Genomic DNA, 101,697 nt, shown 5'->3' with positions numbered 1-101,697 from the left:
GGTTACATTCCGAACCCGGAAGCTAAGCCTCATAGCGCCGATGGTACTGCAGGGGGGACCCTGTGGGAGAGTAGGACGCCGCCGAACTCCTTTTGGATGGGAAACCCCCGCACCTTATGGTGCGGGGGTTTTCTGCGTTCAGGGCCATTCAGAGTCGTTTACGGGTCACGACGGGCTCACCAATTTCGTGTCATATGCCAGGATCACCGCCTGCACCCTGTCCCTCGCTCCCGTCTTCGCGAGAATGCGGCCCACGTGGGTTTTCACCGTGGACTCCGCGAGGTGCAGACGGGACGCGATCTCCGCGTTCGTCCACCCCTGGCCTATGACCGTCAGGATTTCGCGTTCCCGGTCCGTGAGTGAGGCCAGGCGCGGATGCTTCGCCGGGTCCGAGGATGCGGAACCGGCCGTCGGCAGCTGGTCCGCGTACGCGTCGAGGAGCCGGCGCGTCAGGCTCGGGGCCACGACCGCGTCGCCCGAGGCGACCGCGCGTATCCCGGAGAGGAGTTCCTCGGGCAGCGCGTCCTTGATGAGGAAGCCGGACGCGCCCGCGCGCAGCCCGTCGTAGGCGTACTCGTCGAGGTCGAACGTCGTGAGGATCAGGACACGGGTGCGGGCGCCCGTCGCGGCGATGCGGCGCGTGGCCTCGATGCCGTCCAGGCCCGGCATGCGGATGTCCATCAGGACGATGTCCGGGTGCAGTTCGGCCGTCATGCGGACCGCTTCGCTGCCGTTGCCGGCCTCTCCCGCCACCGTCATGTCGTCCTGGCTCTCCAGGAGCATGCGGAAACCGAAGCGCTGCATGGGCTGGTCATCGACGATGAGCACGGTCGTCACGGTGTTTCGCTGTCCTTCGGGAGGTGGAGACGGACCCGCCAGCCGCCCGGCGGGTGAGGCAGCGGCCCCGCCTCAAGTGTGCCGTCGTACAACGCCGTTCGCTCGCGCATTCCGGTCAGGCCGCGGCCGCCCCCGGTGCTTGGGCGGCGGCTGCCGTCCGCTCCCGCGCCCGCCCCCACCCCTGTGTCCGTGACCTCCACCCTCACGCCGTCATCGCCGTAGATGACATCGACGGAGGCCTGCGCGCCGGGGCCGGCGTGCTTGAGGGTGTTGGTGAGGGCTTCCTGCACCACGCGGTAGACGGTGAGCTGGCGGCCCGCGGGGACCGCGTCCGCGCGGCCGTGCACCGTGCTGCGCACCGGGAGGCCCGCGGCACGTACGCCGTCGATGAGCCGGCCCAGGTCGGTGAGGGCGGGCTGCGGGGCGAGTTCCGCCGTGGCGGGGGCGTCGTCGCGGAGGACGTCCAGGAGGCGGCGGAGTTCGCCGAGGGCCTGGCGGCTCGTCGTACCGATGGCTTCGAGGGCCTGGGCCGCGCGCTCGGGGGACTTCGCGGCGGCGTACGAACCGCCGTCCGCGAGGCCCGTGATGACGGAGAGGTTGTGGCCGATGATGTCGTGCATCTCCCGCGCGATGCGGGTGCGTTCCGCGGCGGCGGCGAGCTGGGCCTGCTGGTCCCGCTCGACCTCCAGCCGGCGGGCGCGCTCGACGAGGGCCTGGGTGTAATCCTGGCGGGAGCGCACCGCGATGCCGAGGAGAGCGACCATGGCGTACGCCCATACGTACGGGATGATCTGCTGATCCCAGCTGTCCTCCGGATAGCGGAAGCTGCCCACGACGAGCGGTGCCGTCATCATGAGGCCCGCCCGGCCGAGCGTCGGCAGAGGCAGCCGCATCGCGATGTTGAACAGGACGATCATCTGGATCAGCGAGGCCTGGAGCATCGCGCCGGACCAGCTGCTGACCAGGCTCGCGGCCACCATGACGGCGAGGACCGCCATCGGGCGGCGGCGCCGCCACAGCAGCGGCAGCGAGAGCGTGGTGCTGAGCAGGACGACGAGCCAGCCCGGCACGCTCGTGTTCGGCGCGGTGTTGCGCCAGCCGCCACTCGCGTCGACGAGGGCGGCGACCACGAAGAAGCCGGTGACCAGCACGTCCCAGACGAGCGGGCGCCGCCTGTCGAAGGCGCGCACCCGCTGCGTCGAACGCTGGAGGAGCTGGGTGAGGGGATGTGGCTCGGTCACGGCCTCATCCTCGTACAGGAGTTGACGGCGTGGGCGTCATACGTCGCGTCGTTTGAGCAGTACGGATGCCGTGGCGATGACCGCCGCCGACCAGAGGACGAGCGTGACCAGGGCCGTGCCCGGCGCGATGGTGTTCTCGACGCGGGTCACCGAGCCGAGGGCGCTCGCGGCCTGGGCGGGGAAGTACTTCACGGCGGTGTCCACGGCGCTGACCGGCATCATCGTCAGGATCTCGGGCAGGATCAGGACCGCGCCGACGAACGCGCCGATCGCGCCGGGCACCGAGCGGAACAGGGCGCCGAGGCCGAGCGCGACGAGGCTGAGCAGGGTGAGGGCCGCGGCGCTGGTCGCGAGGGCCCCGAGCACGCCGGAGTCGGTGAGGGACAGCTCCTTGTCGGTGCCGGCGAGCCAGATCTGGGCGACGAGGAACGTGACGACGTTCGTCACGAAGCACACCGTGAACGCGACGGCCGTGAAGAGGCCGGCCTTGGACCACAGGACGGGCAGGCGGCTCGGGACGGCCGCGAGCGACGCGCGGATCAGGCCCGTGGAGTACTCGCCCGCGGTGATGAGGATGCCGAGTACGGCGAGGCAGATCTGGGAGAGCTGGGTGCCGAAGAGGGTGAAGACGACGGTGTCGATCTCGGCGTCGTCCCCGTCGTAGGTGGAGCCCATCGTGATGCCGACGGCGATGACGAGCGCGCTCGCGGTGAGCAGCGTGATCCAGGTGGAGCGGAGCGTCCACAGCTTGTGCCACTCCGAGCGGACGATTCCCTTTGCGGTGAGGGCGCTCATGCCGCCGCTCCTTCCGGTCGACGGGTCATAGGCAGCTGTGGGGCCGGGCCCGTCGGGGTGACGTACTCGACCGAGTCGCGGGTGAGGTCCATGAACGCCTGCTCCAATGAGGCGGTCTGGGGGGTCAGTTCGTAGAGCGGGATGCCGTGGGCGGCGGCGGTGCGGCCGATGTGTGCGGCGTCCGTGCCGCGCACGTCGAGGGTGCCGGGCGCGTCACCGGAGATCCGCACGCCGGGGCCCGCGAGCAGCTCGGTCAGCCGGCCGGCCTCCGGGGTGACGACCTTGACGGCGCCGGTGCCCGACTCGCGTACGAAGCGTTCGACGGTGGTGTCGGCGAGGAGCCTGCCGCGGCCGATGATGACGAGGTGTTCGGCGGTCAGCGCCATCTCGCTCATCAGGTGGGAGGAGACGAGGACTGTACGGCCCTCGGCCGCCAGGGACTTGAGGAGGTTGCGGATCCACAGGACGCCCTCGGGGTCGAGGCCGTTGACCGGCTCGTCGAGGATGACCGTGGCCGGGTCGCCGAGCAGGGCCGCCGCGATGCCGAGGCGCTGGCCCATGCCGAGCGAGAAGCCCTTGACGCGCTTGCGGGCGACTTCGTGGATGCCGGCCAGTTCGAGGACCGTGTCGACGCGGCTCTTCGGGATGGAGTGGGTGTGGGCGAGCGCCATGAGGTGGTGGTAGGCGGAGCGGCCCGGGTGGACGGAGCGTGCTTCGAGGAGTGCGCCCACTTCGTGCAGGGGCGCGGGGTGGGCGGCGTAGGCGCGGTCGCCGATGGTGGCGCGGCCGCGGGTCGGGGTGTCGAGGCCGAGGAGCATCCGCATGGTGGTGGACTTGCCCGCGCCGTTGGGGCCGAGGAAGCCGGTGACGGTGCCCGGATGGACCTCGAAACTGAGGTCGTCGACGGCCTTCTTGGCGGGCCTGCCGCCATAGTGCTTGGTGAGTCCGTATGCCCTGATCATGTCTTCGATGCTGCCGTTCGCGGGGCCGCGGATCGTCGGACCGGGGGCGGGGAGCGCGGGCCTGGGGTAGTACCCGGGTACGACGGCGACCCCGAGGCAGCCTCGGGGCTCCGGGGCCGCCGACTTAGGATCACCGCATGGAACAGGAGCGCGTGTACGTCGTACGAGCCGTCCGTGCCGAAGAGTGGCCGCAGGTCAGGGAGTTGCGGCTGGCGGCGCTGCGGGATGCGGCGGCGCCGGTCGCCTTTCTGGAGACGTACGAGGACGCCGCCGCGAAACCGGACGCGTTCTGGCAGGAGCGGGCGGCGGGGGCCGCGCGCGGGGAGCACGTCCGGCAGTTCGTCGCGGAGGGACCGCACGGCGTCTGGGCGGGGTCGGTGACCGTGCTGGTCGAGGAGGCCGGGGCGGACGACGTCTTCGGCGGGGTGATCGAGCGGCGGCAGGCGCATCTCGTGGCGGTCTACGTGCGGCCCGAGCACCGGGGGCGCGGCCGCGGTGTGACGGACGCGCTGTTCGAGGCGGCTGTCGGGTGGGCGTGGTCGCTGGAGGGACTCGATCGGGTGCGGCTGTACGTCCACGAGGACAATCCGCGGGCGCAGGCGTTCTACCGGCGGTTCGGTTTCGTACGCAGCGGAGGGGTCGTCCCGGTGCCGGGCGACCCCACCGCGCGGGAGTTCGAGCTGGTGCTGGAGCGGTCTTGAGGGCGGGTGGCCTCGGGGGCGGGCTACTGGACCGGCAGTTCGCTGTCCGGCCAGCGGGATCTGCCCTGCTCCCGCGACCGGAGCAGAGCCAGGGTCGGCAGACCCCGGTCCGCCCCGGTGGAGAGCAGCTCCGGCAGCTGGGGCAGCGGAGCCACCGCGGCGACGTCGTCCAGGACGAGCGTCATTGGTGGGTCGAGCCGACCGGAGGATGACCGTGCGGCCATGCGCCGGCCGTGCTCGACCACGCTGGAGGCGAGTGCCGTCAACAGAGGCATGGCACCCGGGCCTTGGTGGGACTTGGGATCCTCGATCGCCTCTCCCACCACAAAAAGCGTGCCCCCTTCATCGACAAAAGAATCCAGGGAGAGCGCATCAGTTCGGTTTGGTGTGCAGGACTCGCGCAGGTGCACCGTGAACAGCGCGGACAGGGCGCGCGCGGTCAACTCCTGCGCGATGTCGCGGCGTTCCGGGTGCGCGGTGAGGGCGGCCTCCAGCTCACCGGCGGTGCCGGACGCGGCCTTGGGGTGGGTACGGAGGATGCGTACCGCCTCCTGGACCTGGGTGCCCTGCGCCCAGCGGTGCACGACCTTCATCGGCTTGTCGGCCACCGCGGCGGCGTGCAGGAAGCTGCGCATCAGCGTCTGAGCCGTGTCCGCGACGGCCATGTCCAGCTTCGCGACCGGCCTTATCGGGGCGAGGAGCGCGGTGGCGCGGTCGTTCGCCGTCGCCCTGTCCTGGCAGCCGGAGGTGGGGGACCAGTGGAGGCGGGCCGGGGTGTCGCAGAGGTGGGAGGGGTCGTAGAGCAGGACGGGCCCGAGCTTGGCCCGGGCGTCCTTCGTCTCCGCCCACAGGGTGGGGTCGGAGGTCAGGACCAGGGCCGCGCCCTCGGCATCCCGGACGGCCTGCACGGCGAGGGGGCGGCGGGTCGTGGGGCCGCCCAGGAACAGGGGGGAGCGGGGGGTGGGGACGGGGGGTGTCGGCGGGGCGATGTCCCCCGTGCCTCCGGCGTGCGGGTCTCTGTTGTGCAGGTCTCCGTTGTGCGTGCCCTGCACCGGGGTGCGGGTTTCCTCGCCTCCGGCGAGGGGGTCTCCGTTGTGCGTGCCCGGGGCCGGGGTGTGGGTCTCCGCGCCTTCGGCGCGGTTTTCCCACCCACCCGCCCTTTCCGGCATACCGGCACCCCCGCCACGCTGCACGGGAGCAGGGCCGGGCGCCGCCTCCGCAGCCCCGGCGCCACCAACACTCCCGGCCCCCGGCCCCTCCCGCTGAGCCTTCCGTACCGCTTTCCACCGCGTCACCGTCCCCAGCACGAAGACGGTCAGCACGATGAGGATCATCAGCTGGCCGATGAACAGGCCCCAGAACAGGCCGTAGCCCGAAAGCTGGTCCGGTGGGGTCTCGGGCCAGGCGCCCGCCACGTCGTCCGGCCTGCCGATCAGGTGGCGTACGGCCGGTGGCGTGTGGCCGAAGGAGACCTTCTCCGGCCAGGAGCCGTGCGCGAAGCGGCCCGCGAGGTTCGTGGCCGACCAGACGAGCACCGTGGCGCCGATCAACAGGCCGAGGAAGCCCACCAACAGGCCGTCCGGAACGCCCCGTTCGGGGCGTCTGCGACGGTCCTCCCACTCATCCCGCATGCTGCTCCATGTACGCCGCCCGCTGCTCCGCCTCCAGCTCGGCCGCCCGCAGCGCGTCGTCGGCCGGTGTGTCGTCGGAGAGGTCGGCCGACGATTCGGTCATGGCGCGGTCGGTGAAGACCAGCGGCCGTTCCGTCTCGGTGATCAGGTGTTTGACGACCTGGACGTTGCCGTTGACGTCCCAGACCGCGATGCCGGGGGTGAGGGTCGGAATGATCTCCACCGCCCACCTGGGCAGCCCGAGGACCCGGCCCGTCGCCCGCGCCTCGTCGGCCTTCTGGGCGTAGATGGTCCGTGTGGAGGCCATCTTCAGGATCGCCGCGGCCTCCTTCGCCGCCGCGCCGTCCACCACGTCGCTCAGGTGGTGCACCACCGCCACGAACGACAGGCCGAGCCGCCGCCCGAACTTCAGCAGCCGCTGGAACAGCTGAGCGACGAAGGGCGAGTTGATGATGTGCCACGCCTCCTCCACCAGGAAGATGCGCTTCTTGCGGTCGGGCCGGATCCACGTGTGTTCGAGCCAGACGCCGACGATCGCCATCAGGATCGGCATGGCGATGGAGTTCCGGTCGATGTGGGAGAGGTCGAAGACGGTCAGGGGCGCGTCGAGGTCGACGCCGACCGTCGTCGGGCCGTCGAACATGCCCCGCAGGTCACCGTCGACCAGCCGGTCGAGGACCAGCGCCACGTCCAGACCCCACGCCCGTACGTCGTCTATGGCCACGTTCATGGCCTCGGCGGACTCGGGCTCCGGGTGGCGCAGCTGCTCGACGATGTCCGTCAGGACGGGCTGCCGGTCGACGATGGTCTCGTTCACGTACGCGTGCGCGACCTTGAGGGCGAAGCCCGACCGCTCGTCGAGCCCGTGCCCCATGGCGACCTCGATGATCGTCCGGAGCAGCGCGAGCTGGCCCGTGGTCGTGATCGCGGGGTCGAGCGGGTTCAGCCGGATCCCCATGTCGAGGGCGGCCGTCGGGTCGAGCCGGATGGGAGTTATCCCCAGCTCCTGCGCGATGAGGTTCCACTCGCCGACGCCGTCCTCGCCCTGCGCGTCGAGGACCACGACCTGGCGGTCCTTGAAGCGCAGCTGCCGCAGCACGTACGTCTTCTCCAGCGCCGACTTGCCGTTGCCGGACTCGCCGAGCACCAGCCAGTGCGGAGCCGGCAGCTGCTGCCCGTACAGCTGGAAGGGGTCGTAGATGTACCCCTTGCCGGAGTACACCTCGCGCCCGATGATCACGCCGGAGTCGCCGAGGCCCGGCGCGGCCGTCGGGAGGTAGACCGCCTGGGCCTGCCCCGTCGACGTGCGCACCGGAAGCCTGGTCGTCTCCACCTTCCCGAAGAGGAAGGAGGTGAAGGCGTCCGTGAGGACGGTCAGCGGATCCCGCATCACAACAGCCTGCCTCTACGTCGATACCGTCTGGCGCAATTCACGCTTGCGCTCGTTGCGCCCGTTGCGCGTGCTGCGATCTAGCGTCGGATGCCGGTCGCGAACGGCAGCGTGTTGACGAAGGCCCTGTGGTGCTCGCGGTCGCACCACTCCAGCTTGAGATACGACTTGCCGGCGGAGGCGCGGATGGTGCGCTTGTCGCGCGCGAGCGCCTCCGGGGAACGGGACGAGACCGTGATGTACCCGACGAGGTTCACGCCCGCCGCGCCGCTCGCCAGGTCCTCGCCGCGCTGGTCGAGGCGGGAGTGGGAGGCGACGTCGCGGGGGTCGACCGTGCGGTTCATCTTGGCCTGGCGGCTGGCCTCGGCCTCGTCGTTGGTCTTCTCGGTCAGCATCCGCTCGATGGCGACCTCGGTGGGTTCGAGGTCCATCGTCACGGCCACCGTGCGGATGACGTCCGGGGTGTGGACGAGCAGCGGCGCGAGGAAGTTGACGCCGACGGGCGTCATCGGCCACTCCTTCACCCAGGCCGTGGCGTGGCACCAGGGGGCGCGGGTGGAGGACTCGCGGGTCTTCGCCTGGAGGTAGGTGGCCTCCATGGCGTCGAGCTCGGCGGGCCAGGCGTTGCGCTTCGTCATCGCCTGGATGTGGTCGATGGGGTGGTCCGGGTCGTACATGGAGTGGACCAGGGAGGCGAGGCGGCCCTGGCCGAGCGGCTGCCGCACACGGATGTCGGCCTCCTGGAGCCGCGAGCAGATGTCGGTCAGCTCGCGGGCCATGACGACGGCGAGCCCGGCGTCCTTGTCGAGCTTGCGGCCGCCGACCGGGCGGGCCGCGCGGGCCATCGCCTGGGCCTCGGCGGCCAGGTCGCGGGAGTAGTGCATGCAGGCGACGAGGTAGGCGCGGTGCTGCTCGCTGCTGGTCGACACCATCGACTGCAACTGGTCGTACGACTGCTTGAGCCAGGGCAGCGCGCGGTCGTCGCCGCGCTGGCTGACGTCCTTGGCGTGCGCGTCCGGGTCGGCGGGCAGCGTACGGGCCAGCATCTGCAGGCGGGTCACGAACCCGTCGCCGTTCGCGACGTGCTTGAGGAGCGTGCCGAAGCGGTCGACGAGGGCCTCCTGGTCCTCGCTGTCGCGCAGGCCCACGCCCGGCCCCTCGATCTCGATGGCGGCGGTGACGGTCCTGCGGTCCGCGTGCAGCAGCACGGCGATCTCGTCGGGCCCGAAGGGCGCCGCCAGCCAGCTGATGCGGCCGATGCCGGGCGGCGGCCCGACCTCGACCTCCCTTCCGTCGAGGCGGATGCCCGCCTCGGGGGCGGCGGAGCGGTAGGCGGTCCCCCGCTTGAGGGAACGCTTGTAACTGCGATTGATCTCGTACCACTTGTAGAACGTCCGGCCCTTGTACGGGACGTACACCGCCGCGATGGCGAGCATCGGGAGGCCGGTGAGCAGCACGATGCGCAGGGAGAGGACGGGGACGAGGAGCCCGCACATCATGCCGAGGAACGCCCCCACGATGATGAGGGCGATCTCCCCGGTCTCGCGGTTCTTGCCGACGATCGCGTTCGGCCGGGCGCGGCCGATCAGATATGTGCGGCGGGGCGCGACCGGCTGGGACACGTGGGACTGGGTCGTCAACGCCCTTCACCTCCCGTGCGGTTGGTACTGCTGGTGCGGGCACCGCCGCGGTTGCCCGCGTGCGGCGTGTTCGTGGCGCTGCTGCTGCGCGGCGCGGGTGCGGCGGAGGGGACGGATCCGCCGCCGGAGCCGTGGCCGGAGCCTTGGCCGGAGCCGCGGCCGCTGTGGGCGGCGACGCCGCCGCTGGCGGGGTTGGCGGGTCGCGCCTGGCTGTTGCCGCCGCCTTGGTTGCCGCCGCCGCTGTTCCCGTTCCCGCGGGCACTGTGGGTCTTGATGCCCTGCGAGACGAGGGAGGCGGGGGAGCTGATCACGGCGGCGGCCTTGTTCTCGGCGCCGCGCATGATGCGGTTGTTGCGGGAGCCCGCGATCTCGTCGCCGAAGCCCGGGACGAAACGGTAGATCATGGCGCTCGCGAAGATGGCGAGCAGGATGATCGAGAGCCCGGAGACGACCGCGGAGAAGGAGTCCGGCCCGTCTTCGGCGGAGAGCGCTCCGGCGAGACCGAGCACGATGACGATGATCGGTTTGACGAGGATGACGGCGATCATGATGCCCGCCCAGCGGCGGACGTGGGACCACAGGTTCTTGTCGACGAGACCCGCGTACACGACGGTGCCGAGGAGCGCTCCTACGTAGAGGAGCGCCGCCCTGATCACCAGCTCCAGCCAGAGGACGCCCGCGGCGAGGATCGACACGAGCGAGACGACGATCAGCATGATCGGGCCGCCGCCGATGTCCTCGCCCTTCTTCAGCGCACCGGAGAAGTTCCCGAAGAAGGTGTCCGTCTCACCGCCCGTCGCCTTCGCGATCACGTCCGTGACGCCGTCCGTCGCCGAGACGACGGTGTACAGGATCAGCGGTGTGAAGGCGGAGGCGAGCACGGTGAGCCACAGGAACCCGATGGCCTCGGAGATCGCGGTGGTCAACGGCACGCCGCGCACGGCCCGCTTGGCGACCGCGAGCAGCCACAGGAGCAGCGTCAGGATGGTCGACGCGGCGAACACCACGGCGTACTGCTGCAGGAACGTGGGGTTCGTGAAGTCGACGTTCGCCGTCTCCTTCACGGCGTCGGACAACTTGTCGACGGTCCAGGAGGCGGCTTCGGCACAGCCCTTGGCCAGGGAGCTGAGGGGGTCGAGGGTGTCGCCCAGGGGGTTGTCGGTGGGGTATTTGTCGTCGCCGGTGTCTTCGGCTTTCTGGCCTTTTTCGCAGTATTTTTTGGCGGGGCCACGGATGAGATCGCAGGCGTCGTCGGAAGGCTGAGGGTCCGGAGCTGCGAAGGCACGGGTGGCCACCAGCACGGCCGCGGTCTGCACGGTGGTGATGGCAGCGGCCAGGGTGAGTGTGCGGCGACGGGTGCTACCGGGCATAGGTGAACCCTCCGAACTGCTCCACTGCCTTCGCCATGTCATCAGCGGTGGATGCCCGCTGGTCGCGCCCGACCGGTACCGGACCGTCCTTCTGCCGGAAATCGGCGACCTTCCAGTCGCCGTCGACCCACCGCAGCTCATAGCTGTTGGTGAACCAGCTCTCGGACACGGGGTTCTTGGCGTTCTCGCCCGCGAGACCGAACAGGGACGAGTACCAGATCTCGACGGTCGCGCTGTCACCGCTGTACTTGGTGGTCTTGGTGCCCACCGGGATGATGCGCGAGACGAACGTGGTGCCCTTGGGCGCGGAGCCGTCGGGGCCCAGGCCGATGCTCGTCAGGAACTTCTCGCCGGAGTACACCTTGTCCAGGGCGGCCCGACGTTTTGTGGCCTGGTCCGGCGTGTAGACGGTGTCCACGATGCCGTGCCGCAGGTCCTTGGAGAACATGTCGGCCGAGCCGAGGGCGACCGCGTAATTCGCCGCGGCGCTCTGCGCTCCCTGCTCGTCATGCGCGAACCCCGAAGGGATGCCCCCACTCTTGCTCCCGACCGGCTTCTCCCCCGTAGGGGCCGTCGACGCCGCGTCCGGCTTCTTCGCGTCGGTGCCCGTCGACGAGGTCTCGTCCCCTCCCCGGTTCGCGAAGGCGATCGCCGCGATCAGGAGGACCACGACGCCCACGACCGTGACGAGGCTGCGCGGGGACGTCCGTCCGGCGCGGGAGGATCTGCGCGCGCCGTAGACGTCGTCGCCCCCGCCCTCCCCCTCGGGAAGCCGCGTCCGGGTCTCCCCCGAGCCGCCGAAGAGGCCGTCGTCCCGCTCGTCGTCGAGGCTCATGCCGAGTACGCCCCCTCAACCTCTCGCTGGACCGTCACGTAGGACACGTATGACGGTAGCCCTGCTGGTTCCCGCGCGGGCGCGGTGTGGTGACTCGACATCAGGGAGTTGCTACCTCAGCCGGTGGGCACGACGGACGGGTGGGGGAGAAGGGGGACAGGGAGAGGGGGACGGGTGGGGGAGAAGGGGGACGTGGGGGAGGGGACGTGGGGACGTGGGAGGGAACGGCGGAGGCGAGCGCGTGGGACCGCTAGACCGCCATGCCGTAGACGATCGTGAACAGTGTGCCCAGCGATCCGATGATGAAGACGCCGGTCAGCCCCGCGATGATCAGACCCTTGCCCTGCTCGGCGCTGAACGTGTCGCGCAGCGCCGTCGCGCCGATGCGCTGCTTCGCCGCGCCCCAGATCGCAATGCCGAGACAGAGGAGGATGGCGATCGCCATCACGACCTCGATCATCACGCGTGCCTCGTTGCCCAGGCTCCCGAAGGGACCCCAGTCGGGGGCGATCCCGCCGATGATGGTGGTGATATCGCCCTTTTCGGCTGCCATAAGCATGTGTAACTCACCGCCCCTAGTGGGTTGTTCTGCCACCTCTGCCCACCTCGGTGCAGAGGACAGCTCATTGTCGCCGACAAACGGGCCAGCGCATGTCGACTTGGCGCCATTCGTTGGCTGACTTCGTACGGTTCCTCGGACGCGAGGTCTGGTGACTCTGTGTATCACGCGGTACGACGCCGGGCAATGACGGCCCGGCGTGCCCCTGACCAGGTCTTAAGTAGGCCCGAGCCCGGCGGTGCCGCGGGTTACGAAGGAGCAGTCGGTGTAGCGGTAGGCGGTGCTGAGCTTCGCACCGTCGGCTCGATTGCGTACGGTGGCCCGCTTGTAGAGGAAGTGGTACTCGCCGGCGGGCAGCCGGAGCGTGGTCGTGGGGTACTTCCCGACACCGGCCCGGCAGGCCGCGTCGCCCTGGGATTTGGTGGCGTAGACGCGGCACGACGGGCAGTCCTTGAGGTTGACGGTGCCGGTGGTGGGGCCGGTGTAGAGGACCTCCAGATCGCCGGGTCCGAGGTTGGCGACGACCAGTTCGACCGTGCTGCTGGAGGAGCGGGTAGGGGGCAGGCTGCGGCCCGCGCTCGGGCGTTCGACGGCGATCTCCGCGCGGACGGCGATGTCCTTGGCACGGTCGCGCTTGTCGTTGCCGGGGTACTGCCGGGCGAAGTCGTTGAGGGTCTTGGCGGCCTGCGCGAAGTCGGCGTCCTTGAACTCGTCCACACCGCAGGCGTAGACACCGCGTTCCACGGCGCGGTCGGTGGCGGCGCGCAGCGGCGCGGCGTCGACCTCGTCGCCGGGCAGCGCGTCGGCGGTCGCGCCGAGGGCGCGGAGCTCGACGACGTCCGGGCACGGGTCGGAGCCCTTGAGCGCGGCCGACCGGGTGTCGATGGCGGCGCGCAGGGCGGGCCCGACCTTCGCGGCCTGGTCCGACTCGGGGAACGTGCGGAGGAGTTCGCTCAGCGGTTCGTTGGCGTCGGCACGGCCGAGGGCGGCGGCCCCGCACTCGTAGAGGGAAGTGGCGAGCCGGTCGTCCGGCCAGGTGCGGAGGGAGCCGAGACGGTCCCTGGCGGCGGCGCCGAGGGTGTCGGGCACGGTCCGCAGGTGTTTGAGGGGGGTGACGGCGTCGCAGTAGCGCTCGGCGGCGTAGGGGGCGGCGACGGACTTGTAGTACGCGTCGAGGCTGCCGGGCAGGCGGTCCGCGGCCTTCGACCCCGCGTGGTCCTCGGCGAGGCCGCGGTATATGCCCAGGGCTCTCCTGTACCGCTCCTCCGTCGTGCCGCCGAAGGGGCGGCCGTCGAGGCCCGCGACGATGCGGTCGGCGTCGGCGAGGCGGTCGAGCAGCATCTCTTCGACCGCCTCGTCGCGCGCGGCCTCATACGCGAAGGCACCGCCGACGGGCACGGCCAGCAGGACGACGCCGAGTCCGACGGCGAGGGGCGCGCGCAGGGGCCGCCTGAACCCGGCCCCTTCACGCGCCCGTACGGCACGACGCGCCCCGTCGACCGCCACGACCACCAGAAAGACCACGTACCCGATCACGACGCCGCCGGGAACGCCGTCCACGTCGGCGGGAAGCGCCACGAACAGCAGCGCGGCGGTCGCGGCCCAACAGAGCGCGGCCGGCAGCCATCGCTTCAGCAGGACATAGCCGAGACCGAGACCGCTGAGGTTGAGGAGGGCTGTGGGGAGGGGGTGGAGGGGGTTGGAGGGTGGGGCTGATGGGGGTGATGGGGCTGATGGGGGTGATGGGGGCGGTCCTGCGGGGAGTGGCGGCGGTTGGTAGGTGGCGTGGGTGGTGGGCGCTCCTGCGGTGGGCGCTCCCACGGGGAGAAGCGGTGGCGGGGCTGTGGGAGGCGGGGGCGGCGGGATGGCGGGTGGCGGCCCGAACTGCCCTCCCTGCGGGGCTCCGGGCCGGTTTCCTGGCGGGGCCCCGGCCTGGCCGTGCTGCGGTGCGCCGGCTTGGCCGTCCTGCGGGGCCCCGGCCTGGCCCTCCTGCGGTGCGCCGGCTTGGCCGTCCTGCGGGGCGCCGGCTTGGCCGTCCTGCGGGTCTCCACCCTGGCCGACCTGCGGTGCGCCGCCCCGGCCCTGCTGCGGTGCGCCGGCCCGGCCCTCCTGCGGTGCTCCGGGCATTCCGTCGCCGTCGCCCGGTACCGCGTCGTGCTTGTCCCCAGGTTGCATCTCCGGCTCCCCCCAGCCGCCGCATGCAGGGCGATGTATTGCGCCCAATTCCCCCACGGTCGGGGAAAGTCGGACAGCCGTCAACCGCGCGTGGGCCGACTGCCACCGTCCGCTTTGGTGAGCGCCTGCATTTCGAGGAGGGGGTCCTCGAAGCTGACGTTCTCGGCGATCTGGTGCAACAAGCTGCGGTACTCCGCGCGCCGGCGTACGGCGGTGGTGCCGAGGGCGAGCACCACCAGGCGCTTGCCGTCTGGGTGCGGGAGATGGGCGAAGACCTGGAGCACGGGGTCCTGGGGGAGGCCGGAGTCGTCGTTCAGGGTGCGGACGGTCTCGCTGAAGGACGCGGGACCGCAGGCAAGTTCGAGGTACTCGATGTTCGTGTGGCCCTCGGCGCCCGCGACGGCCCGGGCCGCGGTGACGGCGGGGGCGGCGGGGGCGATGTCTCGCCAGGACACGGTGAAGAGGGAGAACAGGAGCCCGCCGCTGGTCTCGCCCTTGCCGGGGGTGGAGATGTCGTCGCGGTGCAGGCCGATGGCGCAGCGGGTGGTGCCGACCTCGGCCAGGGCGGCCAGCAGACGTTGTCCCTGCCCAAGGTGGGCCAGGAACTGCTGGCAGGCGAGGTCGCCGTTAAGGGAGTCCAGGACGGGGGCGAGGGCCTCGCGCAGCGCCTCGGATCCGGGGGAGGCCGGCGGATGCAACAACGTACGGAAGGGGATCGTGGTGAACCCCTCAGGCTGGGCGAACCACATGTCGGCGTCAGGGTTGTGCGCCGACTCGTCGAGAATGAACCTGGGCGTGGTCACAGGGTCTTCTCTTTCGGCCTGCGCGGATCGGCGTAGGGGGTGAACCCGGCTTGGTGTCCGCGATCCATGTCCTCGGCTGTGGCACCCCACTCGGTGGTGAGGGCGTGATCGGCCCCGGCAAGACGCTGCCGGAGGATCTTGAAGTGGTGAGGAGCCCGACCGTTCGGTGTAGGCGCGGCGAGGATGCCGATCATGCGCGGATCGCCGGCGAACCAGATGGTCTCGATCCGGGATTTCAACTGTGGCTTGGCGCGCGGACCCATTCTTCTGCTCCACCATTCCACGCGGAGGTGGTTGGAGATGACGAGCGGAAGTTGCTGCTGTCGGTCGGCGGGGTTCGGGAACTCGAACCAGCCGTGCTGATCACCCTGAATATCGGGATAGATGTTCAGGCCGTGCGGCACTCCTCGGAGTACCTGCCACGGGTACGTGCGCAGGATGCGGAGCATACGCATGGCGTCGGGGAAGTAGCCGAATACCTGGACGAACAGTCGCCAAGTGCCGTAGATGGTGTACGGGATGAAGACCCACAACACCAGGCTCTGATCGACGGGGATGACGATGAGTGCGATCCATACACCGACCCATCCGATGAGCCCGGCCACATTCCTGACCATGAGCAGGACCCAGGCGCGTCGTGTCGGTGGATGCTGCCATGCAGTGGGGTAGTCGGCAGGGTTCATCGGGTCACGTCTTTCTGGATGGGAGAGGTTAGGAGAAGGCGAAACGTGCGATGGTCGGGACGCCCGGCAAGTCGAGAAGAAGGCGCCCGCCGTCGACCTTGGTCGATGCCTCGGACCTTTTCTCGTCGTCATCGATGAGTCCGTAGCCGGCGGTCATGATGCCCATGGCTCCCGACGTGACAGACACGTTCGTAGCTGCTGTGTCGCTGGTAACCACTGCGTTGACCAGTGGGTTTCCAAGCTGGGCGATGTCCTTGCCCGCATCCAGGGTGTGTGTGCCGTATGTGGCCAGCTTCTGTCCGAGACTCATGGCCTCGGCTCCTGATCGCACCGCCTGCGTAGCGGCGCGACCACCCTTCACGGCAGCCCCGAGTCCGGGAACCATTCCTACGGCGTCGGCTCCGACCGAAACGAGATTACCGAAGAAGTCGGCGTCGAACTCGCCCTTCGTGAAGCCATCCTTCAGCGACTCCCACACGACTGGATCAGTCACTCGAAGGCCCAGCGCCACACCGCTCATAGCCGATGCCGCCAGCATCAGCGCAGCCGCCACTCCGAGCCCTAGAGGACCGGTGGCAATGATCGCCGCCAAAGCGAGAACCCCCGCGATGGCGCTGAGAATATCCGGCAGATTCTCCTTGACCCACTCACACGCCTTCTCGAACCACCCCGGCTCATGCGGCGCCAGCTTGTCCGTCGCGTCGCGGATCTTTTCCGCGCGGTACTTCGACCGTTCCTCGTGCTCGCTCTGCAGACTCCGCGCCCTGCCCAGAATCCGGTCGAGCTCCGCTTGCGCGTCCTCGACCTTCCCGTCGGCGAGTTTCAGGGCCTTCTTCGCGTCGTCCTGCTTCTTGCCCTTCTTGTCCAGGTCGGGGTCGCCGCCAACGGTGTCGGCGTGGCCCTTCGCGGCCTTCAGCGCCTCCCGGGCGTCCTTGGCCTTCCTGTTCAGCTCCCTCGCCCGGCGCTGGAAGTCGTCGAGGTCGCCTTCCCAGCGTTCCAGCTGCTTGGCGGCCTTCTCGATGGAGCGCGCGGCGTTCTTGAGGTTGAGGGAGAGCGGCCCCTCATCGATGGTCTCGCGGAAGGCTACGGCCGCGTCACCTTCCCAGTAACTGCCGTCCATCAGCTTGGTGACCACCTTGCGGGTGTCACGGAGGACGGTGACGCAGCTGTCCAGCTTCTTGTGCAGGGCCTTTACGGTGTCGCAGTCGCCGGGGGTGGGGTCGAAGCCGAGGTCCGGGTAGTTCGCGGCGCTCGTCACTTCGGGATCTCCACCGTGTCGTCCTTGGTCTTGCCGGCCTTGTTCATGGCTTTTGTCAGCGCCTCTTCGACTTCCATGAAGGCGTTCTTGTTCTGCTCGATGATTTTGGAGAGGTCCTCCGTCTGCTCACCGATCTGCTCCGCGCCGTACTTCCAGTCCTCTTGGAAGTCCTCACAGGCCTTGTCGAGCACGTCCGTCCCGAGGCCGCCGACCGTCGCGTCGGCGAGGGCGCCGCGCAGGCCCTTCAAGGACGTGACGGACCCGTCGAGCAGCTTCATGAACTGTTCGAGTTCGACCGCGTCCACTCTGAGCTTCTCGGCCACTGCTGTTCCGCCTTCGTTCGGTCGCTTGCCGTCTCGGGCTCGATGTCCATCGTGACGTCAGCGGGAGACGAGGAACGGAGCTTCGGCCGGATTCGCACGAGCGTTCTTCGCGGTGGAGGATTCCGCTGTTGTTGCCGTTGCCCTCGCTGTCCTCGCTGCGCGGCTGCGGCCGATGAACGGAGACGGTCGACGCTATCTATGAGGCGCCTTGTTTCGCTAGTGCGAAGTTTCCGGTACATGCGGTGGAACCTGGAGGTATCGGGCGGCAGGGCAAAGACGTGGGCGCGTGGGTCCAGGCGTGGGGCCAGGCAGAGTCCAGACGTGGCCCGGCTTCAGGACTACGTCGGTGGGCCCATGCGGAGTAGAGCCCGGGACCGATTCCCTCGCCCGGCGTGGGCGCTTAGCGTCCTGGCCATGAGAATCGGACTCGTGGGAACCGGAAATGTGGCACGTGCGCTGGCGACCGGCTGGAGCAGGGCGGGGCACGACGTCGTACTCGGATCGCGCTCACCGAAGGAGCGGGCAGAAGCGGCCGAGCTGAAGGGGTTCACGCTGGTCGGGGTCGCTGAGGCGGGCGCGCATGGTGAGGTGGTGGTCAACGCCACGCCCGGCACCGCGTCCGTTGACGTCCTGAAGGTGATCGACGCGGCCGACCTCGCCGGGAAGGTGCTGGTCGACATCGGCGTCGGCTTCACCGAGGGCGGGGACCTCTCGCACCCCAACTACAGCCTCGGCGAGGAGATTCAGGCGGCGTTCCCGGAGGCGCGGGTGGTCAAGACGCTCGCCACCGTGGACGCCGTCGTGATGACGTCCCCGGAGAGCCTGGAGGGGCCCGCCACGATCTTCCTGTCGGGTGACGACGACGCCGCCAAGACGGTCACGAAGGGGCTCCTCACCGACCTGGGATGGCCCGATGCCTCCCAGTTGGACCTGGGAGGCATCGGGACCGCGCGCGGACAGGAACACTTCGCGCTGCTGTTCGTGGGTGTGGCGCAGGCGATCGGGTCGTACGAGTTCGGGATCAGGGTCGTGCCGCAGGGGACCGTCGCGTAGGGCGGATCGGGTCAGCCCGCCGGGGAGTCGCTGACCTTGCCGACCGGGCCGATGGCCGGCTTCGCGCCCCCGGAGGGAGCGTCGGGGTTGGCCACCGGGAGGGAACCGGCGGGCCAGGCGATGGTGACCGTCTTCGTCTCGTTCGGCGGCGTCACCAGGATCTTGGAGATGCGTACGCCGGAGCCGCCGCTGTTGTTGACCGGGAACGTGATGTTGAAGGCGGCGGACTCGCCGTCCTTGATGACCGCGGGGGTGGCCTTCTCGCCGTTGCGGCTCACGGACAGCGTGTCGCCCGAGGACGCCTTGAGGTCGACGCCCGCGTAGCCGTTGATGGTGCAGTCGCGTCCGCCGCCGTTCTTGAACACGACGGTGACGACACCCTCCGTCTTGTCGGTGGAGTTGTCGATGGCGGACACCTCCAGCTCGTCGCTGCGGCAGATGCCGGTCTTGCCGTTCTCGTCGGAGCCGGTGCCCGCGACGGTGCCTTCGCCGCCCCCCTTGCCGCCGGTGCTGTTGCCGGTGCTGCCGCCCGCGCCGTTGTCGGACGAGGCGCCTCCGGTGCCCTGGTCCGAGCCGCCGCCCGCACCGCCGTTCCCGCCGCCCGCCGGGGCGCTGGACGCGGAGTCCGCGGGCGCCGCGTCCGGGCTTGCGGTGTCGTCGCCGTTGCACGCGCTCAGGCCAAGCGTGCTGATCAGCGCGAGGCCGGCGAGGAGCGTCTTGGTGGCGTGCGTGTGCTTCATGAGGGTCCCCGTGAGGTGTGGTGTGGTGTGGAGTGATGTGAGGTGTGTCGTGGGGCGTCCGAGGCTGTGTCGTCCGGCCTGGTGAACAGCGAAGCGGGTGCCGTCGGGGCGGGGCAAGGAGTGCCGGACGATCAGGGACGCTGGAACGCTCCTACGGGGTCTGACCTGCGGAAATGCCCGTTCCCTGGAATGCCGCCGTGGGACGTTACGATCATGAACATGACCCTGCGCGCACCTCTTCGCATGCTCACCGCCCTGGTCGCGGTCGGCGCTCTCGCTCTGTCGGTCTCCGGGTGCGACGGGGAGGACGGGGAGGACAGTGACGGCGGGGCGAAGGCGGGCGCGGAGGGTGTGGCGGGCACGGAGGGTGCGGCGGGTGATGAGGGCGGTGCGGGCAATCCCGGTCGTAACGGTGGCGCCAGTGGCGGGCCCGAAGTGCGGCAGAAGATGATGCTCGACAACATGCCGGAGGCCGGCATGGTCATGGCGGCGGGCGAGTACGTGCAGCGCTTCACCACCTGCGAGCGCTACAGCATCGACCCGTCGGACGAGCGCTACTACCCCATGGACGAGAAGTTCGACGAGACGTGGGGTGTGCAGTTCCGCGGCACGTGTGACGACGGGGGGCACGGCTACATCCGCGTCTTCAAGACCAGCGACATGGCGAAGTTCCAGACCGCCTACAAGGCGGACGTCGCGGAGCGCATGAAGACGAACGAGCACGCCGCCATCAAGGGCGGGTTCGCGATCGGCAAGGACTTCGCCGTGATCGCGCCCGACGAGCGGTCGATCCGCGATCTGTCGGCGTCGGGCCTGCTGATCCTCAACTGCAACCCGAACTTCCAGCCGGTCGGAGACGTCGCGACGGCGCCGTCGCTGGTGGAGGGATGCGTGCTGACGGACGAGTTCGTCAGCTAGCGGGGCCGCTGGGGCCGGGGCGGAGGCTCGGGTCAGCGCTCACCCTCCGGGGCGCCGTACCAGCGCCACTCCGTGCGACGCGGGCGGCCCGGCAGGTCACCGCGGCCTGTCGCCCACAGGAGAACGGCCCACGGTTCGGCATCAGTCGGGACGTCCGAAAAGAGGCGGTTCAGGACGCGGGCGCAGAGGTCCGCGGGCGGGTTCCACGCGTCGCGGATGCCGAGGCCGCCCGTGATGTCGTACGTGTGGACCAACGTCTCCACGATGCCCATCGCGGCGAAGCCCTCCGGGTCGGAGGCGCCCCAGCCATGATGGGCGCGGACCGTCGCGGGTGTGGTCGCGACCATCCCGGTCAGCAGGGCGCCGCACGACTCCACGACCTGCAGCAGACCCGCGACGCCCGAATCCCGGTTGGCGAAGGTGACGTTGGAGGGGCCGCCTTGCCTGCGCCGGTACCAGAGGAAGGGCACCTCGGTGTCCATGGGCGGCTTCTCCGGCCCGAGCTGGGCGGCGTACGCGAAGAGGTCGTCGGCGAGGTGCTCGACGGTCTCCCAGCAGTCCCAGTCGAGTCCGCCCGCCTTCGCGCCCCAGTCGGCGTCTGCGGGCGCGCTGCGGAGGGTGGCGACGGCCAGGCGTACGGCGTGGGTGACGTCTTCGGCGGTGACCGTGCGGTCGGCGGGCGTTCCGGTGTCGGGCATGGCCGGACGGTAGCAGTGGGCGGGCGGGGCTTGACCAGCGATATTCGAGGCGCGGCGGGCCGGGTGGAGCATAGGGTGCCCGGATGACTGAGCCGCGTCTGCGCCTGGAGAAGATCACGCCCGACAACGTCGAGGCCGCGGTTGCGATCAAAGTCCGCCCCGACCAGGAGAAGTTCGTGTCCCCGGTCGCCAAGTCGCTGGCGAAGGCCTACGCCTCGCCGGACGTGGCGTGGCCCCGGCTGATCTTCGACGGGGAGGAGTTGGTGGGCTTCGTCATGGCGTTCCTCGGCGTCCGGTTCAACCCCGAGATCCCCGGCGACCGCCGCCGCTCCGGGCTGTGGCGGCTGAACGTGGCGGCGGGCCGGCAGGGGCGGGGTTACGGGCGGTTCGCCGTGGACAGCGTCTGCGAGGAGCTGCGGCGGCGCGGGGAATCGGTGGTGACGGTGACGTGGGATGCGGGGGAGGGCGGGCCCGAGGGGTTCTACCTGGGGCTCGGGTTTCGGCCGACGGGCGAGATGAGCGGGGACGAGGTGGTGGGCGAGATGCCGCTGTAGCGGACCCGCTCACTCAGGAGCCGTCTGTCGCGCTTTCGACCCCCTCGACGAAGTGGTCGAACTCGCCCGCCTGTACGCCGAGTACGAAGGCGTCCCATTTCTTCTGCGTGGTCGTGACGACGTTCTCCGGGTCGCTGGTCTCTCGCAGGTAGACGGCGTCGTCCTCGCCGAAGGCGATCTCGATCCAGGGCCCGGGCCCCTGCTCACCCTCGGGGGCGGCACGGATCCAGTCGAGGTCGGCGGGGATTTCGGGGCGGGGCGTCTCGGTCATGTCTGCTTCTCTGGGTGGGGCCGGCGTGGGCGTGGGGGGCGTGGGGCGGGGCCGTTCAGCGCCCGCGCGCCCGCTTGGCCTCCCGCAACAAGGCGGCGAAGGCCTCGGGGGTCGTGCGGACTATCGCGCCTGTGGGGTCGCTGCTCTCGGTGAGTTCGACCGTGCCGGTCGGGTCGATGGCGACGTTCACGCAGGCGTCGCCTTCCTGGCAGTAGGAGGAGGTCTGCCACTGGTGCGTAGGCATGGGGGTTCCCTTCACAGGTCTTGGGCGATGCTGTGGATCAGGTCCCGTGACTTCGTCGGGCTGAGGGCGGTGTCCTCCACAACATCGAGCAGATGGCGGTACTTCCCGAGGTGGGCCTCGGAGTCCAGGAGTACGGGACCGTGGAACTGGTCCAGTTGGGCCGTGTCGAGCAGCGGCACCACGCCGTGCAGGTAGTTGATCGACTGCCCCGACCCCGGGAAGGCTCCGACGTCGAACGGGAGCACTCGGATCGTGATGTGGTTGCGCTCGCTCATGTCGAGCAGGTGCTGGAGCTGGGCGCGTGCCACGTCGCGACCACCGACCTTCATGCGCAGGGCTGCCTCGTGGACGACGGTCCTGTAAGGAAGCGGGTCCGCTCGGTAGATGACGTCTTGGCGCTTGACGCGGTGGGAGACGCGGTGCTCGACGTCGGGTGGGGTGGGCGCCGGGATGACGTGCCGGAAGATCTCGCGGGCGTGGTCCGCGGTCTGGAGCAGCCCCGGGATGTGGCTGGTGTACGCGCTACGCACGGCGGTGGCGTGGTGTTCCAGCTCGGCCAGGTCGAGCAGCCCCGAAGGCAGTACCTCGCGGTACGTCTCCCACCAGCCCCGCGTCCTGTCGGTCGCCATGTCGACGAGGGCATCGACGTAGGCCGGGTCCGGGCAGGCGTACAGGCGGGCCATGGCCCGCACGCGATCGGGGCTCACCCCGAACCGGGCCGACTCGACGTTGCTGAGCTGCCCCGAGCTCGTGCCCAGCTGTTTCGCCGCCTCGGTGGAGGTCATCCCCGCGCGCTCGCGGAGTTTGCGCAGCTCAGTCGCGACGCGGATACGGCGGGCCGTCGGCGCTGGCCTCGCTGTCATGCAACTCCTCCTCTTAAGGGCCACGTTGGAGCCATCACTCACACGAGGGAACCGGCCTTACTTTTCTCGGATTCTCGCAAAGCAACTTTGCGAAGAGCCTAGTGTGTGACTCAGGCCGCCCTGCCCGGAAGCACCCCGCTCGACGGAGCGACCTGGTCACCGGGATCCAACTCGTCGCTACGAACGGAGACTTCCGTGAACGCCACCGTATCGCCGCACTGGACCTACTCCCTCCAACTCCCCCACGACCCCCGCGCCCCGGGAATCGCCCGCGCCACCCTTCGCGCGGTGCTCGCGTCGTACGGGCTCGGGGAGCTGACGCCCACCGCCGAGCTGCTGGCGGGCGAGCTGCTCAGCAACGCCCACTGCCACACCGCCGGGCCCTACGCCCTTCGCCTCCGGTCCGCCTCCCCGGAGGGGATCCGCGTGTCCGTGTGGGACTCGGACCCACAGATTCCATCCGCCTTCGCGGAGGACCGCGTGGCAGGGAACCGGCCGCCGGACATGGCGGAGGACGGTCGGGGGCTGCACCTCGTGCGGGCGTGTGCGGACAGCTGGGGCGCGTACCCCGTAGGTACCGGTCGGGCGGGCAAGTTGCTGTGGGCCGAGGTCACGCCCGGCTCCCCATGGCGGCAGTCCGGGACGTAGCCGCTCGCTCAGAGATCTCCTTGCCGGATCGCGCCGCGTCGGCCCCGCTTGCTCATGTGCTGGTGGCGCTTCTCGATTCCGTCCTCGGCCGTGACAGGCGCCGTCGTGCGGACCTCGATCAGGAACCGGCCGCTCGGGCGGCGGGTGACTACGGGGGCCTCGGCCGGATCCCGGTCGGTGACCGAGGCGGCGTACGACTCGACGTACTTTCGTTGGCGCGGCGTCATCTCCACGGGCAGCAACAACTCGGTGGGGTGGGCGAGATGCCGAAGCACCGTCCAGCCGTACCGCCCTCCCGGCGGTGCGAGTCGGCACCAAGAACCGTCGGTGAAGCAGATCTTGGCCTCCCCCCAGACCTCGCTGTACGTCATGCGCTCCACCTGCGCAATGTGCTGCCGGTCGATCTCCCACAGGACTTCTTCCTTGCGCGGGTCGCGGTCGGGGAAGCCGACGATGGCGACGCGGCGGTCGGTGACGACGCAGTGTGTGGAGTAGTCGGCGGGGCGGCGCGCGGGGTCGAGTTGCCAGGGCAGGGTACGGGCGAGGGTGCCGGGGGCGCCCCACATGACGGGGAAGTCGTCGACCTCGTTCTCGGGGTCGCGAGGCCGGCCGGGCCCTTTGCTCCCGCCCGGCCCGGTGCCTCCCAGGTCACCCAGGATCACCCCGAGGGCGGCCACGACGGCGGCGACGAGGACGCCGAGCCCGAAGCGCCCGGCTTTGCGGGCGGCGCTCTTGGAGGGCGGAGGCGGGGCAGGGGTGTAGGAGGGTCCTTCGGGCCAACCGGCCTGCGCGGTCAGCTCGTTCTGGATGTCCTTGCGCTCGGCGCCGCGGAACCAGCGCATGCCGGACACAGTGGGCGCCGTACCACTCGCGAACTCGATCGCGTCGCGGGCGAGGAGGGTCTCGCCGGGGGCGGGCTGCCATGGAGCCATGCGTGGGGTGCTCCTTCTCGATCTCGATTCGGCCGCGGAATGAACCGGCGAGCTACGCGACGTAGCGGTCTCCCGGCTGCGGCACGGTGCGTTTGCCCGTCTCGGTCATCAAGTTGATGGACGTGTCGAAGTACCCCGCCGAGGACTGGTCGCGGTCAGCGATTGACGGATTGGATCTCGCGTACGACGACGTCCTGCGTCGTGCCGAACTCCCCGGGGGGCAGGCCGCCGCCCTGGCCGTTCGTGCTCGTCCACTTGACCTCCCAGGTGAGGGTGGCCTTCAGCTCGTACGAACCGTCGCGCGACGACCGCAGGTACCGCACTCCGCAGGGCGGGTCCGTGTCCGCCGGGGTGCCCTTGGCCCGGGGCGTGCCGATGCGGCCGTCCTCGATCGGGCATTCGCCGGAGGCGGGGTACGTCTCGGCGTCCGTCGTTCCCGGCTCGATCCGTAGCGAGACCGGCCTGGCGGTCGTCGTCGCGGAGAGGCCCGTTCCGGGCAGCGTCGCGGTCACCGAGATCTTCTTGAACCTGGCCTTGTCCAGCCACGCCCAGGTCGGCAGGTTCACCTTCGTCTCGCCCTCGGGGGCCATCTCGACCTCGGTGTCCGGGACGGGGAGTTGGCCGTACGCGTACTCGGCGAGGATCCTGGGGGTGACGGCGAGCCGCTCCTTCGGGGGCTCGCCGTCCTCCACCCAGAACGGCATCCGGTTGCAGGCCTTGGCCTCTGGTTCGTCCTTGCGCTTGTCGTCGACGGCTGCCGCCCAGAACTTCCCCTCGCCCTGCTTGTCGAGGTTGTAGTTCTTGTAGGGGTCGCCGTCCTTGAAGTACGAGTCGAAGAGTCCGCCCACCGCGTCACCGATTCCGAAGAACCCGATCTTCCGGATCGCCTTGACCGTGGCCTCGATCTGCTTCGGGGTGTAGGCGGGCTCGTACCAGCAAGCCGGTGGATCCCAGTTGCTGTTGGCGGGGGTGAGCGTGCCGGTCTTTGTGGACCCCGGGCTTCCCTCGACGGTCGTCTGGATCCTTGTCTCGATGCCGAGGTTCTTGCCCTGGCGGGTGCCCTGGGACTGCTGCTCGCCCCCGACATCACCGTTGCCGACCGTGTCGCCGCCTCCGGCGTACGCGGTGCCGGGGATCAGGGCCACCGCAGCGGCGAGGACCGGGGCGGCCCAGCGGGTCGACGGCTTCGTTCGTACGCTCACGAGACGCACTTCTTGGATCCGGTGATCGACGTGATCGAATCCGTTTGCCAGACACCCTTGTCGTTCTTCTGGACGCGAGTGTTGACGAACGCGTAGTCGCTCGCGGAGCCCTCGATCGAGCGGTCGACCTTGCCGGTCTTGAGGTCCTTGGGATACGTCTTCGTCCCGTCCTTGCAGTACGTCACCGCTGCGACGCCCTCCTTGAGGAAGGTGACCTCACGGTCGTAGTACCGAATGGTCCCGACGAAGCTCATGTTCTTCTTCCGGAACCCTTGGATGTAGTCCGCCGCCGACAGCAGAGCCTCGCCCGACCCGTAGAACTTCAGCGCGGGATGATCCCCGGAATCGACGACGGTGGCCTCGATCAGGGCGTCGAGCCACCGCTCGTTGTCCGCGAGGATGGCGTCCTTCTTCGGATCACCGGTCTTGCCCCCCTCGAAGACGTTCTTCACGTCCTTCGGCAGCTTGATCTCCGGGCGGTTGATCCCGTCCTCCGACGCCTTCGGGGACGGGGATTTGTCTCTCTGGGTGCCCGAGTCCGCGCCCGCGATCTTCTCGCTGTCCTTGGACCCTCCGTCTCCGTCGCCGCCCCCGCAGGCGGAGAGCGAAAGGGCCGCGGCCGCGGTGAAGGCGGCTGCTGCGAGCAAAGCGGGGCGGCGGATCACGGTCGGCTCCTGTGGGGCGAGGGTTCGCTGGAGTGAACCAAGCTATCCATGACGGGTGGCCGGTTCCAACGGTGGGTTTACTTCGAGCCGCCCTCTCCAAGAAGTGAATGCCTCCTGTCCCCGCGCCACCCGGCCTCTACACTGAGCGCCGGTGGACTACCGGCGGGTGAGGGGTGGTTGACGGTGCGTAAGACGTGGCTGGTCGCTTCCGTCGGGGTCGGTGGGGCCCTCAGCTTCGTCGCGCTGCTCGTCTTCGGGACGTATATGGCGGCCGGAAGCATCGCGAGCGGCGGGGCGAGTGGCTCTGTTGGGCTCGCCAAGGGTGCCGTGCCCGCCACCTATCAGCCCCTCGTGCAGAAGTGGGGCAACCTCTGCAAGGCCATCAACCCCGCGCTGCTCGCCGCGCAGCTCTATCAGGAGAGCGGGTTCAACCCGCGGGCCAAGAGCCCGGCCAACGCGCACGGGATAGCGCAGTTCATCCCCGGCACCTGGGCCGCGCACGGGCTCGACGGGGACAAGGACGGGGACCGGGACGTCTGGGACCCGCAGGACGCCATCCCCTCCGCCGCCTCGTACGACTGCAAGCTCGCCAAGTACGTGAAGGACGCCCCGGGGGATCCGACCAAGAACATGCTCGCCGCTTACAACGCGGGGGCCTACGCCGTCATCAAGTACGGCGGGGTGCCGCCCTACCGCGAGACGCAGAACTACGTGAAGACCATCACCGACCTGTCGAAGAGCTTCGCCCGGCCCGTGGGCCGCGTGGAGCCCTCGCGGCAGGCCGCCGGGGCCATCTACTACGCGCAGAAGAAGCTCGGCACCCCGTACCTGTGGGGCGGCAACGGCACCGCCGACCAGGGCGGCCGCTTCGACTGCTCCGGCCTCACCCTCGCCGCCTACCGCTCCGTCGACATCACCCTGCCCCGCGTCGCCAACGATCAGTACAACGCGGGACCGCACCCCAAGCGGAGCGAACTGCTCCCCGGCGACCTCGTCTTCTTCTCCGACGACCTCACCAATTCCCGCGCCATCCGGCACGTCGGGATCTACGTCGGCGGGGGATACATGATCAACGCCCCGCGGCCGGGTGCGGTGATTCGCTTCGACCCCATCGACACCCCGGACTATTTTGGCGCGACTCGTGTCACCGAGGCGGGGGCCGAGGCCGTGCCGGCCAAGCGGTCAGAGGCCTGAGACGCCCCGCGCGGGGGCACGCGGGCGCGTGCGCGTGGCGTGATGTGGCTTGAACCCTCCGTCAGAACACTCCCCTGAGCTGCGGCGATGTATCTCTCTTCGGTAACGTCTGAGTGATCTTTCGGTGGAGGGTGGAACGTAGGACAGGGGACCGGGCGTTCCCTTGACTGGACCGACAACGGGGGTTGATGGAGAGGGTGCACGGAAAGGTGTGCCCATGGGCTAGAGACAAGGGGCCGCAGCGCCATGGCTGGACTCGATGAAACCGGGTCGAACCCCGATGTCAGCCTGCTCTACGACATCAACGGCCTCGCGAAGGACACCCCGTCCTGGTTCGACAGCGCCCTGGCCTTCGTCGGGGAGTACGGCTTGTTGCTCGCCCTCGTCCTCCTCGTGGTGTGGTGCTGGTGGGGCCAGCGCAGGCGCGGCACGCTCGACGACGCCGCGTCGTCGGTCGCCGCCGTCGTCTGGGCGCCGCTCGCCGCCGGCATCGCCGTCCTGGTCAACATCCCCATCCGGGGCTTCGTGGAGCGGCCGCGCCCGTTCCGCGACCACCGCGGCATCGAGCTCCTGGTCGACGGCAAGAACGACTACTCCTTCGTCAGCGACCACGCCACGCTCGCCATGGCCATCGGCGCCGGACTCTTCGTCGCCAACCGGAAGTTCGGGCTCGTCGGCCTCGGCCTCGCCGCCCTGGAGGGCTTCTGCCGCGTCTTCATGGGCGTGCACTACCCGACCGACGTCGTCGGCGGCTTCGCGCTCGGCACCGCCGTCGCCCTGCTCCTCTCGCCGCTCGCCATGGCACTGCTCACACCGCTCGCCAAGATGATCGGGCGGTCCTCCGGGCGCGCGGGGCGGCTCGTGTGGGACCGGAAAGTCGGTCCCGTCGCCGCGCCGCTGAACGGGACGGCGTCGCCGTCGGACGCCGCCTCGGCGGACCCGGACGAGCGGGATCTCGCCGCGTAGCGCTCACGCGGCCGGGGCTGTTCATGACACCGGCTCCGGCTCTCAGCCTCAGTTGTCGTCCGTGTCCCGTGCCCGGCGGCGCAGCAGCCAGACCCCGGTGCCCGCCGCCGCCCCGACCACGGCCGCGGAGGCCAGCGCCAGCGGGCCCGCCTCGGGGTGCTCGGCCTCGGCCGTGACGCGGGTGGGGTGTGGGGCTTCCGCGGGCTGTGGGGCTTCCGTGGTCTGTGGGGCGCCGGCCGCGGGGCCCGCCAGGACAAGGACCAGCATGGCCGCCGTCGCCGACGCCGCCGCCGACGCCGTGACCGTGCCTATTCGAGAGGTTCTGCGCAGAGGGCTCATTCCCTCAGCGCAGCGCTGTCCGGCGGGGCGGGCCACCCGGGGGCGTGCTGATGGGGCCGAACGGGTGTCCGCGAAGGCGGTTACAGCGCCTGCGGGAAGTCGAAGAACCGTCCCGGGTCGTACTGCTTCTTCAGCTTCTTCAGGCGCGGCGCCGCGTCCCCGTAGTACGCCTCGCGCCAGTTCGTCAGCGTCGAGTCCGTGTAGTTCTGGTACGCCGCCCCGGACGCGTACCGCCCCATCGCCCCGTGCGCCTTTTTCAGCCACGCGCGGGCGGGCGTGCCGGACGTGCCCGCGCGCCACGACGCGATGTACTGCGCCAGCATCCGTGAGCGGCGGTGCACGAAGGCCGTCGCCGTCGGGTCGACGCGGTTGATCGCGCCGCCGAGCGCGGTGAGCGCGATGCTGCCCGCGCTCGCGCCCGTCACGTTCTCGATCTGGGAGAGCAGCGTGCGGATGCCCGCCGCCGACAGGGAGCGGTCGAAGAAGTCGGAACTCGCCGCGTATGTCTCGCGGTTGAGGGCGCCCTGCGGGCTGCGGCCCGGCGTCGTGCCGGGGAGGTGGCACTGGGCGTCCGACGCGAAGGACGAGCAGCCCGCGTACACCTCCATCGCCTGCTCGTACGTGCGCCGCTTGAGGGAGACGCTGCGTGCGGGGGAGCCGATCCTGTCGGCGAGGCGGTCGACGGCGTTCTGCAGCTCGCCGTACGTCCCGAGGGAGAAGCAGGCGACGGAGACGGTCGGGGTGCCGCCGGGGGTGTTCGCCAGGTGGGCGGAGGACCAGATCTCGTCCGGCTGGTCGGGGCCCCACGCCTGCCAGGCCTTGATGACCGCTGCCGCCTTCGACCAGGGCCAGGTCATGTACGCGGAGACGCCCTGGGGCGCGGCATGGGTGCGGAAGCCGAGTTCGGTGACGATGCCGAAGTTGCCGTTGCCCGCGCCGCGCAGCGCCCAGAACAGGTCCTTGTGCTCGGACTTGGAGACCGTGAGCTCCTTGCCGTCCGCCGTGACGATCTTCGCGGAGGTGAGGCTGTCGCAGGTCAGGCCGTACGCCCGCGAGACGACGCCGTGGCCGCCGCCGAGGGTGAGCCCGGAGATGCCGACGGTCGGGCAGGAGCCCGCCGGTATGGTGACGCCCTTCGCGGCGAGCGAGCGGTAGACGTCGATGAGCTTGGCGCCGCCGCCGATGGTGGCCGTGCCGCCGCTCGCCCGTATCCTGCTCAGCTTCGACACGTCGATGATCAGCCGTCCGTTGCCGGAGGACCAACCCGCGTACGAGTGGCCGCCGTTGCGTATCGCGACGGGGGTGCGGTGTGCGCGGGCGTACGCGAGGGCGGTACGGATGTCGTCCGGGTGCGCGACGTACGCCACCGCGGTGGGCTTCAGGTCGTCGTAGCGCGTGTTGTACAGCTGGCGGGCCGCCGCCCACTTGGCCTCGCCCGGCTGGACGAGGGTGCCGTCGAGGTCGCGGGCGAGCGCCTTGAGGGTGGCGGGGGCGGAGGCCGCGGCGCTGGACGTTCTGATGGGAGTGCCACCGGAGGCACCGGAGCTGCCGGCACCGCCCGCGGCGCCGCTGCCGCCGCGTGAGGCCGTGCCGCCCGCCCCGCCGCTGCAGCCCGCGACCGTGGCGGCGGCCAGCGTGGCCGCCGTCGTGCCGATGAACGTACGTCGTTCCATGACGCCTCCCGTTGCTTCCCGGAGAACGAGACGGTGTGCGGGGCGCCGGGGTTCCGTACGGAGGGCCGCCGAGGGGCTCGGGGTTCAGGTCCGGGTCATGACACGGGCTCTCTGGGGGACGCCTCGTGTTCGGCCCCGTCCGTGCGGGCCTTGCTGCGGGCCCGCCGGGCCGGGCCGCGCCAGCCGCAGGTGCAGTGCGCCGCGACGAACCTCCCCTTCTCGACCATCGTCGTGCGGTGGGGTGCGGGGTCTTGCTGATCGGCCACGCGGTCACCGTACCGACCTCGCGTGACGGGTCAACGTACTGGTCGTTAAGGGAAACGACGGGGGAACGGTCAGGCGCGGAGAACGCTTGGGGGTACACAGGCGATGGTGCTTCGGCGCAGGCGCGGACGCGGGCGCACGGGTGGAGCGGCCGCCGTGGTCGCCGCGATGGGACTGATGGCCGTCACCGCCGGGTGTTCGAACCTCGGCGCCGCGGCCGACGGCAGGGCCGCGGGCGACCCCGGCGAGGTGGTGCGGCGGTCCGCCGACGCGCTGGTCAGGGCGGGCAGTTCGAAGGCGAACACGTCCATGGAGATGGCGAGCGGAGGTACGCGCGTCACCATCCGCGGCAAGGGCGTCTACGACTTCCGGCGGCAGCTCGGGCGGTTCGAGGTGGTGCTGCCGCCCGATCCCGCGGGAGCCGACGAGCACCGGCCCATCACCGAGCTGATGACCGCGGGCGCGCTCTACATGAAGAACCGCGGGGCCGGGGTGCCCGCCGACAAGTGGGTGCGGATCGAGACACGTTCGCTCTCCGACGGCAATCTCGTCACCGGCGGTGCCACGGATCCCCTCGCGGCGGCGGAACTGCTGCGCGGGGCGCGGAAGGTGGGGTTCGTGGGGCAGGAGAGGGTCGGCGGGACGGAGGTGCGGCACTACCGCGGCGTCGCGGACCTGCGCGCCGCGGCCCGGGCCGCCTCCGCAGGTCAGCGCGGTGCGCTGGGGGTCGCGGCGGCGAAAGGGTTCAGCAGGCGGGGCGTGCCCTTCGACGTCTATCTGGACGACCGCGGGCGGGTGCGGAAGCTGCGGCAGCAGTTCACCGTCGCCGAGGCGAACGTGGCGTCGACCACACTGCTGTACGACTTCGGGGTGCCCGCGAAGGTGCGACTTCCGGCCGACAAGGACATCTTCGCCGGAAAGATTGCCGGGCAGTAGTCGCGTACGACTGGTGGAAATGGTCCGTCCGTGCCATGCGCGGTCCGTGCACCGCTCCCTACCCTGGGAAGCCGGCATCAGGAAGAGGTGATGAACGTGGCTCCGATACGTGGCGGTACGGCGGTTCAGGACCACGTCGCCCTCGCCGAGATCGAACTGTGCGGCGAACTCATCATCGCGGCGAGCGCGGCGGCCGAGCGCCTGAGCTTCGACCGGATCGACGAGGTCCTGAAGGTCACCGACGGGCGAGAGGGCGGCAGGGCCCCCGGCGACGAGCGTCGCTGAGGGCCCGCCGGGTCCGGCACGGGCTCAGGCGGGGGGCGCGGGCGCGGGGCGGAACGGCTACGTGCGCATCATGCGGGCGATCGCCTTCGTGGCCTCTTCGACCTTCGCGTCGATCTCCTGGCCGCCCTTGACCGCCGCGTCGGCGACGCAGTGCCGCAGGTGCTCCTCCAGGAGCTGGAGCGCGAAGGATTGCAGGGCCTTCGTGCTCGCCGAGACCTGCGTGAGTATGTCGATGCAGTAGACGTCCTCCTCGACCATGCGCTGCAGGCCGCGGATCTGGCCCTCGATGCGGCGCAGGCGCTTGAGGTGCTCGTCCTTCTGCTTGTGGTAGCCGTGCACTCCGTGCTCGTGGTCGGAGGGCGCTTCGGGCGCCCCCGGGGTCGGCACGGCCGCGTCGGCCGCCTCGGTGGTCGTCATCGCGTCCTCCTCCTGTTCGGTGGATCCGTATACCCGGTCCCTATACCCGGACCCATACGCGATCCACATACCCCCGGTGGGTATAGGATAGCCGATTTCCCGGGGGGTGTGCTGATCACTGTGCCTGATGGGCGACACTGGGGGGCGGCCGGTTAGCCGTGGCCGGATGATGCGCCTAGCATCAGCCTGACCGCATCCAAAGCACCCCGAGGACCCCACGTGCGCTTTCGTCTGACCCCCAGGGAGACGAGCTTCTACGACATGTTCGCCGCATCCGCGGACAACATCGTCACGGGCTCGAAGCTCCTCATGGAACTGCTCGGAGCGGACTCTTCCGCGCGAGCCGAGATCGCAGAGCGTATGCGGGCCGCGGAACACGCGGGAGACGACGCGACGCATGCGATCTTCCACCAGCTGAACTCCTCGTTCATCACGCCGTTCGACCGCGAGGACATCTACAACCTCGCGTCGTCCCTGGACGACATCATGGACTTCATGGAGGAGGCCGTCGACCTGGTCGTCCTTTACCAGGTCGAGGAGCTTCCCAAGGGCGTCGAGCAGCAGATCGAGGTTCTTTCGCGGGCCGCCGAGCTCACCGCTGAGGCCATGCCGAACCTGCGGACCATGGAGAACCTCACCGAGTACTGGATCGAGGTCAACCGTCTGGAGAACCAGGCCGACCAGATCCACCGCAAGCTCCTCGCGCAGCTCTTCAACGGCAAGTACGACGCCATCGAGGTGCTGAAGCTCAAGCAGATCGTCGACGTCCTCGAAGAGGCCGCCGACGCCTTCGAGCACGTGGCGAACACTGTGGAGACCATCGCGGTCAAGGAGTCCTGAGGCCTCGCCATGGACACCTTTGCTCTGATCGTGACGATCGGCGTCGCGCTCGGTTTCACGTATACGAACGGCTTTCACGACTCCGCGAACGCCATCGCCACCTCCGTCTCCACCCGGGCGCTGACGCCCCGCGCGGCGCTCGCCATGGCCGCGGTGATGAACCTCGCCGGTGCCTTCATGGGCAGCGGCGTCGCCAAGACCGTCAGTGAGGGGATCATCGAGACCCCGCACGGCGACAAGGGCATGTGGATCCTCTTCGCGGCCCTGATCGGCGCGATCGTGTGGAACCTCATCACCTGGTACTTCGGACTGCCCTCCTCCTCGTCGCACGCGCTCTTCGGCGGCATGGTGGGCGCCGCGCTCGCCGGCGGGATCGGCGTCATCTGGTCCGGAGTGGTCGACAAGATCGTCATCCCGATGTTCCTGTCGCCGGTGGTCGGCCTCGTCGCCGGTTATCTGGTGATGTGCGCGATCATGTGGATGTTCCGCAAGTCCAACCCGCACAAGGCCAAGCGCGGCTTCCGCATCGCGCAGACGGTGTCGGCGGCCGGCATGGCCCTCGGCCACGGTCTGCAGGACGCGCAGAAGACGATGGGCATCGTGGTGATGGCCCTCGTCATCTCCGACGTGCAGAGCGCGGATGCGCCCATCCCGATCTGGGTCAAGATCGCCTGCGCGCTGATGCTCTCCGCCGGTACGTACGCGGGCGGCTGGCGCATCATGCGGACCCTCGGCCGCAAGATCATCGAGCTGGACCCGCCGCAGGGCTTCGCCGCGGAGACGACCGGCGCGGGCATCATGTTCACGACGGCGTTCATGTTCCACGCGCCGATCTCGACGACGCACGTCATCACGTCCGCGATCATGGGCGTCGGCGCGACGAAGCGGGTGAACGCGGTGCGGTGGGGTGTCGCCAAGAACATCATCCTGGGCTGGTTCATCACGATGCCGGCGGCGGCCTTGGTCGCGGCGGCCACTTTCTGGGTCGTGAACCTCGCGTTCTTGTAGCGCGGCCTGCGGGGGCTTTTGCGGCTGGGGGTCCGGGGGTTATCCCCCGGGGTGATGCAGCATCACGATGCCGGCGGCCGCCTTGGTCGCGGCGGCCACTTTCTGGGTCGTGAACCTCGCGTTCTTGTAGCGCGGCCTGCGGGGGCTTTTGCGGCTGGGGGGCCGGGGGTTATCCCCCGGGGTGATGCAGCATCACGATGCCGGCGGCCGCCTTGGTCGCGGCGGCTACCTTCTGGGTCGTGAACCTCGCGTTCTTGTAGTTCTTTGACTGCGGGCCCGTCGTGGCTGGTCGCGCAGTTCCCCGCGCCCCTTACGGGGCGCACCCAGCCGCCATAGGAGAGGCCCGCCCCCCGGGAGCCAGGGGGCGGGCCTCTCTTGTTGTCCCTGCGGTGGCACCGCCATGCAGCACCGCGGGGAGTCGGGGGGTCTAGCCGAAGCGGCCCGAGATGTAGTCCTCGGTGGCCTGGACCGACGGGTTGGAGAAGATCCGCTCCGTGTCGTCGAGCTCGACGAGCTTGCCGGGCTGGCCGACGGCGGCCAGGTTGAAGAACGCGGTGCGGTCCGAGACGCGGGCCGCCTGCTGCATGTTGTGCGTCACGATGACGATCGTGAAGCGCTCCTTCAGCTCGCCGATCAGGTCCTCGATGGCGAGCGTCGAGATCGGGTCGAGGGCCGAGCACGGCTCGTCCATGAGGAGGACGTCGGGCTCGACGGCGATGGCGCGCGCGATGCACAGCCGCTGCTGCTGGCCGCCGGAGAGGCCGGAGCCGGGCTTGTTGAGGCGGTCCTTGACCTCGTTCCAGAGGTTCGCGCCCTTGAGGGACTTCTCGACGACGTCGTTCAGCTCGCTCTTCTTGTACGAGCCGTTGAGCTTCAGGCCCGCCGCGACGTTGTCGAAGATCGACATCGTGGGGAACGGGTTGGGGCGCTGGAAGACCATGCCGACCGTGCGGCGCACGTTCACCGGGTCGACGCCGCTGCCGTACAGGTCCTCGTCGTCCAGGAGCACCTTGCCCTCGACGCGGCCGCCGGGGGTGACCTCGTGCATACGGTTCAGGGTGCGCAGGAACGTGGACTTGCCGCAGCCGGACGGGCCGATGAAGGCCGTCACGGAGCGGGGCTCCACGGTCATCGAGATGTCGTCGATCGCCTTGTGGGAGCCGTAATAGGCGGTCAGGCCCGATACGTCGATTCGCTTGGCCATGGGGATCACTGCTTTCGAAAGGGGAAGTGCTGAGGGTCGCTGATATGGCCGCGTCAGCGGCCCGTCTTGGGGGCCTTCCAGCGGGCTACGCCGCGGGCCGCCAGGTTGAGGATCATGATGAAGCCGATGAGGGCGAGGGCCGCGGCCCAGGCGCGGTCGTACGACGCGTCGGTGCCGGCCGCGTACTGCTGGTAGATGTACAGCGGCAGCGAGCCCTGCGCCCCGTCGAACGGGTTCGTGTTGATCAGGGGGGTCACCCAGACCAGGAGCAGGACCGGCGCGGTCTCACCGGCGATGCGGGCCACCGAGAGCATGACGCCCGTGGTGATGCCGCCGATCGCGGTGGGCAGGACGACCTTGAGAATGGTCCGCCACTTCGGCACGCCGAGGGCGAGCGACGCCTCGCGCAGCTCGTTCGGGACGAGCTTCAGCATCTCCTCGGTGGAGCGCACGATCACCGGCATCATCAGGATGGCGAGCGCCATGGCGCCGGCCCAGCCGGAGAAGTCGAAGCCGAGGATCAGGATCCAGAAGCTGAGGACGAACAGGCCCGCGACGATCGAGGGGATGCCGGTCATGACGTCCACGAAGAACGTGACGGTCTTGGCGAGCTTTCCGCGTCCGTACTCGACGAGGTAGACCGCGGTGAGCAGGCCGATCGGCACGGCGATCACGGAGGCCAGGAGCACCTGCTCCAGGCTGCCGATGATCGCGTGGTAGATGCCGCCGCCGGTCTCCTCGTCGGCGACGACGCCCATGGAGTGGGTCAGGAAGTAGACGTCGAAGACCTTGATGCCGCGCTTCGCGGTCTCGTAGATCAGCGAGGCCAGCGGGATGACGGCGAGCAGGAACATGACCCACACCATCGAGGTGGCGAGGCGGTCCCTGGCCTGCCGGCTGCCCTCGACGGCCACCGCGAGTGCATACGACCCGACGATGAAGAGGAGGGCGGCGATCAGGCCCCACTGGATGCGGCTCTCCAGGCCGGCCCCGGCGCCGATGCCGACCGCGACGGCGGCCGATCCCGCGGCGACGGCCAGCGGCGACCAGCGGGGCAGCGTCGCGGCCTTGAGGGTGGACGGCCGCTTGGCGAGCGGCGCGGGCGGGGTGGGTGTCGTGGTGCTCATGCGTTGGCCCCCGAGTACTCCTTGCGGCGCGCGATGATCAGGCGGGCCGCGCCGTTGACCAGCAGGGTGATGACGAAGAGCACCAGGCCGGAGGCGATGAGCGCGTCCTGGCCGTACTCACTGGCCTCGTTGAACTTGCTGGCGATGTTCTGCGCGAAGGTGCCGCCGCCGTAGTCGAGCACGGACGCGTTGATGAGGAAGTTCGGGGAGAGCACGGTGGCGACGGCGATCGTCTCGCCGAGCGCGCGGCCGAGGCCCAGCATCGAGGCGGAGATGATGCCGGAGCGGCCGAAGGGCAGCACCGACATGCGGATGACCTCCCAGCGCGTGGCGCCGAGGGCCAGCGCGGCCTCCTCGTGCATCTTCGGGACCTGGAGGAAGACCTCGCGGCTCACGTTCGTGATGATCGGCAGGATCATGATCGCGAGGAGGATGCCGACGGTCATCAGGGAGCGCGGGGCGCCGCCGTTGTACTCGAAGACGCCGGTCCAGCCGAGGTAGTCGTCGAGCCAGCTGTAGAAGCCGGTGAGGTGGGGCGCGACCACGAGGGCGCCCCACAGGCCGTACACGATCGAGGGCACGGCGGCCAGCAGGTCGATCACGTAGGCGATGGGGGAGGCGAGCTTGCGCGGCGCGTAGTGCGAGATGAACAGCGCGATGCCGATGGCGACGGGGACCGCGATCGCCAGGGCGATGATCGAGCTCACCACGGTGCCGAAGACCAGGACGGCGATGCCGAAGTACGGCTTGCCCCCGGTGCTGATGCCGGCCGGGTCCCATTCGAAGGTGGTGAGGAAGTTGCCCGTGTTGTCGGCGAGGGCGAGGACCGTGCGGTACGTGAGGAACGTCGCGATGGCGGCCATGATCACGAGGAGCACGATGCCGGAGCCTCGGGAGAGGCCGAGGAAGATCTTGTCGCCGGGGCGGGTGGCGCCGCGGGCGGCTGCCTTGCTCACCGGGGCCGTCGGCTTCACGTCGTCGACGGGCGGGGGTGCGGTCGTATTGCTTGGTATGTCCATGGGGTTCTCCGGTCTGCGGAGGCGCCGTGCGGGTGTCGCAGGCGCTCCGTGGCGGCGGTGCACCGGACGGTGCGGCCGGCCCGGCGTCGCGGGGCCGGCCGCACTCGGTTCAGCTAGCTCAGGCCCGCGACGGTGGTGCGGACCTTGGAGATGATCTCGGCCGGGATCGGCGCGTAGTCGTTCTCCTTGAGGACGTTCTGGCCGTCCTCGCTGGCGATGTAGGTCAGGAAGGACTTGGTGGCGGCGAGGGTGTCGGGCTTGTTGCCCTTCTCGCAGACGACCTCGTACGTCACCAGGGTGATCGGGTAGGCGCCCTCGGCGGTCGGCTTGTAGTTCAGCTTCAGCGCGAGGTCCTTGCCCTTGCCGACGACCTTCGCCTCGGCGATGGCCTTGGAGGCGTTGTCGACGGTGGCCTTCACCGGCTCCTTGGCCTCGGTCTTCAGGTCGACGGTCTTGACGCCCTCACCGGCGTACGAGAGCTCGAAGTACGAGATGGCGCCCGCGGTCTGCTTGACCTGGCCCGCGACACCGGCGGAGCCGTTCGCGGACTGGCCGCCCTTGGGCTCCCACGACTTGCCCGGCTCGTACGGCCAGGCGCTCGGGGCGGCGCCCTTCAGGTACTTGGTGAAGTTGTCCGTGGTGCCGGACTCGTCGGAGCGGTGGAAGGCCTGGATCTTGGTGCTGGGGAGCTTGGCGTCGGGGTTGAGCTTCTCGATCGCCTTGTCGTCCCAGGTCTTGATCTTGTTGTTGAAGATGTCGCCCAGGGTCTTGGCGTCCAGGATCAGGTTGTCGACGCCCGGGACGTTGTAACCGATGGCGATCGGGCCGCCCACCATGGGCAGGTTGATGGCCTGGCTGCCCTTGCAGACGCTCTTCGACTTCTCGACCTCTTCGGGCTTCAGCGCCGAGTCGGAACCGGCGAACGCGGTCTGGCCCTGCACGAACGCGGTGATGCCGGCGCCGGAGCCCGTCGGGTTGTAGTTCAGCTGCACGTCCTTGCAGTTGGTCGTGTAGACCTTCCGCCAGGCGTCGATCGCGTTCTTCTGCGCGGACGAGCCGGAGGCCGCGAGCTGGCCCTTGGCGTCGTCACACTTGATGTTGGCGTTGGCGTTCGTCTCCTTGCCGCCATCGCCCGAACTCGTGTCGTCGGAGCCGCACGCCGTGAGGGCCAGGGCGCCGGAGACGGCGAGGGCGCCGAGGGAGAGGGCGCGGAGCCGGTTCTTGCGCTGAAGCTTCACTTTCGGGTCTTCCTTCCGGGAGCCGCCGACCCTTTGCTGGCGGCGTGCGATGACTTGCGTCGTGTTGTAAGGCCGAAATTAGGCAGGGCAAGTGAAGCGGCCGATGGACGCGAGTGAACGGCGGGTGAACCTCGGCGGTCGGCCTGGTTAGACGATGCGCTACAACAAGTAGCGCTCAGACTACGCACGGTGAAGGAGGCTGGTCCAGCACGCGGGATACGATCAGCGCATGATCTACCCGTTCCTGCTGGGCATGGCTGTGCTGCTCACCGTCGCCGGCGTCGGCGTCTGGATCTGCCTGGAATTCTGCAAGGCCCTCCGCGAGCGGCGGGACACGGTCGCCTAGGACAGGCCCCGGTGCGCGGTCAATGCGGCCACGCGGTCAAGGCGGCCAGCAGGTCCGTGACGAGTTCCGCGTCCCTCTCGCGCGTCAGGCGGCGGCGGGCCGCGTCGGGGGCCAGCCACCGGAGGTGCGACACCTCGGAGTTGGGGACGAAGGTGCCGGAGAGCGCTTCGGCGGCCCAGTAGCGGACCTCCTTGGGACGGCCCTGCGCGTCCCTGTAATGGGCCGTGGGGAGCTCCGCGCCGAGCTCGCACGTCATGCCGGTCTCTTCCCGTACTTCGCGTACGGCCGCGTCGGCCGCCGTCTCACCGGGCTTGAGCTTGCCCTTCGGGTGGGACCAGTCCGACCACTTGGGGCGGTGGACCAGGGCGAGTTCGACCCCGTGCGGCGCGGTCGGGGCGGGCCGCCACAGGACGCAGCCGGCCGCCCGGACGGTCTCCTCGCCGGGCCGGTCCTCCTCGTACGTCACCGGGTCCTCGCCTCCTCGCGCAGCCACGCCTGATGGAAGGCGAAACGTGCCGCCTCCACCTCGTGGCGCTGGTCGGCGTGGAGCACGCCCAGGGCGTACGCCGTGGCCGGGGCGATCCGCGGGGTGCGCGCCGCGTGCGCTGCCGCGGCCGCCGCGGCCGCCGCCTCGCGGTGGACGTTCAGGGCGTGGCTCGCGTCCGCGATACGGGGCTCCGCGTGCGGGCCCAGGACTTCCTGGGCGTACCGGTGCAGGCGCAGCAGGGAGCGGACCTTCAGCCAGGGGGCGTCCTGGGCGTCCGGGGCGGTGTCCGTGGGGGCGAGGCCGTGGGAGAGGGCGCCCGCGTTGTAGGGGTGGCCTGCCTGGCCGAGGGGGAGGGTGGCGACGGCTTCCGCGACGGCGGACTCGGCGTTTTCCGCGAGGGCGTTCAGTTCGTCCCGTGCTCCTTCGCGGAGGGGGACCTCGCTGGCCAGTACGGCCACGTTGTCCGCCACTGCGTGGAAGCGGGAGGAGCCCAGGGCTTGGAGGGCTGTGGAGTGGGCTCGGGTCCTGGCGAGGGTGAGTTGCCGCTCCAGGAGGGCGGCCGCCTTGGCTGCGCCCACCGCGAGGCCACGCGGGGTACTGCCCTCGTCAAGGGCGCCCGGCACTGTGGGCTGTGCCCACCCGTTCCGCCGTGCGGAACGCCTGCCCACAGCAGGAGCGGCAGCGCCGGACGTAGCCACAGCGGGAGCGGGAGCGGGAGCGGGAGCGCCGGGCGCAGCGGGAGCGAGCTGGGCGGCGTCCACCGTTCGCGCCGGAGGCGGGAGTTGGGGTGGGCCCGAGAGGCGGTGCAAGGCTGTGGAGAGGCGGGACAGGCGGGTGGCGTAGGCGTGTTCCTGGGCCAAGGTGCCGGAGAGCCAGGCCAGTTCGGCGCGCAGGGACGAGGCCCACTCCGGGTCGAGGAGGGGGCGGAACGTGTGCAGGGTGCCGCCGATGCGGCGCGCCGCGCGGCGCAGGGCGCAGGCCGCCTCCAGGGACTCCTCCGCGCCCTGCGCGTCCGTCGTGGACTCGCGGTGCAGCCGCAGCGAGCGGAGGAAGTCGGTGGCCTGGTCCTGCAGGTAGGCCGTGAGGACCTCACCCGCGGCACCGGTGGCCGTACCCGTCCCCGTGGCCGTCTTCGTACGCGTCATCTCATGGTGTTGCTGTGCCACGCCGGCGCCTCCGGGCGTCTATGAGCATCTCCTGCACGTTCCGCAGCGGCTGACCTTCCGGGTCCACCGAGTGGCGGGTCCAGTTGCCGTCCGCGCCCAGGTGCCAGGAGGCGGTGGTGTCCGACATGCCGGTCTCCAGAAGCCGGCTGAGGGCCGCCCGGTGCGCCGGGTCCTGGACCCGGACCAGCGCCTCGATGCGGCGGTCGAGATTGCGGTGCATCATGTCGGCGCTGCCGATCCACACCTCCGGTTCGCCGCCGTTTCCGAAGGCGAAGACGCGGGAGTGCTCCAGGAAGCGGCCGAGGACGGAACGTACCCGAATGTTCTCCGAGAGGCCCTCGACGCCGGGGCGCACCGCGCAGATGCCGCGCACCCACACGTCGACCTCGACGCCCGCCTGCGACGCGCGGTAGAGCGCGTCGATGATGGCCTCGTCGACCATCGAGTTGACCTTGATGCGGACGTAGGCGGGGCGGCCCGCGCGGTGGTGCTGCGTCTCCTTGTTGATGCGGGAGACGAGGCCGTCGCGCAGGGACTTGGGGGCCACGAGCAGCCGGCGGAAGGTCTCGCGGCGGGAGTAGCCGGAGAGCCGGTTGAAGAGGTCGGACAGGTCCGCGCCGACCTCCGCGTTCGAGGTGAGGAGGCCCAGGTCCTCGTAGAGGCGGGCGGTCTTGGGGTGGTAGTTGCCGGTGCCGACGTGCGAGTAGCGGATGAGGGTCTCGCCCTCCTGGCGCACGACGAGGGAGAGCTTGCAGTGGGTCTTCAGGCCGACGATGCCGTAGACCACGTGACAGCCGGCCTCCTCCAGCTTGCGGGCCCACTTGATGTTGGCCTGCTCGTCGAAGCGGGCCTTGATCTCGACGAGGACGAGGACCTGCTTGCCGGACTCGGCGGCGTCGATCAGCGCGTCCACTATCGGGGAGTCGCCCGAGGTGCGGTACAGCGTCTGCTTGATGGCGAGGACGTCGGGGTCGGACGCCGCCTGTTCGAGGAAGGCCTGCACGGAGGTGGAGAACGAGTCGTACGGGTGGTGCAGGAGTACGTCGCGTTCGCGAAGGGCGGCGAATATGTCGGGTGCGGACGCCGACTCGACCTCCGCGAGGTCGCGGTGGGTGCCGGCCACGAACTTCGGGTACTTCAGCTCGGGCCGGTCCAGCTTGGCGATGCTGAAGAGGCCGGTGAGGTCGAGCGGGCCCGGCAGCGGGTAGACCTCGGCCTCGCTGATCTTCAGCTCGCGCACCAGGAGGCTGAGGACGTTCGGGGCGATGGACTCCTCGACCTCCAGGCGCACGGGCGGTCCGAAGCGGCGCCGCATGAGCTCCTTCTCCAGGGCCTGGAGCAGGTTCTCGGCGTCGTCCTCCTCGACCTCCAGGTCCTCGTTCCTGGTGAGCCGGAACATGTGGTGCTCCTGGATCTCCATGCCGGGGAAGAGCTCCTGGAGGTGCGCGGGGGCGGCGATGACGTCCTCTATGGGGACGTACCGCTGCGGGGAGGCCTCCAGGAAGCGGGAGAGCAGCGGCGGGACCTTCACGCGCGCGAAGTGCTGGTGGCCGGAGACCGGGTTGCGGACGACCACGGCGAGGTTGAGGGAGAGACCCGAGATGTACGGGAAGGGGTGCGCGGGGTCCACGGCCAGCGGGGTCAGGACGGGGAAGATCTGCTGCCGGAAGAGGGTGAAGAGCCGGGACTGCTCCTTCTCGGTCAGCTCGTGCCAGCGCACGAGCTGGATGCCCTCCTCGGCGAGGCCGGGCGCGACGTCGTCCTGGTAGCAGGCGGCGTGCCGGGCCATGAGCTCGCGGGAGCGGTTCCAGATGAGGTCCAGGACCTCGCGGGGCTGCAGGCCCGAGGCCGAGCGGGTGGCGACGCCGGTCGCGATGCGGCGCTTGAGTCCCGCGACGCGGACCATGAAGAACTCGTCCAGGTTCGAGGCGAAGATCGCCAGGAAATTCGCCCGTTCGAGGAGGGGGGTGTGCGGGTCCTCGGCGAGTTCGAGGACTCTTTCGTTGAAGGCGAGCCAGCTGCGCTCCCGGTCCAGGAACCGCCCCTGCGGCATTTCGGTGCCGTCGTGGCCGAGCGCGGCGTCCTCGTCGTACCCGTCGAGATCCGCGTCGATGTCGGGGTCCAGGTCGGAGACGGTGGCGGCGATGGTGGCGGGCCGGTGCGCGGCGATGGAACCCACGGAAGGCTGGGCGTGCTGCACGTGTCCTTGCGTGTTCTGCTGGCTCATGGATCCATTGTTCCGCGCGGGCAGGCCGATGGGCGCGTCGGAGAGCGCGGGAGTGAGGCGGAGCCTCCCGTTCTCCGGGGCTGGGTCGGGCGCGGCGGGCTGCATTGAGCGAGCGTCGCAAGGCTGTCTGAATCAGTGGTTACGGAGACATGACGTGCGGGACATCGGCCGAAGACCCCCGGGCATCTACAGAGCCGGGGGTCTTCGTCGATCGTACGGTTCAGGCCATGCGGTTCAAGTCATGTGGTTCAGGCCGTGCGGTGGCGCAGGAGGCGGAAGGCGGCGTAGACGGCGGCGGCCGTGAGGGCCAGCAGGATGCCGGTCTCGATCAACTGGGCGTACCAGAAGTGTGATCGGGGGTGGAACTCCATGTACCAGCCGGTGACTTCGGTGTCGGTGGGGCAGGAGAAGCCGGGCTGCGGCTCCGGGAGGCACTGCCCCTGGTAGAAGCGGTCTCCGGCGGCGTTGGTGACGCCCTGGTCCATGGCGAAGGAGTCGGCGGGGTATCCGGTGGGGTAGGGGCCCTTGCGGGTGGCGGGGCCGGTGATCGTCTCCACGGGCACCAGGTGCCAGCGGACGTTGCCCAGGGACCACAGGACGAGACCGGTGACGATGCCGGTGGCGGCCATGGCGAGCAGGGTGCGGCGCACGACGAGCCCGACGAGCGTGCCGACGGCCACGGCGAACAGGGAGTACGCGGCGAGAGCGGGGCCCGTCGCCTCGTAGACGCCCCGGTCGGCCCAGTGGAGGTTCCAGCGGAAGCTGATCGCGTCCCAGCCGCCGAGCTGGAAGACCGCCATCAGGAACAGCGTCCCGCCCAGCGCGAGCACGGCGGCCGTGGTCAGTTTGGCGGCGAGCCAGCGCGCGGGGAAGACGGACTGGGTCCAGGAGACCTTGTACACCCCGCTCTCCATCTCGCGTGCGATCACCGGACCCGCGACGAAGACACCGATGAGCAGGGGCAGCAGGAGCAGACCGTTGGAGCCGTACTCCAGGCTGGTGTAGAGCAGTTCGCGTGCGCTGCTGAAGCCGAGGAAGGTGTCGCAGGGTTTGCCCGCGTAGCAGTTGTCGGCGGGCTCCGGGTAGGCGTTGGCCGCCCAGCGCAGCCAGCCGATGTAGACGAGCGCCAGGGCCAGGACGGCGCCGCCCGTCCACAGGGCGGGCCGGTGCAGCCGTAGGTCCACCCGGCGCGGGCCCCGCAGTGTCGACAGACTCATGCCGTCACCCCCTGCGCGGCGCGGCTGGTCGTCCCCGGCGTGATGAGTGTCGGCGCGTCCGGTGAGCGGAGATGGGCGAGCAACAGTTCCTCCAGAGAGGGTTCTTCGACCTCCCAGCCGTCGCCGAGCGGTCCCTCGGGGCGGATCAGGGCGGTCAGGCCGCGGCCGGTGGCGCGGGACTCGACGACGGTGTGCGGGGCGAGGTCGGCGGCGGGCCGCGCGCCCGTCACCAGTGCGTGCGCGGTGATCAGGTCGTCGATGCCGCCGCCGAGGCGGATCCGGCCGTCGGAGACGAGGAGCAAGTGGTCGCAGGCGTCGGCGAGTTCGCCGAGGATGTGCGAGGACATGACGACGGTCGTGCCGTGTTCGGCGGCCTCCGCCATGAGCGTGCCCATGAGCTGGTGGCGGGCGAGCGGGTCCAGGTCGGCCATCGGCTCGTCCAGGAGGAGGAGTTCGGCGCGCTTCCCGAGGGCGAGGGCGAGCGCGACGCGGGTCCGCTGGCCGCCGGAGAGCGCGCGGACGCGGGTGCGCGGGTCGAGGCCGCCGCCGCCCACGACGCGCTCGGCGGCGGCCGCGTCCCAGCGGCCCGGGTTGAGTTCGGCGCCGAGCCGGAGGGTGTCCGCGATGGTCAGCCGCGGGTGGAGCGGCTTGTCCTGGGCGACGTACGCGATGCGCTCGCGGGCCTCGGCGGGGCTGGTGCCGAGGACGGTGAGCGTGCCGTCGGTGGGGCGTTCGAGTCCTGCGGCGAGGGCGAGCAGGGTCGACTTGCCCGCGCCGTTCGGGCCGACGACCGCGCAGACGCGTCCGGTGGGCAGGCGGAACGAGCAGTCGCGCAGGGCGGTGTGGCGCCGTCCGTAGCGTTTGGTCAGTGCGGACGCCTCTATGGCGGTGTCGGTCATGCGGGGTCCCCCTCGGTCGCCCGTTCCCGGGCCGGCTCTTCGGTGAGGTGCTCTTCCGGGTCGGTGAAGTGCTCTTCCAGTACGGCGTGGAACAGGGCCGCGACGTCGTCCCTCTCCAGGCCCGCCGCGCGGGCCCGTGCGGCCCACTCGGCGAGCTCCCCCCGCAGCGGTGAGTCGGCGGGCGAGCCGCCCAGCGTGCGGCGGACGAACGTGCCGAGGCCGCGGCGGGCCTCCACCAGGCCCTCGCGCTCCAGTTCCCGGTAGGCCTTCAGCACCGTGTTCGGGTTGATGGCGGTGGCCTCGACGACCTCGCGGGCCGTGGGCAGCTTGTCGCCGGGCTCCAGCAGGCCGAGGCGGAGGGCCTGCCGGGTCTGCTGGACGATCTGGAGGTAGGTGGCGACGCCACTGCGCCGGTCGATGCGGTATTCGACCACTGCCTTGCACCACCCTTTCACTAATTGAGTAGTGAAAGGGTGGTGCAAGAAAGGGGCGGCGTCAAGTGACGCCGCCCCGGACTTGTGTCGGGCAGGACCCCGGCCTTCTGTCGGGCAGAACCCCGGACTTCTCTTGGGCAGGACCAGTCGGTCAGGTCTCCGTGCGGTACATCAGGTCCGTCTCGTACGTGACGAAGCCGAGGCGCTCGTAGACGCTGACGGCCGCCTTGTTGTCCGCGTCCACGTACAGCATCGCGGTGGGCAGGCCCGCCCGCGCGAGGTGGCGCAGGCCCGTCGTGGTCAGCGCCTTGCCGAGGCCGCCGCCCTGGGCGCCGGGCCGTACGCCCAGTACGTACACCTCGCCGAGGCGCTCCTCGGCGTGCACCTTCGTCCAGTGGAAGCCGACCAGCTCGCCGTCGCTCTGCCGCACCGCCAGGAAGAAGCCCGCCGGGTCGAACCACGGCTGCGCCTTGCGGTCGTCCAGGTCGCGCTGCGTGAGGGAACCCTGCTCGGGGTGGTGCGCGAAGGCCTCGGCGTTCACCGCGAGCCAGGCCGCGTCGTCCTGGCCCGGCACGAAGGTACGTACGGAGATGCCCTCGGGGAGGGGCGGCTCGGACAGGTCCAGGGTCTGGTCCTGGATCTGGTCCTGACCCTGGCCCTGGCCCTGGTCCGTCAAGGGGCGGCGCATCTGCCGGAGTTCGCGGAAGAGGGCGAGGCCGAGCACCTGGGCCAGATGCCGGGCCGCGGAGTGTCCGCCGTGCGCCCACACGCGCAGGCGCCGGCCCGACTCGTGCAGCAGCGCCGTGCCGAGCGCCCTGCCGTGCCCGTGCCCGCGCCGCGAGGGGTGTACGACGAGCTCGGCGGCGGGTGCCTCGACGGGGTCGGTGTCCTCCAGCTGCGCGTACCCGACGAGCTGTCCGTCGACGGTGAGCAGCAGGTGCCGGACGCCGTCGCGGGCGCCGCCCCGGAGCTGCAGCCGCCCCTGCTCGGACACCGCCTGCTGGCCGTCCGTGCGGGCGGCTTCGGCGAGCAGCCCGAGCACGGCGTCGGCCTGCGCCGGGGTGAGGGCGGTGAGGGTCTCGATCTTGCGGAGGGGGGTGGGGGAGGCCTCGGCGGGGCGGTCGTCAGTCATACACCCGAGCGTATTCTGGCGGGGCGCCTTTGGGGTGGGGCATCGCGCTGCGTGCTCGCGTCCTCAAGCGCCGGACGGGCTTGGTCCCTGGCTTGCTGTGGGTCGTCCCCCGCCGGGGGTGTGGGTGGTCTGTCGCGCTGCGCGCTCGTCCTCAAACGCCGGACGGGCTGACTCCCCGGCACGCAACCAGGATGTAACCCGCAACCCTCTGTTGCGCTACGCGCGTTGACTCTAGGCTGCCGGGCGGTCCCATTTTTCTCACACCTCCCCGGGGGAACGCGTGCCCGCCACAGCTAAGCACCGAAGGCCCAGACGCCGTACCACTCGCGTCCTCGCCGTTGCGGCGGGGCTCGCCACCGTCGGCGCGCTCGCCGCGTCGCTGCCCGCCAGTGCGGGGCAGGACGGGGCGGACGGCGCGAAGGGCGGCACGAAGCGCACGGTGGACGTGCAGTTGCTGTCGTTCAATGACTTCCACGGCAATCTGCAGCCCCCGGCGGGCTCCTCCGGGCAGGTCACGGAGAAGCAGGCCGACGGGAGCGAGAAGAAGATCGACGCGGGCGGGGCCGAGTACCTCGCGACGTCGCTGCGCACCGCCCGCAAGGGCCACCCCTACAGCGTCACCGCCGCCGCCGGCGACCTCATCGGCGCCAGCCCGCTGCTCTCCGGGCTCTTCCACGACGAGCCCACCGTCGAGGCGATGAACAAGCTCGGCCTGGACGTCACCAGCGTCGGCAACCACGAGTTCGACGAGGGGGCCACGGAACTGGCCCGCATGCAGAACGGCGGCTGCCACCCCAAGGACGGCTGCTTCGAGAAGGACCGGAAGGGGAAGCCGAAGGAGTTCGAGGGGGCGGATTATCCCTATCTCGCCGCCAACGTCACGAACGAGAAGTCCGGCAAGCCGATCCTCAAGCCCTACTGGGTGTGGAAGGAGAAGGGCGTCAAGGTCGGCTTCATCGGGGTGACGCTCGAAGGCACCCCGGACATCGTCTCCGCCGACGGCATCAAGGGCCTGAAGTTCCACGACGAGATCGAGACCGTCAACAAGTACGCGAAGATCCTCGACAAGCAGGGCGTGAAGTCCATCGTCACCCTCATCCACGAGGGCGGTTCCCCGGCCAGTCAGGCGTACAACTACGACTGTGACTCGCCGGGCGCGGGCGACGGGATATCCGGACCGATCACCACCATCGCCAAGGGCATCACGCCCAAGGTCGACGCGCTCGTCACCGGGCACACCCACGCCGCGTACGTCTGTACGATCCCCGACCCGTCGGGCAAGCCCCGCATGGTGACCTCGGCGTCCTCCTACGGGAAGCTCTACACCGACACCACGCTCACGTACGACCGCAGGACCAAGGACATCGTGCGGACCAGCGTGAAGTCGGCGAACCACGTCGTCAGCCGTGAGCAGGCCAAGGCGCCCGACATGACCTCGCTCATCTCGCGCTGGGACAAGCTCGCCGCGCCCGTCGCCAACAAGGCCGTCGGGTACGTCTCCGCCGACATCCCCGGCCGTGGCGCCACGACCCCCGAGTCCCCGCTCGGCGACCTCATCGCCGACGCGCAGCTCGCGCACGCCAAGTCGCTCGACCCCGAGGCCGACCTGGCGCTGATGAACCCCGGCGGCATCCGCTCCGACATCGTCCACAGGGCCAGTGGGAGTGAGGGCGACGGTGTCGTCACGTACGGCGAGGCGTTCACCGTGCAGCCGTTCAGCAACACCGTCAACCTCGTCGACCTGACCGGCGCGCAGCTCGTCACCGCCCTGAAGCAGCAGGTCAGCGGTGCCAATCAGGCTTCCCCGAAGATCTTGCAGGTCTCGGACGGGCTGACGTACACGCTCGACATGACCAAATCCGGTGCCGACCGCGTCGTCGCCGACTCCATCAAGCTGAACGGCAAGGCGCTCGACCCGGCGGCCACCTACCGCGTCGCCCTGAACTCCTTCCTCGCGGGCGGCGGCGACGGCCTCCCTGAGCTGGGCAAGGGCACGAAGCCGCTGGTCGGCGCGGACGACCTGAAGGCGCTCAACGACTACCTGACCGCCAACTCCTCGGCGGACAAGCCGATCGCGCCGCCGAAGGCGGACCGCATTACCGTGGTGAAGTGAATACGTAGTGACGTGAGAACAGCGCGTTAAAGAACTGGCAGATATCGGTTCTTACCGGGTGTAAGGCTTGGGGTGGGGTGTGAACGTATGGTGAGATCACTCGATGCGTTCCCCCCACCGCATAGCCACGCGACCTTCGGAAGCACCTTCGGAAGCATCATCGGAAGCACCACTCGACGCGCACTCGTACACCAACCCGTACGACGAACTGGGCGCCCTCGCGCCGAATCCGCTGGAGGAGTTCCTCCAGGAGGACAAGGCCGAGCCCGACGCGGACACCCCCTGGACGCCGCCCAACCACCGCCGCGGCTCCCGTAGCCGCAGCCGCAGCCGTCGTCGCCGCAACCGCTTCGCCGGTCTGCCGCTCGCCGCGAAGGCCCTGGTCGCCGTCCTCGTCGCCACCGCGTTCCTCGCACTCGGCGACCGCTGGGCGCTGCTCTACGCCGAGCACGAGGCCGCGGAGAAGCTCAAGGACCAGCTGAACCTGAGCGCGGCGCCCGAGGTCGACATCGAAGGATTCCCCTTCCTCACGCAGGTCTTCGACAAGCGCGTCGACAAGGTGAAGGTGACCGTCCCCGACGTCGCTGCCGACCGGGTCTCGCTCGCCAAGGTCTCCGCGACCGCATCCGACGTGACCATCGACGGTGACGGGCCCACCTCGATCACGGGTGCCACCATCGGGCAGATGGACGGCGAGGTCCTGCTCTCCTTCGAGGACCTCAACCGCGAACTCGGCGCCTCCCAGGTCACGTTCACCGGCCGCGGCACCGACCAGGTCCTCGCGCGCGGCACGCTGCCCGTCGCGGGCCACGACCTGAAGGTGCGCGCCGACGCCCGCATCCAGCGCAACGGCGACCGCGGCATCTCCACCGACATCGGCGGCATGAGCCTGCAACTCGGCGACCTGGCGACCTACCGCCCGGGCACGCGCGAGAAGGAGGGCCTGCACCTGTCGAAGAGCTCCGCCGACCGTGTCGCGAAGGAGACCGCGAAGGCGAAGGCGCTGCTCTCCGTCCCGGTGATCGTCGAGCGGCTCGGCGTCCCGGAGAGCGTGGTCCGCGGCGCCCTGAAGAGCGACACCAAGCTCAACGAACTCACCGGGTCGCCGAAGTTCGTGAACGACGTGATGGGCCTGAACCTCATCGACGTGGCGATGGGCCACCCCGAGCTCCTCAAGAAGCTGGGCCTCGACCCCGCCCTCCTGAACGGCCTCTCCCAGCTCACCCGCCCCGTCCTCGCCGACCGCCTCACCCTCGCCTTCCAGCTGCCGAAGCTGCCGGGCACCGGGACGATGGCGCTGCGCGACGTGACGGTGGAGAAGGAGGGCATCCGGGTGCGGATCGCGGGGGCCGGGATCGGGATCGGGAGTTAGGGCCGGTCAAGTGAGCGGCGTCTCCGGAGGCGGAGTCGCCGCCCCCGGCAGCTGTACCGTCGCCACCGTGCCGCCGCCCTCGGCCGCCGTCAGCGTCACCTCGCCGCCCGACTGCCGCACCGTACGGGCCACGATGGACAGGCCGAGGCCCGACCCCGGCAGGGAGCGCGCGGACGGGGAGCGCCAGAACCGGTCGAAGACGTGCGGGAGTTCGTCCTCGGGGATGCCGGGGCCGTGGTCCCGTACGGTCAGCCGGCCGCGGTCGAGGGTGACCTCCACCGTGCCGCCCCGCGGGCTGAACTTCACCGCGTTGTCCAGGATGTTGACGATGGCCCGCTCCAGGGCGGGCGGCTCCACGCGCACGTACCAGGGCGCGAGCTCCGCGGTGATCGTCAGCTCGGGGCCGCGCAGCCGGGCCCGTTCGATGGCCGTCCTGGTGACGTCGTGCAGGGCCACGACCTGGACCTTGGCGCCACCGGCCCCGGTGTCGGGGCGGGACAGCTCCTGGAGGTCGCCGATGAGCACGGCCAGCTCGGTCATCTGCGCGGTGACCGAGGCGAGGAGCGCCTTGCGGTCGTCGGGCGGGATGGCGCGGCCCGTCTCCTCACTGCGGGCGAGGAGTTCGATGTTCGTTCGCAGGGAGGTCAGTGGCGTGCGCAGCTCGTGACCCGCGTCGGCGATCAGCTGCTGCTGGAGGTCGCGGGAGGACGCCAGTGAGGCGGTCATGGAGTTGAAGGACTCCGACAGGCGGGCGATCTCGTCGTCGCCGCCGACCGGGATGCGGAGGTTCAGGTCCTCGGTGCGGGCGACGTGCTCGACGGCCTCGGTGAGCCGGTCGACCGGGCGCAGCCCGGTGCGCGCGACCCAGAGCCCCGCTCCTCCGGCGCCGAGTACGCCGATGCCGGCGACCAGGACGAGGACCAGGACGAGATTGTTCAGGGTGTCGTCGACCTCGCTGAGGGGGCGGGCCGCGGAGACCGCGTAGGGGGTGCCTTCCAGGGGGTAGGTGAAGACCCGGTACTGGGAGCCGTTGGACGCGGTCGCGTCGTGGTACGAGCCCGGGGACTCCCGGAGAGCGACCTCGGTGTCCGCCTCTTTGAGCTCGATGGCCTGCTTACCGAGGACGACACAGCTGCCACCGGTCTGGTCGACCACCTGTACCGTCTGCTTCAACAGATTCGGCGCGTCGTACTGCCCGATGATCGTGCGCCGGCACTGGCCGTTCTCGTCGATCATTTCGCGGACCCAGTTGTCGGGAACGCGGTTCTCGCTCAGCGCGTCGTCGAGTGAGTCGACCAGCGCGTCGCGTACGACGAACCAGCAGACGGCCGCCGCCACCGCGACCGCCACCGCGACCGCCGTCGCCACCAGCAACGCCAAGCGCGAGCGCAAAGGCAACCCCCGGAAGCGCCGAGCGACCCTGTTCACTCGCCGCCCCGCAGCACGTACCCGACGCCCCGCACCGTGTGCACGAGGCGCGGCTCTCCGCCCGCCTCCGTCTTGCGGCGCAAATACATGACGTACACGTCCAGCGAATTGGAGGACGGCTCGAAGTCGAAGCCCCAGACCGCCTTGAGGATCTGCTCACGGGTGAGGACCTGGCGCGGGTGCGCGAGGAACATCTCCAGGAGGGTGAACTCCGTGCGGGTCAGCTCGACCGTCCGCCCGCCCCGCGTGACCTCCCGCGTCGCGAGGTCCATCCGCAGGTCGGCGAAGGCGAGCGTGTCGCCCTCGGCGGCCTGCCCGGCCCCCGCCGCGTACGAACTGCGGCGCAGCAGCGCGCGGATGCGGGCGAAGAGCTCGTCCAGCTCGAACGGCTTGACCAGGTAGTCGTCGGCGCCCGCGTCGAGTCCCGTGACGCGGTCGCCGACGGTGTCGCGCGCGGTGAGCATCAGGATGGGGGTCAGGGAGCCCGTCGCGCGGAGCCTGCGCGCCGCGGTGAGGCCGTCCATGCGGGGCATCTGGATGTCGAGCACGACGAGGTCGGGGCGGTACGCCGCGGCCTTCTCCAGCGCGTCGGCACCGTCGACGGCGACCTCCGTGCCGTACCCCTCGAAGGCGAGGCTGCGCCGCAGCGCCTCCCGCACGGCGGGTTCGTCGTCCACGATCAGGATGCGCAGCTGCTCGCGGTCACCGGTGCGGTCGCCTTCGGCGGGGCTCATGGGCTTCGGACTTCCTCGGGTCGGGGGCGGAACGGGGCCGGTACTGCCGCAATTGCCGGTATCGGCTCTTGCCGGTATCAGCCTCGCACGCGGGGGCGCGGCGCGGCCGCCGTCACGTCTTCGAGCCGGAGCGCAGCTTGCCGAGGTCGGCCTTGACCGTGTCGATGGGGATGGCGAAGCCGAGGCCGACGCTGCCGGACGCGGACTGGCCCGTGCCCTGGCCGGACGAACTGGGCGAGTACATCGCCGAGTTGATGCCGATGATGTTGCCGTTCATGTCGATGAGGGCGCCCCCGGAGTTGCCGGGGTTGAGCGAGGCGTCGGTCTGCAGCGCCTTGTACGTGGTCTTCGACGAGCCGGTGTCGCCGTTGAACTGCCGCCCGTCGAACTCGAAGGGCCAGCCGCCCTGCGGGTCCTGCGGCTGCTCCTGCCCGTCGCCCGTGGAGACGGTGACGTCGCGGTCGAGGGCGGAGACGATGCCGCTGGTGACGGTGCCGGTCAGGCCCTCGGGGGAGCCGATGGCGACGACCTCGTCGCCGACCTTGACGTTCTCGGAGTTGCCGAGCGTCGCCGGCTTGAGTCCGGAGGCGTCCTTCAGCTGGATGAGCGCCAGGTCCTTCTTGCTGTCGGTGCCGACGACCTCGGCGTCGTACGTCTTGCCGTCGTTCGTCCGCACCTTGATCGACGAGGCGCCCGCGACGACGTGGTTGTTGGTGATGATCTCGCCGTCGCTCGTGGTGATCACACCGGAGCCGGTCGACTTGCCCTGCCCCGTCGTGGCGCTGATCTCGACGATGCTGGGGCTGACCGCCTCGGCGACTCCGGCGACGGTGCCCTTCTTGCTCGTCGGTACGACGTCGGTGCTGGTGGCGGTCGTGCCGCTGTCCCTGTCGGTGAGCGTCTGCACGCCGTACGCGGTGCCGCCGCCCACCACCGCCGCCGCGATCGCGACGGCCGCGAGCAGGGCCGCGGGGCCCCTGGCGCGGCGGCGCCGCGGGGCGGGCCCCTGAGGTGCTTCCGGCGCGTGGGCGGGCGGAGGCGGAAAGGCGCCCCGCGTACCGCCGTGGTGCACAGGCGCTGACGACTGCTGCTGGGGGTACTCGCCGCTGTGGCGGAAGGTCTCGGTCATGACACCGAGATTGGCGGCCGCAGATGAGAGCTGCCTGAGTACGTCCTGAGAAGCCCGGCAGAAGTGCGTATGCCCGTTATAAGGACCGGGGCGAGGCCGTCTCGCGAAGGCGGCTACTTGCAGCCGCAGGACTGCCGCACGACCAGCCGCGAGGGAAACAGCTTCAGCCGCTCCCGCCGCGACCCCGCGACCCGGAGACCGTCGTCCAGAACGAGGTCCACCGCGGCGCGCGCCATCGCGGGCCGGTCCGAGGCCACCGTCGTCAGCGGCGGATCCGTGAGGCCCGCCTCCTTGACGTCGTCGAAGCCGGCGACGGCCAGCTCGCCCGGCACGTCGATGCGCAGCTCCCGCGCCGCCCGCAGGATGCCGATGGCCTGGTCGTCCGTGGAGCAGAAGATCGCGGTGGGCCGGTCGGGGCCCGCGAGCAGCCGCAGGCCGACCTGGTACGCGTCGTAACGGTTGTACGGCGCCTCGAAGAGCCGGCCCTCCACCGACCGCCCGGCCTCCCGCATCGCACGCCGCCAGCCCTCGACGTGGTCGGAGACGGGGTCGCCGACGGTCGGGGTCTCCGCCATGCCGCCGAGGCAGGCGACGAACTCGTGGCCGTGTTCGAGCAGATGCCGGGTGGCGAGCTGCGCGCCGCCCACGTCGTCCGTGACGACCGCGACGTCGTCGATGGCCTCGGGCCGCTCGTGCAGGAGCACCACGCGGGCGTCCCACGCATCTATCTCGGCGGCGGCCTGGTCGGTCAGGCCGTGGCTGACGAGGATGAGGCCGGAAACGCGCATGCCGAGGAAGGCGCGGAGGTAGTGGGTCTCGCGCTCCTCCACGTAGTCGGAGTTGCCGACGAGGACCATCTTTCCGCGCTCGGACGCGGCCTGTTCGACGGCGTGCGTCATCTCCGCGAAGAAGGGCTGCCGCGCGTCCGGCACGATCATGCCTATGAGGTCGGTGCGCCGCGAGGCCATGGCCTGGGCAACCCTGTCGGGCCGGTACCCCAGCTCCTTGATCGCGGCGAGTACCCGCTCGCGCGTGGCCGGGGCGACCGGCCTGGGTCCGTTGTTGATGACGTAACTGACGACCGCGGTCGAAGTACCCGCAAGTCTTGCCACGTCATCCCGAGTCACCTTGGCCACGCGCGGAGTCTACGCGGATGGAACTACCGCTGGGCAGGGCGTACGGCAGCTTCCTTCGGAGCTTCCTTCGGAGCGGCCTTCGCGGACTTCGCCTTCTCGGCCTCGGCCGCGCGTTCGACCTTCTCCGGGATGACGAAGCGGTAGCCGACATTGCGGACCGTGCCGATCAGCGACTCGTGCTCGACGCCGAGCTTCGCCCGCAGCCGCCGCACGTGCACGTCGACCGTCCGGGTGCCGCCGAAGTAGTCGTAGCCCCACACCTCCTGGAGCAGCTGGGCGCGCGTGAAGACCCGCCCCGGGTGCTGCGCCAGATACTTGAGCAGCTCGAACTCCTTGAAGGTCAGGTCCAGGACCCGGCCCTTCAGCTTCGCGCTGTACGTCGCCTCGTCCACGGAGAGATCGCCGTTGCGGATCTCCATGGGGGAGTCGTCGGAGGTGATCTGCTGGCGGCCCATCGCGAGCCGCAGCCGGGCCTCGACCTCGGCGGGGCCCGCCGTGTCGAGGAGTACGTCGTCGATGCCCCAGTCCGCGGTGACGGCCGCGAGGCCGCCCTCCGTCACGACGAGGACCAGCGGACAGCCGGGTCCCGTGGAGCGCAGGAGCTGGCAGAGGCTGCGCACCTGCGGAAGGTCGCGGCGCCCGTCGACGAGGATGACGTCGGCGCCGGGGGTGTCGACGAGAGCGGGCCCCTCCGCCGGGGCGACGCGCACATTGTGAAGGAGCAGGCCGAGAGCGGGGAGCACCTCCGTCGACGGCTGGAGGGCATTGGTCAGGAGCAGCAGAGAACTCACCGCCGACCACCTGCCCGGGTCGTCTGACTGTCGTGCACGTTTCGCTCGCCCATAACGTCGGTTCCTCCTCGGTCCCTGCGGAGGGGGTCCCCCCTGCTCCTTTGAGCTTGGGGGCGTTTACGGCACTGCTTCGTACTCAAATCTGCGCTTCTTCGGGGCCCGCGCCCGGGGCTCCGAAAGCACAAAAGGACCCGGGGGCTGCGTTGCCCGGATCCTCTGCCCAGCAGAATAGCCCACATGAGTTCCGGTCCGGCAGGTCAAACCACGCGATCTTCTGTGCCTCCGATCACGCGCGGTCGGCGTGGCGTTCAGCGGTACGCAACGCTGCGTACACAGGACGGCGTGGCCATCGAGGCCGCCCACGACCCCGGGCCCGACCCCGAGGGAGAGCTCGCGATCGTCGTCGCGCACGGCTTCACGGGCGATCTGTCGCGCCCGCACGTGCGCCGGATCGCGGGCGTGTTCGCCCAGCGTGCGGGCGTCGTCACCTTCTCCTTCCGGGGGCACGGCCGCTCCGGCGGGCACTCCACGGTCGGCGACCGCGAGGTGCTCGACCTGGCGGCCGCGGTCGAGTGGGCGCGGTCCCTCGGCTACGCGCACGTGGTGACCGTCGGCTTCTCGATGGGCGGCTCGGTCGTCCTGCGGCACGCCGCATCGCACAGGGGGCGCACGGAAGCGCGGACCGACGCGGTGGTCGCCGTAAGTGCTCCGGCCCGCTGGTTCTACCGGGGGACGGCGCCGATGCGGCGGCTCCACTGGGTGGTCACCCGGCCCGCGGGGCGGGCCGTCGGCCGCTTCGGGCTGCGGACGAGAATCCACCCGCACGAGTGGGACCCCGTCCCCCTTTCGCCGGTCGAGTCCGTCCCCCTCATCGCCCCGACGCCCCTGCTCGTCGTCCACGGCGACCGGGATCCGTACTTCCCGCTCGACCACCCGCGGATGCTCGCCGCGGCCGCCGCCGGCGGGGCCGAGCTGTGGCTGGAAGAAGGCATGGGGCACGCCGAGCACGCGGCGACGGACGGGCTCGTCGCACGGATCGCCTCCTGGGCCACGGCATCATGGACGTCGGCAACCGCCGAGGAGACATCGGCGACCGCCGACTGAAAGGAAGGGGAGCCGCATGGTGAACGGCACCATTCGTTACTGGGCCGCTGCCAAGGCGGCCGCGGGCGTCGCCGAGGAGCCGTACGCGGCGGTGACGCTCGCCGACGCGCTGGACGCGGCCCGCGAGCGGCATCCCGGTGAACTCGTCCGGGTCCTGCAGCGCTGCTCCTTCCTCGTCGACGGAGCCCCCGTCGGGACCCGCGGGCATGAGACCGTACGGCTGGCCGAGGGCGGCACGGTCGAGGTGCTCCCGCCGTTCGCAGGAGGATGAGCGCCATGTCCGAGCAGCCCAACGAGAGGTACACGGGGCACCAGGGATACGAGGGGTACGAGGGATACGAGCCGTATCCGCAGCAGTACCCCGAGCACCCCGGGCAGCAGCACCAGCAGCACCCGCAGCAGCCGTACCCGGAACAACAGCAGCACCAGCCGTATCCGGAGCAGCAGCAGTACTACGCGGAACCGCAGCAGCAGCAGCAGTACTACGCCGACCCTCAGCAGCAGCAGTACTACCCGGACCCCCAGCAGCAGTACGCGCAGCAGCCCCAGCAGTACTACGCCGATCCGCAGCAGCAGTACGGCCACGAGCAGCACACCCAGCAGTGGGAGGGTCAGACCTGGGAGACCCAGGTGCAGCCGCCGGTGGCCGCCGTGGACGTGACGGAGACGGCGTACCTGCCCGCCCAGGGCGCGAACGTCGCGGCTGCGGCGAACGCCGCGAACGCCTCGTACGGGCAGCCGCTGCCCCAGTCCTCGCCCTCGGCCGCGGCACGTGTCGAGGAGCCCGCCGCAGCCCCCGGCGGCGACCCCTCCTACGGCCCCGCCACCACCACCGGCAACCCCCGCGTCACCGACGCCCAGCGGGCCAGGGCCGAGGGCCGCTCGCCGATCATCGAGCCGGGCATGCAGCCCGCCGCGCTGACCGCCGTGCTCGGTCTGCTGCTCGCCGCGGGCGCCGCCGTCGGGCAGTACGCGCTGCTCGTGCCGCTGGTCCTGCTGCAGGCCGTGACCGCCGCCGGATGGTTCCGGCTCAACGGCATGTGGCCCGCGCGGCAGGGCATCGCGCTCGCCTTCCTCGGCGGTGTCGTCGCGGACGCCGTGCTGCTCGGCGTCGGCAAGGAGCACGGGCCCGCCGCCATTCTCGGCACCCTCGGCGTGTGGGTGCTGCTCGTGCTGGTGCTGCAGCTGCGCAGCCGGGCCGGTGCCGACGAGCGGATGTACGGGCTGATGGCCACCGTCGTCTCCGCCGCGCTCGCGATCGTCGCGGCCGGGCACCTCGCGGCCGCCTCCGACGCCGTGACCGTGGGCTGCATCGCCGTCGCCGTCGCGGTCCTCGCCCGAGCGCTGCCGCTGCCCACCCCCGTCTCCGTGGTCGTCGCCCTGCTCGCGGCCGCCGGTGCCGGGATCGCCCTCGGCGGTACCACCGACTACGGCGGCAAGGGCGCGCTGCTCGCCGTCGGCGCCGGGGTGTGCGCGCTGATCGGACACCGGGTCGCGAGCTACGACTACCCGTCCCGCTTCGTGCACATGACGGCGGGTGTCGCGCTGCCACTCGCGGCCGCCGCCCCGGCCGTCTACGTCCTCGGGCGTGCCATCGGCTGACCGCCCCGCCGATCGTCACAGCTGTTCGACAGGTCCCCGGCCGCGCTCTGCGGCCGGGGACCTGTCCTTTAGGCTCGCCGCAACGACAGTCGACGCGGGGGACAAGTGGGGGAACACCGGACATGAGCAAGCGAGCCGTACGCATACTTCTGATAGTCGTCGTGGTCCTCGGAGGTCTCTTCGTGGCCGCCGACCGGCTCGCCGTGAACTTCGCCGAGGGCGAGGCGGCGGAGAAGATGCGCACCAACGAGGGCCTGAGCGAGACGCCCGACGTCTCCATCAAGGGCTTCCCCTTCCTGACCCAGGTCGCCGGCGGGGAGCTCGACGACGTCGAGGTCGGCATCAAGAACTACGACGCCAGGTCCGGTTCCGACTCCATCCGGATCGCCGACCTCACCGCCCACATGAAGGGCGTGAAGTTCTCCGGCGACTACAGCTCGGCGACCGCCGCGACCGCCACGGGCACCGCGCACGTCTCGTACGACGAGCTCCTGAAGGCGAGCAGGTCCGAGCCCGTCGAGCTGCCGCTCGGCGCCACCGGCAAGGTGATCGGCCTCTCCGACGGCGGCAACGGCAAGATCAAGGTCGAGGTCGAGGTCAGCAAGGGCGGCGCGAAGCTGCCGAAGCCCGTCCACGTGCTCAGCTCGGCCCGCGTCGAGGGCGACACCATCAAGGTGCACGCCGACGAGATCCCGAAGAGCATCGACGTCCTCGGCGTCTCCATCCCGCTCCCCGAGGGCACGGCACGTGACGTCACCGACTTCGAGCAGAAGATCGACGACCTGCCGGCCGGCATCAAGCTGCAGAAGGTCGAGGCGGCACCGGACGGCGTGGACATGTCCGTGACCGGTTCCCAGGTGCGACTGGCGGGCTGACACGGTCCGCCGACGGGCTGACCACAGTACGAGACGCAGACGTCCGCCCGGCGGATGTGACAGGGCCGACACGGAGCCCGCGGCCCCACCGGGGCGGCCGCGGGCTTCAACGATTCCCGCATAGTGGACGATCGTGTCTCAGCATGCGGAGTGCCGGTGACACGGCAGCCCCTCCGTCCCTACGATCGGACCCATGCAACGACAGGCGGACCTCACGAAGCGGCGGGCAGTGGACCTGTGCCGCGTCGCCGCCATGCTCTGTCGCACCTTCTAGCGGGACTCCAACTCCCGTTTCTCCCGGCCCGTCGACGCTGTCGGCCAGGGCCACCCCGTGCCGTACGCCGCGCCTCCCCGCGCGCCCGTCGTCGTACGCGCACACCCCTCGCAGCACCGCCGCACCGCCGCAACTGCCCCGGAGGAGAAAAGCATGAGCCGCAGCGACGTCCTGGTAGACGCCGACTGGGTCGAGGCCCACATCGACGACCCGAAGGTCGTCATCGTCGAGGTCGACGAGGACACCTCCGCGTACGACAAGAACCACATCAAGAACGCGATCCGCATCGACTGGACCAAGGACCTCCAGGACCCGGTCCGCCGTGACTTCATCGACCAGGAGGGCTTCGAGAAGCTCCTCTCGGCGAAGGGCATCGCGAACGACTCCACCGTCGTCCTCTACGGCGGCAACAACAACTGGTTCGCGTCGTACGCCTTCTGGTACTTCAAGCTCTATGGCCACCAGGACGTGAAGCTCCTCGACGGCGGCCGCAAGAAGTGGGAGCTCGACTCCCGCGACCTGGTCGACGGCTCCGAGGTCCCGAACCGTCCCGCCACCGAATACAAGGCCAAGCCCCAGGACACCTCGATCCGCGCCTTCCGCGACGACGTCGTCAAGGCCATCGGCTCGCAGAACCTCGTCGACGTGCGCTCGCCCGACGAGTTCAGCGGCAAGCTGCTCGCCCCGGCCCACCTCCCGCAGGAGCAGTCGCAGCGCCCCGGCCACGTGCCGAGCGCCCGCAACATCCCGTGGTCGAAGAACGCCAACGACGACGGCACCTTCAAGTCCGACGACGAGCTCAAGGCCCTCTACGAGGACGAGCAGGTCGACCTCTCCAAGGACACGATCGCCTACTGCCGCATCGGTGAGCGTTCGGCCCTGACCTGGTTCGTCCTGCACGAGCTGCTCGGCCAGACCAACGTCAAGAACTACGACGGCTCCTGGACCGAGTACGGCTCGCTCGTCGGCGTGCCGATCGAGCTCGGCGCCAACAAGTAAGACCTCCCGACCTCTCTTCCCCCTCAGGAGTACCCATGTGTGGAGCAAAGGCCGGCGGCCCCGACGCTTCGACGATCAAGCCCGGTGAGACGACGATCCAGGGCCAGGTGACCCGCGACGGCGAGCCCGTCACCGGTTACGTGCGCCTGCTCGACTCGACCGGCGAGTTCACCGCCGAGGTCCCCACCTCGGCCACCGGACAGTTCCGCTTCTACGCCGCCGAGGGCACGTGGACCGTCCGGGCGCTGATCCCCGGCGGCACGGCGGACCGTACGGTCGTCGCCCGGACGGGCGGTCTCGCGGAGGTCGCGATCGCGGTCTGATCGCGGTCTGCATCACACCGCGCGGTCCGCACACCGCGCCGAGAACGGCTGAAGGGCCGCACCCCAGGGGGTTGGACGCCACTGGAACGGGGTGCGGCCCTTCGGCTGCCTCCGCCGGCTCAATGCCTGCGTCTGCCGTCCAGCTCGTCCCACCACTCGTCGGACTTCGAATCCCCGCTCGGGTCGTCCCTCCCCCAAGGACTTCGACAAGCTCCGTCCAGGGGGGACCCCCATCGCTCATCCGGCCCGCGCCGGTTCGCCGTCATCGCGGCCAGCGGCGGAATCACCATCGCCACGACGCACATCCCGACGGCCACGGGAATCGACCAGAGCCGCACGACACCCCAGGCCAGGACGAACAGACCGACACAGGTCCCCATCATGGCGAAGTACAGACGGCGCCTTCGCGCGTACATACACCCAGCGTACGTCGCGAGGGACCTCACAGAGAGGGACGGGCGCCGCCCGACTACAGTGGGACCGGCTCTGATACCTGCCCCAACCCGCTCACCGAGGAGCACCCCGTGCTTGAGGCCTTCTTCTCCGCCCTGCTGGTTCTCGTCTGCGTCGGCGTTCTCGCCTTCATGGGCCTGACCGTGAAGAAGCTGTACCAGGGCCAGCGCTGACCTCCCCGCCCCTCACCCCCACCTCCACAGATCGCCTGAGCTTCCCATGATCGAGATTCCGTCCGACCTGAACCCCGACCTCGTCCCCCTCGCCTTCCTCCTCGGCAACTGGGCCGGCGCGGGCGTCACCGACTTCCCCGGCGCCGAGAAGGCGAATTTCGGCCAGGAGGTCTCCTTCACGCACGACGGCCGGGACTTCATCGAGTACCACTCGTACACCTGGGTGCTCGACTCCGAGGGCAACAAGGTCAAGCCCCTGGAGACCGAGTCCGGGTTCTGGCGCATCGACAAGGACCGCAAGGTCGAGGTCGTCATGGTCCGCGACGACGGTGTCGTCGAGGTCTGGTACGGCGAGCTGGCCGACAAGAAGCCGCAGATCGACCTGGCCACCGACGCCGTCGCGCGCACCGCGGCCTCCGGCCCCTACACCGGTGGCAAGCGCCTCTACGGCTACGTGAAGGGCGACCTGATGTGGGTCGGCGAGAAGCAGACCCCCGAGGTGCCGCTGCGGCCCTACATGTCGGCCCAGCTGAAGAAGGTCGTCACCCCCGAAGAGGTCGCCGACATGGCGCGCAACCTCGGTGATCTGCCGGACGACGGCATCGCTTTCTTCAAGTAGACCTAGACTTCTGGTGTGACGAGTACCGACTCCGACTGGAAGAGCGACCTGCGTCAGCGCGGCTACCGGCTGACGCCGCAGCGTCAGCTTGTCCTCGAAGCCGTCGACACCCTCGAACACGCGACCCCCGACGACATCCTCTGCGAAGTGCGCAAGACGGCGTCGGGGGTCAACATTTCCACGGTCTACCGCACCCTGGAGCTCCTGGAGGAGCTGGGCCTGGTCAGCCACGCCCACCTCGGGCACGGCGCGCCGACGTACCACCTGGCGGACCGGCACCACCACATCCACCTCGTCTGCCGGGACTGCACGGACGTCATCGAGGCCGACACCGGGATCGCGGCGGAGTTCACCGCCAAGCTGCGGGACACCTTCGGCTTCGACACCGACCTGAAGCACTTCGCGATCTTCGGCCAGTGCGAGAAGTGCCGGAAGCCGGCGCCCGACCAGAAATAAAAACCGTCACCAGCGGGTCGTACTCTTTGTGAACATGAAGAGCCCCCTGTTGTCCCTGCCCGGCGCCGTCCCCGCCGAGGGCGTGGACGAAGGCGTCGCCGCCCACTACGGCGAACTGTTCCGTGAGCAGCGCGCCCTCGCCGACGGCACCGGTTTCGTCGACCTCTCGCACCGCGGGGTGGTCTCCGTGACCGGCTCCGACCGGCTGGCCTGGCTGCACCTGCTGATCACCCAGCACGTCAGCGAGCTGCCCGCGGGCCGGGCCACCGAAGCGCTGATCCTCTCCGCCAACGGCCACATCGAGCACCACCTCTCCCTCGTCGACGACGGCGAGACCACCTGGGCGCACGTCGAGCCGGGCACGCAGGACGCGCTCATCGCGTACCTGGAGAGCATGAAGTTCTTCTACCGCGTCGAAGTCGCCGACCGCACCGACGAGTTCGCCGTCGTCCACCTGCCCGCCGGCTCCATCGCCCCGGTCCCCGAGGGCGCCGTCGTCCGCGAGACCGCGTACGGCCGCGACCTGTTCGTGCCGCGCGCGGACCTGGAGACGTTCGCCGCCGCCCACGGCCCCGCGGCCGGCCTCCTCGCGTACGAAGCGCTGCGGGTGGAGGCCCACAGGCCGCGCCTCGGCTTCGAGACGGACCACCGCACCATCCCGCACGAGCTGGGCTGGATCGGCTCCGCGGTACACCTGCAGAAGGGCTGCTACCGCGGCCAGGAGACGGTCGCCCGCGTCCAGAACCTGGGCAAGCCGCCGCGCCGCCTCGTCTTCCTGCACCTGGACGGCAGCGAGGTGCACCTGCCGGCGGCGGGGACGCCGCTGCATCTCGCGAGCGAGGGCGCCGAGGGCCGCAAGCTGGGGTTCGTCACCACGGCCGTGCGCCATCACGAGCTCGGGCCGATCGCACTGGGCCTCATCAAGCGCAATGTGCCGCTCGACGCGGGGCTGGTCGCCGGTGACACGGCCGCCGCGCAGGAGGCCGTGGTCGAGCCGTAGGGGCCGTGGGGGCGCGTGGCGCGCCCCCAGGTCACATCTCCAGGAGCACCGTGAACGGGCCGTCGTTCGTCAGGCCCACCCGCATCTGCGCGCCGAAGCGGCCCGTCGCCACCGTCGCCCCCAGGGCGCGCAGCCGCGACACCACCTCGTCGACGAGGGGCTCGGCCACGTCGCCGGGGGCCGCCGCGTTCCACGTGGGGCGGCGGCCCTTACGCGCGTCTCCGTAGAGCGTGAACTGGCTGATGACCAGGAGCGGGGCGCCGGTGTCGCTGCACGACCGCTCGTCGGACAGGATGCGCAGCGACCAGAGCTTCCGGGCGAGCCGGTCCGCCTTCTCCTCGGTGTCGTCGTGCGTGACGCCCACCAGGACGCAGAGGCCCTCGCCGCTGATCTCGCCCACCGTCTCGGGGCCGTTCTCGCCCGCCACGACGACGCTCGCGCCGTCGACCCGCTGCACCACTGCTCGCATACGGCCATCATGCCGTGCCGGGCGGGGCGCCCGGGACGGACCCCCGATCCCCCCATCTGGGGCCGATTCCGGGCACTCGCTCACATAGCGGCCACTCGGGGTGGCACGATGCTCACACGCGGTGCACCGCGTCGACCGGTCGAGGGGACGGGTAGAGGCAGATGAGCACACCAAGTACCGGGCAGTCGCCCGGCCGCATCTCCCTGCGGCGTACGGAGGTTCCGCGGCCGCCCACGCAGCGCACCGGCGGCCGGCTGCTGACCGAAGGGGCCGGGCGCGACCTCGGCGGGCTGTGCCTGCCGGAGCTCCGCGAACTGCGCAGGGCGGCCCAGCGGGACGAGGCCGACCTCAGCTATGTGCGGCGGCTCCTCCAGGGGCGCATCGACATCCTGCGGGCGGAGATCGCGCGCCGCGGGGAGCCGCACGCGCAGGCGCCCGAGCCGGAGGCGACGGTCATGGACCGGCTCGCGGAGATCCTCAGGGACGCCCCGGCCCGCCACCGCTCCTCCGCCCGGCACGTCACGCTCGGCACGCCGCACGGCGAGGAGTACCGCCTCCTGGCCACGGAGATGCTCGCGGAGGTCGAGCTCTCCGACCTGGCGGCGCGCACGGACGACGAACTGCACACGGCCATGGGCCGCCTCGTGCGGTACGAACAGCAGGTGTCCCGGCGCCGACAGCGGCTGCAGCGGACGACGGACGAGTGCAGCGCGGAGATCGCGCGGCGGTACCGGGTGGGGGAGGCGCAGGTCGACGACTTGCTGTCGTGAGGTGCGCTCATGTCGCGGGCATGTCTGAGCCCCGGCCCGTCCGTAGCGGTGGACCGGGGCTCAGCCCTTGACGGCTGACCGGACTCCCGGCTCCCCTCCGGATGGGAGCCCGGCCTGCCGGGTCTGTGCGGCGCCTCAGAGCCTGTCCTTCAGCCCGACTGGGCGAGGAGCAGGACGAGGAGTCCGGCCCCGACGCCGCTGAGCTTCACGTTCTTCGCCTTGATGCCGATGGTCAGCAGGACGAAGGCGACGATGCCGAGCGGCCCGTACTTCCACTGGATGAGCTGCTCGAAACCGATGGCGAGGGCGGCGACGACGAGGGCGATGAGCGGCATGACGTTCCCTCCTTCGGGATCGGGGCGGCGAACCCCGCTGAGCTGGTGGCCAACCCCGGGAGGGTCTGACCATGTCGCCGAAGTTGGCTACCAACTTCAACTGACTTATCTCCGCTGGGAGTCGACTCATAACCACCTTTCCTGCAACTCCCCTAAGATGGCGCGAAGTTGTACTGTTTGGTTGTGAGCACCGAACCTGCCTCCGTCAATGGGCGCAAGCGATCGCAGCGGTCCCACCGCGAGGTCGCCGACGTGCTGCGCGACCGGATCAGGTCCGGGGCGCTGCGGCCGGGACAGCGCATGCCGACCCAGGCCGAGCTGGCCGACGAGTTCGGCGTGGAGCGCGGTGCGGTGCGGGAGGCGCTGCGCGTCCTGCACCGTGAGCATCTGCTGTCCAACGTGTCCAAGGGGAGCCCCGCCACGGTCGCGGAGGCCTCCGAGCGCGCCCCGGCCGGACCGGGCGAGACGCGCCCGCAGCCCACGATGGTCGGCCTGGCCCCGCGCATCGCGGCCGCCTTCGACGTGCCGCACGTGGAGATAGACGCGCTCTGTCTCACGTCCATCTCGCTCACCATGGCCATCGGCGAGCCGCTGCGGCAGATCCACGCCGGACAGCTGAAACCGGCCAAGGTCGACGTCCGGGTGCTGCTGCCGAGCCGCGACATCGACCTCGCCTTCCCCGCCCCGGTCGACGGCAGCGACCACGAGGGCAACCAGGTCCACCGGCGCTGGCTCGACCAGCGCAACGCGCAGGGGCAGGTGCTGCGCCACAACCTCCTGGCGCTGCGGTCCTCGCACGGCATCGACGTGTCGGTGCAGTTCCGCGCGCTGCCGTTCACGCCGCCGGTGAAGCTGTACCTGATCAACGGCTCGGAGGCGCTCTTCGCCTACTACACGCTCGCCAAGCGGGACGAGGAGATCGGCCAGGAGTCCCTGGAGATGTACGACGCGCAGGGCACGCAGTCCATGCTCTTCCCGTTCAAGGAGGGGGACGGCCTGCGGGACACGACGTTCGTGGAGCAGTCCCATCTCTGGTTCAACGCCCTGTGGAACACGATCAGTCAGGACCTGCACCTGGCGGCGCCCTAGCTCGCCGGACCCGTCACCAGGAGGGCGAGGACGACGGCGCCGATGGAGCTGCACGTGGGGTTCCGGGCCTTGACGCCGATGGTGAGCAGGAGGAGGCCGACGATGCCCATCGGGCCGTACTTCCACTGCACGAGCTGCTCGACGGTGACGGCGACCACGGCTGCGAGGAGGGCAATGGCTGGCATGGTGGTTCCTCCTTCTGCCATCTTGGGCGAGTTGGCAACCAACTCTGCTTAGGTTGTCCCCACTTGGCGTAAGTCCATAAACAACTTCTCATCAACTCCCCTACAACTCCCCAGAGATGGCGGTCAGTTGTATCGTCTGGTCGTGACCCAGGAGAACGTTGCAGTGAACGGCAGCAGAAGACTCACACCCCAGGACATCGCCGACACCCTCCGCGACCGCATCCGGGCGGGCGAACTCAAAGCGGGAGAACGCCTGCCGACCCAGGCCGAACTGGCCGGCGAGTTCGGCGTCGAACGCGGCACCGTGCGCCAGGCGATGAAACTGCTCCAGGGCGAGGGCCTGCTGTCCAACGTCAGCAAGGGAAGCCCCCCGAGAGTGGCGGACGCGGGCCCGGCCCCCGCGAGCAGGGAACCCCAGCCGTCGATGGTCGCGTTGGCGCCGCGCCTCGCGGAAGCGTTCGCGCGGCCCCGCGTCCGGGTGGACGTCGTCTCCTACACCGCCGAGACCCTGATGGTCGCTCTCGGCGAGCCGCTCCGCCTCATCCACGAGGGCCGCATCCGGCCGAAGTCGATCGACGTACGCATCCTGCTGCCGAGCAGCGACATCGAGCTGGCCTTCCCGGTACCCATAGACACCGACGCGGAGAACCGGCAGCGGCTGCACCGGCGCTGGCTCGCCCAGCGCAACGCCCAGGGCCAGGTGCTGCGCCACAACCTCCGCGCCCTGCGCTCCTCGCACGGCATCGACGTCCGGGTGACGTTCCGCGCGCTGCCCTTCACCCCACCGGTCAAGATCTATCTGCTGAACGGCGCCGAGGCGCTGTTCGCCTTCTACTCGCCCCACCAGCAGTCGCTGGAGCTGGACGCGGTCGACGGCGGCGGGAGCGAGGTGGTGGACCTCTACGACGTCGGGGGTGTCAAGGCGCCCGTCTTCTCCTTCGAGAACGCCATGCCGGCCTCGCGTGACGCGATGTTCGTCGAAGAGTCGCAGAAGTGGTTCGACGCACTCTGGGCAACCATCACGTCGGACCTGACACTCTCTTAGGTGACTCCTGACTCGACGCAACCTGACGCGACCTGGTCCGAGACGGTCGATGAAGAGACCGACATGCTCCGCATCCTGACCGGCCCTGTCCGCTTCGTGCTCTTCGACTTCGACGGGCCCATCTGCCGCCTCTTCGCCGGCCACTCGGCCGAGCGGGTGGCGAAGGACCTGGTCCGGTGGCTGGAGGGGCGGGGGCTGCACGGGCTCCTCACCGACGAGGAGCGGAAACTGGCCGATCCCTACGTCGTCCTGCGTGCCGTGGACCGGCGGCACCCCAGGAGCGACCTGGTCGACGAGCTGGAGGAGTGGCTGACCCGGCAGGAGCTGAGCGCCGTGGCGTCCGCCTGGCCCACCGCGTATGCCGACAGGCTGATCCGGACCTGGTCGTCGGTCGGTGCCCGGCTGGCCGTCACGACGAACAACGCCCCGGGGGCGGTGGAGAGTTACCTCGAAACGCGCGGGCTCCTCGGCTGCTTCGCCCCCCACATCTACGGCCGCACCCAGGACCTCCGGCTGCTCAAGCCCGATCCGCACTGCGTGAACCGCGCCCTGAGCGCGATGGGGGCGGACCCGGCCGCCACCCTCATGATCGGCGACGCGCCGTCGGACTACGTGGCGGCACTGCGGGCGGGCGTGCGCTTCCTCGGCTTCGCACGCAACGAACGCAAGGCGGGGCTGCTGCGCGGGGCCGGCGCGGAACACCTGGTCGGATCCCTCGAACTGCTCTCCAAAGTCGTCTACGGCATGGGTGGCACGAAGGCGCAGTAAAGCGGCGGGCTCGCAAACGGACGCCACGCCGATGTCCACTATGTGGCAACTGGCAGGAACGGTTCCGTGCAGGGGCTACCCTCTGCGCTCATGCCGTCACCTCCGCCTCACCCTCCCCATGAGGCGCCGAAGAGCGGTCGCCGCGAGTCGTGGATCCGACGCCTCGCCGACGCGCACCGGGAACACCCGGACCGCCAGGTCGTGGCCGGTCACCACAACATCAACTACGTGGTGCCGCTCGGCTGGCGCCTCGCCCTGCTGCTGCGCACGATGCCCTTCCGGGCCCGGGTCAAGTGCCGGATGCCGCGCGACACCGTGGAGGTGGTGCCGCGCATCTGGCCGAGTGAGCCGGAGCTTCTCACCGTGGTGAGCCGGCACCTCAAGGAGGTACCGCGCTGCCTCCGGGACTTCGGCGACTGGTCGCTGCACTCCTACCGGGCCGGGCGCGCCCTCTCCGAAGTGCAGCCGGAGGGGCCCATCGGGGAGCCGATGATGCGTTCCTTCGCCGAGTTCTTCGCCCGGACGGCGACCGTGCCGGACGAGGAGCTGCCGCCGAGGCCGCCCGGCTGGCCGGAGTCCGGGCAGAGCCAGGAGTTCCTCCACTGGCTGATCGGCTTCACCGAGGACCGGGTCTACGGACCCAACCGCAGGCGGTTCGAAGCTCTCTTCACGGCCGTGGGCGTCCGCCCCGACGCCATGGCGGCCTTCCGCGACGACCCGGACCGCCCGAGCCTGACCTCACGCCCGTTCTGCCTGCTGCACACCGACGTCCACCGCGCCAACGTCGTCGTCGACCGCAAGCAACTCGCGGTCATCGACTGGGAACTGGCCATGTACGGCGACCCGCTGCACGACCTCGCCACCCATCTCGTGCGCATGGAGTACGACAAGGACGAGCAGATCCGGATGCAGGAGCTGTGGGCCGACGCGATGCGGCGCGCGGCCCACGCCGACATGACGGCGGGCATGGCCGCCGACCTCCCCGTCTACCTGGACTTCGAGTACGCCCAGTCCGTCTTCCCCGACATCATGCGGGCCGCCCTCGACCTGACCGAGCTGCCGGAGCAGCCGGAGGCCGCCGACTTCGCGGCCGCGGCCACGCGGGTCTGCCGGGCGCTGCGGCGAGCGGCCGAGCCTCTGCAGCTGGCCGAAGTCCCCGACGCGACCGTGGCCGAGCAGGCGCTGCGCGAGTGGTACGCGGGACCGCTCGGCCGTGCTCTTCCTGACCGGCCCGCGCACGGGCACCATGGGCTTCTCCTGTAGAGCACCGTTCAATTCCCGTGACGCGAGGGGGACGTGGTGGCCGCGAGGGGTCTTCGTGCGGGGCGTGAGCGGTTCGGGGAACGGTGGGCGGAGGCCGAGAGCGCCGTGACCAAGGCGCTGCTGCTCGGCGTCTTCCTCCTCGGCCTGGTCGCCCAGTTCGTGCAGCCGGTGGGGGACGCCCTGGAGGGCAAGACCTACCTGGGCGGCGCGATCCTCAGCCTGGTGGGCTACGTGCTCTACGCCGAGGTGCGCGAGCTGAACCGCAGGATGCTCCCCGAGTCCGGGTCCGAGATACGCACGTCCGACCTGCGCGAGCACATCGAGCGGGTGCTGGCGAACAGAAGGGCCAGGCGGATCCGCATAGACGCGATCGGCTACACGGGAGAGACCGTCCAGTCCCCGGTCAGCCGCAGCCTGGAAGCCCTGGAGGAGGGCGCGCGGCGCGAGGTGCGGGTCCGCATCCTCGTGCCGGACTTCACTGTGCCGATGGCGATCCCCGGGACGCTGGACGCGGAGGGCAAGGCCGTGGACGACCCGGCGTACCGCGCGTACCAGCTGGACAAGGTCCGCTGGAACGTGCGGGAGTTCGGGGTCGCCGCCCGCAGCCTGCGGGAGTCGCGCCGGGCCGAGATGGACGTGCAGTTCCGCGTCCTGTGCATCACGCCGCTGCTGAAGTTCTGCCTGATCAACGGCGACGAACTGTTCGACGGCATCTACGACAAGGTGGTGCAGGAGTCGGCGCCCGTGCCTCCGGAGCGGCAGATCCTGGATCTCAAGGGCTATCAGGCCGTCCTGACCCACTGGCGCGCCGAGTCGGGAGCCGCGGGCCGCGAGAAGGTCGCGCAGCGGCAGGACCTCTTCGACACGCTGTGGCGGCTCGCCTCACCGCTGCCCGGCGCTCACGCGTAACGCGTGACCCCCGTGCGCAGCTGTTCGAACGCGCTGTTCGTGGCGGTGACCGCGGCCGGGTGGACGGCGGCCGCCGGCTCGCCCGCCGCGATGCGGCGCCAGTTCTCCTCGGCGAGGATCCGCTGGACGGTGATGATCTGGCCGGCGGCGAGGCGGGACTCCAGGGGGGTGCCGCCGTGGGCGGTGCGGAGGGCGGTGGCGAGGGCCTGTTCGGAGCGGTTCTGGTAGCCGTGGAGGCGGGCCACCAGGGAGGGGGTGCCGTAGAGGAGGCGGTGGAAGGCGAGGACGGCGGGGGCGTCGCAGAGGCCGGTGACCGGGTCGTGGCGTTCCAGGCCGGCGAGGAAGTGGCGGTGGAGGGCGTCGAGCGCCGGGGTGTCGCCGCGGGCGGTGACCACGCGGGCCGCCTCGTCCTCGTGGTCGGCGAAGCGGTGCAGGACGAGGTCCTCCTTCGAGGCGAAGTAGCGGAACAGCGTCGGCTTGGAGACCTCCGCCGCCTCCGCGACCTCCGCGACGGAGACCTGCTCGAAGCCGCGCTCCAGGAAGAGGGCGATCGCCGTCTCGGAGATCGCCTCGTACCTGCGCTGCTTCTTGCGCTCGCGCAGGCCTGGGGTGCCGGTCGTCGTGCTGTCGCTGGGCATGGGGGCAGTCTAGCCGGATTGAGATGCGGTTAGAAATTTAACTCGGTTACATTTTTGGTTACTCTGGTGGGCATGCCTTCCCCTTCCGATGCCCTCGTCCAGGAACGCAGCTACCACGACGCCTGCCGCGCCGCCCTCGCCGCCATGGTCGAAGGCGCCGAGGAACAGGTGGCCGGAGGGGCCGACGTCTCCGCGTCCGGGGCCGACGCCGAAGTGCTCGGCTACCAGTTCCGCAGCCACGCCAAAGCCATGCGGGAGCTCCCCGAGGCACCCCTCTTCTTCGGGCGCCTCGACTTCGGCGGCGCCGGGCCGGAAGGGGACGCCGCCGGTGACCACCGGGGGCAGCGCTACTACATAGGGCGGCTCCGCATCACCGAGCACCCCTCCGCCCCGCCCCTCGTCGTCGACTGGCGCGCCCCCGTCTCCCGCGCCTTCTACCAGGCCGGAGTGCAGGACCCGCAGGGCGTCGCCGTCCGCCGCAGGTTCGGCTGGGCCCCCGGCAGCAAGGGCGACTCCGCCGACCTCACCGGCATGGAGGACGAGCACCTGGGGGAGGGGGAGGCCGGGAGCGGGGAAGAGAGCCGCATCCTCGCCGGGGAGATCGAGCGGCCCCGCGTCGGACCCATGCGTGACATCGCCGCCACCATCCAGCCCGAACAGGACGACCTCGTACGCGGCGACCTCGCCGCATCCGTCTGCGTGCAGGGAGCCCCCGGCACGGGAAAGACCGCCGTCGGCCTGCACCGCGCCGCCTACCTGCTCTACACCCACCCGCAGCGCGTCCAGCGCTCCGGACTCCTCATCCTCGGACCCAACCGCACCTTCCTGCGCTACATCGCCGAGGTGCTGCCCTCCCTCGGCGAGACCGGCGTACGGCAGTCCACCGTCCAGGACGAGGTCGCGCGGCACCCCGTGCGCGCCCACGACGACCCGGCCGCCGCCCTCGTCAAGCACGACGCCCGGATGGCCGAGGTGCTGCGCCGCGCGCTGTACTCCCGCGTCGCGCCGCCCGCCGAGCCCCTGGCGGTGCCGGACGGCTCGTACCGCTGGCGGGTGGGGCTCGGCGAGCTGGAGCGGATCATCGAGGACGTGCGGGGCGAGGAGCCGCCGTACGCCGTGGGGCGCGAACGCGTGCGGAGCCGGGTCGTCCGCGCCGTTCAGGAGCAGGCCGAGCGCCGGGCAGGACCCCGGAGCAACACCTGGGTGCAGCGGATCGGCCGGTGCAGGCCCGTCAGCGCCTTCGTGGACGGCGCCTGGCCCAGGGTGCGCGCCGACGAGGTGCTCGCCGGTCTCCTCGGGGACCCCGACGCGCTCGCCGCCGCGGCCGACGGAGTCCTCGACGGCGCGGAGCAGCGGGCGATCCTGTGGACCGGGCCCCCGCGCTCGCACAAGACCGCCAAGACCGCCAAGACTGCCAAGCCCGCCAAGTCCGCGAAGTGGAGCGCCGCCGATCTCGTCCTGATGGATGAGATCGAGGGGCTGCTCGAACGGCCCGCCGGGTACGGGCACATCGTCGTCGACGAGGCGCAGGACCTGTCGCCCATGGAGTGCCGGGCCATCGCGCGCCGCGCCGGTTTCGGCTCGCTGACCGTCCTCGGCGACCTCGCCCAGGCCACCACCCCGTGGGCGCCCCGCAGTTGGGCCGAGCTCCTCGCCCACCTGGGCAAGCCGGATGCCGCGGTGACGCCGCTGACCACCGGATTCCGGGTGCCGCGCGCCGTCGTCGGACTCGCCAACCAGCTGCTCGCACGGCTCGACGTGGACGTGCCGCCCGCCCGGTCGCTGCGCGCCGACGGAGAGCTGCGGGTGCGGAAGGCGGCGGACGCGGCGGAGGTGGAGGCCGGTGTCGTCGGGGCGGTGCGGGACGCGCTCGGACGGGAGGGGTCCATCGGCGTCATCGCCGCCGACCGGCGCGTCGAGCGGGTGCGGGCCGCCCTGGGCGCGGCGGGCATCGGGAGCGCGGGCCCCGACGAGCTGGGCGCGCGGGTGACCGTGCTGCCCGCCTCGCTCGCCAAGGGACTGGAGTACGACCATGTCGTCGCCGTCGAGCCCGCTGAGATCGCGGGGGCCGAACCGCGCGGCCTGCACCGGCTGTACGTCGTCCTGACCCGCGCGGTCTCCCGCCTCGACGTCCTGCACAGCGGGCCGCTGCCCTGGGAGGTGTAACCCCCGGAAGGCCCCCGACAACTGCCTCAGCGGTCCAGGACCGCCTCCATGACCGCCTTCGCGATCGGCGCCCCCAGCTTGCCGCCGGCGATCTCCGAACGCGGGATGTCCATGTTGGACGGGTCGACGAACACGGCGACGGCGACGGGGGACTCGCCCTCGCTGTTCTTGGCGTACGAGACGAACCATGCGTACGGGCGCTCGTCGTTGACGTCCGCGCCGTGCTGCGCCGTACCGGTCTTGCCGCCGACCGTGACGCCGTCGATCCGCGCCTTGTTCGCGGTGCCGTTCTCGACGGTGTTCTCCATCATCTCCTGCACCGTCTTCGCGGTCTTCTCGGAGACCGCCCGGCTCAGCGGGTCGGGCGAGGCCTTCTCGATCGCCGAGAGGTCGGGGCCGCGCAACTCCTCGACCAGATAGGGCTTCATGACCTCGCCGTCGTTGGCGAGACCCGCCGTGACCATCGCCATCTGCAGCGGGGTGCTGGTCAGGCTGCCCTGGCCCATGCCGGTCAGCGCGGTCTGCGGCTTGTCGAGCCGCTCCGGATAGCTGCTGGCGACCGCGCGCACGGGAATGAACTGCTCTTCGTTGAACCCGAACTTCTCCGCCGTCTCCCGCATCCTGTCCTTGCCGACCTTGAGCGCGACATCGAGGAACACGTTGTTGCAGGACCACTGCATGCCGGTCTTCAGCGACACCTTGTCGCAGTTGGCGTCGGGCACGTCGTTGCCGATGCGGGTGGAGCTGAGGGGGAGCTTGTACGGGGTCTCGGCGTCGGTCCGCTCGTCGATGTCCGTCACCACGCCGTGTTCGAGGGCGGCGGCCGCGGTGAGGATCTTGAAGGTGGAGCCCGGCGGGTAGATCTCGCGCAGCGCGCGGTTGCTCAGCGGTTTGTCCGCGCGCTTTTCGAGCTCCTTGAACTTCTTGCCCTCCTCGGTGGAGATGCCCGCGAACACCGACGGGTCGTACGAAGGGGTGCTCGCCATCGCGAGGATCTTGCCGGTGCGCGGGTCGAGGGCGACCACCGCGCCCTTCGCGTTCAGACTCACCAGACCTTCGTAGGCCGCCTTCTGCGCCTCGGGGTCGATGGTTGTGACGACGTCGCCGCCCTGCTGCTTCTTGCCGGTCAGCATGTCGAGGGTGCGCTTGATGAAGAGCCGGTCGTCGTTGCCGCTGAGGATGCCGTTGTGGACGCCCTCCAGGAAGGTGCCGCCCTGCGCCTGCGAGAAGTAGCCCGTCACCGGCGCGTACATCGGACCCTCCTTGAAGGTCCGCTTGTACGCGAAGTCGGTGCCGGACGTCTTCTTGGAACCGGTGATGGACTTGCCGCCGACGATGATGTCGCCGCGGGGGTGGGAGAACGCCTCGATCTGCACGCGGCGGTTCTTCTCGTGGTTGGCGAGCTTGTCGTTCTCCGCGAACTGCACCCATGTCGCCCGCAGCAGCAGCGCGAGCGTGAGGATTCCGCAGAAGACGGCTATGTGCCGCAGCGGACGGTTCATGGGTGGCTCCCCCCGGTGCCGGTGACCGAACTCTTCCGGTCCATGGTGACGGCTCGCGCCCCGGGGCGGGAGGGGAATCCGGGTTATGACTGGGGCTCTGCCGGTGGCTACGGCGTGGCGGGGGCCCGCAGCACCTCGACGACGCTCGCGAAGCTGTCCCGCCCGTGGCCCGCGGCCGCGGCGCGCTCCATCGTCGCCCTCAGGAGCTCGGGCAGCGAGGTGTCGACGCCCCGCGCTCGCGCGGCGTGGACGAGGTGGTCGATCGCCCCGATCTGTACGTCGACGGTGGCGTCGTCGCCCGGATAGCGCCCGGCGTCCACCTGCGGCGCGTACGTCGTCATGAAGCCGGAGACCGCGCCGGTCAGCCAGCGCAGGGCGACCCGGGTGAAGTCCGTGGCCGGGGGCCCGTCTGCGGTCACCACGGCGGTGCCGTGCAGCCAGCCGGTGAACGTCGCCCACATCAGGCCCAGCAGGGCGGAGTCGTACAGCGAGGCGAGGCCGGGCCGCGCGCCCAGGTAGAGCGGGTCGCCGAGCGCGGCGAGGACGGGGCGGTGGGTCGTGAGGACCGTCTCCGAGCCGCTGTAGAGGAACATCATCTCGGGGCTGCCGACGCCCGGCGGGGTCGTCATGATGCCGCCGTCGAGGTACCCCGCGCCGTGCTCTGCCGCCCAGGCGGCCATCTCCTCGGCCTGCTCCGGCGACCCGGAGGTGAGGTTGACCAGGGACTTCCCGGCCAGGCCGCCCGCCTCGGCGACCGGGTCGAGGACGGTGTGCAGCGCGTCGTAGTCGAGGACGCAGGCGAGCACGAGGCCGCTCGCGGCGACGGCCTCCGCCGGGTTCGCGGCGACGTGCGCGCCGCGGTCGGCGGGTGCCTTCGCCTTCTCCGGGGAGCGGTTCCAGACGGTGGTGGGGTGACCTCGGTCGAGGAGGGCGGCGGCGAGGGCGGAGCCCATGTTGCCGAGGCCGATGACGGTTACGGGGGTGTTCTCCGCGTTCATGTTCATGGGGATCACGCTCGCAGGGCGGCGAGGGCCCCGACAGTGACAGTGGTGACGGCGGGCACCAAATTCCTGCCAGGGGGTGTGGAGGGCCCGGCTCGTCGTACGCTCCGGGCATGAGCGCTGGTTCCGTAGTCGTGGTCGTGGCCGACGAGATCGGGTTCCCGTCCTGGGACCTGTACGAACTGAGCATCCCGCTCACGGTGTTCGGGAAGCCGCAGCCGGACCTCTCCGACCACTGGTACGACCTGCGGCTGTGCGCGACAGGGGAACGCGACCCCGGCGGCGGCGACTTCGGGATCGCGCTCCGCACCCCGTACGGCCTCGAAGGCCTCGCCGGAGCCGACACCGTGGTCGTCACCTCGGTGCCCGACGCCTGCGTCGAGGAAGGCGCGCCGCTGCCGGCCGGCCTCGCCGACGCGCTGCGCGCCGCCCACGGGGCGGGCGCCCGCATGGTCTCGCTGTGCACCGGGGCCTTCGCGCTCGCCGAGGCGGGCCTCCTCGACGGCCGCAGGGCCACCACCCACTGGATGCACACCGCCCAGCTCGCCGCCCGGTACCCGAAGGTGACCGTCGACGACTCCGTCCTCTACGTGGACGACGGTGACGTCCTGACCAGCGCGGGCCTGACCGCGGGCCTCGACCTCTGCCTCCACCTGGTCCGCCGCGACCTCGGCGCGCACGTCGCCAACCAGCTCGCGCGCCGCATGGTCGTGCCCGCCCACCGGCCGGGCGGCCAGGCCCAGTTCGTCGACCTGTCCGTGCCGGAGACGGACGACGCGGGCCTCGGCCCCGTACTGGAATGGGCCCGCGCGCACCTGGACCGGCCGCTCACCGTCGACGACCTGGCGCGGCGGGCCGCGATGAGCCCGCGCACCCTCTACCGCCGCCTCCATGCGGCCACCGGCACGACACCGCTCCAGTGGCTGCTCAACCAGCGCCTCGCACGGGCCCAGAGCCTCCTGGAGTCGACGGACCTGCCGGTGGAGAAGGTGGGCGAGCTGAGCGGCCTCGGCACGGCGAACAACCTGCGGCACCACTTCCTCAAGCAGGTCGGGGTGTCGCCGGGCGACTACCGCCGGTCCTTCTTCAGCCGCCGCCCAGCTGCCTGACCATGTTCATGATGGCGGTGATCTGCTTGCCGCCCTTCTCGGCGTACTTGGTGTCGCCGCCGTAGCCCCACCAGTTCCAGCAGCCGCGCGGGTTGTCGAGGGAGGTGGTGGCCTGCGGATACAGGACGATCATGCGGTTCGTGTCGGCGTACTCGTTCAGATGCGCCTGGCGCATGAAGGTGTCGCCGAGCTGCCCGTACGTCTGCTGACACCCGTGCAGCGCGACCATGAGACGGCACGCCCCCGTCGATACGGCGGATGCGCAGGCTTTCGGGACGTACGCGAACCCGTCCCGTCCCATGCTGACGGCGGCCGCGCTGCCGCCCGGGACATGGCGGTTCTGGTCGAAGCGGACGAGGGTGCCGTCGAGCGGCGCGGCGGTGGCGGGGCTCACCGGAACGCCGAACAGGTGGGTGAGCATGGCCCGTTGGGGATCGGTGCCGCAGTTGTTGATGTAGGGCGAGGCGGTGCTCGTGCAGGGCACCGTGCCGAGCGGGGAGACCCAGGCGTGGCCCGCGGCGGACGACGCGTCGTACGAGACGTCCGCGCCGAAGTCCCGGTGGTAGCGGGCCAGATCGTCGTTGACCGGGCGGTCGACGGTGCGGTCGTTGCCGCCGTGGTGGAGCCAGACGGGGTCGCCGGACAGATGCACGACCGGGTCGACGCGGCCGGCCGCGGCGCGCTCCCTGGTCAGCTGCTCCAGCTGTGCCGGGGTCCTGCGCGGCATGAACGTGTCCATGCACGCGTACAGGGCGGTGTTGACGCTGCCCTGCGCACAGTCGTAGGCACCGGCGCTGAAGATCCCGGCTCCCTCGAAGACGGCGGAGTGCGCCACGTGCAACTGGTCGGCGAGGTACCCGCCGGACGACACGCCGGACACGTACACCGAACCGATGTCGTACGGACGCAGCTCACCGGGGGTGGGGGAGGGAACGGCGGCCACGGCACCACCGGCTCCGCCGAGCGTGAGTGTGAGCGTGAGGGCGAGGGCGCCGGCCGCGGCCGACAGCGCCCGCAGGGTCTTTCGGTACGCCATGAGGACCTCCGGGACGGGTGTGGAGGCCGTCATCGTGGAGGCGCGGGGGCGGATACGACGAGGTGGGCCGCGGCCACTCCGTGCGGGCGGGGGGTGTGGTCCGGCGCCACGGGCGGGGCGCAAGGCCGCGACGCGAGGCCGCGGCGCGAGGCCGCCGCTACCGGCCCGTCAGCGGACCATCAGGATCCCCGAAGCGCGCCGGAGCACAGTCGTCCCTGTCAACAGCCGACGGACCGACGCGGCGAGTCCACACGATCGACACGACGCGGCGAATCCACACGACGCGGGAACCCACACGCCACACGATCCACGCGGAGAACCCCGCGCCAAGGAGCACTCCATGCCAACCATCACCACCGAACCCCCTGCCGTGTCCGTGTCCGCCGCCGCTACCGCCACCGCCACCGCTACCGCCACCGCCACCGCGGCCGACTCCCCGCTCCTCCAGCCCGCCCGACTCGGCGCCCTCCACCTCCCCAACCGGCTCGTCATGGCGCCCATGACCCGCAACCGTGCCTCCGCCGACGGCGTCCCGCAGCCGGTGATGGCCACGTACTACGCCCAGCGGGCCTCGGCGGGCCTGATCATCGCCGAGGCGTCCACGCCCAACGCGGTCGGGCAGACGTACGCCAACACCACGGCGATTCACGACGACGCGCACGTCGCCGGGTGGCGGCGGGTCACGGACGCGGTGCGCGACGCGGGCGGCCGGATGTTCCTGCAGATCCAGCACGGCGGCCGCGTCGGGCACCCGGACAACAGCGGGCTCACACCCGTCGCGCCCTCGCCGGTCCCGCTCCCGGACACCATCCACACACCGACGGGGCATCAACCCGCCGTCGTGCCGCGGGAGATGACGGCCGACGACATCCGGGAGACCGTCGCGGACTTCGCGGCCGCCGCCCGCCGCGCCGTCGACGCGGGCTTCGCCGGCGTCGAGGTGCACGCCGCGAACGGCTACCTCCTCCAGCAGTTCCTCGCCCGCAACACCAACCACCGCACCGACGCGTACGGCGGCCCGGTCGCGCACCGCATCCGCTTCGTGGTCGAGGTCGTCCGTGCCGTCGCCGACGCGATCGGCGCCGAGCGGGTCGGCGTCCGCATCGCACCCGGCATCACCGTCAACGGCATCGAAGAGGGCGACACGGAGGACATCTACCCGGCGCTCGTCGACGCCCTCAAGGACATCGGCGACCTCGCCTACCTGCACATCGTCTTCGCCGACCCCGACAGCGCCCTCTTCCGTCGGATCCGCGCGAGCTGGCCGGGCACGCTCGTCGCCAACCCGGTCCTCGGCTGGGGCGGCCCGCTGCCCGCCGACGGCGGCAGACACGCCGGCGAACGGCTGCTCGCGGCCGGTGCGGACCTGGTATCGCTGGGCAGGGCGTTCCTCGCCAACCCCGACCTGGTCGAACGGATACGGCTCGGGGCACCCCTGAACGCCGTACGGGACAAGGGCCAGATGTACGTGGGAGGCCCGGCCGGCTACACGGACTACCCGACGCTGCGGGGGCCCGTGGGGGCGAACCGGGACGGCGAGTGAACGCCCCGGGTGCCCAGCGCCCCCTCCCTCCATCACGCCCGGCTCGTGCGCTCCGCCACCCCTCTGGTCAGCCTCCTCGTCCGGGCCTCGTGCGGGCGCAGGAGGCCGCCGCTCTCCCGCCCCGGCCCCGACGCATCGGGTTCAGCCGCCCACGTACGCTGCGAGGTGCTCGCCCGTGAGGGTGGGACGGGAGGCGACGAGGTCGGCGGGGGTGCCCTCGAAGACGATCTTGCCGCCGTCGTGGCCCGCGCCCGGGCCGAGGTCGATGATCCAGTCGGCGTGCGCCATGACCGCCTGGTGGTGCTCGACGACGATGACCGACTTGCCCGAGTCGACGAGCCGGTCGAGGAGGCCGAGAAGCTGTTCGACATCGGCGAGGTGGAGGCCGGTGGTCGGCTCGTCCAGGACGTAGACGCCGCCCTTGTCGCCCATGTGCGTGGCCAGCTTCAGCCGCTGCCGTTCGCCGCCGGACAGTGTGGTGAGCGGCTGGCCGAGGCTGAGGTAGCCGAGCCCGACGTCCGAGAGGCGCCGCAGGATCTTGTGGGCGGCGGGCGTGTGCGCCTCGCTGGTGCCGGAATCGGTCCCAGCACCTGGGCCGGAGCCGGGGCCGAAGAACTCCTCCGCCTCGTCCACCGACATCGCCAGGACCTCGCTGATGTCGCGGCCGCCGAGCCGGTACTCCAGGACCGACGCCTGGTACCGCCTGCCCTCGCAGTCCTCGCACGGGGTGGCGACGCTCGCCATCATCGCCAGGTCGGTGTAGATGACGCCGGCGCCGTTGCACGTCGGGCAGGCGCCCTCCGAGTTCGCGCTGAACAGTGCCGGCTTCACGCCGTTGGCCTTCGCGAACGCCTTGCGGATCGGGTCGAGCAGGCCGGTGTACGTCGCCGGGTTGCTGCGCCGCGAGCCGCGGATCGGGGTCTGGTCGACCGAGACCACCCCCGCGTGGGTCGGGATCGACCCGTGCACGAGCGAGCTCTTGCCGGAGCCCGCGACGCCGGTGACGACGGTGAGCACCCCGAGCGGGATGTCGACGTCGACACCGCGCAGGTTGTGCGCGTTCGCGCCGCGGATCTCCAGCGCCCCGGTGGGCTTGCGCACGCTCTCCTTCAGCGCGGACCGGTCGTCGAAGTGGCGGCCCGTGACGGTGTCGGAGGCCCGCAGCCCCTCGACGGTGCCCTCGAAGCAGACGGTGCCGCCGCCCGTCCCCGCGCCGGGACCGAGGTCGACCACGTGGTCGGCGATCGAGATCGTCTCGGGCTTGTGCTCCACGACGAGCACGGTGTTGCCCTTGTCCCGCAGCCGCAGCAGCAGGCCGTTCATCCGCTGGATGTCGTGGGGGTGCAGGCCGACGGTGGGCTCGTCGAAGACGTACGTGACGTCGGTGAGGGACGAGCCGAGGTGGCGGATCATCTTGACGCGCTGCGCCTCACCGCCGGACAGGGTGGCCGCGGGCCGGTCGAGCGACAGATATCCGAGCCCGATCTCCACGAACGAGTCGAGGGTCTGCTGCAACGCGGTGAGCAGCGGCGCCACGGTCTCGTACGCGCCCTTCGAGGACCCCGGGGACGACTCCGCGAGGCCGCGGACCCACTCGGCCAGGTCCCTGATCTCCATCGCGCAGGCGTCGGCGATGCTCTTCCGCCGGATCTTCGACGAGCGCGCGCCCTCGCTCAGGCGGGTGCCGTCGCACTCGGGGCAGGTGGTGAAGGTGACCGCCCGCTCCACGAACGCCCGGATGTGCGGCTGCATCGACTCCTTGTCCTTGGCGAGGAACGACTTCTGGATCTTGGGGATGAGCCCTTCATAGGTGAGGTTGACGCCGTTGACCTTCACCTTGACCGCCTCGCCGTACAGGAAGGACTGCAGCTCCTTCTCGGTGTACTCGCGGATCGGCTTGTCCGGGTCGACGAAGCCGGACTGGGCGTAGACCTGCACGGTCCACTGGCTGTCCGACTTCCAGCCGGGGATGGTGAACGCGCCCTCGGCCAGCGACTTGGAGTCGTCGTAGAGCTGGGTGAGGTCGATGTCGGAGACCGTGCCGCGGCCCTCGCAGCGCGTGCACATGCCGCCGGTGCGGTGGTACGTCGCGGTCTGGGCCTTCGTCTTGTTGCCGCGCTCGACGGTGATCGCGCCGCTCGCCCTGACCGACGCGGTGTTGAAGGAGTAGGCGCTGGGCGGGCCGATGTGCGGCTCGCCGAGCCGGCTGAAGAGGATGCGCAGCATCGCGTTGGCGTCGGTGGCCGTGCCGACGGTGGAGCGGGGGTCGCCGCCCATCCGCTGCTGGCCGACGGTGATCGCGGTGGTGAGCCCGTCGAGCACGTCGACCTCGGGGCGCGCCTGCGTCGGCATGAAGCCCTGCACGAAGGCGCTGTACGTCTCGTTGATCAGCCGCTGCGACTCCGCGGCGATCGTGTCGAACACCAACGAGCTCTTGCCGGACCCCGAGACGCCGGTGAACACCGTCAGCCGGCGCTTCGGGATCTCGATGCTGACGTTCTTGAGGTTGTTCTCCCGGGCGCCGTGCACGCGGATCAGATCATGGCTGTCGGCCGCGTGCGACCGCGGGGTCTTCTCGCTGCCCGTCGTACTGCTGCTCATCGCGATCTCCATCGAGGTCCGGCACGCGGCATCGTGCGTTTTCACGCTATCCGCGGGGTCTGACAACCGCTTCTCGGACGGGAGGAGAGCAAAAGAGAAAGGCAAGGAGGGTTACGCACTCCTTGCCACTCTCAACTTATAGCGCACAGGGGGCCTTGCGGCAAGACCCCGATGGTCCTGCACAATCACCGCTCGTCACAACGACGAGCTCGCTGAACGAGGGGTTTTCATGGGGGCTTACATGGGGGATCGCATGACGGATTTCATGACTGACGTGATCATCGCCGGCGGCGGCCCGACCGGCTTGATGCTGGCGGCCGAGCTGCGGCTGCAGGGCGTGCGCGTCCTCATCCTTGAGAAGGAGACGGAGCCGACCAAGCAGTCTCGTGCTCAGGGCCTGCACGTGCGCAGCATCGAAGTGATGGCCCAACGCGGTCTGCTGGACCGGTTCCTGCCGCTCGGCAGGCAGTTCACGGTCGGCGGCTTCTTCGCCGGCCTCGGCAAGGCCTGGCCCGACCGCCTCGACACGGCGCACTCGTACGTCCTCGCCATCCCGCAGGAGATCACCGAACGCCTGCTCGCCGAGCGCGCCGCCGAGCTCGGCATCGAGATCCGGCGCGGCTGCGAGGTGGCCGGGCTGAGCCAGGACGACGACGGGGTGACCGTCGAACTGGCCGACGGCACACGGCTGCGCTCGCGCTACGCCGTCGGCTGCGACGGCGGCCGCAGCACGGTGCGCAAGCTGCTCGGCGTCGGCTTCCCCGGCGAGCCGAGCAGAAACGAGACGCTGCTGGGCGAGATGGAGATGACCGCATCGCCCGAGGTGCTCGCGGAGAGGACGGCCGAAGTCCGCAAGACCCAGCTGCGGTTCGGCGCCATGCCGCTCGGTGACGGGGTGTACCGCGTCATCGTGCCCGCGGACGGCGTGTCCGAGGACCGGGCGGCCCCGCCTGTCCTGGAGGACTTCCAGCGCCAGCTGCGGGCGTTCGCGGGCACCGACTTCGGCGTGCACTCGCCGCGCTGGCTCTCCCGCTTCGGCGACGCCACCCGGCAGGCCGAGCGGTACCGGGTCGGCCGGGTGCTGCTGGCGGGCGACGCCGCGCACATCCACCCGCCGACCGGCGGGCAGGGCCTCAACCTCGGTATCCAGGACGCGTTCAACCTCGGCTGGAAGCTGGCCGCTGAGGTCAACGGCTGGGCTCCGGAGGGCCTGTTGGACAGCTACTACGGCGAACGGCACCCGGTGGCCGCCGCCGTACTGGACAACACCCGCGCGCAGATGGAGCTGATGTCTTCGGAGCCGGGCGCGCAGGCGGTGCGCAGGCTCCTCGCGGAACTGATGGACTTCGATGAGGTGAACCGCCACCTCATCGAGAAGATCACCGCGATCGGTGTCCGATATGACTTCGGAGAGGGCCACGACCTGCTCGGCAAGCGGCTGCGGGACATGGAGCTGAAGCACGGCCGCCTCTACGACCTGATGCACGACGGCCGCGGACTGCTGCTCGACCAGACCGGCCGCCTGTCGGTGGAGGGCTGGACGGACCGGATCGACCACGTCGTCGACGTCAGCGAGGAACTGGACGCCCCCGCGGTGCTGCTGCGCCCGGACGGACACGTGGCGTGGGTCGGCGACGACCAGCAGGACCTGCTCCGCCAGGTGCCCACGTGGTTCGGGGCGGCCGCGGGCTGACCGTCAGGCGCGGTCGTGGAGAGTGACCTGGTATCCGTCGGGGCCGGCGAAGGTGAACGTCCGGCCGAAAGGGCCGTCGACGGGTGCCCCGCTGCACAGGCGTTCCACGAGCAGTACCTGGGCCGCGTCCGCTCGCAGGCCGGGCCTCGGCACGCCGTCGTCTTCGAGACGAAGCCGATCACGTTAGCACTCCGCGAGGTCGTTCCCGGCACCGACCTCGCATCCGTCGCCCAGCCCGGCACCGGCGCCGCGATCCGGCTCCACGCCACGGATGTCCAGGCGCCGGCCCGGCGGCCGGGCTTGTCGAACTCCGAGCTCGCGCGCGGCGCGTTCGTGACACGCCAGTCGATGAACGTGCTGCTCCAGACCCTGGAGAAGGCGTCCGCGGCGGTCCGGTCCGTCGAGGTCGGAATGCTGGCAGGCATGACCGAGGCCGAGCGGTCGGGCGCGTCCCGGATCCTGCAGAGCATGATCCACTCCCTGCGCGACGGCAACGGCGGTGCGGATGGTTCGGCAGCAGCTCTCAGCCGATGAGCGCCTCGGTGATCTGCCGGGTGGTCTGCGCGGCGACCCGGGGGTTGACGGCGGCGTAGGAGGTGTAGGCGTTCAGGCCGGTGGCCAGGGCCCACCCGCGGCCCCGCAGCCACGTGGCGTCGTCCACGCCGAGCGCGTCACGGAAGGCGGCCCGGCTGCCGGCCGTCATCAGGGTGAACGCGATCATCAGGTCGCAGGCCGGGTCGCCGACGCCGAGCCCGCCGAAGTCGATGACGGCGCTGAGGCGGCCGCGGGTGGTCAGCAGGTTGCCCGTGTGGAAGTCGCCGTGGAAACACACCGGAGGGCCGTCCCACCCGGGGGCGCCCATGGCCGCATCCCACAGCTCGGTCATCGCCGTGGCGTCGAAGACGTGATCGACCTCTGCGATGGCGTCCCGCGTCGCGCGGTCCCGCTCGGACAGCGACCAACTGGAGAGATGCTCGCGGGCGGCCTCGGATGTGCTCTCGGGCGCGAACCGCTGGAGAGCGGCCAGGAAGTGCGCCAGCTCGACGGCGGCCGTGGTGGAGTCGGCCAGCGCGTCGACGGTCGCCACGTCGCCTTCGAGCCATCGGGAGACCGCCCACGGCCACGGATAGCCGAAGTCGGGTTCCCCCACCCCGACCGGCACCGGAACGGCCAGGGGGAGGTGCGGGGCGAGTTCGGGCAGCCACTGGAACTCCTTCCTGGCCTGACCGATGGCGTCGGCATGACGGGGCAGCCGGACGGCGAGTTCCTCACCCAGTCGGTAGATGACATGGTCGGAGCCGGCCGGGTCGAGCAGCTTCAGAGGCAGCCCCGCCCACCGCGGGAACTGGGTGTCGATCAGGCGCCTGACGAGTGCGGCATCGATCTCGGGCCGGATGTCCGCGGTTCTCGCGATCGCCAAGACAACTCCTGCGGTCGGTCGGTCCACTCCGTACGGCGGACGGTACGGCCATCACAATGCGCCGCGACGCCGCCTGTCGACCGATTTAACGCGCCGCGGGGGTACGTGGCTTGATCGCGCGTCTCAGGGCCCCTGGCTGTATCGCACCGCTGGGCGACGTGGCGTGGCGCACTTTTGCAAGCAGGTGCTTGCAATAGTTAGCAAGGGTGCTGCACCATCGGGGCATGGCATCGCTCAACGTCGGCAATCTCGGCGAGTACCTGCGCGAGCAGCGGCGCACCGCGCAGCTGTCGTTGCGGCAGCTCGCCGACGCCGCCGGGGTGTCCAACCCGTATCTGAGCCAGATCGAGCGCGGCCTGCGCAAGCCGAGCGCGGAGGTTCTGCAGCAGGTCGCCAAGGCCCTGCGGATCTCCGCCGAGACGCTGTACGTGCGGGCCGGGATCCTCGACGAGAAGGAGCGGGACGAGCTGGAGACGCGCGCCGTCATCGTCGCCGACCCGTCCCTCAACGAGCGCCAGAAGCAGGTGCTGTTGCAGATCTACGAGTCGTTCCGCAAGGAGAACGGCTTCGACGCGGCGTCGTACGACACCGACGGCAGTGATGCCGACCCGAAGCAGTCACCCTCAAGCTGACCCCCAAGCCGAAAAAAGCTGACAAGCCGACGCGAATCCGGGAGGACCATCGTCATGGCCATCACCGATGACCTGCGCAAGACCCTCAGCAATCCCACCCCCGCGTACTTCGTCGCCGGGTCCGCGGACCTCGCCTTCCAGCAGGCGAAGAAGGTTCCCGGTCTCGTCGAGCAGCTGATCGCCGAGGCTCCGTCGCGCATCGACGCGGTGCGCAACACCGACCCCAAGACCGTCCAGGACAAGGCCGCCGCCCGCGCCAAGGAGGCGCAGGAGACCCTTCAGGCCAAGGTCACCGAGGTGCTCGGCACGCTCGACACCGACCTGAAGAAGCTTCAGGAGACCGCGCAGGACCTCGCGTTGCGCGGTGTCGGCGTGGCCGCCGAGCTCGCGGTCAAGGCGCGCGAGAAGTACGACGAGGTCGCCGAGCACGGCGAGCAGGCCGTGAAGTCGTGGCGCGGCGAGGCCGCCGAGGAGATCCTCGACCTGGCCGAGACGGTCGAGCCCGACGCCGAGACGGAGCCCGTATCGGCGGAGGACGCGGCGCCCAAGTCGGTCGGGGTCGTCGCGCCCAGGAGCGCGGCCGCCGCCCCGGCGAAGAAGCCCGCCGCGAAGAAGGCCCCCGCCCGCAAGACGACGACGGCGACGGCGAAGAAGACGCCGCCGCCCGCCAAGTAGCAGCTCCGCGTCACGCTTCCGGTGTGCGTGAGGGGCGGGCACTCTCCGCGTGCCCGCCCCGTTGACGGGGTAGCGGGTACCGTGGCCGCGTAATCGATGAGCCGTGACTGGCCGAGACTGGTGGTGGACGTTGTGCTGATGCAAGGGTTCGCGAACTTCATGTGGCTGCTGTCGCTGGCCCTGATCGTCTTCAGCGGGTTCGCCCTCATCGACGCCGCGGTCCGGCGTGAGGATGCCTATCGCGCGGCGGACAAGAAGACCAAGCCGTTCTGGCTGATCATCCTCGGCATCGCCTTCGTGGTGAACCTGCTCTTCCCGATCCTGTCCTTCCTGCCGATCATCGGACTCGTCGCCACCATCGTGTACATGGTGGACGTGCGCCCGGCGATCCAGCAGATCACGGGCGGCGGGCGCGGCGGCCGCCGCGGCGGCTCCAGCAGCGACGGCCCGTACGGCCCGTACAACGGCGGCCGGTAGCTTCTGCCCCCGCCGGTACGGACCGCGCTCACCGCGCCCCGGGCGACCGGTCCAGGAGCAGCACCGCCACGTCGTCCGTGAGGTCCCCGCCGTTGAGGTCGCGGACCTCGTTCACGGCCGCCTCCAGGAGCTCGTCGCCCCGCAGCCCCGCGGCGATCTGGCGGCGGACCATCTCCACCATGCCGTCCTGCCCCAGGCGCTGGTTGCCCTCGCCGATCCGGCCCTCGATCAGACCGTCCGTGTAGAGCATCAGGCTCCATGCGCCGCCGAGCTCCACCTGGCGGCGCGGCCAGCGGGCGCGCGGCAGGAGCCCGAGTGCCGGTCCGCCGTCCTCGTACGGCAGGAGTTCGGCGAGGCGCCCCTCGCGCGCGATCAGCGGCGCCGGGTGCCCGGCGAGGCAGAGACCGGCCCGGCGGCCGTCCGGGGCGATGTCGACCGTGCAGAGCGTCGCGAAGATCTCGTCGTCCGCGCGCTCGTGCTCCAGGACCTTCTGCAGCGTGGAGAGCAGCTCGTCACCGCAAAGTCCCGCGAAGGTCAGCGCGCGCCAGGCGATCCGCAGTTCCACGCCGAGCGCCGCCTCGTCGGGCCCGTGGCCGCAGACGTCGCCGATCATGACGTGCACGGAGCCGTCCGGCGTGCGCACGGTGTCGTAGAAGTCGCCGCCGAGGAGCGCGCGGGAGCGGCCGGGCCGGTAGCGGGCGGCGAACCGCAGCGGTGAGCCGTCCAGGAGCGGCGTCGGCAGCAGGCCGCGCTCCAGGCGGGCGTTCTCCTGGGCGCGCAGGCGCGACTCGGTCAGCTGGCGCTGGGCCGCGTCGGCGCGCTTGCGCTCCACCGCGTACCGGATGGCGCGGCTCAGCAGCCGGCCGTCCAGCTCCTCCCGGAAGAGGTAGTCCTGGGCGCCGACCCGGACGGCTTCGGCGCCGCGCTCGGAGTCGTCGTTCGCGGTGAGGGCGAGGACGGCGTGCCGGGGCGCGAGGCGCAGCACGTGCTTGAGGGCGACGAGCTCGTCGTCGTCCGCCTCGGCGGCGCCCGGGGCCGGCAGGGCGAGGTCGAGCAGGATGCAGTGCACGTCGTCCGTGAGCAGCCGCTCGGCCTCGGTGAGGTTGCGGGCGGTACGGATGCGGATGGGCTTGCCCGCGGAGTCGAGGAGCTCGGGGACGCTCAGCGAGCCCGCCGGGTCGTCCTCGATCACCAGCAGGCTGAGCCCGGAGCCGTTGCTGTGGCCGTTGCCACTGCTGCCGGTGCTCCTGTTGTCGCTCCTGTTGGTGTTGGTGTTGCTCTTGTTGTTCGCTGTCGGGGCGGGGGCGGGCGCCGTCGTGTCGTGCGGGGGCGCCGCATGAGCCTGGCCGCCTTCCGCGGCCGGGATCGCTCTCTGCCGCGGTATGGGTGCGGGCATCGCTTGCTTCCTTCCCTCCCCCCGAGGGCATGGCGCCGCGCAGGTCGACGCGGCACCGACGGGGACCATAGCGGTAGCCGTGCCTCCAGTGGAATGGCGCGCGGCAAACAGCCACCGTCATATGCCGCATCCAGGAACGCACTTGGGCACGGCGGGGTCCCGCCAGGGATGACGAACATCACGCCGGGAGGGTTGAGCAGCCGGGCGCGGGGTGCGCTGGGTCACATGCCGCCCGGAACCCGCCCCACCCGCCGCCGCGAACGCCTACTTGTCCGGCTGCCGGGAACGCCTACTTGTCCGGGCGTACGACCCCGAGGATCTTCATCGATCCCGCCCCCGCGATCGTCACGTCCCGGCCGGGCCGCGGCGCGTGCACGATCGCGCCGTCACCCAGATACATCCCGACGTGGCTCGCGTCCGAGTGGTAGATGATCAGGTCACCGGGGCGCATGTTCTTGACGTCGACGCGCGGCAGCTGCTTCCACTGCTCCTGCGAGGTCCGCGGTATGCCGCGGCCTGCGGCCGACCAGGCCTTCGAGGTGAGTCCGGAGCAGTCGTACGACCCCGGGCCCTCGGCGCCCCACACGTACGGCTTGCCGATCTGGGCGGTGGCGAACTCGATGGCCTTCTTGCCCTGGGGCGACGCCTTGCCGTCGACGTCCTTCAGTGCGCCCGAACTCACCCACGCCGACTGCTTCTTGAGGGCGGCGGCCTCCTCCAGCTTGCGCAGCCGCTCCCGCTCCTTCTTCTCCAGCGTCGATTCGAGCTTCTCGGCGGCCGCGATCTTCTTCTTTATCTTCTTCTTCGAGGCGGCCTTCGCCTTGCGGTTGGCTTCCAGCTTCTTCCAGCGGGCGGTGGCGTCCTCGGCGTATATCCGCAGGTCCTCCTGCGTGCGCTCCAGCTCGGTGAGCATGCCCTTGGTGGCCTTCTGGCCCTGCCGCAGGCGCCCGGCGCCGTCCAGGAACCGGCCCGGGTTGTCGCTGAGCATGAGCTGGGCCTCGTCCGGCATGCCGCCGCCGCGGTACTGCGCGCGGGCCGCCGCGCCCGCGCGGGCCTTGAGCTTCTTCAGCTTCGCCTGGCCCTTGGCGATGTCCTTGGCCAGCTTCACGATCTGCTCGGACTGTTGGTCGGCCTTCTCCTCGGCCGCGTTGTACGCGTCCGTGGCGACGCCCGCGTCGTGGTAGAGCTTGTCGATGTCCTTGCGGACCTCTTCGAGGGCCTTGTCCGTCCGGGGTCTCGGATCGGTGGGCGTCGCCGGACTGGTGGGTCTCGCCGGACTCGCGAAAGCCGTCCCCGGTGCGGCCAGCACCGTCGCCGCGCAGATCAGCGCCACGGCCGTCGCTGTCGAATATCGCTTGCCGGTCACGCCCCGCCACCCCCAAAGCCGATGTACCCGATGTACTCGATATACCTGATTTACCGTCAGTAACTTACGGTCGCCACCGGGATGGTGCCATGTTGGCGCACGATCCGACAGAGCCCGACGGCAACTCCGATCCCCCATACGCCCCATGTGACGTACGACACGCGAAGATCGTTCCCCGTCGTTCCGTGGACGAGAACATCTCCGGGTGACGTCAGGGTGGCCTCAGGGAGGCCTGGGGGTTCACCCCGAGCGAGGCGCCAACGCCTCCCAGCGCACCGTCACTTCGCCCTGCCGCCACCGCGAAGCCCCGTCGGCCACCGGCCAGTCGGCCGTCAGGTCCCGCACCGCCCTGATCCACCGCTGCCGCGCCCCGTACGAGGCGTACGGCGCCGCGGCCGCCCAGGCCCGGTCGAAGTCCCGCAGGAACGCGTGCACGGGCTCGCCCGGCACGTTCCGGTGGATCAGCGCCTTCGGCAGCCGCTCGGCGAGGTCGGATGGCCGGTCGAGGGACCCGAGCCGCGTAGCGAACGTCACCGTGCGCGGCCCCTCGGGCCCGAGCGCGACCCACACGTGCCGCCGTCCGATCTCGTCGCAGGTGCCCTCGACGAGCAGCCCGTCGGGGGAGAGGCGGGCGCGCAGCCGCTCCCAGACGGCGGCGACCTGCTCCTCGTCGTACTGCCGCAGGACGTTCGCGGCCCGAATCAGGACGGGTCCCGAGCCCACCGCCCCCGAGCCCACCCGCTCCGGCAGCGGGACCTCGAAGCCGCCGTGCAGGAAGGAGAGGCCCTCGCGCTCGTACGGCGCGGCGGCCGCGACCCGTGCCGGGTCGATCTCGATACCGACCACCCGCGCGCGTGGAGCGACGGTACGCAGCCTGAGCAGCAGCTCGACGGCGGTCCAGGGGGAGGCGCCGTAGCCGAGGTCGACGGCGACGGGGTCCGCGGCGCGGCGCAGCGCGGGACCGTGGACGGCGGCGATCCAGCGGTCCATGCGGCGCAGCCGGTTCGGGTTCGTGGTCCCGCGCGTCACCGTTCCCACGGGGCGGGAAGGGGTGCGTGGGGCCATGGAAGAAGGGTATGCGGGGTCCGGCGGCCGAGGGACACCACGTGGCGGGGCGGGCGACGCAGCGTAACGCTTTGGCAAAAACGTCCGGGTCGGAGGCCAGGCGGAAATGGAGCAGCCGGCTCCGGTGTTCCCCCTCTGGAGGTACGTACGCCCTCCCCGTAGTCATGCCCGCAGTCATGTCCGTACGCAAGGAGGACCGCCACGTGAGCCAGTACGTGTCCAGGCTCGGGCGTCGCTCCCCGGCGGCACCCCCACGGCTCCGTATCCCCGGCACTCAGCGGCGGCCGCGTCGCGTGGCGATGCTGAGCGTGCACACCTCGCCGCTGCACCAGCCCGGCACGGGCGACGCGGGCGGCATGAACGTCTACATCGTCGAGCTCGCCAAGCGCCTCGCCGCGATCAACATCGAGGTCGAGATCTTCACGCGCGCCACCACCGGAGGACTCCCGTCCGCCGTGGAACTCGCGCCCGGCGTCCTCGTACGCCACGTGGACGCGGGCCCCTACGAAGGACTCGCCAAGGAGGAGCTGCCGGCCCAGCTCTGCGCCTTCACGCACGGCGTCATGCAGGCCTGGGCGGGCCACCGGCCCGGCTACTACGACCTGGTCCACTCCCACTACTGGCTCTCCGGCCACGTCGGCTGGCTCGCCGCCGAACGCTGGGGCGTGCCCCTCGTCCACGCCATGCACACCATGGCCAAGGTCAAGAACGCGGCGCTCGCCGAGGGCGACACCCCCGAACCCGCCGCCCGCGTCATCGGCGAGACCCAGATCGTCCGCGCCGCCGACCGCCTCATCGCCAACACCTCCGAAGAGGCCGACGAGCTCGTACGCCACTACGAAGCAGAGCCCGGGAAGGTCGCCGTCGTCCACCCCGGCGTGAACCTCGAACGGTTCCGCCCCGCCGACGGCCGCGCCGCCGCCCGGCACCGCCTGGGCCTGCCGCAGAACGCCCTCGTGCCGGTCTTCGCGGGCCGCATCCAGCCCCTCAAGGCCCCCGACCTGCTGCTCCGCGCGGTCGCCGTGCTCCTGGACGAACGACCCGCGCTGCGTTCGAACATCGTCGTGCCCATCGTCGGCGGCCCGAGCGGCAGCGGCCTGGCCAAGCCCGAGGGGCTGCAGAAACTGGCCGCGAAGCTGGGGATCGCGGACGTCGTCCGCTTCCAGCCGCCCGTCGGCCAGGAGCAGCTCGCGGACTGGTTCAGGGCGGCGTCCGTCCTCGTGATGCCCTCCTACAGCGAGTCCTTCGGCCTCGTCGCCATCGAGGCGCAGGCGGCGGGCACGCCGGTCCTCGCGGCGGCGGTCGGCGGTCTGCCCGTCGCCGTACGCGACGGGGTGACCGGATTTCTCATCCCCAACCACGAACCGGCCCACTACGCGCGCGTGCTGCGCGATTTCGCCGACCATCCCCACCTTGTGGACAGCATGGGCGAGGCCGCTGCCCGGCACGCGGAGTCCTTCGGCTGGGACACGGCGGCGTCCTCGACGGCGGACGTCTACACGGCGGCGATGCACGATTTCCGCACGTCCCGCCGTCACGTACGCTCGCACCATGGCTGATCAGGATCAGGCGGACGACACTGCGGCGATCATCGAGCGGACCCTGGACGACGCCGAGCTGGAATGGGAGACCGTCGAGCCCGGCTCGTACGTGGTGAAGCTCCCCGGCACCCGGAAGCTCTCCACGACCCTGTCCCTGCGGGTCGGCAACCACTCCCTGTCCCTGAACGCCTTCGTGATCCGCCATCCGGACGAGAACCACGAGGCGGTGCACCGCTGGCTCCTGGAGCGGAACCTCCGTCTCTACGGCGTCAGTTACGCGATCGACTCGCTCGGCGACATCTACCTCGCCGGCAAGCTGCCGCTCTCCGCCGTCACCCCGCCCGAACTCGACCGCCTCCTCGGCTCGGTCCTCTCGGCCTCCGACGACTCCTTCAACACCCTCCTCGAACTGGGCTTCGCGTCGGCGATCCGCAAGGAGTACGAGTGGCGGGTCGCCCGCGGCGAGTCGACCCGCAACCTCGATGCGTTCACACACCTGACTCAGCCGAGCGGGCTCTGAGGCACTACGGACGCGGTTCGGCCACGGAATCCGTACGAGGCGCAACGGGCTCAGCGACGCCGACCTCGACCTCGACCTCGACGGCGGGAGTCACATCGGCCACAGCGGCAGCGACAGCCGCGGGAGCCCCGTCCGGCGCACCGGCGGCGACATCCCCAGGGGACGGGGCCGGGGACGGGGCCGGGGCCTCCTCCGGCAGCTGCCGCATCAGCGCCCAGTACCCGGCGGCCGCCCCCGTCCCGATCACCGCGCAAGCAGCCCACAGCCACTCCGCCCCGAACCGGTCGATCACGAAGCCGGACATGAGCGGGGCGACCAGCCCGGCCACGGACCACGACATCGTGTACATGCCCTGGTAGCGGCCGCGGCCGTGCACCGGGGAGAGCCGCACGACCAGCCCCGTCTGCGTCGGCGCGTTGACGATCTCGGCGAGCGTCCACACGCACACGGTCAGCGCGAAGACCCCGACCGACCCGGCGAACGCGGTGAGCCCGAAACCGTACCCGGCGAGCACCGAGGAGATCACCAACAGCCGCCCCGCGTCCCGGTGTTCGATGAACCGCGTGACCGGGATCTGCAGGGCGACGATCAGGACGCCGTTCACGGCGATGGCGACGCCGTAGTCGGCGGGCGTGAACCCCGCGTCGCCCATCGCGATCGGCAGCCCCACGGACCCCTGCTGGAAGATCAGCGCGACGAGGAAGGACAACCCGACCACGCCCATGAAGCGCCCGTCCCGCACCACGGTCCCGAGCCCCACGTCGGGCTCCGCCGCCTTCTCCAGCGCCGTCCGCACGGGCCGCGACTCCGGCAGCTTCGCGAAGACGACGATCGCGCAGGCCATCGTCATGGCGGCCTCGATCAGGAAGCCGGCGCGATAGCTGTACGAGGCGATGAACCCCGCGCCCGCCGAGGAGATGGCGAAGCCGAGGTTGATGGCCCAGTAGTTCAACGAGAAGGCGCGCACCCGGTCCTCGGGGCGCACGATGTCCGCCATCATCGCCTGCACGGCGGGCCGGGACGCGTTGCTCGCCATGCCCACCGCGAAGGCGACGCCCGCGATCGCGACGGGGTGCTCCATGAACCCGAGCACCGCCACCGACACGGCCGTGGAGGCCTGCGCGATCAGCAGCGTGGGCCGCCGCCCGAGCCGGTCGGTCATCACCCCCGCGCCCAGTGAGGAGACGACGCCCCCGAGCCCGTGCAGGGCGGCCACGAGCCCCGCGTACGAGGCGGAGTAACCCCGCTCCAGGGTCAGATACAGGGCCATGAACGTGGCGACGAAGGCCCCGAGCCGGTTGACCAGGGTGCTCGTCCACAGCCACCAGAAGGCGCGAGGCAGCCCCGAGACGCTCTCGCTGACGGCGCGTCTCATGGCGGTGAACGGCATGGAGGTCCCCCCGGAAATACAAGAACTGCAGCTGGCAACATACGCGCCGCGATGTAAGTGTCCCCAGCGGCAGGCAAACGTTACGAGTCTAGGGCCGGCCCCCGCCACTCAATTGACAGCAACCGTCAACTGTCACCCACCGCAGGGCCTCCGTTCCACGCCTGCTCCCACGCCCGCTCTCACGCCTGCGCCCGCGCGCGCGTGGCCCCCTGGAGTTCGATTACGCTCAGAGGCATGGCCGACGCACCGTACAAGCTGATCCTCCTCCGCCACGGCGAGAGCGAATGGAACGCGAAGAACCTGTTCACCGGCTGGGTGGACGTCAACCTCAACGAGAAGGGCGAGAAGGAGGCGGTCCGCGGCGGTGAGCTGCTCAAGGACGCCGGCCTGCTCCCCGACGTGGTCCACACGTCGCTCCAGAAGCGCGCCATCCGCACGGCGCAGCTCGCCCTTGAGGCGGCCGACCGCCACTGGATCCCGGTCCACCGCTCCTGGCGCCTGAACGAGCGCCACTACGGCGCCCTCCAGGGCAAGGACAAGGCCCAGACGCTCGCCGAGTTCGGCGAGGAGCAGTTCATGCTCTGGCGCCGCTCGTACGACACCCCGCCGCCGCCGCTCGACCGCGACGCGGAGTACTCCCAGTTCTCCGACCCGCGCTACGCCACCCTCCCCCCGGAGCTGCGCCCCCGGACGGAGTGCCTGAAGGACGTCGTCGTCCGCATGCTCCCGTACTGGTTCGACGGCATCGTCCCCGACCTCCTCACGGGCAAGACGGTCCTGGTAGCGGCCCACGGCAACAGCCTCCGCGCTCTGGTCAAGCACCTGGACGGCATCTCCGACGCCGACATCGCGGGCCTGAACATCCCCACGGGCATCCCGCTCTCCTACGAACTCGACGCCGAATTCAAGCCCCTGAACCCGGGCGGCACGTACCTGGACCCGGACGCGGCGAAGGCAGCGATCGAGGCGGTCAAGAACCAGGGCAAGAAGAAGTAGCCCCCACACAAATAAGCCCCCAGCCTGCGTTTTCCTCGTAGGCCGGGGGCTTACGCGTGTGCGGGTCACCCCATGGGGCGCGGGTCGTCGGACCGGTGTGCGGTCAGGACGGCCAGGCGTCGGCCATTCGGAAGGAGACCACGGTTCCGCCGAAGCGGCTGGTGCCGGCGTGCCAAGAGTCGGAGACGGAGTCGACCAGGAGCAGGCCGCGCCCGTGTGCGTCGTCGGCATCGGGGTGCCTTAGCCGTACGTTCTCGGGAAGCCCCGGGTTGTGCACCTGGTTGTGCACCTCGACGCGGAGTGAGTCGCCTTCGCGAAACCACTCCACGCGGACGACCCAGGGCTCGTCCGACCGGCCATGGAGGACGGCGTTGGTCACAAGCTCCGAGATCAGCAGGGCGCAGTCGTCGACGGAGCAGGCGGGGTTGTACGGAGTGATGAACTTCCGGAACCAGTTCCGGGCCCGAGGTACGGACTCCGCGACCGGGCGCAAGGTCATCGCACCGAGGCGCAGCGACTCTTCGCAGGGGCAGCAGTCGAGCGCGTAGGTCATCGGTTCCGCACCTCTCACTTCAGAGGCCCCGTCGACCTCTCTATACATCTCACTTTGAAAGCAACCTCTCTAGAGACGTCAATCGAACGGCGAGAGGAAGATGGTGTCCGGGTCGGTCGGTGGTTACGCGCAGCAAGAAGACGCCCCAACCCGTGGCCTAAGGTGTCTAGAGAAGAGCGGGAGGAGACCTACGGGATGGCCCACAGTGAAGACGGCCCTCGGCCCAAGTACCAGCGGATCGCGGACACCCTGCGCGAGGCGATCCAGGCGGGTCAGTACGGTCCTGGTGATCGGCTGCCGGGGGAGAACGACCTCATGGCCACGCACGGCGTTGCCCGCATGACGGCACGCCAGGCCTTGAGTGTCCTTCGGGACGAGGGCATCGCTGAAGCCCGCAAGGGGGCCGGCGTTTTCGTCCGCGCCTTCCGTCCGCTTCGGCGTCGAGGCATTCAGCGACTGGCCGAGCAGCGGTGGGGGAACGGCCGCTCCATCTGGTCGGCGGACATCGAGAACCGCTCCCTTGAGGTGGACCAGGTCACCGTTTCCGAGGAGGCCGCCCCCGACCGCGTCGCCACGGTCTTGGACTTGGCCGACGGGGAGCCGGTGTGCGTGAGGCGTCGGCGTTTCGTCCTGGACGGCAAACCCGTGCTGCTCGCGACGAGCTACCTATCCATGTCCCTGGTCGCCGGCTCCGCGATCACCCAGGAGGACACCGGGGAGGGCGGGACGTACGCAAGGCTCGCCGAACTCGGCCACAAACCAGTGCACTTCCGCGAGGAAATCCGCTCACGCATGCCGTCGCAGGGCGAGGCGGTGCGCTTGAGCATGTCCGCGGGCACCCCGGTCATCCTCATCTGCCGCACGGCATTCACGGCCGAAGGCCGTCCCGTCGAGTTCAACGAAATGACGCTGGACGCCGCCTCGTACGTCTTGGAGTACGACTTCGATGCCTGACACCAAGTGAGCATGGTCAGCCCGTCACAACAGGAACGATCACCGCTGCGATGGCGGAGAGCAGGCCTCCTACGGCCAAGAAGCCGTTGAACTTGTCTCTTGCGGTCGGGAAGACGGCACGGCTCACATCGCCGACCTTGCTACGTAGAACGATCATCTTGAGTTTCTGCCAGCGATGTTGGCGGTTTCCGCACCCCATGAGCAAGCCGTAGGCATTGTTCCGGCAGTAGGTCTTGCCGTCTCGGTTGACCGCCCCACACCAGACCGGCACTCGGAAAGCGGCGTACGCGGAGACCGCGACCGACAAGGCCGCGATGACCGGGAGGGCCCATTGCTGGGTCCACGCAACGATGAGTGCCCCCACCGCGATGTATCCCCAGTACAGGCGCATGGCTTTGCCCATGGACACGTAGAGTAGTGGCATATGCGCAGACCGGATAGTGGCAGGCGTCGGTGATGAGCCCCGATCTCCGGGTGTCTGTCCTTCGGCTGTCACCGACTCCGACGGGGTGGCCTGAGCCGTCGAAGCCACTCAGCACCGGCCGACACGGCCGATGATGGCCAGTCAGAGCCGACGCGCCGCCGCCTCGACGCTGTCCCCGCCGGTGGAGTTGAACGCGATGGCGGCCTGTGGTGCGTGGCGGTGGATCAGGTTCACGATCTGCTCGAAGAGGGGAAGCAGCTGCTCCGTCTTGCGGATTCCGGCCCCGACCACCACCACGTCCCACGCGCGCTCGGTCAGCGACGCGACTAGGGTGGGCTCGGCCGACTCGCCGAACACGACCAGTGCCATGGCCGCTTCGATGCCGTGCTCCCCGAACCGGGCCAGCTCCTTGTCCAGCGCCGCACGGAGACCCTCCGCGTCGACGCCGGGTATGGCCTGCGGGTCGTAACCGATAACGAGTACGGAAGACATGCGGTCAACCTACTCGCACCCTTCCGAGCTCCGTACCGGGCGCCTCACGGTCCGGACGTGCTCGTGTCCGAGATTCCCTGGGCCAGGTCCGTGACCACGTTCTGGATGCCCTGGCCGAAGTCCGTCGGGGCCACCAGGATGCCGAAGACGAGGACCACGGACATGGTCAGGAACGTGTCCGTCTTGGTGCGGGGCGCCACTCGTCTCCGGAGGAGCACGACGATGACGACAGCCAGCAGAACCGCGAGGTCGATCGACAGCACCACTTGGCCACTCCTCCGGTCAGGAGCCAAAGACCCGGACGTTCCTGTGTAACCCGAACTCCCGCGCTGTGGCTGTCCGGTCACTTGGAGTTGGCAGCAAAGCACTCATCCAAGGCCGAATCGGCTCGGAGCCCGAGGGAGGCTCAAGGGGGACTCATGGGACCGGCCACGTTCCCGTCCATGGGTGGTCCGACGGGAGCGGTGTCGTTTCGCCTCGGCGTTTCGCCAGGCGTCTCCGTGCGATGTGGTACGCCCACGCGTGCGTGGAGACCTTCTTCTCCACGCCGAAGTGCCTCCCCGTGGCCGCCTCCAGGACCCGGTGGTACTCCTGCAAAAGGTCCCAGGACATCCCGGCGAAGTCGGGATCGGCCCAGCCGTACAGGTGCTGGAGTTCGAACCGTACGGCGGCCAGGAACTCCAGCTCGCCCCGGTCCTTCGGTTCCGTTCTGCCGCCGTGCGCGCGCACCCACTCCTGTACCTCCGGAGCCGCCCCCGTCCACTTGCTGCCCGAGTCCCGGATCTCCGCGTAGTCCACCCAGGCCCAGAAGGCCTCCGAGTCGGCGATGTCCGGCGCCTGCCGGTGGTGGTCCGGGCAGAGCAGCGCGAAGTTACGGACGTCCATCGACCCGCCGAGCGACTGCGGCACGGCGTGGGCGCGCTCCACCGGTGTGCCCCAGCAGATGAGGCACGCCGGGTCCATCCCCAGGTAGTCGGCTATCGCCGCGAGGCGCGGCGGCGTCCTGCGGTCGTTCTCCGTCGTCCCGCGCGGGCGCAACGGAAGCAGGTCCACGTCGTACCAGAAGCCCTCCGCGTCCTCGGGGTAGGAGATGCGCAGCTCGTCCGGCACGTCGTTCCGCTGCTTGTGGTTGTTCCCGATGGTGTGGAAGGGCGTGGTCACCTCGGTCAGGTACGGAAGCAGGTACTCCAGGGTGAAGTTCCGGATGATCTCGATGGCGTCGCGGTCGTAACCACCGGCGTCGTTCCGGTGCCCCTGCACAGTGAGAAGCAGACGACGGGGCTTGCCGGGCCGCTGGCGCTGCGCGCTTCTGAGAACCTCGAAGAGGCGCCGGGCACAGCGCTCGAAGTTCTCGTACACGGCCATGTCGTGGCAGAGCAGGATCGCCTTCTCACGGGCCGGGCGCACGCTTCGGCTCGGCGGGTTCTTTCTGCTCCGCTTCTTCTTCTTGGGCATGGCCAGATGTTCGCGCGCGGCAGGCGCGCGGCACGCGGGTTCCAGGAAAGAGGGCAGCCTCCACGCGCGCGTGCGCCGTTGACGCGCCCCGGTCTCGTGGGCATGCAATGACAGCAGGCAGTACGCCGGTACGCCTTCGAGGAGGAGACCATGGCCGAGTCCCCTACGCGCGAATCCGTTCCCGAGCAGTCCGTCTGTCTGCTGAAGTCCTGCGGCTGCGGTCCCGGCTGCAGCTGTGGCTGTCAGTCGGGCGGCAGCTGCCAGTGCGGTGGCGGTTGCGGCTGACGACCGCGAGCCAGGACCGCGGGCAAGCACATGGCTGTGCCCCGCGCGAAGCGATCGCGCGGGGCACAGCCAGCCGCGGAAGACGGCGAAGGCCAGGTGGCCGGGAGGTCTACGCTCCCTCCACCTGCGCCGGCCCCGTCGCCTGTATTTCGTCCGCGTGTTCGCCCGTGACCAGGTACACGACCCGCTTCGCCACCGACACCGCGTGGTCCGCGAAGCGCTCGTAGTAGCGGCCGAGCAGCGTCACGTCGACGGCCGTCTCGATGCCGTGCTTCCAGCGGTCGTCCATCAGATGCTGGAAGAGCGTGCGGTGCAGCTGGTCCATCTCGTCGTCGTCCTGCTCCAGCTGGAGCGCCAGGTCGACGTCCTTGGTGATGATGACCTCCGCCGCCTTCGCCATCAGGCGCTGCGCGAGCTGGCCCATCTCCAGGATCGTGGCGTGCAGGTCCCGCGGCACCGCCGAGTCGGGGAAGCGGAGCCTCGCGAGCTTCGCGACGTGCTGGGCGAGGTCGCCCGAGCGCTCCAGGTCGGCGCTCATGCGCAGCGAGGTGACCACGATGCGCAGGTCCGTGGCGACCGGCTGCTGCCGCGCCAGCAGGGCTATCGCGCGCGCCTCCAGGTCGTGCTGCAGATCGTCGACCTTCTGGTCGGCCGCGATCACGCTTTCGGCCATCTTCAGGTCGGCGTCGAGCATGGCCGTCGTGGCGCGCCCGATCGCGGACCCGACGAGGCGGGCCATCTCGACGAGGCTGTCGCCGATCGAGTCAAGTTCCTCGTGGTACGCGTCCCGCATGTGGCTGTCCCTCTCTAGTACGTGCCAGGGGGCTGGCCCCTACGCTCCCACGGTGCGGGCCCGACGCGTCCGTTTCCGGCCCGCCGAATGAACCACCACCATCATCAAGGTGAACTGTGGGCGACGACGGACGGCATCCCCGACCGGCGCCGCCCCGGCCCGCCCGGAGGAAGTGAACCGGTGCGGTCCCCACGGTGAACTCTGAGCGACGACTGTTCGAGCCGACACCCGTACGGCTGTGACCGGCGCTTACTCGGCGCATAACCTGGACGCATGGACGTGAACGCGGCGGTCGCCGCAGCGGCAGCGATCGCCGGGGTGTGCACCGGTGTCATCGCCATGCTGGCGTTCCGATGGAGCGAGCGCGACCAGAAACGCCCCACCCGGACCTCCCTGCACACCGATCCCGTACTGCCACCGGGCGTAGACACGGTGCTCTCCGTGCTCCGCTCCTCCGCGGTCGTCCTCGACGAGGCCGACAGTGTGGTCAAGGCCAGCTCTGCGGCGTATGCGCTCGGACTCGTGCGCGGCGGGAAGCTCGCCGTCGAGCCCATGCTGCAGATGGCCCGCGACACCCGCCGCGACGGGGAGATACGCCAGGTCGAGCTGGACCTGCCGCGGCGCGGCACCGGCCGCGGCGAGGCCCTGGCCGTCTCCGCGCGCGTGGCCCCGCTCGGCTCCCGCCTCGTCCTGCTCCTCGTGGAGGACCTCACCGAGGCCCGCCGCATCGAGGCCGTACGGCGGGACTTCGTGGCGAACGTCAGTCACGAGCTGAAGACGCCGGTGGGGGCTCTCTCGCTGCTCTCCGAAGCAGTCATGGACGCCTCCGACGACCCGGAGGCCGTCGAGCGCTTCGCCGGCCGCATGCAGATCGAGGCGACCCGGCTGACCAACCTCGTCCAGGAGCTCATCGATCTCTCCCGCGTACAGAACGACGACCCCCTGGAGGACGCCGAACCCGTCCGCGTCGACGAACTGGTGGCCGAGGCGATCGACCGCAGCCGTCACCAGGCCTCCCACAAGCAGATCACCATGGCCGCCGGAGGCACCGCCGAACTCCAGATCTGGGGCAACCGCGGACAGCTCGCCGCGGCCCTCGGCAACCTCGTCGAGAACGCCGTGAACTACAGTCCGGCCCGCACCCGCGTGGGCATAGCCGCCCGCCGGGTCACCGCACCCGGCGGGGACCTCATCGAGGTCGCGGTCACCGACCAGGGCATCGGCATCTCCGACAAGGACAAGGAACGCATCTTCGAGCGCTTCTACCGCGTCGACCCGGCCCGCTCCCGGGCAACCGGCGGCACCGGCCTCGGCCTGGCCATCGTCAAACACGTGGCCGCCTCGCACGGCGGGGAGGTCACCGTGTGGAGCTCCGAGGGTCAGGGCTCCACCTTCACCCTGCGGCTGCCCGAGGCGGCCGCACAACGCGACCGCGGAACCGGTCACGGCGGCGGACTCGACGGCGAGACCGCGTCGTCCGGCGACAGCACCGCGACCGCCGCGGCCGCCGCGACCACCACGTACGAACCCATCCCTGCCCCGGAGGTCCTTCCGTGACCCGAGTGCTCGTCGTCGAGGACGAGGAATCCTTCAGCGACGCCCTGTCCTACATGCTCCGTAAGGAGGGCTTCGAAGTCGCCATCGCGGCGACCGGCCCGGACGGACTCGACGAATTCGAGCGCAACGGCGCCGACCTCGTCCTGCTCGACCTGATGCTGCCCGGCCTGCCCGGCACCGAGGTCTGCCGCCAGCTGCGCAGCCGCTCCAACGTCCCGGTGATCATGGTCACCGCCAAGGACAGCGAGATCGACAAGGTTGTCGGCCTTGAGATAGGAGCCGATGACTACGTCACCAAGCCCTTCTCCTCGCGCGAACTGGTCGCCCGCATCCGCGCGGTGCTCCGCCGCCGCGGCGAGCCCGAGGAGGTCGCCCCGCAGGCCCTGGAGGCCGGCCCGGTACGGATGGACGTCGACCGCCACGTGGTCACCGTCTCCGGCTCCAAGGTCGACCTGCCCCTGAAGGAGTTCGACCTCCTGGAGATGCTGCTGCGCAACGCGGGCCGCGTCCTCACCCGCATGCAGCTCATCGACCGGGTCTGGGGCGCCGACTACGTGGGCGACACCAAGACCTTGGACGTCCACGTGAAGCGCC

106 protein-coding genes, 1 rRNA gene and 1 pseudogene (1 of these 108 only partly in view) are annotated in these 101,697 nt (G+C 70.4%); 44 read left to right on the top strand and 64 right to left on the bottom strand.

Translation table 11 applies throughout. The features are described 5' to 3' along the window. Window positions 1-87, top strand: a 5S ribosomal RNA gene (gene rrf / locus AB0H82_RS18750); the annotation flags it as partial. A gap of 78 nt (window positions 88-165) precedes the next feature. Here rrf and AB0H82_RS18745 read toward each other — a convergent pair. From AB0H82_RS18745 to AB0H82_RS18730, 4 genes are read right to left on the bottom strand one after another with little or no spacing between them, the layout of a single operon-like run. Continuing rightward, window positions 166-837 carry a response regulator transcription factor gene (locus AB0H82_RS18745; protein WP_362994001.1) on the bottom strand — a complete coding sequence of 224 codons (672 nt, stop codon included), beginning with the start codon at window positions 835-837 and terminating at the stop codon, window positions 166-168. After that, window positions 834-2,078 carry a histidine kinase gene (locus AB0H82_RS18740; RefSeq protein WP_362993999.1) on the bottom strand — a complete coding sequence of 415 codons (1,245 nt, stop codon included), beginning with the start codon at window positions 2,076-2,078 and terminating at the stop codon, window positions 834-836. Before AB0H82_RS18740 ends, AB0H82_RS18745 begins: the two co-directional genes overlap by 4 nt. Window positions 2,079-2,114: 36 nt before the next feature. Beyond that, a complete protein-coding gene (locus AB0H82_RS18735) occupies window positions 2,115-2,873 on the bottom strand; it encodes an ABC transporter permease (RefSeq protein ID WP_362993997.1) in 759 nt (252 codons plus the stop codon). Continuing rightward, on the bottom strand, window positions 2,870-3,835 hold the full coding sequence (locus AB0H82_RS18730) for an ATP-binding cassette domain-containing protein (protein ID WP_362993995.1): 966 nt from the start codon (window positions 3,833-3,835) through the stop codon (window positions 2,870-2,872). Before AB0H82_RS18730 ends, AB0H82_RS18735 begins: the two co-directional genes overlap by 4 nt. Before the next feature lie 137 nt (window positions 3,836-3,972). Between AB0H82_RS18730 and AB0H82_RS18725 the strand changes: the two genes are divergently transcribed. After that, complete coding sequence (locus tag AB0H82_RS18725; protein WP_362993993.1) at window positions 3,973-4,536, top strand: N-acetyltransferase; 564 nt, start codon at window positions 3,973-3,975, stop codon at window positions 4,534-4,536. A gap of 23 nt (window positions 4,537-4,559) precedes the next feature. Here the strand turns inward: AB0H82_RS18725 and AB0H82_RS18720 are convergent, their stop codons facing one another. The 11 genes from AB0H82_RS18720 to AB0H82_RS18670 form a co-directional block, all read right to left on the bottom strand. Beyond that, complete coding sequence (locus AB0H82_RS18720) at window positions 4,560-6,167, bottom strand: type IV secretory system conjugative DNA transfer family protein (protein ID WP_362993991.1); 1,608 nt, start codon at window positions 6,165-6,167, stop codon at window positions 4,560-4,562. Further along, the gene (locus tag AB0H82_RS18715; protein ID WP_362993989.1) at window positions 6,157-7,557 is read right to left on the bottom strand and encodes an ATP-binding protein; all 1,401 of its coding nucleotides are present in this window, start codon (window positions 7,555-7,557) and stop codon (window positions 6,157-6,159) included. The genes AB0H82_RS18720 and AB0H82_RS18715 overlap by 11 nt, the downstream gene beginning before the upstream one ends. Window positions 7,558-7,637: 80 nt before the next feature. Further along, entirely contained in the window at window positions 7,638-9,197 is a 1,560-nt protein-coding gene (locus AB0H82_RS18710; protein WP_362993987.1) for an SCO6880 family protein, read from the bottom strand. Further along, entirely contained in the window at window positions 9,194-10,567 is a 1,374-nt protein-coding gene (locus AB0H82_RS18705) for a hypothetical protein (protein WP_362993985.1), read from the bottom strand. The genes AB0H82_RS18710 and AB0H82_RS18705 overlap by 4 nt, the downstream gene beginning before the upstream one ends. After that, window positions 10,557-11,402, bottom strand: coding sequence for a hypothetical protein (locus tag AB0H82_RS18700; RefSeq protein ID WP_362993983.1), 846 nt, complete (start codon window positions 11,400-11,402; stop codon window positions 10,557-10,559). The genes AB0H82_RS18705 and AB0H82_RS18700 overlap by 11 nt, the downstream gene beginning before the upstream one ends. A 250-nt stretch (window positions 11,403-11,652) precedes the next feature. Next, window positions 11,653-11,961: a hypothetical protein gene (locus AB0H82_RS18695; RefSeq protein ID WP_055570172.1), complete on the bottom strand. Its 309-nt coding sequence runs from the start codon at window positions 11,959-11,961 to the stop codon at window positions 11,653-11,655. Window positions 11,962-12,177: 216 nt separating this feature from the next. Then, the gene (locus AB0H82_RS18690; RefSeq protein ID WP_362993981.1) at window positions 12,178-13,539 is read right to left on the bottom strand and encodes a hypothetical protein; all 1,362 of its coding nucleotides are present in this window, start codon (window positions 13,537-13,539) and stop codon (window positions 12,178-12,180) included. A gap of 677 nt (window positions 13,540-14,216) precedes the next feature. Further along, complete coding sequence (locus tag AB0H82_RS18685) at window positions 14,217-14,939, bottom strand: hypothetical protein (RefSeq protein ID WP_362993979.1); 723 nt, start codon at window positions 14,937-14,939, stop codon at window positions 14,217-14,219. Beyond that, window positions 14,936-15,622 carry a hypothetical protein gene (locus tag AB0H82_RS18680; RefSeq protein ID WP_362993978.1) on the bottom strand — a complete coding sequence of 229 codons (687 nt, stop codon included), beginning with the start codon at window positions 15,620-15,622 and terminating at the stop codon, window positions 14,936-14,938. The genes AB0H82_RS18685 and AB0H82_RS18680 overlap by 4 nt, the downstream gene beginning before the upstream one ends. A gap of 28 nt (window positions 15,623-15,650) precedes the next feature. Next, window positions 15,651-16,880: a putative T7SS-secreted protein gene (locus tag AB0H82_RS18675; RefSeq protein ID WP_362993976.1), complete on the bottom strand. Its 1,230-nt coding sequence runs from the start codon at window positions 16,878-16,880 to the stop codon at window positions 15,651-15,653. After that, entirely contained in the window at window positions 16,877-17,203 is a 327-nt protein-coding gene (locus tag AB0H82_RS18670; RefSeq protein ID WP_362993974.1) for a hypothetical protein, read from the bottom strand. Before AB0H82_RS18670 ends, AB0H82_RS18675 begins: the two co-directional genes overlap by 4 nt. Before the next feature lie 414 nt (window positions 17,204-17,617). Between AB0H82_RS18670 and AB0H82_RS18665 the strand changes: the two genes are divergently transcribed. Next, entirely contained in the window at window positions 17,618-18,256 is a 639-nt protein-coding gene (locus tag AB0H82_RS18665; protein ID WP_362993972.1) for an NAD(P)-binding domain-containing protein, read from the top strand. A gap of 11 nt (window positions 18,257-18,267) precedes the next feature. Here the strand turns inward: AB0H82_RS18665 and AB0H82_RS18660 are convergent, their stop codons facing one another. Further along, window positions 18,268-18,996, bottom strand: a complete 729-nt coding sequence (locus AB0H82_RS18660) for a DUF4232 domain-containing protein (RefSeq protein ID WP_362993970.1) — start codon at window positions 18,994-18,996, stop codon at window positions 18,268-18,270. Window positions 18,997-19,215: 219 nt separating this feature from the next. Between AB0H82_RS18660 and AB0H82_RS18655 the strand changes: the two genes are divergently transcribed. After that, window positions 19,216-19,914, top strand: a complete 699-nt coding sequence (locus AB0H82_RS18655; protein ID WP_362993968.1) for a hypothetical protein — start codon at window positions 19,216-19,218, stop codon at window positions 19,912-19,914. 32 nt (window positions 19,915-19,946) lie between these two features. On the opposite strand, the gene AB0H82_RS18650 is transcribed toward AB0H82_RS18655, so the two are convergent. Further along, complete coding sequence (locus tag AB0H82_RS18650) at window positions 19,947-20,612, bottom strand: hypothetical protein (RefSeq protein ID WP_362993966.1); 666 nt, start codon at window positions 20,610-20,612, stop codon at window positions 19,947-19,949. Between the two features lie 83 nt (window positions 20,613-20,695). Between AB0H82_RS18650 and AB0H82_RS18645 the strand changes: the two genes are divergently transcribed. Then, window positions 20,696-21,166 carry a GNAT family N-acetyltransferase gene (locus AB0H82_RS18645; protein WP_362993964.1) on the top strand — a complete coding sequence of 157 codons (471 nt, stop codon included), beginning with the start codon at window positions 20,696-20,698 and terminating at the stop codon, window positions 21,164-21,166. Between the two features lie 13 nt (window positions 21,167-21,179). On the opposite strand, the gene AB0H82_RS18640 is transcribed toward AB0H82_RS18645, so the two are convergent. From AB0H82_RS18640 to AB0H82_RS18630, 3 genes are read right to left on the bottom strand one after another with little or no spacing between them, the layout of a single operon-like run. After that, the gene (locus AB0H82_RS18640; protein ID WP_362993962.1) at window positions 21,180-21,437 is read right to left on the bottom strand and encodes a DUF397 domain-containing protein; all 258 of its coding nucleotides are present in this window, start codon (window positions 21,435-21,437) and stop codon (window positions 21,180-21,182) included. A gap of 55 nt (window positions 21,438-21,492) precedes the next feature. Further along, window positions 21,493-21,681: a DUF397 domain-containing protein gene (locus AB0H82_RS18635; RefSeq protein ID WP_362993960.1), complete on the bottom strand. Its 189-nt coding sequence runs from the start codon at window positions 21,679-21,681 to the stop codon at window positions 21,493-21,495. Window positions 21,682-21,692: 11 nt separating this feature from the next. Further along, window positions 21,693-22,544, bottom strand: a complete 852-nt coding sequence (locus AB0H82_RS18630) for a helix-turn-helix transcriptional regulator (protein ID WP_362993958.1) — start codon at window positions 22,542-22,544, stop codon at window positions 21,693-21,695. A 195-nt stretch (window positions 22,545-22,739) separates the two neighbouring features. Between AB0H82_RS18630 and AB0H82_RS18625 the strand changes: the two genes are divergently transcribed. Further along, window positions 22,740-23,192, top strand: coding sequence for an ATP-binding protein (locus tag AB0H82_RS18625; protein WP_362993956.1), 453 nt, complete (start codon window positions 22,740-22,742; stop codon window positions 23,190-23,192). Between the two features lie 8 nt (window positions 23,193-23,200). Here AB0H82_RS18625 and AB0H82_RS18620 read toward each other — a convergent pair whose 3' ends face one another. The 3 genes from AB0H82_RS18620 to AB0H82_RS18610 all read right to left on the bottom strand — a co-directional run bounded on the left by AB0H82_RS18620 (window position 23,201) and on the right by AB0H82_RS18610 (window position 25,991). After that, window positions 23,201-24,124, bottom strand: coding sequence for a hypothetical protein (locus AB0H82_RS18620; RefSeq protein ID WP_362993954.1), 924 nt, complete (start codon window positions 24,122-24,124; stop codon window positions 23,201-23,203). Between the two features lie 155 nt (window positions 24,125-24,279). After that, complete coding sequence (locus tag AB0H82_RS18615) at window positions 24,280-25,326, bottom strand: hypothetical protein (protein ID WP_362993952.1); 1,047 nt, start codon at window positions 25,324-25,326, stop codon at window positions 24,280-24,282. After that, window positions 25,323-25,991: a hypothetical protein gene (locus tag AB0H82_RS18610; protein ID WP_362993950.1), complete on the bottom strand. Its 669-nt coding sequence runs from the start codon at window positions 25,989-25,991 to the stop codon at window positions 25,323-25,325. Before AB0H82_RS18610 ends, AB0H82_RS18615 begins: the two co-directional genes overlap by 4 nt. A gap of 183 nt (window positions 25,992-26,174) precedes the next feature. Here AB0H82_RS18610 and AB0H82_RS18605 point away from each other — a divergent pair, with 183 nt between their 5' ends. Both AB0H82_RS18605 and AB0H82_RS18600 read left to right on the top strand, forming a co-directional pair. Continuing rightward, on the top strand, window positions 26,175-27,185 hold the full coding sequence (locus AB0H82_RS18605; protein ID WP_362993948.1) for a bifunctional lytic transglycosylase/C40 family peptidase: 1,011 nt from the start codon (window positions 26,175-26,177) through the stop codon (window positions 27,183-27,185). A 246-nt stretch (window positions 27,186-27,431) separates the two neighbouring features. Beyond that, a complete protein-coding gene (locus tag AB0H82_RS18600; protein ID WP_362993946.1) occupies window positions 27,432-28,151 on the top strand; it encodes a phosphatase PAP2 family protein in 720 nt (239 codons plus the stop codon). Window positions 28,152-28,199: 48 nt separating this feature from the next. On the opposite strand, the gene AB0H82_RS18595 is transcribed toward AB0H82_RS18600, so the two are convergent. The 3 genes from AB0H82_RS18595 to AB0H82_RS18585 all read right to left on the bottom strand — a co-directional run bounded on the left by AB0H82_RS18595 (window position 28,200) and on the right by AB0H82_RS18585 (window position 30,429). Continuing rightward, window positions 28,200-28,490 (bottom strand): hypothetical protein, encoded by a 291-nt coding sequence (locus AB0H82_RS18595; RefSeq protein ID WP_362993944.1) that lies wholly within the window; start codon window positions 28,488-28,490, stop codon window positions 28,200-28,202. 80 nt (window positions 28,491-28,570) lie between these two features. Then, complete coding sequence (locus AB0H82_RS18590) at window positions 28,571-30,163, bottom strand: FAD-binding oxidoreductase (protein ID WP_362993942.1); 1,593 nt, start codon at window positions 30,161-30,163, stop codon at window positions 28,571-28,573. 95 nt (window positions 30,164-30,258) lie between these two features. Beyond that, window positions 30,259-30,429 carry a hypothetical protein gene (locus AB0H82_RS18585; protein ID WP_362994026.1) on the bottom strand — a complete coding sequence of 57 codons (171 nt, stop codon included), beginning with the start codon at window positions 30,427-30,429 and terminating at the stop codon, window positions 30,259-30,261. A 103-nt stretch (window positions 30,430-30,532) separates the two neighbouring features. On the opposite strand from AB0H82_RS18585, the gene AB0H82_RS18580 reads away from it, so the two are divergent. Then, entirely contained in the window at window positions 30,533-31,363 is an 831-nt protein-coding gene (locus AB0H82_RS18580) for a hypothetical protein (protein WP_362993941.1), read from the top strand. Between the two features lie 90 nt (window positions 31,364-31,453). Continuing rightward, window positions 31,454-31,648 carry a hypothetical protein gene (locus tag AB0H82_RS18575; RefSeq protein WP_362993939.1) on the top strand — a complete coding sequence of 65 codons (195 nt, stop codon included), beginning with the start codon at window positions 31,454-31,456 and terminating at the stop codon, window positions 31,646-31,648. 57 nt (window positions 31,649-31,705) lie between these two features. Here AB0H82_RS18575 and AB0H82_RS18570 read toward each other — a convergent pair whose 3' ends face one another. Next, window positions 31,706-32,065: a metal-sensitive transcriptional regulator gene (locus AB0H82_RS18570; protein ID WP_362993937.1), complete on the bottom strand. Its 360-nt coding sequence runs from the start codon at window positions 32,063-32,065 to the stop codon at window positions 31,706-31,708. 219 nt (window positions 32,066-32,284) lie between these two features. On the opposite strand from AB0H82_RS18570, the gene AB0H82_RS18565 reads away from it, so the two are divergent. Further along, window positions 32,285-32,905, top strand: a complete 621-nt coding sequence (locus AB0H82_RS18565) for a DUF47 family protein (RefSeq protein WP_030784908.1) — start codon at window positions 32,285-32,287, stop codon at window positions 32,903-32,905. Between the two features lie 9 nt (window positions 32,906-32,914). Then, complete coding sequence (locus tag AB0H82_RS18560) at window positions 32,915-33,913, top strand: inorganic phosphate transporter (RefSeq protein ID WP_362993935.1); 999 nt, start codon at window positions 32,915-32,917, stop codon at window positions 33,911-33,913. A gap of 427 nt (window positions 33,914-34,340) precedes the next feature. Here the strand turns inward: AB0H82_RS18560 and pstB are convergent, their stop codons facing one another. The 11 genes from pstB to mshD all read right to left on the bottom strand — a co-directional run bounded on the left by pstB (window position 34,341) and on the right by mshD (window position 46,409). Continuing rightward, window positions 34,341-35,117 (bottom strand): phosphate ABC transporter ATP-binding protein PstB, encoded by a 777-nt coding sequence (gene pstB / locus AB0H82_RS18555; RefSeq protein WP_362993933.1) that lies wholly within the window; start codon window positions 35,115-35,117, stop codon window positions 34,341-34,343. A gap of 53 nt (window positions 35,118-35,170) precedes the next feature. Continuing rightward, a complete protein-coding gene (gene pstA / locus AB0H82_RS18550; RefSeq protein ID WP_362993931.1) occupies window positions 35,171-36,244 on the bottom strand; it encodes a phosphate ABC transporter permease PstA in 1,074 nt (357 codons plus the stop codon). Next, complete coding sequence (pstC, locus tag AB0H82_RS18545) at window positions 36,241-37,263, bottom strand: phosphate ABC transporter permease subunit PstC (RefSeq protein WP_362993929.1); 1,023 nt, start codon at window positions 37,261-37,263, stop codon at window positions 36,241-36,243. The genes pstA and pstC overlap by 4 nt, the downstream gene beginning before the upstream one ends. Before the next feature lie 113 nt (window positions 37,264-37,376). Then, window positions 37,377-38,501, bottom strand: coding sequence for a phosphate ABC transporter substrate-binding protein PstS (gene pstS, locus AB0H82_RS18540; protein ID WP_362993927.1), 1,125 nt, complete (start codon window positions 38,499-38,501; stop codon window positions 37,377-37,379). Window positions 38,502-38,866: 365 nt separating this feature from the next. Further along, the gene (locus tag AB0H82_RS18535; RefSeq protein ID WP_362993925.1) at window positions 38,867-39,313 is read right to left on the bottom strand and encodes an NUDIX hydrolase; all 447 of its coding nucleotides are present in this window, start codon (window positions 39,311-39,313) and stop codon (window positions 38,867-38,869) included. Beyond that, a complete protein-coding gene (locus AB0H82_RS18530; protein ID WP_362994024.1) occupies window positions 39,310-40,479 on the bottom strand; it encodes a CHAD domain-containing protein in 1,170 nt (389 codons plus the stop codon). Before AB0H82_RS18530 ends, AB0H82_RS18535 begins: the two co-directional genes overlap by 4 nt. Window position 40,480: 1 nt before the next feature. Next, window positions 40,481-42,727 (bottom strand): RNA degradosome polyphosphate kinase, encoded by a 2,247-nt coding sequence (locus tag AB0H82_RS18525; protein ID WP_362993923.1) that lies wholly within the window; start codon window positions 42,725-42,727, stop codon window positions 40,481-40,483. Between the two features lie 248 nt (window positions 42,728-42,975). Further along, window positions 42,976-43,944, bottom strand: coding sequence for an ABC transporter permease (locus tag AB0H82_RS18520; RefSeq protein WP_362993921.1), 969 nt, complete (start codon window positions 43,942-43,944; stop codon window positions 42,976-42,978). After that, window positions 43,941-44,843, bottom strand: coding sequence for an ABC transporter ATP-binding protein (locus AB0H82_RS18515; RefSeq protein WP_362993919.1), 903 nt, complete (start codon window positions 44,841-44,843; stop codon window positions 43,941-43,943). Before AB0H82_RS18515 ends, AB0H82_RS18520 begins: the two co-directional genes overlap by 4 nt. Beyond that, a complete protein-coding gene (locus tag AB0H82_RS18510; protein ID WP_362993917.1) occupies window positions 44,840-45,277 on the bottom strand; it encodes a GntR family transcriptional regulator in 438 nt (145 codons plus the stop codon). The genes AB0H82_RS18515 and AB0H82_RS18510 overlap by 4 nt, the downstream gene beginning before the upstream one ends. A 151-nt stretch (window positions 45,278-45,428) precedes the next feature. Continuing rightward, the gene (gene mshD / locus AB0H82_RS18505; RefSeq protein WP_362993915.1) at window positions 45,429-46,409 is read right to left on the bottom strand and encodes a mycothiol synthase; all 981 of its coding nucleotides are present in this window, start codon (window positions 46,407-46,409) and stop codon (window positions 45,429-45,431) included. A gap of 280 nt (window positions 46,410-46,689) precedes the next feature. Here mshD and AB0H82_RS18500 point away from each other — a divergent pair, with 280 nt between their 5' ends. Next, window positions 46,690-48,522 (top strand): bifunctional metallophosphatase/5'-nucleotidase, encoded by a 1,833-nt coding sequence (locus AB0H82_RS18500; RefSeq protein WP_362993913.1) that lies wholly within the window; start codon window positions 46,690-46,692, stop codon window positions 48,520-48,522. Window positions 48,523-48,625: 103 nt separating this feature from the next. After that, a complete protein-coding gene (locus tag AB0H82_RS18495; protein WP_362993911.1) occupies window positions 48,626-49,894 on the top strand; it encodes a DUF2993 domain-containing protein in 1,269 nt (422 codons plus the stop codon). A 6-nt stretch (window positions 49,895-49,900) separates the two neighbouring features. Here the strand turns inward: AB0H82_RS18495 and AB0H82_RS18490 are convergent, their stop codons facing one another. The 5 genes from AB0H82_RS18490 to AB0H82_RS18470 form a co-directional block, all read right to left on the bottom strand. Beyond that, window positions 49,901-51,322 carry a HAMP domain-containing sensor histidine kinase gene (locus tag AB0H82_RS18490; RefSeq protein ID WP_362993909.1) on the bottom strand — a complete coding sequence of 474 codons (1,422 nt, stop codon included), beginning with the start codon at window positions 51,320-51,322 and terminating at the stop codon, window positions 49,901-49,903. After that, complete coding sequence (locus AB0H82_RS18485; RefSeq protein WP_362993907.1) at window positions 51,319-52,056, bottom strand: response regulator transcription factor; 738 nt, start codon at window positions 52,054-52,056, stop codon at window positions 51,319-51,321. The genes AB0H82_RS18490 and AB0H82_RS18485 overlap by 4 nt, the downstream gene beginning before the upstream one ends. Window positions 52,057-52,168: 112 nt before the next feature. Further along, entirely contained in the window at window positions 52,169-53,185 is a 1,017-nt protein-coding gene (locus tag AB0H82_RS18480) for a trypsin-like peptidase domain-containing protein (RefSeq protein WP_362993905.1), read from the bottom strand. Between the two features lie 113 nt (window positions 53,186-53,298). Continuing rightward, a complete protein-coding gene (locus AB0H82_RS18475) occupies window positions 53,299-54,321 on the bottom strand; it encodes a LacI family DNA-binding transcriptional regulator (protein WP_362993903.1) in 1,023 nt (340 codons plus the stop codon). 23 nt (window positions 54,322-54,344) lie between these two features. Continuing rightward, a complete protein-coding gene (locus tag AB0H82_RS18470; protein WP_362993901.1) occupies window positions 54,345-55,112 on the bottom strand; it encodes a response regulator transcription factor in 768 nt (255 codons plus the stop codon). Window positions 55,113-55,349: 237 nt separating this feature from the next. On the opposite strand from AB0H82_RS18470, the gene AB0H82_RS18465 reads away from it, so the two are divergent. The 7 genes from AB0H82_RS18465 to AB0H82_RS18435 all read left to right on the top strand — a co-directional run bounded on the left by AB0H82_RS18465 (window position 55,350) and on the right by AB0H82_RS18435 (window position 60,289). Beyond that, window positions 55,350-56,216, top strand: a complete 867-nt coding sequence (locus AB0H82_RS18465; RefSeq protein ID WP_362993899.1) for an alpha/beta fold hydrolase — start codon at window positions 55,350-55,352, stop codon at window positions 56,214-56,216. 16 nt (window positions 56,217-56,232) lie between these two features. After that, complete coding sequence (locus tag AB0H82_RS18460; protein ID WP_362993897.1) at window positions 56,233-56,487, top strand: MoaD/ThiS family protein; 255 nt, start codon at window positions 56,233-56,235, stop codon at window positions 56,485-56,487. 5 nt (window positions 56,488-56,492) lie between these two features. Further along, window positions 56,493-57,818, top strand: coding sequence for a hypothetical protein (locus AB0H82_RS18455; protein ID WP_362993895.1), 1,326 nt, complete (start codon window positions 56,493-56,495; stop codon window positions 57,816-57,818). Between the two features lie 122 nt (window positions 57,819-57,940). After that, window positions 57,941-58,693, top strand: a complete 753-nt coding sequence (locus AB0H82_RS18450; protein WP_362993893.1) for a DUF2993 domain-containing protein — start codon at window positions 57,941-57,943, stop codon at window positions 58,691-58,693. A gap of 193 nt (window positions 58,694-58,886) precedes the next feature. After that, window positions 58,887-58,967, top strand: coding sequence for a putative leader peptide (locus AB0H82_RS18445; protein ID WP_351007875.1), 81 nt, complete (start codon window positions 58,887-58,889; stop codon window positions 58,965-58,967). Between the two features lie 153 nt (window positions 58,968-59,120). After that, complete coding sequence (locus AB0H82_RS18440; RefSeq protein WP_362993891.1) at window positions 59,121-59,966, top strand: sulfurtransferase; 846 nt, start codon at window positions 59,121-59,123, stop codon at window positions 59,964-59,966. Window positions 59,967-60,001: 35 nt separating this feature from the next. Then, a complete protein-coding gene (locus tag AB0H82_RS18435) occupies window positions 60,002-60,289 on the top strand; it encodes a DUF1416 domain-containing protein (RefSeq protein ID WP_062773190.1) in 288 nt (95 codons plus the stop codon). Window positions 60,290-60,408: 119 nt separating this feature from the next. Here AB0H82_RS18435 and AB0H82_RS18430 read toward each other — a convergent pair whose 3' ends face one another. Then, window positions 60,409-60,705 (bottom strand): DUF3099 domain-containing protein, encoded by a 297-nt coding sequence (locus AB0H82_RS18430; protein ID WP_362993889.1) that lies wholly within the window; start codon window positions 60,703-60,705, stop codon window positions 60,409-60,411. Between the two features lie 256 nt (window positions 60,706-60,961). On the opposite strand from AB0H82_RS18430, the gene AB0H82_RS18425 reads away from it, so the two are divergent. From AB0H82_RS18425 to AB0H82_RS18415, 3 genes are read left to right on the top strand one after another with little or no spacing between them, the layout of a single operon-like run. Further along, window positions 60,962-61,534, top strand: a complete 573-nt coding sequence (locus tag AB0H82_RS18425) for an FABP family protein (RefSeq protein WP_362993887.1) — start codon at window positions 60,962-60,964, stop codon at window positions 61,532-61,534. Between the two features lie 15 nt (window positions 61,535-61,549). After that, the gene (locus tag AB0H82_RS18420; protein ID WP_362993885.1) at window positions 61,550-61,990 is read left to right on the top strand and encodes a transcriptional repressor; all 441 of its coding nucleotides are present in this window, start codon (window positions 61,550-61,552) and stop codon (window positions 61,988-61,990) included. Between the two features lie 34 nt (window positions 61,991-62,024). Further along, entirely contained in the window at window positions 62,025-62,990 is a 966-nt protein-coding gene (locus tag AB0H82_RS18415) for a folate-binding protein (protein WP_362993883.1), read from the top strand. A gap of 31 nt (window positions 62,991-63,021) precedes the next feature. Here the strand turns inward: AB0H82_RS18415 and dtd are convergent, their stop codons facing one another. Beyond that, window positions 63,022-63,459, bottom strand: a complete 438-nt coding sequence (dtd, locus tag AB0H82_RS18410) for a D-aminoacyl-tRNA deacylase (RefSeq protein ID WP_362993881.1) — start codon at window positions 63,457-63,459, stop codon at window positions 63,022-63,024. A gap of 161 nt (window positions 63,460-63,620) precedes the next feature. Here dtd and AB0H82_RS18405 point away from each other — a divergent pair, with 161 nt between their 5' ends. After that, on the top strand, window positions 63,621-64,229 hold the full coding sequence (locus tag AB0H82_RS18405; protein ID WP_362993879.1) for an ABC transporter substrate-binding protein: 609 nt from the start codon (window positions 63,621-63,623) through the stop codon (window positions 64,227-64,229). A 149-nt stretch (window positions 64,230-64,378) separates the two neighbouring features. On the opposite strand, the gene AB0H82_RS18400 is transcribed toward AB0H82_RS18405, so the two are convergent. After that, complete coding sequence (locus AB0H82_RS18400; RefSeq protein WP_362993877.1) at window positions 64,379-64,564, bottom strand: hypothetical protein; 186 nt, start codon at window positions 64,562-64,564, stop codon at window positions 64,379-64,381. Window positions 64,565-64,741: 177 nt separating this feature from the next. On the opposite strand from AB0H82_RS18400, the gene AB0H82_RS18395 reads away from it, so the two are divergent. Continuing rightward, window positions 64,742-65,653, top strand: coding sequence for a GntR family transcriptional regulator (locus AB0H82_RS18395; RefSeq protein WP_362993875.1), 912 nt, complete (start codon window positions 64,742-64,744; stop codon window positions 65,651-65,653). Here the strand turns inward: AB0H82_RS18395 and AB0H82_RS18390 are convergent. Beyond that, window positions 65,650-65,838, bottom strand: coding sequence for a hypothetical protein (locus AB0H82_RS18390; RefSeq protein WP_362993873.1), 189 nt, complete (start codon window positions 65,836-65,838; stop codon window positions 65,650-65,652). The two genes, AB0H82_RS18395 and AB0H82_RS18390, sit on opposite strands and share 4 nt — an antisense overlap. A gap of 136 nt (window positions 65,839-65,974) precedes the next feature. Here AB0H82_RS18390 and AB0H82_RS18385 point away from each other — a divergent pair, with 136 nt between their 5' ends. From AB0H82_RS18385 to AB0H82_RS18370, 4 genes are all read left to right on the top strand, one after another. Further along, window positions 65,975-66,883 carry a winged helix-turn-helix domain-containing protein gene (locus AB0H82_RS18385; protein WP_362994023.1) on the top strand — a complete coding sequence of 303 codons (909 nt, stop codon included), beginning with the start codon at window positions 65,975-65,977 and terminating at the stop codon, window positions 66,881-66,883. A 63-nt stretch (window positions 66,884-66,946) separates the two neighbouring features. Continuing rightward, the gene (locus AB0H82_RS18380; RefSeq protein ID WP_362993871.1) at window positions 66,947-67,651 is read left to right on the top strand and encodes an HAD family hydrolase; all 705 of its coding nucleotides are present in this window, start codon (window positions 66,947-66,949) and stop codon (window positions 67,649-67,651) included. A gap of 90 nt (window positions 67,652-67,741) precedes the next feature. Beyond that, on the top strand, window positions 67,742-68,914 hold the full coding sequence (locus tag AB0H82_RS18375) for an aminoglycoside phosphotransferase family protein (protein ID WP_362993869.1): 1,173 nt from the start codon (window positions 67,742-67,744) through the stop codon (window positions 68,912-68,914). Between the two features lie 105 nt (window positions 68,915-69,019). Then, on the top strand, window positions 69,020-69,823 hold the full coding sequence (locus tag AB0H82_RS18370) for a hypothetical protein (RefSeq protein ID WP_362993867.1): 804 nt from the start codon (window positions 69,020-69,022) through the stop codon (window positions 69,821-69,823). Here the strand turns inward: AB0H82_RS18370 and AB0H82_RS18365 are convergent. Next, window positions 69,814-70,461: a TetR family transcriptional regulator gene (locus tag AB0H82_RS18365; protein WP_362993865.1), complete on the bottom strand. Its 648-nt coding sequence runs from the start codon at window positions 70,459-70,461 to the stop codon at window positions 69,814-69,816. The genes AB0H82_RS18370 and AB0H82_RS18365 overlap by 10 nt on opposite strands. Before the next feature lie 72 nt (window positions 70,462-70,533). On the opposite strand from AB0H82_RS18365, the gene AB0H82_RS18360 reads away from it, so the two are divergent. Further along, window positions 70,534-72,627, top strand: coding sequence for an AAA family ATPase (locus AB0H82_RS18360; protein ID WP_362993863.1), 2,094 nt, complete (start codon window positions 70,534-70,536; stop codon window positions 72,625-72,627). Between the two features lie 26 nt (window positions 72,628-72,653). Here the strand turns inward: AB0H82_RS18360 and AB0H82_RS18355 are convergent, their stop codons facing one another. Both AB0H82_RS18355 and AB0H82_RS18350 read right to left on the bottom strand, forming a co-directional pair. After that, a complete protein-coding gene (locus tag AB0H82_RS18355; RefSeq protein ID WP_362993861.1) occupies window positions 72,654-74,129 on the bottom strand; it encodes a penicillin-binding protein 2 in 1,476 nt (491 codons plus the stop codon). Window positions 74,130-74,236: 107 nt separating this feature from the next. Continuing rightward, window positions 74,237-75,127: an NAD(P)-binding domain-containing protein gene (locus tag AB0H82_RS18350; protein ID WP_362994021.1), complete on the bottom strand. Its 891-nt coding sequence runs from the start codon at window positions 75,125-75,127 to the stop codon at window positions 74,237-74,239. 116 nt (window positions 75,128-75,243) lie between these two features. Here AB0H82_RS18350 and AB0H82_RS18345 point away from each other — a divergent pair, with 116 nt between their 5' ends. Further along, on the top strand, window positions 75,244-76,239 hold the full coding sequence (locus tag AB0H82_RS18345; RefSeq protein WP_362993859.1) for a helix-turn-helix domain-containing protein: 996 nt from the start codon (window positions 75,244-75,246) through the stop codon (window positions 76,237-76,239). Here the strand turns inward: AB0H82_RS18345 and AB0H82_RS18340 are convergent. Further along, window positions 76,217-77,275 (bottom strand): PHB depolymerase family esterase, encoded by a 1,059-nt coding sequence (locus tag AB0H82_RS18340; protein WP_362993857.1) that lies wholly within the window; start codon window positions 77,273-77,275, stop codon window positions 76,217-76,219. The two genes, AB0H82_RS18345 and AB0H82_RS18340, sit on opposite strands and share 23 nt — an antisense overlap. Before the next feature lie 499 nt (window positions 77,276-77,774). Here AB0H82_RS18340 and AB0H82_RS18335 point away from each other — a divergent pair, with 499 nt between their 5' ends. After that, window positions 77,775-78,818 (top strand): alkene reductase, encoded by a 1,044-nt coding sequence (locus AB0H82_RS18335; RefSeq protein ID WP_362994019.1) that lies wholly within the window; start codon window positions 77,775-77,777, stop codon window positions 78,816-78,818. A gap of 141 nt (window positions 78,819-78,959) precedes the next feature. On the opposite strand, the gene AB0H82_RS18330 is transcribed toward AB0H82_RS18335, so the two are convergent. After that, window positions 78,960-81,419 (bottom strand): excinuclease ABC subunit UvrA, encoded by a 2,460-nt coding sequence (locus AB0H82_RS18330; RefSeq protein ID WP_362993855.1) that lies wholly within the window; start codon window positions 81,417-81,419, stop codon window positions 78,960-78,962. A 265-nt stretch (window positions 81,420-81,684) separates the two neighbouring features. On the opposite strand from AB0H82_RS18330, the gene rox reads away from it, so the two are divergent. After that, window positions 81,685-83,112, top strand: coding sequence for a rifampin monooxygenase (gene rox / locus AB0H82_RS18325; RefSeq protein WP_362993853.1), 1,428 nt, complete (start codon window positions 81,685-81,687; stop codon window positions 83,110-83,112). Window positions 83,113-83,115: 3 nt separating this feature from the next. Here the strand turns inward: rox and AB0H82_RS18320 are convergent. Then, window positions 83,116-83,199 (bottom strand): annotated as a pseudogene (locus AB0H82_RS18320) (VOC family protein); the annotation flags it as partial. A gap of 30 nt (window positions 83,200-83,229) precedes the next feature. Here AB0H82_RS18320 and AB0H82_RS18315 point away from each other — a divergent pair. Then, window positions 83,230-83,646 (top strand): hypothetical protein, encoded by a 417-nt coding sequence (locus AB0H82_RS18315; protein ID WP_362994017.1) that lies wholly within the window; start codon window positions 83,230-83,232, stop codon window positions 83,644-83,646. On the opposite strand, the gene AB0H82_RS18310 is transcribed toward AB0H82_RS18315, so the two are convergent. Next, window positions 83,636-84,532, bottom strand: a complete 897-nt coding sequence (locus tag AB0H82_RS18310) for an aminoglycoside phosphotransferase family protein (RefSeq protein WP_362993851.1) — start codon at window positions 84,530-84,532, stop codon at window positions 83,636-83,638. The genes AB0H82_RS18315 and AB0H82_RS18310 overlap by 11 nt on opposite strands. Window positions 84,533-84,756: 224 nt before the next feature. On the opposite strand from AB0H82_RS18310, the gene AB0H82_RS18305 reads away from it, so the two are divergent. The 3 genes from AB0H82_RS18305 to AB0H82_RS18295 all read left to right on the top strand — a co-directional run bounded on the left by AB0H82_RS18305 (window position 84,757) and on the right by AB0H82_RS18295 (window position 86,316). Beyond that, entirely contained in the window at window positions 84,757-85,164 is a 408-nt protein-coding gene (locus AB0H82_RS18305; protein WP_362993849.1) for a helix-turn-helix domain-containing protein, read from the top strand. A gap of 54 nt (window positions 85,165-85,218) precedes the next feature. After that, window positions 85,219-85,839, top strand: a complete 621-nt coding sequence (locus AB0H82_RS18300) for a hypothetical protein (RefSeq protein ID WP_362993847.1) — start codon at window positions 85,219-85,221, stop codon at window positions 85,837-85,839. 138 nt (window positions 85,840-85,977) lie between these two features. Then, window positions 85,978-86,316 carry a DUF2516 family protein gene (locus AB0H82_RS18295; protein WP_361721631.1) on the top strand — a complete coding sequence of 113 codons (339 nt, stop codon included), beginning with the start codon at window positions 85,978-85,980 and terminating at the stop codon, window positions 86,314-86,316. 28 nt (window positions 86,317-86,344) lie between these two features. On the opposite strand, the gene AB0H82_RS18290 is transcribed toward AB0H82_RS18295, so the two are convergent. The 3 genes from AB0H82_RS18290 to AB0H82_RS18280 form a co-directional block, all read right to left on the bottom strand. Then, on the bottom strand, window positions 86,345-87,712 hold the full coding sequence (locus tag AB0H82_RS18290; protein WP_362993845.1) for a SpoIIE family protein phosphatase: 1,368 nt from the start codon (window positions 87,710-87,712) through the stop codon (window positions 86,345-86,347). Between the two features lie 289 nt (window positions 87,713-88,001). Continuing rightward, the gene (locus AB0H82_RS18285) at window positions 88,002-89,078 is read right to left on the bottom strand and encodes a C40 family peptidase (RefSeq protein WP_362993843.1); all 1,077 of its coding nucleotides are present in this window, start codon (window positions 89,076-89,078) and stop codon (window positions 88,002-88,004) included. A 240-nt stretch (window positions 89,079-89,318) separates the two neighbouring features. Continuing rightward, window positions 89,319-90,143 (bottom strand): class I SAM-dependent methyltransferase, encoded by an 825-nt coding sequence (locus AB0H82_RS18280; RefSeq protein ID WP_362993841.1) that lies wholly within the window; start codon window positions 90,141-90,143, stop codon window positions 89,319-89,321. A 203-nt stretch (window positions 90,144-90,346) separates the two neighbouring features. Between AB0H82_RS18280 and mshA the strand changes: the two genes are divergently transcribed. Together mshA and AB0H82_RS18270 are read left to right on the top strand one after the other, a co-directional pair. Continuing rightward, the gene (gene mshA, locus AB0H82_RS18275; RefSeq protein ID WP_362994015.1) at window positions 90,347-91,702 is read left to right on the top strand and encodes a D-inositol-3-phosphate glycosyltransferase; all 1,356 of its coding nucleotides are present in this window, start codon (window positions 90,347-90,349) and stop codon (window positions 91,700-91,702) included. Further along, window positions 91,695-92,204 carry a YbjN domain-containing protein gene (locus AB0H82_RS18270; RefSeq protein WP_362993839.1) on the top strand — a complete coding sequence of 170 codons (510 nt, stop codon included), beginning with the start codon at window positions 91,695-91,697 and terminating at the stop codon, window positions 92,202-92,204. The genes mshA and AB0H82_RS18270 overlap by 8 nt, the downstream gene beginning before the upstream one ends. A gap of 4 nt (window positions 92,205-92,208) precedes the next feature. On the opposite strand, the gene AB0H82_RS18265 is transcribed toward AB0H82_RS18270, so the two are convergent. Beyond that, window positions 92,209-93,594, bottom strand: a complete 1,386-nt coding sequence (locus AB0H82_RS18265; RefSeq protein ID WP_362993837.1) for an MFS transporter — start codon at window positions 93,592-93,594, stop codon at window positions 92,209-92,211. A 234-nt stretch (window positions 93,595-93,828) separates the two neighbouring features. On the opposite strand from AB0H82_RS18265, the gene AB0H82_RS18260 reads away from it, so the two are divergent. After that, the gene (locus tag AB0H82_RS18260) at window positions 93,829-94,590 is read left to right on the top strand and encodes a phosphoglyceromutase (protein WP_362993835.1); all 762 of its coding nucleotides are present in this window, start codon (window positions 93,829-93,831) and stop codon (window positions 94,588-94,590) included. A 103-nt stretch (window positions 94,591-94,693) separates the two neighbouring features. Here AB0H82_RS18260 and AB0H82_RS18255 read toward each other — a convergent pair whose 3' ends face one another. Next, window positions 94,694-95,143, bottom strand: coding sequence for an ATP-binding protein (locus tag AB0H82_RS18255; protein WP_362993833.1), 450 nt, complete (start codon window positions 95,141-95,143; stop codon window positions 94,694-94,696). A 195-nt stretch (window positions 95,144-95,338) separates the two neighbouring features. Here AB0H82_RS18255 and AB0H82_RS18250 point away from each other — a divergent pair, with 195 nt between their 5' ends. Continuing rightward, window positions 95,339-96,097, top strand: coding sequence for a GntR family transcriptional regulator (locus tag AB0H82_RS18250; protein ID WP_362993831.1), 759 nt, complete (start codon window positions 95,339-95,341; stop codon window positions 96,095-96,097). A 16-nt stretch (window positions 96,098-96,113) separates the two neighbouring features. On the opposite strand, the gene AB0H82_RS18245 is transcribed toward AB0H82_RS18250, so the two are convergent. The 5 genes from AB0H82_RS18245 to phoU form a co-directional block, all read right to left on the bottom strand. Further along, window positions 96,114-96,500: a hypothetical protein gene (locus tag AB0H82_RS18245; protein ID WP_362993829.1), complete on the bottom strand. Its 387-nt coding sequence runs from the start codon at window positions 96,498-96,500 to the stop codon at window positions 96,114-96,116. A 162-nt stretch (window positions 96,501-96,662) separates the two neighbouring features. Then, window positions 96,663-97,013: a hypothetical protein gene (locus AB0H82_RS18240; protein WP_362993827.1), complete on the bottom strand. Its 351-nt coding sequence runs from the start codon at window positions 97,011-97,013 to the stop codon at window positions 96,663-96,665. 44 nt (window positions 97,014-97,057) lie between these two features. Beyond that, window positions 97,058-97,279: a hypothetical protein gene (locus AB0H82_RS18235; RefSeq protein WP_362993825.1), complete on the bottom strand. Its 222-nt coding sequence runs from the start codon at window positions 97,277-97,279 to the stop codon at window positions 97,058-97,060. A gap of 151 nt (window positions 97,280-97,430) precedes the next feature. Next, on the bottom strand, window positions 97,431-98,468 hold the full coding sequence (locus AB0H82_RS18230; protein ID WP_362993823.1) for an HNH endonuclease signature motif containing protein: 1,038 nt from the start codon (window positions 98,466-98,468) through the stop codon (window positions 97,431-97,433). 394 nt (window positions 98,469-98,862) lie between these two features. Beyond that, the gene (gene phoU / locus AB0H82_RS18225) at window positions 98,863-99,546 is read right to left on the bottom strand and encodes a phosphate signaling complex protein PhoU (RefSeq protein WP_362993821.1); all 684 of its coding nucleotides are present in this window, start codon (window positions 99,544-99,546) and stop codon (window positions 98,863-98,865) included. 273 nt (window positions 99,547-99,819) lie between these two features. On the opposite strand from phoU, the gene AB0H82_RS18220 reads away from it, so the two are divergent. Together AB0H82_RS18220 and AB0H82_RS18215 are read left to right on the top strand one after the other, a co-directional pair. Then, entirely contained in the window at window positions 99,820-101,103 is a 1,284-nt protein-coding gene (locus AB0H82_RS18220) for an ATP-binding protein (RefSeq protein WP_362993819.1), read from the top strand. After that, a protein-coding gene (locus tag AB0H82_RS18215) for a response regulator transcription factor (protein WP_030362171.1) crosses the window boundary here: on the top strand, window positions 101,100-101,697 show its 5' portion. 83 nt of this gene lie beyond the right edge of the window; only the first 598 of its 681 coding nucleotides appear in the window; its start codon is at window positions 101,100-101,102; its stop codon lies beyond the right edge, outside the window. Before AB0H82_RS18220 ends, AB0H82_RS18215 begins: the two co-directional genes overlap by 4 nt.

The sequence above is a fragment of the Streptomyces sp. NPDC050732 genome (genome assembly GCF_040654255.1).
Taxonomy (GTDB): domain Bacteria; phylum Actinomycetota; class Actinomycetes; order Streptomycetales; family Streptomycetaceae; genus Streptomyces.
This window is presented reverse-complemented; position numbering and strand designations above follow the sequence as displayed.

Excerpts from the sequence above, each read along its gene's own strand:
- AB0H82_RS18575 (WP_362993939.1), top strand. The coding sequence starts at position 31,454 with ATGAACGTGGCTCCGATACGTGGCGGTACGGCGGTTCAGGACCACGTC.
- AB0H82_RS18560 (WP_362993935.1), top strand. The coding sequence starts at position 32,915 with ATGGACACCTTTGCTCTGATCGTGACGATCGGCGTCGCGCTCGGTTTC.
- AB0H82_RS18280 (WP_362993841.1), bottom strand. The coding sequence starts at position 90,143 with ATGGCCCCACGCACCCCTTCCCGCCCCGTGGGAACGGTGACGCGCGGG.
- AB0H82_RS18485 (WP_362993907.1), bottom strand. The coding sequence starts at position 52,056 with ATGAGCCCCGCCGAAGGCGACCGCACCGGTGACCGCGAGCAGCTGCGC.
- AB0H82_RS18570 (WP_362993937.1), bottom strand. The coding sequence starts at position 32,065 with ATGACGACCACCGAGGCGGCCGACGCGGCCGTGCCGACCCCGGGGGCG.
- AB0H82_RS18495 (WP_362993911.1), top strand. The coding sequence starts at position 48,626 with ATGCGTTCCCCCCACCGCATAGCCACGCGACCTTCGGAAGCACCTTCG.
- AB0H82_RS18590 (WP_362993942.1), bottom strand. The coding sequence starts at position 30,163 with ATGGAACGACGTACGTTCATCGGCACGACGGCGGCCACGCTGGCCGCC.
- AB0H82_RS18270 (WP_362993839.1), top strand. The coding sequence starts at position 91,695 with ATGGCTGATCAGGATCAGGCGGACGACACTGCGGCGATCATCGAGCGG.
- AB0H82_RS18730 (WP_362993995.1), bottom strand. The coding sequence starts at position 3,835 with ATGATCAGGGCATACGGACTCACCAAGCACTATGGCGGCAGGCCCGCC.
- AB0H82_RS18680 (WP_362993978.1), bottom strand. The coding sequence starts at position 15,622 with ATGAACCCTGCCGACTACCCCACTGCATGGCAGCATCCACCGACACGA.
- AB0H82_RS18650 (WP_362993966.1), bottom strand. The coding sequence starts at position 20,612 with ATGCCCGACACCGGAACGCCCGCCGACCGCACGGTCACCGCCGAAGAC.
- AB0H82_RS18265 (WP_362993837.1), bottom strand. The coding sequence starts at position 93,594 with ATGCCGTTCACCGCCATGAGACGCGCCGTCAGCGAGAGCGTCTCGGGG.
- AB0H82_RS18635 (WP_362993960.1), bottom strand. The coding sequence starts at position 21,681 with ATGCCTACGCACCAGTGGCAGACCTCCTCCTACTGCCAGGAAGGCGAC.
- AB0H82_RS18460 (WP_362993897.1), top strand. The coding sequence starts at position 56,233 with ATGGTGAACGGCACCATTCGTTACTGGGCCGCTGCCAAGGCGGCCGCG.
- AB0H82_RS18355 (WP_362993861.1), bottom strand. The coding sequence starts at position 74,129 with ATGAACCGTCCGCTGCGGCACATAGCCGTCTTCTGCGGAATCCTCACG.
- AB0H82_RS18595 (WP_362993944.1), bottom strand. The coding sequence starts at position 28,490 with ATGAGCCCTCTGCGCAGAACCTCTCGAATAGGCACGGTCACGGCGTCG.
- AB0H82_RS18700 (WP_362993983.1), bottom strand. The coding sequence starts at position 11,402 with ATGAGCCTCGACGACGAGCGGGACGACGGCCTCTTCGGCGGCTCGGGG.
- AB0H82_RS18440 (WP_362993891.1), top strand. The coding sequence starts at position 59,121 with ATGAGCCGCAGCGACGTCCTGGTAGACGCCGACTGGGTCGAGGCCCAC.
- AB0H82_RS18640 (WP_362993962.1), bottom strand. The coding sequence starts at position 21,437 with ATGACCGAGACGCCCCGCCCCGAAATCCCCGCCGACCTCGACTGGATC.
- AB0H82_RS18430 (WP_362993889.1), bottom strand. The coding sequence starts at position 60,705 with ATGTACGCGCGAAGGCGCCGTCTGTACTTCGCCATGATGGGGACCTGT.
- AB0H82_RS18405 (WP_362993879.1), top strand. The coding sequence starts at position 63,621 with ATGAGCACACCAAGTACCGGGCAGTCGCCCGGCCGCATCTCCCTGCGG.
- AB0H82_RS18240 (WP_362993827.1), bottom strand. The coding sequence starts at position 97,013 with ATGTCTTCCGTACTCGTTATCGGTTACGACCCGCAGGCCATACCCGGC.
- AB0H82_RS18230 (WP_362993823.1), bottom strand. The coding sequence starts at position 98,468 with ATGCCCAAGAAGAAGAAGCGGAGCAGAAAGAACCCGCCGAGCCGAAGC.
- AB0H82_RS18350 (WP_362994021.1), bottom strand. The coding sequence starts at position 75,127 with ATGAACGCGGAGAACACCCCCGTAACCGTCATCGGCCTCGGCAACATG.
- AB0H82_RS18725 (WP_362993993.1), top strand. The coding sequence starts at position 3,973 with ATGGAACAGGAGCGCGTGTACGTCGTACGAGCCGTCCGTGCCGAAGAG.
- AB0H82_RS18720 (WP_362993991.1), bottom strand. The coding sequence starts at position 6,167 with ATGCGGGATGAGTGGGAGGACCGTCGCAGACGCCCCGAACGGGGCGTT.
- phoU (WP_362993821.1), bottom strand. The coding sequence starts at position 99,546 with ATGCGGGACGCGTACCACGAGGAACTTGACTCGATCGGCGACAGCCTC.
- AB0H82_RS18515 (WP_362993919.1), bottom strand. The coding sequence starts at position 44,843 with ATGACCGACACCGCCATAGAGGCGTCCGCACTGACCAAACGCTACGGA.
- mshD (WP_362993915.1), bottom strand. The coding sequence starts at position 46,409 with ATGACTGACGACCGCCCCGCCGAGGCCTCCCCCACCCCCCTCCGCAAG.
- AB0H82_RS18530 (WP_362994024.1), bottom strand. The coding sequence starts at position 40,479 with ATGACGCGTACGAAGACGGCCACGGGGACGGGTACGGCCACCGGTGCC.
- AB0H82_RS18340 (WP_362993857.1), bottom strand. The coding sequence starts at position 77,275 with ATGGCGTACCGAAAGACCCTGCGGGCGCTGTCGGCCGCGGCCGGCGCC.
- AB0H82_RS18400 (WP_362993877.1), bottom strand. The coding sequence starts at position 64,564 with ATGCCGCTCATCGCCCTCGTCGTCGCCGCCCTCGCCATCGGTTTCGAG.
- AB0H82_RS18245 (WP_362993829.1), bottom strand. The coding sequence starts at position 96,500 with ATGGGCAAAGCCATGCGCCTGTACTGGGGATACATCGCGGTGGGGGCA.
- AB0H82_RS18480 (WP_362993905.1), bottom strand. The coding sequence starts at position 53,185 with ATGACCGAGACCTTCCGCCACAGCGGCGAGTACCCCCAGCAGCAGTCG.
- pstC (WP_362993929.1), bottom strand. The coding sequence starts at position 37,263 with ATGGACATACCAAGCAATACGACCGCACCCCCGCCCGTCGACGACGTG.
- AB0H82_RS18300 (WP_362993847.1), top strand. The coding sequence starts at position 85,219 with ATGGCCATCACCGATGACCTGCGCAAGACCCTCAGCAATCCCACCCCC.
- AB0H82_RS18335 (WP_362994019.1), top strand. The coding sequence starts at position 77,775 with ATGACCCGCAACCGTGCCTCCGCCGACGGCGTCCCGCAGCCGGTGATG.
- AB0H82_RS18665 (WP_362993972.1), top strand. The coding sequence starts at position 17,618 with ATGAGAATCGGACTCGTGGGAACCGGAAATGTGGCACGTGCGCTGGCG.
- AB0H82_RS18415 (WP_362993883.1), top strand. The coding sequence starts at position 62,025 with ATGAAGAGCCCCCTGTTGTCCCTGCCCGGCGCCGTCCCCGCCGAGGGC.
- AB0H82_RS18705 (WP_362993985.1), bottom strand. The coding sequence starts at position 10,567 with ATGCCCGGTAGCACCCGTCGCCGCACACTCACCCTGGCCGCTGCCATC.
- AB0H82_RS18375 (WP_362993869.1), top strand. The coding sequence starts at position 67,742 with ATGCCGTCACCTCCGCCTCACCCTCCCCATGAGGCGCCGAAGAGCGGT.
- AB0H82_RS18425 (WP_362993887.1), top strand. The coding sequence starts at position 60,962 with ATGATCGAGATTCCGTCCGACCTGAACCCCGACCTCGTCCCCCTCGCC.
- AB0H82_RS18660 (WP_362993970.1), bottom strand. The coding sequence starts at position 18,996 with ATGAAGCACACGCACGCCACCAAGACGCTCCTCGCCGGCCTCGCGCTG.
- AB0H82_RS18455 (WP_362993895.1), top strand. The coding sequence starts at position 56,493 with ATGTCCGAGCAGCCCAACGAGAGGTACACGGGGCACCAGGGATACGAG.
- pstA (WP_362993931.1), bottom strand. The coding sequence starts at position 36,244 with ATGAGCACCACGACACCCACCCCGCCCGCGCCGCTCGCCAAGCGGCCG.
- AB0H82_RS18620 (WP_362993954.1), bottom strand. The coding sequence starts at position 24,124 with ATGGCTCCATGGCAGCCCGCCCCCGGCGAGACCCTCCTCGCCCGCGAC.
- AB0H82_RS18655 (WP_362993968.1), top strand. The coding sequence starts at position 19,216 with ATGACCCTGCGCGCACCTCTTCGCATGCTCACCGCCCTGGTCGCGGTC.
- AB0H82_RS18255 (WP_362993833.1), bottom strand. The coding sequence starts at position 95,143 with ATGACCTACGCGCTCGACTGCTGCCCCTGCGAAGAGTCGCTGCGCCTC.
- AB0H82_RS18600 (WP_362993946.1), top strand. The coding sequence starts at position 27,432 with ATGGCTGGACTCGATGAAACCGGGTCGAACCCCGATGTCAGCCTGCTC.
- AB0H82_RS18525 (WP_362993923.1), bottom strand. The coding sequence starts at position 42,727 with ATGAGCCAGCAGAACACGCAAGGACACGTGCAGCACGCCCAGCCTTCC.
- AB0H82_RS18580 (WP_362993941.1), top strand. The coding sequence starts at position 30,533 with ATGGTGCTTCGGCGCAGGCGCGGACGCGGGCGCACGGGTGGAGCGGCC.
- AB0H82_RS18445 (WP_351007875.1), top strand. The coding sequence starts at position 58,887 with ATGCAACGACAGGCGGACCTCACGAAGCGGCGGGCAGTGGACCTGTGC.
- AB0H82_RS18260 (WP_362993835.1), top strand. The coding sequence starts at position 93,829 with ATGGCCGACGCACCGTACAAGCTGATCCTCCTCCGCCACGGCGAGAGC.
- AB0H82_RS18290 (WP_362993845.1), bottom strand. The coding sequence starts at position 87,712 with ATGCCCGCACCCATACCGCGGCAGAGAGCGATCCCGGCCGCGGAAGGC.
- AB0H82_RS18390 (WP_362993873.1), bottom strand. The coding sequence starts at position 65,838 with ATGCCAGCCATTGCCCTCCTCGCAGCCGTGGTCGCCGTCACCGTCGAG.
- AB0H82_RS18520 (WP_362993921.1), bottom strand. The coding sequence starts at position 43,944 with ATGAGTCTGTCGACACTGCGGGGCCCGCGCCGGGTGGACCTACGGCTG.
- AB0H82_RS18715 (WP_362993989.1), bottom strand. The coding sequence starts at position 7,557 with ATGCGGGATCCGCTGACCGTCCTCACGGACGCCTTCACCTCCTTCCTC.
- AB0H82_RS18295 (WP_361721631.1), top strand. The coding sequence starts at position 85,978 with ATGCAAGGGTTCGCGAACTTCATGTGGCTGCTGTCGCTGGCCCTGATC.
- AB0H82_RS18465 (WP_362993899.1), top strand. The coding sequence starts at position 55,350 with ATGAGTTCCGGTCCGGCAGGTCAAACCACGCGATCTTCTGTGCCTCCG.
- AB0H82_RS18630 (WP_362993958.1), bottom strand. The coding sequence starts at position 22,544 with ATGACAGCGAGGCCAGCGCCGACGGCCCGCCGTATCCGCGTCGCGACT.
- rox (WP_362993853.1), top strand. The coding sequence starts at position 81,685 with ATGACTGACGTGATCATCGCCGGCGGCGGCCCGACCGGCTTGATGCTG.
- AB0H82_RS18450 (WP_362993893.1), top strand. The coding sequence starts at position 57,941 with ATGAGCAAGCGAGCCGTACGCATACTTCTGATAGTCGTCGTGGTCCTC.
- AB0H82_RS18360 (WP_362993863.1), top strand. The coding sequence starts at position 70,534 with ATGCCTTCCCCTTCCGATGCCCTCGTCCAGGAACGCAGCTACCACGAC.
- AB0H82_RS18735 (WP_362993997.1), bottom strand. The coding sequence starts at position 2,873 with ATGAGCGCCCTCACCGCAAAGGGAATCGTCCGCTCGGAGTGGCACAAG.
- AB0H82_RS18305 (WP_362993849.1), top strand. The coding sequence starts at position 84,757 with ATGGCATCGCTCAACGTCGGCAATCTCGGCGAGTACCTGCGCGAGCAG.
- AB0H82_RS18365 (WP_362993865.1), bottom strand. The coding sequence starts at position 70,461 with ATGCCCAGCGACAGCACGACGACCGGCACCCCAGGCCTGCGCGAGCGC.
- AB0H82_RS18645 (WP_362993964.1), top strand. The coding sequence starts at position 20,696 with ATGACTGAGCCGCGTCTGCGCCTGGAGAAGATCACGCCCGACAACGTC.
- AB0H82_RS18330 (WP_362993855.1), bottom strand. The coding sequence starts at position 81,419 with ATGAGCAGCAGTACGACGGGCAGCGAGAAGACCCCGCGGTCGCACGCG.
- AB0H82_RS18345 (WP_362993859.1), top strand. The coding sequence starts at position 75,244 with ATGAGCGCTGGTTCCGTAGTCGTGGTCGTGGCCGACGAGATCGGGTTC.
- AB0H82_RS18250 (WP_362993831.1), top strand. The coding sequence starts at position 95,339 with ATGGCCCACAGTGAAGACGGCCCTCGGCCCAAGTACCAGCGGATCGCG.
- AB0H82_RS18220 (WP_362993819.1), top strand. The coding sequence starts at position 99,820 with ATGGACGTGAACGCGGCGGTCGCCGCAGCGGCAGCGATCGCCGGGGTG.
- AB0H82_RS18380 (WP_362993871.1), top strand. The coding sequence starts at position 66,947 with ATGCTCCGCATCCTGACCGGCCCTGTCCGCTTCGTGCTCTTCGACTTC.
- AB0H82_RS18695 (WP_055570172.1), bottom strand. The coding sequence starts at position 11,961 with ATGCTTATGGCAGCCGAAAAGGGCGATATCACCACCATCATCGGCGGG.
- dtd (WP_362993881.1), bottom strand. The coding sequence starts at position 63,459 with ATGCGAGCAGTGGTGCAGCGGGTCGACGGCGCGAGCGTCGTCGTGGCG.
- pstB (WP_362993933.1), bottom strand. The coding sequence starts at position 35,117 with ATGGCCAAGCGAATCGACGTATCGGGCCTGACCGCCTATTACGGCTCC.
- AB0H82_RS18435 (WP_062773190.1), top strand. The coding sequence starts at position 60,002 with ATGTGTGGAGCAAAGGCCGGCGGCCCCGACGCTTCGACGATCAAGCCC.